This is a genomic window from Thermobacillus xylanilyticus, assembly GCF_907165215.1.
Lineage (GTDB): Bacteria > Bacillota > Bacilli > Paenibacillales > Paenibacillaceae > Thermobacillus > Thermobacillus xylanilyticus.
This window is the reverse complement of sequence record NZ_CAJRAY010000006.1, coordinates 1-97,015: the sequence shown is the minus strand read 5'-3', so window position 1 is coordinate 97,015 and position 97,015 is coordinate 1. Positions and strand designations below refer to the sequence as shown.

Sequence of the window (97,015 nt, the reverse complement as noted above, 5' to 3'; positions counted from 1 at the left end):
CCGCCGGTCCCGCCGCAGGGGGCGCGCGGCAGGCGTCCGCCCGGGCCGTGGACGCGCAGCCGCAAGGCGCAGCCGCAGGCGGCGCCCAGACCGCAGCGGGCGCCGGGCAGACGCAGCAAGCGGCCGCGCCGCAGAGCGGCAACTGGATTCACGGCCTGCTGAAATGGCTCGGCGTCGATTACGAGAAGCAGCTGTCGCAGCTGACCGGCGCGCGCGGTGAAGCCGCCGGCGGGCGGCAGGATGCGGCGCCGCGGACGGCAGGAGATGCGCCATCCGGCGCAGCGGCAGCCGGCCGGGACGCGGCGGCCGGGCCCGGACCGGGCGCCGGCCTGACGGGCACGGCGGAGCGGATGGCGCCGCAGATCGGGCGGGGCGCCGTCCCATTCCTGCCGCACACCGCCGAGCAGCAGCCCGCCCCGGCCGGCGGCGCGGGCGAGACGCTGAAGCAGGCGCTGCTGTCGCTTGCGGCGACCGACGATGCGCCGGCCGCGCTGCGCGAAACCGCGCAGCAGCTCGTGCAGCAGATCACCGGCCAGCAGCTGCTGCTTGCGCCGGAGAAGAACGGCGCGCTGTTCTCCCATATGACGCTGTTCATTCCGTTCCAGGGGGAAGACGGCGGCACGACGGCCCAGATCACGATTCAGTCGCGGCGCGGGCGGAAAGGGGAGCTCGATCCCGACAACTGCCGGCTGCTGTTCGACCTCAGGATGAAGCATCTCGGCGACACGGTCGTCGACGTGCAGGTGGTGGACCGGTTTGTCAGCCTGAACCTGTGGAACGACCACCCGGCCGTGAGCCGTCTGGTGGAATCGGCGCGGGATGAGGCGGCGGAGGCGCTGGGCCGTGCCGGATATCAGCTTGCGTCGATGCGCGTGAAGCCGTTTCCGGACACGGCAAGCCGGAACGCCGCGAAGGAATCCGCCGCGGCTGCGCCACTTCCGACCCCGGCGGTTTACGCCGGCAAGCCGTACAGAGGGGTGGACTACCGCGCATGAAGAAGCCTGACCATCCGCCGCAGCCGCTGCGCAAAGCGGTGGCGCTGAAATACAATCCGGCCGAACATTCGGCTCCCGTCGTGGCCGCCAAGGGGCAGGGACATGTCGCGGAGCGCATTCTGGAACTGGCGCGCGAACACGGCGTTCCGGTTCAGGAAGAACCTTCGCTCATTGAAGTGTTGTCCAAGCTCGACATCGACCAGGAGATTCCTCCCGAACTCTATGCGCTTGTCGCGGAAGTGCTCAGCTTCGTCTACCGGGCCGACCGCAGGATGAAGGAATGGGAAACCGCGCATGGATAAGCGGAGAGCGACCGGAAGGCGCGGAGAGGAAGCGGCCGCCCGCTATCTTGCGGCGAAGGGCTATCGCCTTCTGAACCGCAACTGGCGGTGCCGGCTGGGCGAACTGGACATTGTGGCGGAGGACGAGGGGACGATTGTCATTGTCGAAGTCCGGACGCGCGCGGCGCACGGCCGGTTCGGCACGCCCGCCGAATCGGTCGATATTCGCAAGCAGCGCAAACTGGCCGCGGTCGCCCAGGTATATCTGGCGCAGACGGGACGGCAGCACGCGCAGGTCCGGTTCGACGTCATCGCCTGCACGGTCGGATCAGACGGGGAAATGGACATCGAACATATTCCGGGCGCCATGTAGCCGCCGGTCCGAACGCGGGCCGGCGGCGATTGCATATTCAGGAGTCTGTCTTGCGGTCGAGGAAACGGTAATGGATCGCCTCCGCGACATGATCCGCGCCGACGGCATCCTGTTCGTCCAGATCCGCGATCGTCCGCGCAAGCTTGAGGACGCGCTCGTGGGCGCGCATGCTGAAGCCGTGGGCGCGGTAGGCGGAGTCAAGCAATTTCGCGGCGTCGGGCCGCAGCTTGCACGCATCCCGCAGAGCGCGGCCGGTCAGATCGCAGTTCCACCTGACGCCGGTTGCCGAGGCGCGCGACTGCTGCCGCTCCGCGGCAACCATGACGAACTCGCGCATCTTCGCGGTCGTCCAGCCGTCGGGCTTGGCGGCATGCAGCACCGGCCGGGGCACTTCGACCTGCAGATCGATCCGGTCGAGCAGCGGCCCGGACAGCCGGGAGCGGTAGGCCGCGATGCGCCCCGTCGAGCATGTGCAACGCTGGTCCTCCGTCTCGTGCAGATGGAACCCGCACGGACACGGATTCATCGAGGCGGCCAGCATGAAGCGGGCCGGGAACCGGAACACCGCCCGGGACCGGGCGATCGTCACCTCGCGGTCCTCCAGCGGCTGGCGCAGCGCTTCGAGCGCCTGGCGCGAGAACTCGGGCAATTCGTCGAGGAACAGGACGCCCTCGTGCGCCAGCGTCACTTCGCCGGGCCTCGGCACGGAGCCGCCGCCGATGAGCCCGCCGGCCGAAATCGTATGATGGGGCGAGCGGAACGGCCGGCTGCGGATGAGCGACACGTTGCCGGTGCCGAGCTTTCCGGCCGCGCTGTAGATTTTCGTGACGTTCAGCGCTTCTTCTTCCGTCAGCGGGGGCAGGATGCCGGGCAGACGCCTCACGAGCATCGTCTTGCCCGTCCCGGGCGGTCCGGACAGCAGCAGATTGTGCCGCCCGGCCGCGGCGGTCAGCACCGCCCGCTTCGCCGTCGGCTGGCCGATCACGTCGGCGAAGTCGAGATCCGCCTGCAGCGGATCGTCGGCGCCGTTCGCACGCATCTGCCCAAGGCCGGGTCGCTCAGCGGCGAATCGCAGCGCATCCCAATCTTTGCCTGCGAGCTGCGACAGGTGCGTGACGGCGTACAAGTCCATGCCGCCGATCAGCGCGGCTTCGGCCGCGTTGCCCGCGGGCAGCAGCACCCGCCGGATGCCGCGCCGCTTCGCCTGCTCCACCATCGGCAGCACGCCGGGAACGGGCCGCACCTCGCCTGACAGCGCCAGCTCGCCGATGACGAGCGTGCCGGCGAAGGGGCCGCCGTCCAGCTGGCCGCTGACGATCAGAATGCCGGCGGCGATCGCAAGATCGAACGCCGTCCCTTCCTTGCGCTGATCGGCCGGCGCGAGATTGACGGTGATGCGCTGCAGCGGGAACTGAAAGCCGCAGTTCTTCACGGCGGCGCGCACCCGCTCCACCGATTCGCGGACGGCGGGATCCGGCAGTCCGACGACGTTCACCTGCGGCAGGCCGGGCGAAATATCGGTCTCGACGTCGATCCAGAGCGCCTCCACTCCCTGGACGGACGCGCAGCATACGTTCGCATACATGCAAAAAAGCACCCCCATCTCCGGATGAAGGTGCTTCCTTACGCTCCGTGTTCACATTCATTTCATGCGATTCCAAATTTAGCGGATGCGCGCAGTCTTGTCAATCCGCCCGCCGCATCAAGCCTTCCGGCTTCTTCTTGTTCTCGGCGGCTTTCCGGATTTTTTTGACGAATTTGTCGGCTTTCATGTTTTGAAGGCTGTCGAACATATGAGGCTCCACCGTGCCGTACATGCGATAAGGACCGGATTGCACGCGGCCGTCTTTCACCTTCCAGACGCCCGCTCCGGGGTCGTACGGCCAATAAAAATCTTCGGTCGTTTCAATCAGCAGCAGAATCACTTCTTCCCCGGGCGACACCAGGACGCCGTCCTTGTCGGTTTTCGGCGTTCCGTGCTGATACAGCGTGACCGCTTTCTGATCCAAATCGCCGTGAATGACTTCTTCCACCTCGATCACGGACGGGGTAACATCACCGATAATCCGCGTGAATGGTTCCCGGACCTCCAGCACGGTGCCCCTTACAATCAAATCGACGAAGTACATTTCTTCTTTCAGGTTTCGGGTCATCACCCTCGCCGCCGCACCGTAATCCGAAACGGCGGAAGCCGCCGGTACTTCCGATTGCGAGTCCGCGCATCCGCCCGGCAAGACGGCGAGTCCCAGAACAGCCGTCAAGATGATCGACAAAAATTTCATCGCATGGCCTCCGGAAGAATCCGGTTCTCTCACCGATTGTAACATGCGAACATGCGGCGGTTACTTTTCATCTGCGGCGCTTTCGTGTCAAATCCGCTTTCCCTTTTGTTCGCGCAATGAGATCATTCCGATAGCAAAAAGTGTTCGTTCGCTCCGACAAAAATAAGGCAACCGTGGCGAATTCGTGATACAATAGGGTTGTTTGTGTACATACTGTGACTTGTATTTCGGCTGCGGCGCACAGGCCCCCGGATCATCCGGACCGTAAGCGCTGCCGCTGACGCTTGAGGGAGGATATCGGCATGAACATTCACGAGTATCAGGGCAAGGAAGTCTTGAAGCAGTACGGCGTATCCGTGCCGGAAGGCCGCGTGGCGTTCACGGTCGACGAAGCCGTCGAGGCCGCCAAGGAGCTCGGCACGTCCGTCGTCGTCGTGAAAGCGCAGATCCATGCGGGCGGCCGCGGCAAAGCGGGCGGCGTCAAAGTGGCGAAGTCGCTTGACGAAGTTCGCCAGTATGCGTCGGAACTGCTCGGCAAAGTGCTCGTCACGCATCAGACCGGGCCGGAGGGCAAAGAAGTGAAGCGGCTGCTCATCGAGCAGGGCTGCGACATCAAGAAGGAATACTACGTCGGCGTCGTCGTCGACCGCTCGACCGGCCGCGTCGTCATGATGGCGTCCGAAGAAGGCGGCACGGAGATCGAGGAAGTCGCCGCGCGCACGCCGGAGAAGATTTTCAAGGAAGTGATCGACCCGGTCGTCGGCCTGCAGCCGTTCCAGGCGCGCCGTCTGGCGTTCAACATCAACATTCCGAACGAGCTCGTCGGCAAGGCGGTCCAGTTCATGACGGCGCTGTACAACGCGTTCGTCGACAAGGACTGCTCGATCGCCGAGATCAACCCGCTCGTCGTCACCGGCGACGGCAACATCCTTGCGCTGGACGCGAAGCTCAACTTTGACTCCAATGCGCTGTACCGCCATCCGGATATCGTCGCGCTGCGGGACCTCGACGAAGAGGACGAGAAGGAGATCCAGGCGTCCAAATTCGATCTGAGCTACATCGCCCTCGACGGCAACATCGGATGCATGGTGAACGGCGCCGGCCTCGCGATGGCGACGATGGACATCATCAAGTATTACGGCGGCGAGCCGGCCAACTTCCTTGACGTGGGCGGCGGCGCATCGAAGGAGAAAGTGACGGAAGCGTTCAAGATCATTCTGTCCGACCCGAAGGTCAAGGGCATTTTCGTCAACATTTTCGGCGGCATCATGCGCTGCGACGTCATTGCGGAAGGCGTCATCGCCGCGGCGCGCGAACTCGGCCTCGACCGTCCGCTCGTCGTGCGGCTGGAAGGCACGAACGTCGAGCTCGGCAAGAAGCTGCTGAACGAGTCCGGCCTGAACATCACGGCCGCCGACTCGATGGCCGACGGGGCTCAGAAAATCGTCGAACTTGTAAAGTAAAGGCCTACCGATCCATTACGATAGAGGAAGTGAACCTTCGATGAGCATTCTGGTGGACAAGAATACGAAAGTCATCACCCAGGGCATTACCGGCAAGACGGCGCTCTTCCACGCGAAAGGCGCGCTTGACTACGGCACGCAGATGGTCGGCGGCACGTCGCCGGGCAAAGGCGGCACGACCGTCGAGATCCAGCTCGAGAACGGCACCGTTGCGAAGCTGCCGGTGTTCAACACGGTGCGCGAGGCGGTGGACTTAACCGGTGCGACCGCTTCGGTCATCTACGTTCCGCCGGCGTTCGCGGCCGACGCGATCATGGAAGCGGTCGACGCGGAGCTGGAGCTCGTCATCTGCATTACGGAAGGCATCCCGGTCCTGGACATGGTCAAGGTGAAGCGCTACATGGAAGGCAAGAAGACGCGCCTCATCGGACCGAACTGCCCGGGCGTCATCACGCCCGACGCGTGCAAGATCGGCATCATGCCGGGCTATATCCATACGAAAGGCCATGTCGGCGTCGTATCGCGCAGCGGCACGCTGACGTATGAAGCGGTGCATCAGTTGACGACGCGCGGCATCGGGCAATCGACGGCCGTCGGCATCGGCGGCGACCCGGTCAAAGGATCGGAATTTATCGACATTCTGAAGATGTTCAACGAAGACCCCGACACGTACGCGGTCATCATGATCGGCGAAATCGGCGGCACGGCCGAAGAAGAGGCGGCCGAGTGGATCAAGGCGAACATGACGAAGCCGGTTGTCGGCTTCATCGGCGGCGCAACCGCGCCTCCGGGCAAGCGGATGGGCCATGCCGGCGCGATCATCTCCGGCGGCAAGGGCACGGCAGCCGAAAAGATCGCGAAGCTCGAATCGTGCGGCATCAAGGTGGCGCCGACGCCGGCCGAGATGGGCGCAACGCTTGTATCCGTGCTCGAAGAGCGCGGACTGCTCGAGAAGTGCATCACCCGCAAATAAGCGGTTGAACGGATCAGCGTACAATTTATCGGTTCCGCGGTTTGCTTAAACCGCAGGAAGGCAGGCAGCCTTCCCGGCTCCCGCATGTACGGGAGAAGGGAAGGCTGTTTGCTTTGCCATCACCCAAATCTTGATGCGCCGCTTGCATTCTGTTTCCGCGTGACGCACAATAGGATGAGAATGCGTGCGGCCCATGGAAAGGAGTCATGTCATGGGTCAGGGTTGGACGCGGCGGGACATTCTGCTTGCCCTTCACGAGACGGAGGGTGTGGGGCCCGCCACGATCCGGGAGCTTCGGGAGCGGGAGCTCCTGGAGGCCTGCGTGCATTACTCGGAAGAAGAGTGGATCGAATTCGGATTGCCCCCGCTGCGCGCGGACGCCGTCCGGCGCTCGCTGTCGCGTTCGTTCACGGAGGAGCGGAAGCGGCTTTACGCCGGCATGGGCGTGGAATGGGTGACCGTCGAGGATGAGGATTATCCCGAGTTGCTGCGCCAATTGAGGAATCCGCCCGCCGTCCTCTACGTGCAGGGGCGCAAGGAATTGCTGAATTATCCGGCCTACGCGGTCGTCGGCACGCGCCTCCCGACCGCATACGGCCGGCAGACGGCGCGGATGCTCGCCGAGCGGCTGTCCGACGTCGGCATCACGATCGTCAGCGGACTCGCCCGCGGCATCGACGCCTGCGCCCACGAAGCCGCGCTGCGCGGCTCCGGCAGCACGATCGCGGTGCTCGGCACGCCGATCGGCACCATCTATCCGCCGCAGAACGCGCCGCTCTACCAGCGGATCGCCGAGCAGGGGCTTCTCGTTTCGCCGTTTCCTCTCGGTACGCCCGGCCATCCGGGCCTGTTTCCGGCGCGCAACGCGGTCATCGCCGGCATGACGCGGGGCACGATCGTCGTCGAGGCGGCGGAACGGAGCGGCTCGCTCATCACGGCTGATCTGGCGAGGGATTTCGACCGCGAGCTGTTCGCCGTTCCCGGCATGATCGGCTCGCCGAAGAGCAAGGGCACGAACATGCTGATCAAGAGCGAGAAGGCCAAGTTGCTCACGGGTCCGGAAGATGTGATGGCCGATCTGTGGCTCTCCGAGGCCGGCCTCGAGAGCCGGCGCAGGGTGCTTGAAGCGGCGCGCCAAGCGGAGGAAGGCATGACGGAGGAGGAGCGCCGCATCGTGCAGCTTCTGCAGGAAGGGCCGAAGACATCCGACGAACTGGCGGAGCTCACCGGCATTCCGTTTGGACATTTACATGCTCTTCTGATAAATTTAACATTAAAACGCAAAATCGAGCAGCATCCGGGTTCCCTGTACAGCGTCCGATGAGATCGGAATCTGAACCCGCAGAGGAGAGGCTGATCTATGGCTGATTCGCTTGTCATTGTCGAATCGCCGGCGAAGGCGAAGACAATCAGCAAATATCTCGGCAGCAAATATATCGTGAAAGCGTCAATGGGCCACATCCGCGACCTGCCCAAAAGCCAGACCGGCGTCGAGATCGAAAACGGCTTCCAGCCGAAATACATCACGATCCGCGGCAAGGGCAGCGTGCTGAAAGAGCTGAAAGACGCGAGCAAGAAAGTGAAGAAAGTGTATCTTGCGGCGGACCCCGACCGCGAGGGCGAAGCGATCGCCTGGCATCTCGCCCATTATCTCGAACTGGACCAGGGGGAAGCCTGCCGCGTCGTGTTCAACGAGATCACGAAACAGGCGGTCAAGGATGCGTTCAAGTCGCCGCGTCCGATCAACATGGACCTGGTCAACGCCCAGCAGGCCCGGCGCATCCTCGACCGGCTCGTCGGCTACAAGATCAGTCCATTATTATGGAAGAAAGTGAAGAAAGGCCTGTCCGCGGGGCGCGTCCAGTCGGTCGCGGTCAAGCTGATCATCGACCGGGAGAACGAGATCAATGCGTTCGTGCCGGAAGAGTATTGGACGATCACCGCGCGGCTGGTCCAGGACAATCTGCCGTTCGAAGCGAAATTCCACGCGCTGGATAACGAGAAGAAGGAGCTGCCGAACGAACAGGAAGTGCAGCAGGTGCTGGCCGCGATCGAAGGCCAGCCGTTCGTCGTCTCCGAGGTGAAAGAGCGCGAACGGCTCCGCAATCCGGCGCCTCCGTTCATTACGAGCACGCTGCAGCAGGAAGCGGCGCGCAAACTCGGCTTCCGCGCGGCGAAGACGATGTCGATCGCCCAGCAGCTCTACGAAGGCGTCGACATCGGCAGGGAAGGATCGGTCGGTCTGATCACGTACATGCGCACCGACTCGACCCGCATTTCCCCTGTCGCCCAGGAAGAAGCGAAAGCCTACATTGTGGAGAAATTCGGCGCGGAATATGCACCGGAACAGTTCCGTGTCTACGCGAAGAGAAATTCGAACGCGCAGGATGCCCACGAAGCGATCCGGCCGACGTCGATCCATCGCGATCCGGAAACGGTGAAGCCTTATCTGACGAAAGACCAGTACCGCCTCTACAAGCTGGTCTGGGAACGATTCACCGCCAGCCAGATGAGCTCCGCCGTGCTCGACACGATGACGGTCGACATCAAGGCGGGACGCGCGACGTTCCGGGCGACAGGTTCGAAGATCAAGTTTCCGGGTTTCATGAAGGTGTACGTGGAAGGGAGCGACGACGGCCCCTCCGACGAGGAAAATCTGCTGCCGCCGCTGCGGGAAGGCATGACCGTCGAGCGCACGGCCATTGAGCCGAAGCAGCATTTTACGTCGCCGCCGCCGCGTTATACGGAAGCCCGTCTCGTCCGGGCGCTTGAAGAACTCGGCATCGGGCGGCCGAGCACGTATGCGCCGACGCTGGAGACGATCCACAAGCGCGGCTACGTCGCGATCGAGGACAAGAAATTCGTTCCGACCGAACTCGGCCTGCTCGTCAACCAGCTGATGGAGGAGTTTTTCCCCGAAATTCTGAACGTCGAGTTCACCGCCCACATGGAAGATGATCTCGACCATGTCGAGGAAGGCAAGAAAGACTGGGTCGAGGTGCTGAACGAGTTCTACGAACCGTTCTCGAAGCGGCTGAAGATCGCCGAAGACGAAATGCGGGAAGTGGAGCTGCAGGAAGAAGTATCGGACGAGACTTGCGACAAATGCGGCCGGCCGATGGTTTACAAGATGGGCAGGTTCGGCAAGTTTCTCGCCTGCTCCGGCTTCCCGGAATGCCGGAACACCAAGCCGATTCTGAAAGATATCGGCGTCTCCTGCCCGAAGTGCGGGGAAGGCCGAATCATCGAGCGGCGAAGCAAGAAAGGCCGAATTTTCTACGGCTGCGACAAGTACCCCGGCTGCGACTACGTGTCGTGGGACCGTCCGTCGGACAAATCGTGTCCCGTATGCGAAAGCCGGCTGGTCGAAAAACGCAGCCGCTCCGGCGGCAAGCTGCTGTGCCCGGAATGCGGCCACAGCGAGGAGATGCCGGAAGAACAGGAACAAGCCTAGCCGGCATCGGGCAATGCCCGATGCCGCTGTCCTGTCCGGCGTCTGTGAAAGGAGCATAGCGACAGTGGGGAGCAAACATGTGACCGTGATCGGCGCGGGACTTGCGGGAAGCGAAGCCGCCTGGCAGATCGCTTCCCAGGGCGTGCCGGTCACCCTCTATGAGATGCGGCCGGCCAAAAGCACGCCCGCGCATCACACGGACAAATTTGCAGAGCTGGTATGCAGCAACAGTCTGCGCGCGAACGGGCTGACAAACGCGGTCGGCGTGCTGAAGGAAGAGATGCGCCGGCTCGGATCGCTCATTCTCCGTTCGGCCGACGCCCATGCCGTACCGGCGGGAGGCGCGCTGGCCGTCGACCGGGACGGCTTCTCGGCAGCGGTGACCGACAGCATTCGGAACCATCCGCTGATCGAGGTGCGGAACGAAGAGGTGACGGAGATTCCGGCTGAGGGCATCGTTGTCGTCGCCACCGGTCCGCTCACGTCTCCGGCGCTCTCGGAGCGCATCCGGGAGCTGCTCGGCGAAGAGTACTTCTACTTCTACGACGCGGCCGCCCCGATCGTCGAACGGGACTCGATCGACATGGAGAAAGTGTACATGGCGTCCCGGTACGGCAAAGGGGAAGCCGCATACCTGAACTGCCCGATGACGGAGGAGCAGTTCAACGCCTTCTACGACGCGCTGGTGACGGCGGAGAAGGCGGAGCTGAAGGAATTTGAGAAGGAGATCTATTTCGAAGGCTGCATGCCGATCGAAGTGATGGCCGCGCGCGGCCGCCAGACGCTGCTGTTCGGACCGCTGAAGCCGGTCGGCCTTCCCGACCCCCGAACGGGGAAATTGCCCTACGCCGTCGTGCAGCTTCGGCAGGACAATGCGGCCGGCACGCTGTACAACCTTGTCGGCTTCCAGACCCACCTCAAGTGGGGCGAACAGAAGCGGGTGTTCGGCATGATTCCGGGGCTCGAGCAGGCGGAATTCGTCCGTTACGGCGTCATGCACCGCAACACGTTCATCAACTCGCCGAAGCTGCTGAAGCCCACGTACCAGTTCAAGGGCAGGGAGACGCTGCTGTTTGCCGGTCAGATGACCGGTGTTGAAGGCTACGTCGAATCCGCCGCTTCGGGGCTGCTGGCCGGCATCAACGCGGGCCGGCTCGCGCGCGGACTCGATCCGGTCGTGCCGCCGCAGGAGACGGCGCACGGCAGCATGGCACATTACATCACGACCGCCGATTTCAGTAATTTTCAGCCGATGAACGCCAATTTCGGGCTGTTCCCGCCGCTTGCGGAACGCATCCGGGGGAAGAAGGAGAAGAACGAAGCGATTGCCCGGCGCGCGCTTGAAACGCTGGAGGCGTTCAAGCGCACGCTGGCCTGACGATGGCATTATCCGCTGCAAGAGACAGCGAAAGGAGTGAGACGCGATGGATACGACGTTCCACGCCACCACAATCTGCGCCGTGCGCCATGAAGGCCGCGGCGCCATCGCCGGCGACGGCCAGGTGACGTTCGGCAGCAACATGGTGATGAAACATACGGCGAAGAAGGTGCGTCGGCTGTACCGCGGGCAGGTTGTCGCCGGATTCGCCGGCGCGGTGGCGGATGCGATCACCCTGTTCGAGAAGTTTGAAGGCAAGCTCGAGGAACATCAGGGCAACCTTCAGCGCGCCGCCGTCGAGATGACGAAGGATTGGCGGTCCGACCGGGTGCTCAGGCGGCTGGAAGCGATGATGATCGTCATGGATGCTTCCGGACTGCTCTTGCTGTCCGGAAGCGGCGAGATCATCGAGCCGGACGACGGCATTCTGGCGATCGGTTCCGGCGGCGGATTCGCGCTGGCGGCTGCGCGCGCCCTGAAGCGGCATGCGCCGGGCCTTACGGCGGGCGAGATGGCCAGGGCGGCGCTGGAGACGGCCGCCGATATTTGCGTTTATACGAACCGGCAGATCATCCTTGAAGAAATCTAATTCCTTGCCGGTCAAGCGGCAGGCGATCGGAGGGAACCAGATGAGCAGCGAAGCGCTCACACCGCGTCAGATTGTCGCGGAACTCGACAAGTACATCGTGGGGCAGAAAGCCGCCAAGCGCGCCGTTGCGGTTGCGCTGCGCAATCGTTACCGCCGCAGCAAACTGGATGAGTCGCTGCGGGATGAGATCGTGCCGAAGAATATTCTGATGATCGGTCCGACGGGAGTCGGCAAGACGGAGATCGCCCGGAGACTGGCGAAGCTGGTCGGCGCGCCGTTCGTCAAGGTGGAAGCGACGAAGTTTACGGAAGTCGGCTACGTGGGACGCGACGTGGAGTCGATGGTGCGCGATCTCGTGGAGACGGCGATCCGGATGGTCAAGGCCGAGCGGACGGAACAGGTGCGGGACAAGGCGGAGCGTCAGGCGAACGAACGGCTCGTTCAGCTGCTTGTGCCGAGCGGGCAGAAACCGAAGAGCAACCGCAATCCGCTCGAGATGTTGTTCGGCCAGCAGGGAGGCACGACGCAGGAAGAGCCCGAGCTGGATTCGGCCATTGCCGAGCGCAGGAGGGTGGTGCGCGAGCGGCTGGCTGCGGGCGAGCTGGAAAACGAACTGGTCGAGATCGAGGTGGAGGACGCGGGCCCCAACATGCTCGACATGCTGCCCGGGCAGGGGATGGAGACGTTCGGCATGAACATGCAGGAACTGTTCGGCCATCTGCTGCCGAAGCGGGTGAAGAAACGCAAGCTTCCGATCAAGGAAGCGCGCAAGGTGCTCATCCAGGAAGAAGCGAACAAGCTGATCGACATGGACGACGTCATCGCGGAATCGACGCGCCGAGCCGAACAATCCGGCATCATTTTCATCGACGAAATCGACAAGATCGCAAGCCCCAGCCGCGGTACGGGCCCCGACGTGTCCCGCGAAGGCGTGCAGCGCGACATTCTGCCGATCGTCGAAGGTTCGACCGTCATGACGAAGTACGGTCCGGTGAAGACCGACCACGTGCTTTTTATCGCCGCAGGGGCTTTCCATATCGCCAAACCGGCGGATCTCATCCCTGAGCTGCAGGGCAGATTTCCGATCCGGGTGGAACTGTCCAGCCTTTCGCTGGACGACTTCGTGAAGATCCTGACCGAGCCGAAGAACGCGCTGACCAAGCAATATGCCGCGCTGCTCGAAACGGAAGGAATTCACATCGAATTTACGGAAGAAGCGATCCGCGAACTGGCGCAAATCGCGGCCGACGTGAACCAGCGGACCGAAAATATCGGCGCCCGGCGGCTTCACACGATCTTGGAGAAGCTGCTCGAAGATTTGTCGTTCGAGGCGCCGGAGCTCAACCTGGAGCATTTCGCGATCACGCCGGAATATGTCCGGGAGAAAGTCGGCGATATTGCGCAGAACCGCGATCTTAGCCAATATATTCTATAATGCTCCGGCAACGCCGCCCGGGCGGAATGCTGCCGGCTGCGGAGATCTCGGGAGGATCAGGCATGACATTGTTAGCAAAGACCAGGGCGCTGAACCGGCTGTTGCAGCGAGCAGCCGGAAAGCCGCTTAATTTTCGGGAGATGGCCGAGGTGCTGGGTTCGACGATTCAAGCCCATGTATTCGTCGTCAGCCGAAGGGGGAAATTGCTCGGCTGCGCGGCCGCGCGTCCCTGGGAAAATGATCATATACGCGCTGTATCATCAACCGGCGAAATCCATTTTCCGCCGGAGACGAACGAACGGTTCATGAACATGCAGGAGACGGTGACAAATACCGAGCCCGATCCCGGCATTGCCGTCACGTTTCCCGAGATGTCCGAACACCGGATCATGACGGTCGTTCCGATCATCGGCGGAGGCGACCGGCTCGGAACCCTTGTTCTTACCAGAGACACCGGTCCTTTCGGAGAGGACGATCTCATTCTGGCGGAATACGGTTCGACAATTGTCGGCATGGAGATTCTGCGCGAACGGGCAGAGGAAATTGAAATGGAAGCGAGAAGCAGAGCGGCCGTTCTGGTGGCGGTCAATTCCCTGTCCTTCAGCGAGCTGGAAGCAGTCGAACATATTTTCGAAGAACTGGATGGGCAGGAAGGACTGCTGGTTGCTTCCAAAGTCGCAGATCGGGTAGGCATTACACGTTCGGTTATCGTCAATGCGCTGAGAAAGCTGGAAAGTGCGGGCGTTATTGAGACGCGATCCCTTGGGATGAAAGGCACATATATTAAGATTCTTAATCCTCAATTGCTACAGGAACTCGACAAAATGAGGTCGTAAGACATTTGTAAGATAACCGCATCGGCTATAAAAAGCACTATCTTCCTCTGAGAAGATAGTGCTTTTTTCATATTGTGACCAGATTAAAAAAAATTCATCATTAGAAATGTCGGCCGGCTGTCGCAATCTTTTCTATATCGACAAGACTACTGTTGATTTTTATAGGGATTTGTCGATAAGAAGCAGGAATTACCCATTATTTGTTGAATTAGGTACCAAAGATTAGCCGGAAAAAACCATGCAGAAAGGCGGGGATTATTGATGAATGTGCTGGGCGGGGCCGATATGGCCAGGCTCAAGGGGGCCATATCGGCAGCGGAACTGCGGCAGCAGGTCATCGCCGACAACATCGCAAATGTCGACACCCCCGGATTCAAACGGTCTGAAGTCCTGTTTGAGGAGCTGCTGGCCGGCCGGTTGGGCAGTCAGGCGCCCAAGCTGGTCGCCCGTCGGACGCATGAGAAGCATATTCCGTTCGGCGGATCGGGAAGCGTTGTCAAGCCGAAGCTGGTGACGGACGACAGCACGTCGATGCACAACAGCGCGAACAATGTCGACATTGATCGCGAAATGGCGCTGCTCGCCAAGAACCAGCTGCGCTACAACGCCCTGATCCAACAGCTCAATCACGAGATCTCGATGCTTCGGATCGGAATTGAAGGGAGATAACCGCCTTGAGATTGAATGACGGTTTTGAAGCCAGCGCTTCCGCGCTGACCGCACAGCGGCTCAGGATGGACATCATCTCATCCAACATCGCGAACGCGGAGACAAACCGCGGACGGTTCGTGAACGGCCGTTGGGAGCCCTATGCGCGCAAGTTGGTCGTCCTCGAACCGGTCCGGAATTCGTTCTCGAACATGCTGAACGCGAAATTGTCCGGCGGCGAACGCCGGTCGTCCGGCGTCAAGGTGGCGCGCATCGTGGAAGATTCCACGCCTGCCAAACTGGTGTACAATCCGGCCCACCCCGATGCGGATGAGAACGGGTATGTCCGGATGCCGAACGTCGACATCCTGAAGGAAATGGTGGACATGATTTCCGCGACCCGTTCGTATGAAGCCAACGTGACGGCCCTCAACGCATCGAAAGCCATGTTCACCAAAGCGCTGGAAATCGGCAGACAGACCTGATCTTGAAACGGAGGTTTAATTGCGTATGATCCAGGGATTGACCGGCGCCGGATCGCTGCTGGGTACCGTTGCCGGCGTGAACAGGCAGACGCCTGCAGAATCGATGGAGCAGTTCAACGACTATCTGAAGCAGGCGATTGACAGCGTGGCGCAGCAGGAAAACGCCGTCCGGCAGACGACCGAAAGGTTCATTGTCGGCGAAGCGGATGTGTCGGAGCTGATGATTGTCTCCGAACAGGCCAAGCTCAGTCTTCAGCTCACCGCTCAGATACGCAACAAGGTGATCGAAGCGTATCAAGAAATTATGAGAATGCAGGTCTGATCGCACCAAACGTCATAGCACAGATACCGGGTGAGGTGAAAACGTGAACGAGAGATTTGCCCAATACCGCGAACGCGTCGCGCAATATTGGCAGCAATTCGGCAAGAAGCAGCGGATCTATCTTGCTGCGACAGCGGGCGGCCTCATCCTGCTGATTGTCGTTCTGACGTACCTGTTCTCCAGAACAGAATACGAGCTGGCGTTCCAGAACCTGGACGCCACGGACGCCGCGGCCATCATGGAACATCTGAACGCCGAAGGAATTCCGTACAAGCTCGGCAACGACGGCACGAGCATTTCGGTGCCCGCTTCCGCCGCTTCGCGGGTGAAAGTGGAAATCGGCTCCATGGGCATCGTCCGCAACGGCTCGATCGGCTTTGAATCGTTCAGGGATTCCGGTTCCCAGTTCGGGATGACCGACAACGAGTTCAACGTTCGCTACCGCGACGCTCTGAACGGGGAAGTGCAGCGGCTGCTGAATTCGATGGAAGGCGTTCAGCGCTCCAACGTGCTCATCAATCTTCCGGAAGAGTCCGTGTTCCTGAACGATGAAAGGGATCAGGCTTCGGCATCGGTCACGATCGAGTTCAAACGGGGATTCCGCCCCACGCAGGACCAGATTGACGCCTATTACAACCTGGTGAAAACGGCGGTTCCCAACTTGAGCGTCGAGAACATCACGATCTCCAGCCCGCAAGGGGAACTCGTCGCTTCCGAGAAAGCGGGAGGCGGTGTCAATTTCGCCTCGTCGGCAGCGGAAGCGCAATTCAGGATCCAGCGCAAATATGAGTCCGACCTGAAGCGGGAGATCCAGCAGTTCCTCGGCCAGATGGTGGGCGCCGAGAATCTCGCGGTCAGCGTGAACAGCACGCTCAACTTCGACCAGAAGACATCGGTGGAGAATCTCGTTCAGCCGCAGGAAGGAAGCACGACCGGCGTCGTGATCAGCGAAGAGATCCGCTCCAGCTCGACCACGGGCACGACGGGACCCGGAGGCGTCGCCGGCACAGGCGAAACCGACATTCCCGGCTATGATGCCATCGACGGGTCCAGCACGAGCAGCTCGGAAGAGAATTCGCGCATTTCGAACTATGAAGTCAGCCGGATCCAGAACCAGATCGTGTCGGCTCCGTTCGTCGTCAAGGATCTGTCGATCGGCATCGGCATCCAGGAAGGCGTGCTGACCGAAGAAAACCGCGCCTTCGTCATGGATTATCTGACCCGGCTGGTGCGTACGCAATTGGCGCAATCGGGACTTGACCTGTCGAACGACGATGTGGTCGCGAGCAAGGTTTCCCTTATCTCGCAGCCGTTCGTCCAGGACACCGCCGGCGGTTCGTCCGGTGTGACGCTTCCGACGATTCTCGCCATCGCGGGCGCGCTCGCTGCCATCCTGCTCGTCGCGCTGTTCCTCTACCTGCGCAAGCGGAGACTTGACCGGATTGCGGCGGAAGAGGAAGCGGCTGCGCTTGAAGCCGAGCAGCCGAAGGTGGAACTGCCGACGATCGATCTCGATCAGGTGACGACCGAGACGCAAATGCGCAGACAACTGGAACATTTCGCGAAACGCAAACCGGACGATTTCGTCAATCTGCTCCGCACGTGGCTAGTGGATGAATAGAGGTGGAACGATGGCAAGGGCAGCGACACCGCAAGCATTGACGGGCAGACAGAAAGCGGCCATTCTGCTGATCACGCTCGGTCCGGAGGTGTCGGCGCATATTTTCAAGCATTTGCGTGACGAAGAGATTGAGCAGCTGACGCTGGAAATCGCGAATGTCCGCAAGGTCGACAGCGCCGAGAAACAGGCGATCCTGACCGAGTTTCACCAGATCTGCATGGCCCAGGAATACATATCGCAGGGCGGCATCCAGTATGCGAAGACGATCCTGGAGAAAGCGCTCGGCGAACACAAGGCAATGGAAGTCATCAACCGGCTGACCGCGACGCTTCAGGTCCGACCCTTCGATTTCGCGCGGAAAGCCGATCCGGCGCAAATTTTCAACTTCATTCAGAACGAGAACTCACAGACCATCGCGCTGGTGCTGTCGTACCTGCAGCCGGAGCAGGCCGCGGCAATCCTGTCGGCACTGCCGCAGGACAAACAGGCCGATGTGGCGAGGCGCATCGCCTTGATGGACAGCACATCGCCGGAAGTGATCACGCAGATCGAACGGATTCTCGAGCAGAAGCTGTCGTCGACCGTTACCCAGGACTATACGATGGCGGGCGGCATCGAATCGATCGTGCAGATCCTGAACGGCGTAGACCGCGGCACGGAACGGACCATTCTCGACTCGCTCGAGATCCAGGACCCGGAGCTTGCGGAAGAGATCAAGAAACGGATGTTCGTGTTCGAGGACATCGTCAACCTCGACAACCGTTCGATCCAGCGCATCATCCGCGACATCGAGAACTCGGACCTGCAGCTTGCGCTCAAGGTGGCCAGCGAAGAAGTCCGCGAGGTCATCTTCCGCAACATGTCGAAGCGGATGGCCGAAACCTTCAAGGAAGAAATGGAATATATGGGACCCGTCCGGCTGCGTGACGTCGAAGAAGCGCAGACGCGCATCGTAGCGACGATCCGCAGGCTGGAAGAAGCCGGCGAGATCATTATCGCGCGCGGCGGAGGTGACGACATCATTGTCTAACCTGATCAAATCGTCCCACGTCGTCTCGCTCGATGACCTGAGGCGGCTGGAACTGATCCGGAAGCACCAGCCGGCTGCCATGTCGCAGGATGGTGACGACCAGAACGGGCCGGACCCTCAGACGGCGGCTTTAAGGGAACAGATTCTGCGCGACGCCGAAGCCGAGGCCGAAGAGCGCATCCGCCAGGCGGCGGAACAGGCCGAGCAGGCGAGGCGCAACGCCGAAGAACAGATCGAGCAGTGGTGGCAGGAACGACGCGCGCAAGATCTCGAGATTACGGAGACCGCCCGCCGGGACGGCTACGAGCAAGGGTACGCGGAAGGCCGCGCCGAAGCCGAGGAAGCCGTCCGGCAGGAATGGACGGGCAGAATCGCCGAAGCGAAGGCGCTGCTCGAAGAAGCTTATCGTATCAAAGAGCAAATCATCCAGGAAGCGGAACCGTTCCTGGTTGAACTCAGCGTCGCCATCGCGGGCAAGATCATCGACCGCGAACTGGAACGCTCGCCCGAATGGACGATTGAACTGATCCGCAAGTCGCTGGCGCGGCGGCGGGAACAGGGCCTTGTTACGCTGTGCGTGGCTCCGGATCAACTGTCGTTCGTCATGGCGGCGCGCGACGAGCTGGAGATGGCCGTCGATTCTCAGGCCGAGCTGCAGATTGTGCCGGATCCGACCGTGACGGACCGCGGATGCGTCATCCGCACTTCTTTCGGCAGCATTGACGCGCGCATCGACACCCAGCTGGAAGAAATCAAACAGGCGTTGCTGCAGGCTGCGGCGGAGGCCGGGGAGCGGAGGCACGCGGATGAAGGCGTACAAGCTTGACAGCGAGCCCTATCTTGAAGTGCTCCGTTCCGTCGATCCGGTGCGGATGAACGGCAAAGTGACGCAGGTCATCGGTCTGACCGTCGAGTCGGAGGGGCCGGATGCGAGCGTCGGCGATGTGTGCCTCATCTATCCCGCCAAATCGGGCAAGCCGATCAAGGCGGAGGTTGTGGGCTTCCGCAACAACAAGGTGCTGCTGATGCCGCTCGGTGAACTGCATGCCGTCGGTCCGGGCTGCGATGTCGTCAGCACCGGGAAACCGTTGACCGTGCCGGTCGGCAGCGAGCTGCTCGGCAAAGTGCTTGACGGGCTCGGACAGCCGCTCGACGGTTCGCGCATACCGGTGCGCATGGCGCACTACTCGACGCACAATGTTCCTTCCAATCCGCTCTTCCGTCCGCGGGTAACCGAACCGCTCGGCATCGGCGTGCGCGCGATCGACGGGCTGCTCACCGTGGGACGCGGACAGCGGGTCGGCATTTTCGCCGGCTCCGGCGTCGGGAAGAGCACGCTGCTCGGCATGGTCGCCCGCAACACGTCGGCCGATGTGAACGTCATCGCGCTCATCGGCGAGCGGGGCCGCGAAGTGCTCGAATTCATCGAGCGGGATCTCGGCCCGGAAGGACTGGCGCGTTCCGTCGTCGTCGTCGCGACCAGCGACCAGCCGGCACTCATCCGGATCAAAGGCGCGCTGATTGCCACGACGATTGCGGAATATTTCCGCGACCGCGGCTTGGACGTCATGCTCATGATGGATTCGGTCACGCGGTTTGCGATGGCCCAGCGCGAAGTCGGCCTCGCCATCGGGGAGCCGCCGGCCACGCGCGGTTACACGCCGTCGGTTTTCGCCATGCTGCCGAAGCTGCTCGAGCGTTCGGGAACCGGCAAAACCGGTTCGATCACGGCGTTCTACACGGTGCTGGTGGATGGGGACGACATGAATGAACCGATTGCCGACGCCGTCCGCGGCATTCTTGACGGGCACATCGTGCTCAGCCGCAGCCTGGCGAACAAAGGTCATTATCCGGCAATCGACATTCTGGCTTCCGTCAGCCGCGTCATGAACGACATCGTGCCTGCGGAGCAGCTGGAAGCAGCCAATCAGTTCAAACGCCTGCTTTCCATTTATAGAGATTCGGAAGACCTCATCAATATAGGGGCGTATCAGCGGGGATCCAATGCAGAAATTGATCGCGCGATCGAATTTTACGATCGCATCCGCAGTTACGCCACGCAACGGACGGATGAGAAAGTCAGTTTCGAGGAGTCGCAGCAGCGGTTGCTCAGCGAGTTCCTGGGAGGTTAAGCGGTGCGATGGCGAGATACCGGTACCCTTATCAGAAGATCGTCGACCTGAAATCAAGCGAGAAGACGCAGGCGGAATGGCTGCTGGCCGCCGCCGTCGGCAAGCTGGAACAGGAAGAACGGACGCTCGGGCAACTGCAGGAGGAACTTGCCGCATGGCTCGGGCGGCTGCAGAACGAAGCCGAATCCGGCGCCAGTCTGGCCGAGCTGCAGATGATGCAGTCCTATGTTGAATATTTGAATGCCGCCATCCGGAAACAGCAGGAGAACGTGCAGCGCGCTGCTGCCGAGAAGGAGCGGTGCCGGGAGGTTCTGGCCGACCGGATGGTCGATGAAAAAGTATGGCTCAAGGCGAAGGAGCGGGCGTTCCAACACTTCATGCGCATGCAGCAACGATCGGAACAGAACGAACTGGATGAGATCGCAGCCGTACGGTTCGTCTTTACAGCGAACTGACGGCCGCCGTCGGCAGGTAAGGAGGGGACGCGCTTGGCTGAAGTGGAGGCGGAGAAAACATACAGCGGACTGGAACGATTCATGTTCTTCCTGACGCCGATCCTGTTCACGCTGGTGCTGGTCGGGGTGCTGCTCACATTGTTCAATCCCGACCTGCGCAACCGGATGCTCGAAACGGCGAACAAGGTGCCGGTGCTTGAGCGGATCGTGCCCGATGCGCCCGCCGGGAAAGACACGCTGAATGAGAACGCGATCCGTGAAAGGAATCAGGGAGAGAAAATCGCGGAGCTGGAATCGCAGCTCGCGGAGAAGGAAGCCGAGCTGGCCGAGCTCGCCGGCATTCGTGCCGAATTGGAACAGACGGTGGCGCAGCTTGAGGCCCGGATTGAAGAAATGACGCAAGCGAGCGCGGAGAGACAGCTGTCCGACGAGGAATATCAGGCGCGCATAAGCGAGCTGGCCGCGATGTTCGGGCAGATTTCGCCGAGCAAGGCAGCGCCGATTCTCGAGAGCATGGCAATGGAAGAAATGGTGCTGATCATGGACGCGATGCGTCCGGAGATCCGCGTCTCCGTAATGGAGAAAATGACCCCGAAGGTAGCCGCGGAAGCGACGGTGCGCCTCAAAGATACGGTTCCGGCGAAAGACCGGCAGATCGCCGCGCTGCAGGCAAGGCTTGACGAGTATGAAACGGCGCGGGCTGAAAACTCGACCAGTCTGGATGCGAGCCAGCTCAGCGCGACGTTCAGCTCGATGAGTCCGGACAGCGCGGCGGAAATTCTGCTGCAGATGGCCGATCTGAATCCGGGCAAAGTGCTCGATCTGCTCGGTTCGCTTCCGGCTGCTTCACGGGCGGACATTCTGGAAGCCATGCAGAAGAAGAACGCGAAATATACCGCGCAGCTGGTCAACAAGCTGGTCGACCGCTGATCATCGGTTGACCGGCAGCCGGCCGGCTGCGGCGAAACGCTTGAAAGGGGGTGAACACAGATGTCAATGAATCCGGCTATGGTTATTACCGCTTCGGTAGCGGGAGCATCGGCGCAGCAGCCGGCAGCAACGGGTCAGACGGCGGGAGCCAATCCGCAGTCCGGACAGAACGGCGGCGCGTTCGGCCGCATGCTCGTGGCGCAGGTTTCGGGCGCCGGCGGCACCGTTCGGCAGGATAACCAGACGCAGGTTGTCCATCAGATTGCTTACCAACTGTCAAGCGGAGAATGGGCGGACCTGCTGGGCGGGACGCCGGGCAAATCGCTGTTCGACCAGCTGGACGCGCTCCTTCAATTGATCGAGAACGGCGCGGAACCGCTGACGGAAGAGCAGCAAGCGGAAATCGACGCCGTTTTGGAAGAACTGCAGGCCGTCATGATGGCGATGTTCGGCATCCCGTTGCCGCTGGCGAATGCCGGCCAGACGGAAGAAGCGCCGGTACAGCCGGCGGACATGGCGGCGGAAGCGGACACCGCGGACGGCGTTGCATTCCGCGGAGGGCTGCATGAGACGATTGCCTTCGTGCGGGCCTTCCTCGCGGAAGGGGCGTTCCGACCGCTCACCAGGCAGGAGAGCGCGAGGTTTGAAGCGCTGATCGATCGGCTGCAACAAGCGCTCACCGCGGCGGATGAAGCGAACCGGGACGCGTCAGCCGAAGCCCGGCAGACCGTAGACATCAAGACGACGGGAACGGAAACCCGCTCTTCGGCGGAGGCTTTGCTGGCGCGGCTTGCCCGGCCGATGCAGGCATCGGTTGCAGCGGTCGTGACGGAGGCGCAGCGGCAGAGCGGCGCGGAGGCCGGAACGGTTCAGAACGCGGCGCTGAAAGGAGCGAACGTCAACGGCCCGGCAGCGAATGCACAGCCGCAGACGATTGCCCCGGCAGAGTCCGTTCAGGCTGCCGCAGCCGAATCGGCCGATCTGACGCCGATCACGCAGGCCGTCGGGCCGCAGTCCGCAAGCGCGGCGGCTGAGACCGTCCGGACGGAGGCGGCTGCTCGCCAGCCCGTGCACACCGTTCCGGTGGAACGGTTCCATGAAGTCATTTCGGGCATGGCGGTCAGACAGATGAGTCTGAGCGCTTCGAACGGGGTGTCGGAAGCCCGCATCCTGCTCGTACCGGAGCATCTCGGCGAGGTGGCCGTCCGCATCACCCTGCAGAACGGGCAGCTGACGGCGCAGTTCATGACGGAGAACGCGATTGCGAAGGACCTGATCGAGAACCAGTTCGTCGTGCTTCGCGGCGCCCTTCAGAGCCAGGGCATCCAGGTTGACAGACTGGAAGTGACCTACGGCAGCGCGGCGGCGCAGAGCCAGCTGTTCCAGGAGCAGCGGCAGCGCGGCGGTCAGGAGCGTCATGAAGGCGGCAGAGGAAACCGTCCGGATGATGCGCTTCCCGTCTTCGAGACGGAACTGCTCGAACAGGCTGCAATCCGTGAACTCGGTTATGGACGTGCCATCAATGTGAAGGCTTGACGGAATCACCCGAATGCCCCCGAGCGGAGGTGAGAACGAATGGCAAACGTTGTCTGGCCGTACTATCATGCCAGCAACGTAAGAGCGGCCGCAGCCGACAAGGACAAGAACGTGCTGGGCAAGGACGACTTTCTGCATCTGCTCGTCACCCAGCTGCGGAACCAGAACCCGCTCGAACCGTTGTCGAACACCGAATATATCGCCCAGATGGCGCAGTTCACGTCGGTTGAGCAGCTGATGAACCTGGTGGGCGAGATGTCGGCGCTCCGAAACAATCTCGGCATCGCTTCCAGCCTGATCGGCAAGAGCGTGGAATGGGTCGAGATGGATCAGCAGACCGGACAGCCGGTGACGCGGCAAGGCATCGTTGACTCCATCGTCGTCCGCGACGGCGAACCATTGGCCAAAATCGGCAACCAGGAGATCAGCCTGAGCGCCATCACGTCGATGTCGCTGCCGGGAGGAGGCGGCACCGATGGCTGACGGCATCCGGATCGGGCAGTTGTATCCGGCGAAGCAGCCGATCGGCATCGGCAAACCGGTGCAGCCCCGCACGCAGCATACCGGAACGGATGAAGGCGTCCTGTTCCAGACGCTGCTCAAGGCGGGCGAGCTGAAATTCAGCCGGCATGCGGAAATGCGTATGCAGCAGAGAGGCATCAGCCTGAAACCCGAACAGCTGAGCAAGATCGTCACGGCGGTCGAAGCGGCCGAGGCGAAAGGCGCGAAGGATTCCCTCATTCTGTACCGGGACATTGCGATGATCGTCAACGTGCCGTCTAAGACGGTCGTTACCGCGATCGACGGCGGATCTGCGGAAGGAAACGTCTTTACCCAGATCGACAGCGCGGTCGTCATCACTTGACGGGCTGGACCTGACAGGAGGCCCCGCAGCCGCGGATCGATGGAAGCGGCTGCTCCACAACAGTTTGACACGGGAGGTTGAACGAATCCCATGTTGAGATCGATGTATTCCGGCGTGTCCGGCATGCGCGGTTTCCAGACGAAGCTTGACGTCATCGGCAACAACATCGCCAACGTCAACACGATCGGCTTCAAGTCCGGGCGCGTCATGTTCAAGGATATCCTGAGCCAGACAGTCGCGAACTTCACGGCTCCGGAAGAAGGCGAGACCGGCGGCGTCAACGCGAAGCAGGTCGGCCTCGGCGTCGCGGTCGCCGCGATCGACACCATCCATACGCCGGGCAGCGCGATGACGACGAACGTCGCGACGGACCTGCGCATTGACGGCGACGGCTTCTTCGCGATCGCGGCCAACGCCGACCAGGAAGTGCCGTATCTGACCAGGGCCGGCAACTTCATGCTGGACGCGGCGGGTCAGCTCGTCACCAGCGACGGCTACTTCGTGCTGAGCACCGGCGGCGAGCCGGTCACGATCGGCGAGGACGTCACCGCCTTCACGATCGGCCAGGACGGCTCGATCATCGCCGTCAACGCCGACGGCACGATGGAAGACACGGGGATCCAGATCGCGGTCGTACGCGTCGCCAACCCCGCCGGGCTGGAGAAAATCGGCGGCAATCTGTATCGCGTGACGCCGAACGCCAACCTGGACGGCGAGATCGAATTAACGGCGCCGGGCGATCCGGAAGCCGGCACGGGCGTCATCATCTCCGGTCAGCTTGAAATGTCGAACGTCGACCTGACCCTGGAGTTCACTGAAATGATCGTCGCCCAGCGCGGATTCCAGGCGAATTCCCGCATCATCACGACCTCGGACGAAATCCTGCAGGAAGTCGTCAACCTGAAACGCTGATAGCTGGTTCATAAGGCCGGGCGGGGGGCGGTCAGGCCGTCTCCCCGCGCGGCGGCGGCGAAGGGGGAAACTCATGATCGAGGTGACGCGCCTGAACGGGACGAAGGTTGTCATCAATGCGCTTCTGATCGAAACGATCGAAGAAGTTCCGGATACCATTATCACGCTTTTGACCGGAAAGAAAGTGATGGCTTCGGAACCCGCGGCCGAACTCATCGCGAGAACGCAGGAATACTTGCGCGGAATCGGCCTGGTGGCGTCCGTCATTCGCAGCGAACAATTGGAGGGGCCTGAGACATGAAGAGACTGTTGCCTTGGTTGATCACCATTCTGCTCGCCATTACGCTGATCGTCGTTGCGGCCTTCTTCATCTATGACCGGCTGTTCAACGATTCGGGCAGCGGTTCCGGCGAGGTCGACAAAATCGTCGAACAGGTGGAACCGGAGAAGCTGACGGCCGATGAACGGGTTGAAATGACCGCGGAAATCCAGGACATCCGTACCAATCTGCTGGATACCAATTATGTCGTCGTCATGAGTCTCGCCTTCCGGCTTGACAGCAAGAAAGCAAAGGAAGAATTCGAGAAAATCAAGGACATTTCCATCAAGCCGATCATCATCCGCACGTTGTCCGACATGACGGAAGAAGAACTGCGCGGTTCCAAGGGCAAGGATGAATTGAACGCCAGGTTGTTCAATCTGATCAATCCCGAACTGACGCACGGCAGACTGACCAAGGTCGAGATCACCAACATCATCATACAGCGAATCTGATCGCGGCGGACGGCCGCACCGGTTCCTTCCAGGGGGTGAGCATTGTGGTGGATGTACTTTCGCAGAACGAGATAGACGCGTTGCTCGCGGCGCTGTCATCCGGCGAGATGGACGCGGAGGAACTCAAGAAAGAGGAGACGCAGAAGCGGATTCGCAACTACGACTTCAAACGCGCCGTCCGCTTTTCGAAAGACCATCTGCGCAGCCTGACGCGCATTCACGAGAACTTTGCGCGTTACTTGACCACCTACTTCTCCGCGCAGTTGAGAACGTTCGTCCAGATCAACGTGGTGCAGGTCGAACAGCTGCCGTACGACGAATTCATTCGGTCCATCCCGAAGATGACGATCCTGAACATATTCGAAGCCGATCCGCTGGAAGGCCGGATGGTGCTCGAAGTACACCCGAACGTCGCATACGCCATGCTTGACCGCATGCTGGGCGGGCAAGGCAACGCTCCGACCAAGATCAATGCGCTGACGGATATCGAGAACAGCATCATGGAGCGCATCTTCAACCGGGCGCTGGACAGCCTGGCGGAAGCGTGGAAGACGGTGCTGGACATCAACCCGCGGCTCGAAGGATTGGAGACCAATCCGCAGTTCATGCAGATCGTGTCGCCGAACGAGACGATCGCGCTCATCTCGCTCAGCACGAAGATCGGCGATACGACGGGGATGATCAACCTTTGCATACCGCACGTGGTCATCGAACCGATCATGCATCGTCTCTCGGTGCATCACTGGTTCGTCGCGCAGAAGAAAACCCGCGCGCCTGAAGAGATCGACATTCTGAACAGCCGGGTCAGCAAGGCCAAATTGCCGATCATTGCCGAGCTCGGCAGTTCGACGATCACGATCCGTGAATTCTTGAGTCTGCAGCCGGGCGATGTCATCACGCTGAACACGCGCACCGATGACGGGCTGCACATCAGGGTCGGCGAGAAGCTGAAGTTTATCGGCTCGGCCGGCACGATCCGGGACCGCATGGCCGTGCAAATTGACGAGATCGTGGAAGGAGCGGAGGAAAATGACGAGTAAAGATTACTTGTCGCAGGAAGAGATCGACGCTCTGCTGCGGCAGGCAAATGAAGCGGAGCCGGCCTCGAAGGACGCGCAGGAAGAAACGCTCGATCCGGTTGAGGAGGATGCGATCGGGGAAATCGGCAACATTACGTTCGGCAGCGCGGCGACGGCGCTCTCGCAGCTGCTCGGCAAGAAGGTGGACATTACGACGCCGAAGGTGTCGATTATCCGACGCGAAGACCTGGAAACCGAATTTCCGAGGCCCCATGTTGCCGTTCACGTTCAATACGTCGAAGGATTCCAGGGCATCAATTCGCTCGTGATCAAGACGAAGGACGCGCGAATTATCGCCGACCTGATGCTCGGCGGCGAAGGGGAAGTCAAGGACGAGGAAGAGCTGAACGAGATTCACGTCAGCGCCGTGCAGGAAGCGATGAACCAGATGATGGGTTCGTCCGCCACGTCCATGTCGACCATCTTTAACCGTCTGGTCAACATTTCGCCGCCATCCGTCAATATTCTGGACGTGATGAAAGGCGACGGCGTGAGCAGCCTGCCTCCGGTCAACGTGTTCGTCAAGATTTCGTTCCGGCTGACGATCGGCGATCTGATCGACTCGACCATCATGCAGCTGCTTCCGGTTCCGTTCGTCAAGGAGCTCGTCCGGAACTTGATCGGCGGCGACCCGTCCGCGCAGTCGTCGCAAGCAGCACCGGAACCGGCGCCGACGGCTTCCCAGGAACAGTCCCATGCGGAGCCGCAGGCGGCATCCCATCAAGGCTATGCGCAGGAGCAGCCTCCGCAGCAGCCGTATATGCAGCCGCCGCAACAGCAGCAGCCGTACATGCAGCCGCCGGTTGCGCCGCCGTCCGGACCGCAGACCTACGGTTCCGTTCCGACACGCGGCGTGAACGTTCAGCCGGTCCAATTCCCGAACTTCGGCGGTGCGTCGTACGTGCAGGCTGATGATACGAACTTGAATCTGCTTCTCGACATTCCGCTCAAAGTGACGGTAGAATTGGGAAGGACGTCGAAGCAAATTAAGGAAATTCTCGAACTGTCCCAAGGATCGGTCATCGAGCTGGACAAGCTGGCGGGCGAACCGGTGGATATTCTCGTCAACAACAAGCTGATCGCAAAAGGCGAGGTTGTCGTCATTGACGAAAACTTTGGCGTACGCGTAACCGAAATCGTCAGCCAATGGGATCGGATCCAAAAATTACAATAATCACCCCGGGAGGAAAAGTACGATGGCAAACCGCATTCTGATTGTTGACGACGCAGCATTCATGAGAATGATGATCCGCGACATTCTGACGAAGAACGGCTACGAAGTCGTCGGCGAGGCGCAGGACGGTGCGCAGGCGGTTGAGCGTTACAAGGAACTGAAGCCGGATCTGGTCACGATGGACATTACGATGCCGGAGATGGACGGCATTGCGGCGCTCAAGGAGATCAAAAAAATTGACGCCGGTGCCAAAGTGATCATGTGTTCGGCCATGGGCCAGCAAGCGATGGTCATCGATGCCATTCAAGCGGGGGCAAAAGACTTCATCGTCAAGCCGTTCCAGGCGGATCGTGTCATCGAAGCGATCAAGAAGACGCTTGGGTGAAGCAATGCGTATCCGCCCGTATATCGCCGCGTTGTCACCGGCAGCGGCGGCGATTCTGCATCCTGCGGCCGCGTTCGGGACAAGTCTGGAAGACGGGCTGCCGGGCGAGGAGAACGCTCCGCCGGACATTCCCGACGGCATGGACGCCATCGGCAGCGCAGTGTGGATGATCGTCGCACTTGTCATCGTCATCGTGCTCATTGTGTTCACGCTGCGATTCCTGTCTTCCCGGGCCCGCACATGGGGGCAAAACCGATCGCTTCGCTCATTGGGCGGAATCGCGCTGGGGCAGAACAAATCGCTGCAGGTCATCGAGGTCGGCGGAAAGCTGTATCTCCTCGGTGTCGGCGAGAATGTGACGCTCATTGACCGGATTGACGACGCGGAGGAAGCCGGTCGATTGATCGCCGTCCTGGAAAACCCGGCATCACAGCCGATGGGCGTCCCGTTGATCGGTGAATGGCTGAACCGGTTGCGCGGCGGCCGCCGGACTCCGGAATCGGACAACAGCTGGAACGTCTCCGAGTTCGAGGCCATGCTGCGCAGCAATCTGGAGCGGCAAGCCGGCAGAAAACAACAATTCGAGTCGCTTGTGAACGACTCGCAGTCGAAAGATCGGTTGATGGACGAATGAGAAGCAAATTGTGGCTGGCCGCATTCCTGTTGATGGCATCGATCTTCTTGTTCGGCGATCAGGCATCCGCAGCCGTTCTGCCGAACATCGACATATCGATCGGCGGAGAATCGGAAGAGCCGAATACTTCCGCGCTGTCGCTTCTGCTGCTCATCACGGTGCTGAGCATTGCACCGGCGATTCTGGTGCTCATGACGAGCTTCACGCGGATCGTCGTCGTGCTCGGATTTGTCCGCATGTCGCTCGGCACGCAGACGAGCCCGCCGAACCAGGTCATTATCGGACTTGCGCTGTTCCTGACCTTGTTCATCATGGCGCCCACGCTGTCCGAAGTGAACAGCACCGCGCTGCAACCTTATCTGCGCGGCGAAATGACGCAGACCGAAGCGCTCGAAGCGGCAGCCGTTCCGATGAAAGAATTCATGGCCAAGCATACGCGGGAGAAAGATTTGCTGCTGTTCATGCGCTATGCGCAAATGGAACGGCCGGCATCCGTCGAGGATATCCCGCTCACCGTGCTTGTGCCGGCGTTCGCGATCAGCGAACTGAAAACGGCGTTCCAGATGGGCTTCATGATCTTCATTCCGTTCCTGATCATCGACATGATTGTCTCAAGCACGCTCATGGCGATGGGGATGATGATGCTGCCGCCCATGATGATTTCGCTGCCGTTCAAAATTTTGCTCTTCGTCCTGGTGGACGGTTGGTACCTGGTAGTCAAATCGGCGCTGCTCAGTTTCAATCCATAAGCCGATAGAAGGAGAGGACGATAGCGGTGAGCGAGGACTTTATCATCGGCCTGGCGGGTCAGGCCATCTATACGGTGCTCAAGGCGTCCGCTCCGCTGCTTGTCATCGCCCTGTCCGTCGGCCTGATCGTCAGCATTTTTCAGGCAACGACGCATATCCAGGAGCAGACGATGGCCTTCATTCCGAAAATCGCGGCGGTGCTGCTGGCGCTCCTCGTATTCGGCCCATGGATACTGAACACGGTCGTCGATTTTGCCTACAATCTGTTGAACAACCTGTACAAATATATCGGTTAGGGCTAGCGGATCATGGACGGCTTTCTTCAGGGTTTTTCTGTTTTTTTGCTGATGTTTTGTCGAATTACTTCGTTTTCGTCGTTTCGCCTCTGTTCTCCATCAGGCAGGTGCCGGCGCCGTTCAAGATCGGGCTCGGATTTTTCGTCTCGCTGATCGTCTTTCTCGCAAGCGGGTTTCAATATACGGTACCGATGGATGCGGGCTATCTGCTGTATGTCATCCATGAAGTGCTGGCAGGCCTGCTGCTGGGATACATATTTTACCTGTTTTTTGCGGTTGCCCAGATTTCCGGCGCTTTCGTCGATCTGCAGATGGGCTTCGGGATGGCGAACATCATCGATCCGATGACCGGGGTTTCGGCTCCGCTCACGGGCAATTTCAAGTACTTTCTGCTGCTCGCCGTGTTCCTGGCCATGAACGGGCACCATTACATGTTGTCCGCGCTGATGGACAGCTACGAATGGCTGCCGCTCGCGGGAGAGCTGTACACGGCGCTCGCGTCGGGAAGCGTGACGGAACTGCTCACCCGGACGGTCGCGACGACGTTCATCCTCGGGTTTCAGCTGGCCGCTCCGATCATCGTCGCGATGTTTCTGACCGACACGGGGCTCGGCTTTCTCGCCAAGACGGCGCCGCAGTTCAACGTGTTCGTGATCGGGCTGCCGCTCAAGATTTTGGTCGGTCTGCTCGTCATGATGGCTTGCCTTGCAGGATTTGCGTCGTTCTGCTCGTATCTGATGTCCGTTCTGTTCGATCATCTCCGGCAGCTGATGGCCGTCATGACAGGCTGAATCCGGGAAAGGTGGACATGCATGCATCGGTATCGGCTCATCCTTGACCTGCAGCTGTTCAACCAGGAGAAAACCGAGCCGGCAACGCCGCGCAAAAGGCAGGAAGCCCGGCGCAAAGGCCAGGTCGCGTCCAGCCAGGAGATACCGGCGGCATTCATTCTGCTGTTCGTCTTTCTCAGCTTCATGATGCTCGGCGGTTATTACAAAGACCGGCTGTACCGCATGTTCGGCGACACGTTCGAAAGCGGGCTGACGATGGAGATTACGGCGGAATCGCTGGGTTGGCTCGTGTCGAAATGGATGACCGAAGTTGCGCTTCTGCTTTTTCCTATTTTCGCCATTGCCCTGGTGGTCGGCCTGGCCAGCCACTATTTCCAGTTCGGATGGCTGTTCACCTTCGAGACGATCAAGCCGTCGCTCAAGAAAATCGATCCGATTCAAGGCGTGAAGCAGTTGTTCTCGAGCCGGTCGCTGGTCGAGTTCGTCAAGAGCATTCTGAAGCTGCTGATTGTAGGGCTTATGGTCTATATGACCATCTGGGGCGAACTGGAATCGATCGTGATGCTGGACCATGCGATGCCCGAACAGATTCTGGCTTTCGCCGCATCGCTGACGCTTTCGCTCGGCATCCAGATCGCCGTACTGCTTGTCGTGCTGGCTTTGCTCGATTTCATGTACCGCAAATACATGCACGAGAAAAGCATCCGCATGTCCAAACAGGACATCAAGGACGAGCACAAGAAAGTGGAAGGCGACCCGCTCATCAAGGGCAGAATCCGGGAGAAGCAGCGCCGCATGGCGATCCAGCGGATGATGCAGGAAGTGCCGAAAGCGGACGTGGTCATCACCAACCCGACACACTATGCGGTCGCGCTTCGATATGACGCGGCGGAGATGGACGCGCCGATCGTCGTGGCCAAAGGCGTCGACTATCTGGCCCTCCGCATCCGCGAAGTTGCGAAGGAACATGATGTCACAATCATGGAGAACAAGCCGCTCGCCAGAGCCCTCTACGAACGGACGGAGATCGGCCGGACGATCCCGGTCGACCTGTTCCAGGCTGTGGCGGAAGTTCTGGCTTACATATATAGATTGAAAGGACGCGTCAAAACATCCTGACCGGGGAGGTGGGAAGCCGCATGAAATCAAAAGATCTGGTCATTCTGATCGGCATCATCGGCATCGTGCTCATGATGGTCATTCCCGTCCCGCTCGGGCTTCTCGACTTCCTGCTCGTTGTCAACATCTCGCTGGCGCTCATGATTCTGCTGATCGCCATGAACACGAACGATGCGCTCAATTTCAGCATTTTCCCCTCGCTCCTGCTGATCACGACGATGTTCAGGCTCGCGCTCAACATCTCGGCGACCCGGAACATTCTGTCGAAAGGCGAGGGCGGACACGTCATCGAGACGTTCGGAAGATTCGTGGCCGGCAATGAAATCGCCATCGGCTTCATCGTCTTTCTCATTCTGGTCGTCGTGCAGTTCATCGTCATCACGAAAGGTTCGGAACGGGTCGCCGAGGTGGCGGCGCGCTTCACCCTCGATGCGATGCCCGGCAAGCAGATGAGCATTGACGCCGATCTGAACTCCGGACTCATCAACGAGCAGCAGGCGCGCGAACGGCGCGAGAAGATCGAGAAGGAAGCCGACTTCTACGGCGCGATGGACGGTGCGAGCAAATTCGTCAAAGGCGACGCCATTGCCGCCATCGTCATTCTGTTCATCAACCTGATCGGCGGATTCGTCGTCGGGATGGCCGTGCACGGCATGTCGTTCGGCGAAGCGCTGGAGACCTATTCCGTCCTGACGATCGGCGACGGTCTCGTCAGCCAGATTCCGGCGCTCCTCATTTCGACTTCCGCCGGCCTGGTGGTGACAAGGGCGGCTTCGGAAGGCAACCTCGCCTTCGATCTGACGAACCAGTTGTTCAAGTTCCCGCGGCTGCTCTACATCGTCGCCGGTACCGTGGCGATGCTCGGACTGTTCACGCCGATCGGCTGGGCCACGACGCTGCCTTTCGCCGCCGTGCTTGCTTTCGCCGGTTACCGGATGAGCAAGAACATGGAGCGGCAGAAGCAGGAGGAAGAGCTCATGGTCGAGGAGCAGCAGATCGAGGAAGTGCGCAGTCCCGAGAGCGTCGTCGGCCTGCTGCAGGTCGATCCGATCGAGTTCGAATTCGGCTACGGTCTCATTCCGCTGGCGGATACGCAGCAGGGAGGAGACCTGCTGGACCGCATCATCATGATTCGCAGGCAATGCGCGCTGGAACTCGGGCTCATCGTGCCCGTCATCCGGATCCGCGACAACATCCAGCTGAAGCCGAACGAATACGTCATCAAGATCAAAGGCAACACGGTGGCACGGGGAGAGCTGCTGCTCAACCATTATCTTGCGATGAGCCCCGGCATCGACGACGAATCCGTCGTCGGCATCGAGACGAAGGAACCGGCCTTCGGGCTGCCGGCGCTCTGGATCGAACATTCCGTGAAGGAGCGGGCGGAGCTCGCCGGATATACCGTCGTCGATCCGCCTTCCGTCGTGGCGACTCATCTGACCGAAGTGATCAAGCGCCACGCGCATGAACTGATCGGCCGCCAGGAGACGAAGGCGCTGATCGACAACCTGAAAGAGCAGTACCCGGCTCTGGTCGACGAATTGATTCCGTCGGTGCTGTCGATCGGCGACGTGCAGAAAGTGCTGGTCAAGCTGCTGAAAGAAAAGGTGTCGATCCGCGATCTGGTGACGATCTTCGAGACGCTGGCCGACCACGGTACATACACGAAGGATCCCGATATTTTGACCGAGTACGTCCGTCAGGCGTTGTCGCGCCAGATCACGAACCAGTTCGCGCATCCCGGCGAGACGCTCAAGGTCATTACGGTCGGTCCGCAGCTGGAGAAGAAGATTGCCGAATCGGTGCAGCAGACGGAACACGGCAGCTATCTTGCGCTTGATCCCGTCTCAACGCAGCAGATTTATCAGAAGCTGAACGAGCAAGTCACCCGCCAGATTCAATCCGGACAGCAGCCGATCGTCCTGGCGTCGCCGACGATCCGCATGTACCTGCGGCAGATCGTCGAACGCACGATGCAGGATGTGCCGGTGCTGTCATACAGCGAACTTGAACCGAGCGTTGAAGTTCAAAGTGTCGGGGTGGTGAATCTGTGAGGGTCAAACGCTATGTCGTGGACGAGGTGCCGGAGGCGCTGCCGATCATCCGCAGCGAGCTGGGCAAGGACGCGGTGATTCTGAACACGAAGGAAATCTACGTGGGCGGGTTTCTCGGCCTGTTCCGCAAGAAGAAGATGGAAGTGATCGCCGCCGTCGAGACGAATGCGCCGGGCGTCCGGAACGTCCCGCAGAACCCGCTTCCGGTGTTGGCCAAACCGCCCGGAGCGGCCGCCGCGGTTGCGGAGGCGGCGCCTCCGCTTCCGCAAGCCGCAGGCATGCAGCGGCAGCAGGTTGCACGGTCCGCGGCAGCCGCCGTCCCGGCCGATCCGGAAGAAGTGTCGCCGGCCGAACCGGCGTCCCGGAACGGTCAAGCCGCTCCCGAATCCGAGGTCCGTTCGTCAGCCCGAATCGCCGTCGACCAGGATGCCGTGCTGGAAGAAATCCGGCAGATGAAGGCGATGATGGCGAAGCTCGCACGGAGCAGCGAACTGGATGCGGAGCCTGCCGCACTCGGAAAATTGCGGCAGAGGCTGGCAGAGCAGGATGTCGAACAGGAATGGATCGAGCTGCTCATTGACAAGATCAAGGCGCACCCCGGCTACAGCCCCGATACGGGGCCGGAAGCCGTCTGGGAGATCGCGGCCGAGCTGCTTCGGGAGTGGGTGAATCCGGGCGAGCAGGCAGGCATCCGCGACGGCACCCGCGTCGTTCACGTCGTCGGACCGACGGGTGTCGGCAAAACGACCACGATCGCGAAGCTGGCGGCTGAACAAGTGCTTCACTTGAAGCGCAAAGTCGGATTCATTACATCGGACACGTACCGCATCGCCGCCGTTGACCAACTCCGTACATACGCCAACATTTTGAATGTTCCGATGGAAGTCGTATTCTCGCCGCTTGAACTGGCTCGCGCCTTCAAGCAGCTGGAAGACCGCGAAATCATCTTCATGGATACGGCCGGTCGGAATTTCCGCAACGATCTGTACGTGTCCGAAGTCAACAGTCTGATTCAGCGGGATGAAGACTGCGACACGTTCCTTGTGCTCAGCCTGAACGGCAAAACGCGGGATCTGGAGGCGGTTGCCTCCCGATTCCTGGCCTATGGAGTGACGAAAGTCATCTTTACGAAACAGGATGAGACGGACGCGATCGGGTCCGTATTGAACCTTGCCATGCAGCACCATCTGAAAGCGGCATACGTGACGACCGGTCAGAACGTGCCGGACGACATCGAGCCTTTCCGCTCCGACCGTTATGTCGCGCAACTCTTGGGGGCGCACGGTGATGACTGATCAAGCGGATGCGCTGCGCAGTCTGATGCGATTCCGCAACGCGGGACAAGAGCCCCTTCAGACGCGGGTCATCACGGTCACCAGCGGCAAAGGGGGAGTCGGCAAGTCGAATTTCAGCCTGAATTTCGCCTTGTCGCTGCAGAAGCTCGGAAAACGCGTGCTCGTGTTCGATGCGGACATGGGCATGGCCAACATCGATGTGCTCATGGGGACATCGGCCCCCTACAATCTGGTGCATCTGCTCAGACGCGAGAAAGCCATCCGGGAGATCATCCATGAAGGGCCGCTCGGCCTTCATTTCATTGCCGGCGGTTCAGGATTCCATGACCTGCTCGATCTTTCGGACCGCGAACTGGACTATTTCGGCGAACAGATCGGCAAGCTGCACGGCCATTACGATCTGATCCTGTTTGATACCGGGGCCGGCCTGTCGAGGGAGACCGTCCGGTTCATCACGGCGGCGCAAGAGACGGTCGTCGTGACGACGCCGGAGCCGACGTCGATCACGGATGCGTATGCGCTCATCAAAATGGTCCGGTCCATGAACCACGACGTCGATTTCAAGCTGGTCGTCAACCGCGCGGCCGACAACCGCGAAGGCCGGCAGACGGCCGACAAGATCAGTCTCGTCGCCAAGCAGTTTCTGTCGCTCGATCTGCCCTTGCTCGGCATCATCCCGGACGACGCGCACGTGCCGAAGGCGGTCAAGCGGCAGGTGCCGTTCACAATCGCCTACCCGGGCGGCAGCGCGTCCAGGGCGGTCGAGGAAATCGCGAGGGCGTTCATATCCACACCGTCCGCGAAGAAGTCCGGCGGCATCCGGGGATTTTTTGAACGCATGTTCAGGCAGCGTTAACGATCCAGCGCCAGTGGGGTGAACATCGATGAAGCGTTACCGGATCATCGTCGTAGACGACTCGGCCTTCATGAGGAAACTGTTCTCGGACATCATTGAATCCGATCCGGCGTTCACCGTCATCGCCGTCGGGAAGAACGGCAGGGAGGCGGTGGAGCTTCATCGAGAGCTGAAGCCGGACGCCATTACGATCGACCTGGAAATGCCGGAGATGAACGGGATCGAAGCGCTGAAGCACATTATGGCCGAAGCAAGCACGCCCGTCATCATGCTGTCCGGCATCAGCGAGGAGCATACCCGGGAGACGATCGCGGCGCTCGCACTCGGCGCGTTCGATTTTATCCGCAAACCTTCCGGACCGGGCGCGGATATTCGCAAGACGGCTGAAGAGCTCATGCTTCGGCTGAAAGCGGCGGTAGCGATCCGCCGGCAGGCGGCTCCCGAAGCGAAAGAACGTCCGGAGGCCAGCCGTCCGGCCGCGAAGACGAAAGGCGCTGCCCGGGCGGCACCCGTGCCGAAGCAGCCAAAGGAGCCGAAGCAGCCGAAGCGGCCGGAGCAGCCGCCGGCGAAGCGGGAGAGCGCGGCACCGTCTCCGTCGCCCGCATCGGAATCTCCGCGGATTCCGGATTCCGGAATCCGGCCGGAAGCCGTCCGGCCTGCGCCTCCTGCGCCTGCGAAGCCGGTTGCCGCGGAAACGGCGGGCGCGTTCCGGCATATCATCGCGATCGGAACGTCGACCGGCGGCCCAAGGGCGCTGCATCGTCTGCTCAGCGAGCTGCCGGGCGACCTGCCCGCACCGCTTCTGATCGTGCAGCATATGCCGCCGAAGTTCACCTACTCGCTTGCGCAGCGGCTGAACAGCCATTCCGCCTTGACGGTCAAAGAAGCGGAAGACGGCGAACCGGTTCGGCCGGGCTTCGCATATATCGCGCCCGGCGGGCGCCATATGGAGCTCGCGGCAAGCGGCCGTCAGTATGTCATTCGGCTGACGGACGGGCCGCAGCGGAACGGTCACCGCCCGTCGGTTGATGTGTTGTTCGAATCGCTTGTACCTTTCACCGAACTAGCCCGCCACGCCGTCGTCATGACGGGCATGGGCAGCGACGGAGCCAAAGGCATGCGGACACTTGCGGATCACGGCGCCGTCACGACCATAGCCGAAGCGGAGGAGACATGCGTCGTATTCGGCATGCCGCGCTCCGCAATCGAAGAAGGCGCCGCCTCCCTTGTGCTGCCGCTGCACGACATACCGGCTCGGCTGACCGAGGCCGTCAGGCGATAGCGTTAACCCGATTTCCGCTGTGAACCGAGTTCAACCAGGAGGTGCAAGGCCATGGATATGAACGCGTACCTGTCGATGTTTATCGACGAATCGAACGACCACCTGCAATCTTTGAACGAGAACTTGCTAAGACTGGAAAGTTCGCCGGAGGATCTGTCGATCGTGCAGGACATCTTCCGCTCCGCGCATACGCTCAAAGGGATGTCCGCGACGATGGGGTTCGAAGACCTGGCCCATCTGACGCACGAGATGGAGAACGTGCTCGACCTGGTGCGCAACGGGAAACTGCGCATGAACAGCTTCATCTTCGACACGCTCTTCAAGGGATTGGACGCGCTTGAGTCGATGGTTCAGGACATCGTGGGCGGCGGAACGGGCAGCGCCGATGTCTCGGAGCTTGTCGGCGTGCTCAAGAAGATCGTGAGCGGCGAGATTACGGCCGACTCCGAGGTCGCCGCCGCTTCGGCGGCCGCAGCGGCACCGGTGCAGCAGGCGGGAGAGATCGAGCTGGATCAGTTCCAGTTCTCCGTACTGCAGCAGTCGATCGGATCCGGGCACCGCGTCTTGAAGGCGGTCGTCACGATCCGGGAAGACTGCGTGCTCAAGTCCGCCCGGGCCTACATGGTGTTCAATGTGCTGGAGCAGGCCGGCGAAGTGGTGAAATCCCAGCCGTCGGTTCAGGACATCGAGCAGGAGAAGTTCGACCGCTCCTTCACCGTCTTCCTGATCTCGCAATGGACAAGCGATGAGTTGAAGCAGCAGATCGGCAGCGTCTCGGAGATCGAATCGGTCGAAGTGACGGAGCTGGACGCCGATGCCCTGGCCGCGCTGTCCCGTCCTTCGCGGCCGTCCGAACCGGAGCGGAAGACGGACAAGCCGCAGGCAGGCGCCGCCGCGGGTTCGGCCGAGCGTAAAGCCCCGGCATCCGGCGGCGCCGTGGCGAAGACGATCCGCGTCGATATCGAGCGGCTGGACGTGCTGATGAACCTGTTCAGCGAACTCTTGATCGACCGCGTGCGGCTTGAACAGCTGGCCAGCGAAATCCGGAGCAACGAACTGACCGAGACGGTCGAACACATGAGCCGGATCAGCGCCGATCTGCAGAATATCGTGATGAAGCTGCGGATGGTTCCCGTCGAGACCGTCTTCAACCGGTTCCCCCGGATGGTCCGGGACCTTGCGAAGTCGCTGGACAAGAAAGTCGACCTGATCATCACCGGCGCGGAGACCGAACTGGACCGGACGGTCATCGACGAGATCGGCGACCCGCTCGTCCATCTGCTCCGCAACTCGGTCGACCACGGCATTGAACCGGTCGAGAAACGACTCGAAGCCGGCAAGCCGGAGACGGGCACCGTGCACTTGCGTGCTTTCCACAGCGGCAACAACGTCTTCATCGAAATTGAAGACGACGGCGGCGGCATCCGCCGCGACAAGGTGCTGGCTACGGCGGTGAAGCGGGGCATCATCACCGAAGAGCAGGGCAAGACGATGAGCGACGAGGAAGTGTACATGCTGATCTTCGCGCCCGGCTTCAGCACGGCCGATAAAGTGTCCGACATTTCCGGCCGCGGCGTCGGGCTCGACGTCGTCAAGTCGAAGATCAACGCCCTCGGCGGTTCGGTGACCGTCACTTCGGAGCTCGGCAAAGGAACGGTCTTCTCGATCCAGCTGCCGCTGACGCTGTCGATCATTTCGGCCATGCTGCTGAAGCTCGGCTCCGAGAAGTATGCGATTCCGCTTTCTTCCATCATGGAGACGACGGTCGTGAAGCGCAGCCAGATCCACAACATTCACGGCAACGCAATGACCGAGTTCCGCGGGGCGATCATCCCGGTCGTCTCGCTGGCGGAACTGATCGACTCGCCGGATTACGATGACAGCCGGGAAGAGGAGTGCGAAGCGGTCATCATCCGGAAGGGTGACAAATGGGCTGCCGTTCTCGTCGACGATTTCATCGGCCAGAGCGATATCGTGCTGAAACCGCTCGGCAAATATCTGTCCGGATACAATGTCATTTCCGGGGCGACGATTCTGGGCGACGGTCAGGTGGCGCTGATCATCGATCCCAACGCGCTGATCAAGTAAAATACACCGCCGATTCTGCCTGATACCATATCAAGGAGGTCTTCCCATGGGTGAAGAACTGAAAGTCATCGTTTTCGCGCTGGCGGACGAGCAGTACGGCATCGAGGTGGACAAGGTACGGACGATCGAGCGGATGATGCCCATTACGCGCGTACCGAAGACGCCGGCATTCGTCAAGGGGGTCATCAACCTGCGCGGCGTCGTCATTCCGGTGATCGATCTGCGCGGCCGCTTCGGTCTGCCGGAGACCGAGCCGACGGAATCGTCGCGGATCATCATTGTGCAGGTCAATGACCTTGAGGTCGGGTTCATCGTCGATGCTGCCAACGACGTCATCGACATCGACAGCGACCATATCGATTCGCCTCCGGAAGTCGTCGGCGGCATCAAGGCGAAATATTTGCGCGGCGTCGCCAAAATGGACGACAACCGCCTGCTCATCATGCTGAACCTGGTTGAAGTTTTGAACAAGGATGAAATCATCCAGCTTGAACAGTTCGAGGGCTGAAGTGTGAGTCTCTGGAACGAGTTCAAGGACGAGTTCAAGCTTGATGTGCTCAAGGAAGTCGGCAACATCGGAGCGGGGCATGCGGCAACCGCATTGTCCCGCATCCTGAACCATCCGGTCGACATGTCCGTGCCGACGGTCAGTCTGGTGCCGTTCGAAGAAATCGCGGACCGCGTCGGCGGCGCCGAACAGGTCGTCATCGCCGTTTTTCTCCGCGTCGAAGGCGACGCGCCGGGCAACATGTTCTTCATCATCCGGGAAGACTCGGCAAAACGGCTTCTCCGGAATCTGCTGTCCATCGACACGGAAGATGGCGCCTATTCGGACATGGAATTGTCCGCGCTCAATGAAATCGGCAATATTCTGGCAGGATCCTACCTGTCGTCGCTGGCCGATTTCACCAAATTGGCCATGACACCCACCGTGCCTTCGCTGGCCATCGATATGGCGGGAGCCATCCTGAGTTACGGATTGCTGCAATTCGGGCAAATGGGCGACGCCGCCCTGCTGATCGAGACGAAGTTTCTCGAGGACCGCGACACCGTGGAAGGCCAGTTCTTCCTGATCCCGGATCCGGAGTCGTTCGAGAAGATCTTCCGCGCGCTGGGAGTGCCGGGCTCATGACAGAACTGATCAAGGTCGGCATGGCCGACTGGAAAATCGCCTCGTCGGGCGGTGTGCTCAAGACGACCGGGCTCGGTTCCTGCGTCGGCCTGACGCTTTACGACGGTGCCGCAATGATCGCCGGCATGGCCCATATCATGCTGCCATCCTCGGAAATCGCGCGCGAAGAGCAGTTCAACCGCGCGAAATATGCAGACACCGCGCTGCCGGACATGCTGGATGCGATACTTGCGGCCGGCGCTTCGCGCAGGAGACTGGTCGCCAAACTGGCCGGCGGCGCCCAGATGTTCGCCTTCGCCGGACAGGATACGATGCGCATCGGGCCACGAAATGTCGAAACATGCAAGATGATGCTTGCATCACTGGACATACCGCTGATTGCCGAAGACACCGGTGCCAACTATGGCCGGACGATCGAGCTGGACAGCGCGACCGGGGTTTTGACCATACGGAGCATACAGTACGGAACAAAGGAGCTTTGAGATGCTGGGATCCATTCGCTGGAATCTCGTGTTGGGATTGGCGGGCATGCTGCTCACGTTTTTCTTCTCGCTGGGCAACAACGGTTTTGCCGTCTCGTGTCTGCGCGCAGTGTACGCGTTCGCCGCATTTTTCGTTGCCGGTTATCTGCTGCGCGGAGCCTTGCAGCTGATCATCGCTTCGGCCGATGCCGAGCGGGGGTTCGGTGCGGCGGCTGATTCCCGGGAAACCGGCGCGCACGTCGATCTCAAGACGCCGGACGACGAGTCCGAACTGAGCGAGATGCTCAAGGCACAGCGGGAATCCGGACAGCCAGGCAACGCGGCGGCCGCGGAATTCCGTCCGCTCGAGCCGAAACGCGTTTTCTCCATTGAAGACAAAGACCCGGAAGAGCTTGCGCAGGCCGTGCGCCATCTGGCGCAAGAAGGCGAAAATTGACCGCATGCGGATGCCAGGAACGCTTTCCTTAAGCAAAACGCGATCATCCGGACAAGCTGCCCGCTCGCCAATCGGCTTATCTCCCGACGAATATCGGATGCGCTCGCTTGATCGGGACGGCGCGAGCCGCCGGAGGTAGATGGCGCGAGCCGTTTTACTTGAGGAAAGCAGGAAGGGGTGAGAGGACGATGATCCAACCGAAAACGACCCGTATGTCCAACGTTGAACTGTGGCAGCAGTGGAAAGAACACCGCGATATCGAAGCGAAGAAGCAGCTCATCGAATATTATTTGCCGCTTGTGGAATATGTGTCGAACCGGATGGCGATCGGCCTGCCGAAGAACGTGTCCAAGGACGATCTCACCAGCAACGGCGTCATGGGGCTGATCGATGCCATCGAGAAATTCGATCACCGGCGGGGGCTGCAATTCGAGACGTATGCTTCCTGGCGGATTCGGGGCGCCATGATTGACGGCCTCCGCCAGGGAGACTGGGTGCCCCGGTCCGTCCGCGAGAAAGCCAAGAAAATTGAAGAAGCATACGCGCATCTGGAGCAGCAGCTTCTTCGTTCCGTCACCGATGCGGAAGTGAGCGCCTACCTGAACGTGTCGGAACGGGAGTTTCAGCAGATGCTGCAGGAGATTGCGGTGACGACGGTCTGTTCGCTCGAAGATCCGATCCGCGAGGAAGAGTCGGAGACGCGTCTGTCCATGCTGGTGGACGAGAAAGCGAAAAACCCGGACTACAAAGTGCAGGAGCATTTCCTGAAGGAGACGCTCATCAAAGGCATCGAACGGTTGACGGAGAAGGAGCGCATCGTCATCTCGCTGTTTTATTATGAAGAGCTTTCGCTGAGCGAAATCGCCGAAGTGATGTCGCTCTCCCCTTCACGCATATCCCAGCTGCATTCGAAAGCCATTTTGCGTCTGCGGGGGGCGCTTGACAAGCAGAAGAAGCAGCTGCTCGAGAACTGATCATCAAAAGGGAGTGATCATTATGGAGCCGTCCGACCTGGAATCGCTGATCGGTGTGACGATTTCGCCGAACAACCTGTCCGCCGCCCTTTACTTTCACAAGGCGGTGGACGACTTCCGCTGCACAGCTGAACAATTGGATGAGTATCTGCGCAGCCGCGGCATTGTATTCGGCATTCGGCGCGATGTTCTCGAAGGCATCGCACGCAATCCGAAAGCCTATTTTTACAGCCAGACCGTCGTTGCCGCCGGGCAGCCGCCGATCGAAGGCAAAGACGGCGCAATTCGGCTCGTCGTCGATCTTGACGAGGATGAGCGCAGGCCTGTCGAGCTCGAAGACGGCACTGTCGATTTCAAGGAACTGACGAAGATCCGGAACGTGAAGAAAGGCCAGCTCATTGCCGAACGCGTGCCGGCGGAACCGGGAATACCGGGCAAAGCGGTGAACGGCGAAGTGCTCCCGGCGAAGAACGGCAAGGAAGCCCGCTTTCGCGTGGGGAAGAACGTCTTGGTCAATGCCGAACAGACCGCGATGTACGCCGCAATCGACGGCATGGTGACCAAGACGGAGCGGGAGAGAATCAACGTTTTTCCCGTCTACGAAGTGAACGGCGACGTGGACTACAAGACGGGCAACATCGATTTTGTCGGCACCGTGGTCATCCGCGGCAACGTACTGACCGGTTTTCGCGTCAAGGCGGGAGGCGACATCCGCATCGTCGGCGGCGTGGAAGGCGCCGAGATCGAAGCGGAAGGTTCCGTCGAGATTACGGGCGGCATCATGGCCGGTAACAAGGGGGCCGTCAAAGCCGGCAGAAATGTGAGATGTTCCTTCATCCAGGACGGCAATGTGTTCGCCGGCGAAGACATCATCGTATCGCAGAGCATCATGCACTCCAACATCCGGGCGGCGCGCAGCGTCATCTGCTATGGAGCCAAAGGGCTGATCGTCGGCGGATCGATTCAGGCCGGCGAGAAAGTGAGAGCCAGAACGATCGGCAATACGCTGTCCACGGCAACGACGATCGAAGTCGGTGTCGCGCCGGAACTTCGGTACGAGCTGAATCAGCTGCGGACGCAGCAGCGCCAGCAGAGCGAGAATCTCGACAAGACCAACAAGGCGCTCGCACTGCTTGACCAGATGGCGGCCGCCGGACAGCTCACCGGCGAGAAACTGCTCATGCGGTCGAAGCTCGCGACGACGAAGCGTCAGACGATGGAAGAGATCGAAATCGTGAAAGAGCGGATTCTCGAAATCGAGAAACTGCTGGAAGATACGGAGAACGCGCGCGTTGAAGTCATCAACACCATTTACGGCGGCACGAAGATTGTCATTGGCCGGTACACCCGTTTCGTGAAAGAGCCTTGTTCGCGCGTCTATTTCAAGTTCGCAGACGGCGAAATCACCATGCTGCCGCTGTACTGATGCAAGGCCGGCTGCACTTGTGGCAAGGACGATCCGGATGAATGGAGGGCATGGCGATGCCGTTCAAACCGATCGACTTTCAAATCGCAATCCCGCGCACACCCGAGGTTTCGGGCTATTACGGCAATCAGCTTGCAAGGCCGGCGGCCGAACAGCAGATGCTGGCTGCGCAAAGTGAAAAAGAGACGGAACGGATGCGGCAGACAAGCGCCGCGCCGGAAGAAGCCGAGAACCGTCCGATCCGTGACGGCCAGCCCAGGCAACAGGGAGGCGGCCGGGGGCAGCAGCAGGGGAAGAACAGGCCGGATGAGCCCCGCCCGCCTAAGGATGCTCCGCATCCGTACAAAGGAAAGCATATCGATATTTCGTTCTGAACGATGATTGCGGGGGATTGAATGTGGATCCATGGCAGCTGATTGTGCTGCTCGGGGCCGTCACCGCGGCGGCCGCGTTTTTGTTGCCGCGCCGCAATGCCGGCTCCAGGCCTGATGAAGCAAGCGCCGTGCAGCTGCAGACGGCGCTTGAGCAATTCATGGAGACGATGGAGGCGGACAACCGGGAGATTGCCGAATCGATCGCCGGCATGCAGAAGCGCAACCGGGAAGAGAACGCGAACCGGGACGAGCGGATCGCCGCGCTTGAACGACGCGCGGCCGAACTGGAGGAACGGGTGAGCCTGACCGAGCGCAGGCTGGAAGAACGGATCGAAGGTCTTCGGCCCGGCGCGCCGGCCGAGCCGGCGCCGGCGGTTGACGCGCAGGCCGCGGAGACGGAAACGGAAGGCGGCGAGGAACAGCAAGACCGTGACGAATCGACGATCCGAAGCCGGTACGCCGAACTGTTCGCCTTGCATGATCAAGGCAAGTCCGTTGACGCCATCGCCCGGCAGACCGGCATGAACAAAGGCGAAGTGATGCTGATTCTGCAGCTCGCGAAGCAGGAGGAAGAACGGAATGGTTGACAAGCGGTCCTTGCTGCTCGGACTCGGAATCGGACTCATCGCTGGCGCGGTGCTGCTGCAGCTCATGCTGGCCGGAAGGGAGCAGTCCGCGCGTCTTGCGGATATCGACAGGATCACCGGAGAAGATGCGCTCTACACGCAGTCCGAACTCGACGCGCGCATCGCGGAAGCGGAAGAGCGGGTGCGGCGGGAATACGAGCAGGCGGCGGTCGTCGCCGGAGAAGCGGATGCGGGAATAACGGATGACACCCCGGCGGCCGACGGAACGAACGACAGCGGTGCTTCATCCGCGGGCGAAAGCGGCGAATCGCCCTCGGCCGAAAGCGGCGAACCGTCCGCGAATGTCGGAGAGCAGACCGGTGAAGCGGAGGCCGGGAATACGGACGAAGGTGCGAACGCCAATATTAATGTTCGCATCAAGCCGGGCATGACGCTCACGGAAACGGCCGGGCTGTTGAAATCAAAGGGCGTCATTGACGACGCGGATGCGTTGATGGAATTGATGGCCCGCATGAGCACCAAGATCAGGGCCGGCTACTATACGTTCACCGGCAATGAGACGTTGGAAGAAGTGCGGAAGATCATTACGAGCCCGCCTTCGGAGTGACGCCGGACACGCCGGTCATTGCCTTGCACCCCCGCACAAGATATGGTATAGTATTTGACGGTGTCCAGAACACACGTCGATCAATTCCGTCAATGGTGCTTCCCGGCGGGAAGTTTTGGCGGAAGATGCGATTGGCGGAGGATTATGAACCACAGAGGAGGTGTTGTGAAGATGGCGGTTATCTCCATGAAGCAGCTTCTTGAAGCCGGGGTTCACTTCGGCCACCAGACGCGCCGGTGGAACCCGAAGATGGAGAAATACATCTTCACGGAACGGAACGGGATTTACATCATCGACCTGCAGAAGACGGTCAAGAAAGTCGAGGAAGCCTACAACTTCGTCCGTGAAGTCGCGGCAAACGGCGGCAAGATTCTGTTCGTCGGCACGAAGAAGCAGGCGCAGGATTCGGTTCGGGAAGAAGCGGAACGCTGCGGCCATTTCTATGTCAACCAACGTTGGCTCGGCGGCACGCTGACGAACTTCCAGACGATCCAGAAGCGGATTGACCGTCTGCGCGAGCTTGAGAAGATGGAAGAGGACGGCACGTTTGAAGTGCTGCCGAAGAAAGAAGTCATCCTGCTCCGCAAGGAGAAGGAGCGGCTTGAGAAGTTCCTCGGCGGGATCAAGGGCATGCGCAGCCTTCCGAGCGCGCTGTTCGTCATCGATCCGCGCAAGGAGCGCATCGCGGTAGCCGAAGCGCGCAAGCTCGGCATTCCGATTGTCGGCATCGTCGACACGAACTGCGATCCGGATGAGATCGATTATGTCATCCCGGGCAACGACGACGCGATCCGCGCGGTCAAACTGCTGACCTCGAAGATGGCGGATGCGATCGTGGAAGCGAATCAAGGGGAAGAGACGTCCGCTTGACGTCGAGGCCATGGACCCGGCAGCAAGGGCGGTTGGAAGGTGCAAACCTCTCGCCGCCCTTTTTGTAAGAACATAAGCGTTTATAAGCGTAAGCTTGTAATCGGCTTATCCACCGCAACACGGCTTGCGCCGTCCTCCCGGGCAGGCGCGTCCGTTTTGCTTGCAACCAAATTTCGGCGCCGACACGGCGCTTCATGAAGCATCGAAAATCGGGAGGGTTCACCATATGGCGATAACTGCAGCAGAAGTGAAAGAACTGCGCGAAAAGACGGGCGCAGGCATGCTGGATTGCAAGAAGGCGCTGGAAGAAGCGAACGGCGACATGACCCGCGCCGCGGAAATTCTGCGCGAGAAAGGTCTGGCCGCAGCGGCGAAGAAAGCCGGCCGGATCGCGACGGAAGGCGTTGTCGAATCGTACATCCACGGCGGCGGCCGGATCGGCGTGCTCGTCGAGGTGAACTGCGAGACGGACTTCGTCGGCAAGACGGATCAATTCCGCGAATTCGTGCGCGACATCGCGATGCATATCGCGGCTTCCAATCCGAAGTATGTGCGCCGCGAGGAAGTGCCGCAGGAAGAACTGGACAAGGAACGCGAAATCCTGCGCACGCAGGCGCTCAATGAAGGGAAACCGGAGAAAGTCGTCGAGAAGATCGTTGAAGGCCGGATCAGCAAGTACTTCGAAGAGAACTGCCTGCTGGAGCAGCCGTTCGTGAAAGATCCGGACAAGACGGTGCAGGAACTGCTGAACGAGAAGATCAGCACGATCGGCGAAAATATTTCGATCCGCCGCTTCGCCCGCTTCGAACTCGGCGAAGGTCTTGAGAAGAAACAAGACAATTTCGTCGAAGAAGTCATGGCTCAGGTGAAGAAGTAATTCTTTTCAAGCGACGGCGGGGCGGACGGTCCGCTCCGCCGTCGCTCTATTCCCAACACAGACAGCCTCAGCCAGAGGTGCAAGATGGAGGTAATCCCATTGGAGCGACCGAGATTTAAACGGATCGTGCTGAAGGTCAGCGGAGAATCGCTCGCCGGACAGACAGGATACGGCATCGATGCCGGCATGGTCTCGTCGATCGCGGAACAGGTCAAGGAAGTCGTCGAGATGAACGTGGAAGTCGCGATCGTCGTCGGCGGAGGCAACATCTGGCGCGGCATCGCGGGTTCGGCGAAGGGAATTGACCGCGCAACCGCGGACTACATGGGCATGCTTGCAACCGTGATGAATTCGCTTGCCCTTCAGGATGCGCTCGAACAAATCGGCGTCCCGACGCGCGTGCAGACTTCGATCGCGATGCAGCAGATCGCGGAGCCTTACATTCGCCGCCGGGCGATCCGCCACCTGGAGAAAGGACGCGTCGTCATCTTCGCGGCCGGGACGGGCAACCCGTTCTTCTCCACCGACACGACGGCCGCGCTGCGTGCGGCGGAGATCGAGGCGGAAGTCATTCTGATGGCCAAGAACAAGGTTGACGGCGTTTATTCGGCCGATCCGTTCAAAGATGCGAACGCCCGGAAGTACGACGAGCTTACGTATCTGGATGTGCTGAACCAGAATCTGGGCGTCATGGATTCGACGGCATCGTCGCTCTGCATGGATAACAATATTCCGCTCATCGTCTTCTCGATTACGGAGAAAGGAAACATCAAGCGGGTTGTCATGGGCGAGAAAATCGGAACGATCGTGAAAGGGAGTGTGAAATAATGCCGCAAACGATCAAGAAGAATGCCGAAGAACGAATGGACAAGGCGATTGCCGCGCTGCGCCGGGATCTTGCGACGCTGCGCGCGGGACGGGCAACGCCTGCCATGCTTGACCGCATTCTGGTGGACTACTATGGTGCTCCCACTCCGGTCAACCAGCTGGCGACGATCAATACGCCCGACGTGCGTACGCTGGTCATCCAGCCGTGGGACAAATCGGTGCTGGGCGAGATCGAGAAGGCGATCATGAAGTCCGAGCTCGGCCTGACGCCGGCAAACGACGGCTCGATCATCCGGCTCAGCGTGCCGCCGCTGACGGAAGAGCGCCGGACCGATCTGGTGAAGCAGACGAAGAAATTCGGCGAAGAGGCGAAAGTGGCGATTCGCAATGTCCGCCGGGATGCGAATGACGACATCAAGAAACTGGAGAAAGGCGAGCTGTCGGAAGACGAATCGCGCCGCCACCAGGAAGATATCCAGAAGCTGACGGACCGGTTCATTGCGGAAGTGGATCGCATCATCGCCGCCAAAGAGAAAGAAATCATGGAAGTGTAGTGCGATTCCAGCAGCCCCTCCGGCAGGCGGGGCTGCTGAAGTTATGGGCGGCCTTGCGGCGGGCCGAAGACAGCCTGTGGGGAGGGTGCGCATGTTCGAGCGAATTCGCGGGCGGATTGGATCGCGTTCGGCGGAGCCGGAAGCGCTGTCGCCGGACAATCTGCCGCAGCATGTGGCGATCATTATGGACGGGAACGGGCGATGGGCCAAAGAGCGGGGATTGCCGCGTGCGGCGGGCCACCGTTCCGGCATGAAAGCGGTCAAGCGGGCGGTTCGCGCGGCGAACCGGCTGGGCATTCGTTTCTTGACGCTGTACGCGTTCTCCACCGAGAATTGGAAGCGGCCGAAAGCGGAGGTCGATTTCCTCATGCGACTCCCGCAGGAATTCCTCGCGATCGAGCTGGATGAACTGATCGAGAACAACGTCCAGGTCAGAATGATCGGTCAGCGCGAAGGTCTGCCGGCCCATACGCTCGAAGCGATCGATGAAGCGATCCGGCGGACGGCCGGCAACGCCGGCCTGGTGCTCAATTTCGCCCTCAACTACGGCAGCCGCAAGGAGATGCTGGAAGCTGTCCGCGCGCTTGCCCGCGAGGCGGCGGAAGGCCGGCTCGATCCCGAAGCGATCACCGAATCCGATTTCGAATCGCGCCTGCAGACCTGCGGCATGCCGGAACCGGATCTGCTCATCCGGACGAGCGGAGAGCTGAGGATCAGCAACTTCATGATGTGGCAGCTCGCCTACAGCGAACTGTGGTTCACCGACATCTATTGGCCTGAGTTTACGGAAGCGCATTTCTACGAAGCGGTCGGCGAATACCAGCGCCGCACGCGCCGCTACGGCGGATTGTAGGATGGAGGCGTAAGCGGGAATGAAACAACGGATCGCCACCGGACTTTTGGCCGGTCTGCTGTTTGCCGCGGCAGCCGTGCTCGGCGGATGGTACTATAACGTCCTGCTGTTGTTGCTTGCAATCATCGGTTTTTACGAATATGTGCGGTTGAATGACATGAAACTCGGCCATCCGCTTGTCCTTTTCGCTTATGCCGGTCTGGCCGCCATCGTCTTCCCGTGGGAGCAGGCCGGGCTGTCCGCCTTCCCGGACCAGAATGTCATCTGGCCGCTGGCGGCGCTGCTTCTCGCGATCACCGTGGTGACGAAGAACAAGGCGACGCTCGACGGGGCGTCGCTGCTTCTGATGGGCGCCGTCTACGTTGGCTTCGGCTTCGCCGCGATGATCGACGTACGGGCTGCAGGGGAGCACGGTCTTTTCTGGACGGCGCTGGCGTTCGGCTGCATCTGGGCGTCGGACACCGGCGCGTATTTCGCGGGCAGATGGCTCGGCCGGACGAAGCTGTGGCCTGCCATCAGTCCGAACAAGACCGTCGAAGGCGCCATCGGCGGCGTGCTGACCGCGCTGATCGTCGCGTCCGTCTTCGCGCTGTCCGCGCCGGGATGGCTGTCCTTCGGCCGCGCCCTTGCCATCGGCCTCGCCGCGTCGGTCGCCGGCCAGCTCGGCGATCTGATCCAATCCGCATACAAAAGGCTGCGGGGTGTGAAAGATACCGGCCGCCTTCTCCCCGGACACGGCGGCGTGCTCGACCGCTGCGACAGCTGGCTGATTGTCTTTCCGCTGCTTGTCCTGACCGGTCTCATCCCCTAGCATGTCCGCAATCGCAAATCTCACATGTCTCATTCGTACAAGGAGGACAGGATGAAGACGATCTCGATACTCGGATCGACCGGTTCGATCGGCACCCAGACGCTCGACGTCATCCGTCATGACCCCGAGCGATACCGCGTGGCGGCGCTCGCGGCGGGCGGGAACGTCGAGCTGCTCGTGCAGCAGGCGCTTGAATTCCGCCCCTCGGTCGTCAGCCTGGCGACGAAGGAGGCGGCGGAACGGGCGGCGTCGATGCTGCCGGACGGCATCCGGGTGCTGCATGGCGAGGAAGGGCTGATCGAAGCGGCGGCAGGCGCAGGTGCCGAACTGGTCGTAACGGCGCTTGTCGGCAGCCGCGGCATCCGCTCGACGATCGCCGCCATCGAAGCGGGAGCGGCCGTCGGCCTTGCCAACAAGGAAACGCTCGTGGCGGCGGGGCATCTCGTCACGAAGCTTGCGGAAGCGCGAGGCGTATCGATCCTGCCGGTGGACAGCGAACACTCCGCCATTTTCCAATGTTTAAACGGTGAGCGGCGCGCGGATGTAAAGAAGATTACGCTCACTGCATCCGGCGGCGCATTCCGCGACCGGACGCGCGCGGAACTGAAGGATGTGACGGTCGAACAGGCGCTGGCCCATCCGAATTGGGCGATGGGAGCGAAAGTTACGGTCGATTCGGCGACGATGGCGAACAAGGGGCTTGAAGTGATCGAAGCTCACTGGCTTTATGCGATGCCTTATGAAAAAATCGACGTGCTGCTCCATCCGGAGAGCATCATCCACTCCATGGTCGAATTCACGGACAACAGCGTGATCGCCCAACTGGGCGTGCCGGATATGCGCATTCCGATCCAGTATGCGCTCACTTGGCCGGAGCGTCGGCCGTCGCCCGCGCCCGCGCTCGATCTGGCGGCGATCGGACGGCTGCATTTCAGGCCGATGGATCTCGAGCGCTATCCGTGCCTGCGGATGGCGTATGAAGCGGGACGCGCAGGCGGCTCGGCGCCGCTTGTCTTCAACGCCGCAAATGAGGCGGCGGTTGAACGGTTTCTGCGCGGCGAGATCGCGTTTCTCGAGATCGAGGATACGATCGCGGCGATGCTCGACCGTTTTCCTCCGGAACCGGTGGATACATACGAGGCGATTGCGGAATTGGATGCGCGGGTGCGCAGGGAGGTAACGGCGCTGCGATAGCGTCGGATTGCCCGACTCCGAGGCTGCAGCGCCGGAAACCGTGTAACGGCGTTGTAGCAGCGGGTAGCTTGTGGCCGCTGCCTCAACGCCGGAACCGGATAACGGCGTTCCGATAACTGCGATCGATCTCTGATCGCAGATCGTCGCTGGGTCCGGTAACGGCGCTGCGATAGCGTCGGTAATGTGAATACCACGTTACAGCCTTGCCTGGAGCTGCGCCGAAGCGGTTGTAGCGTGAATACCGCGTTACAACGTTGCCCGGAGCTGCGCTGAAGCGGCTGTAACGTGAATACCGCGTTACAGCGATGTCCGGAGCTGCGCCGAAGCGGTTGTAGCGTGAATACCGCGTTACAGCGTTACTTGAGCCGTGTTCCGGCAGCTCCGCCAGCGGGGTGCCGCAAGCTGCTCTGATCGGCGCCGCCCGAGCGATCTGCCGCCGCTTACCGGCCGCATTCTGCACGGATGTGGCTTTGCAGGCTCAGCCACATCCGTACAGGCGTAGCGACTGGCAAGTTCTCTTGTTTCGTACGGCGGAATAATGATAATCTATGTACAGGCCGTAACGAACGGAGGCTCCTTGCATGGAAATGGTTCAGGTCGTGCTGATGACCGTTCTCGTCTTCTTCGTGATCGTCTCGATCCACGAATGGGGACACTTTTTTTTCGCCAAGCGGGCGGGCATACTCGTGCGCGAGTTCGCCATCGGCTTCGGGCCGAAACTGTTGTCGTTCAAAAGGGGAGAGACCCGCTATACGCTTCGCCTGATCCCCGCGGGCGGTTTCGTCCGCATGGCGGGCGAGGATCCGGAAGTGATCGAAGCCCGGCCGGGCCAGACGATCGCGGTGAGCCTCAAGGACGGCGTCATCGACCGGATCTATCTCGACCGGCTTGAGCAGCGGACGAATGTCGTGCGCGGCGAGATCGACGCGATCGATCTCGAGCGCGAACTGAAGATCGTCCTGAACGCGGACGGTGTGCGGGAATCCTATGCGGTTCACCCGCAGGCGCTCGTCATCGCGCGCGGGCAGGAGACGCAGATCGCGCCGATTGACCGGCAGTTCGGCGGCAAGACGGTCGGACAGCGGGCGATGGCGATTTTCGCCGGCCCGATGATGAATATGATTCTGGCGTTCGTGCTGTTCATGGCGTATGTGCAAATGGTCGGCGTCCCGCAGGAGAACCCCGACCGGCTCATCGTAGGCGAAGTGATCAGCGACGATGCGCCCGCAGCCAAAGCCGGCCTGAAAGCCGGCGACGAGATCATCAAGATCAACGGCGAGACGATCGGCACCGATTCGGAGAAAATGCTGCAGCTCATCGGCTCATCCGTGGACAAACCGATGACGTGGGAAATCGTGCGCGACGGCCAGCCGATGACCATTACGGTAACCCCAGCGTACGACGAAGAGAGCGGCACCGGCAAAGTCGGCATTTTGACCGGCTATCCGATGCGGCGCGCGACGGCGCTTGAGACGGTGAAATTCGGCGCCACCGCGATGAAGAACATGACGATCAACATTTTCGAAGGATTCAAAATGCTGGTGACCGGCAAATTCAAACTGGACGATCTCGGCGGACCGGTCCGGACCGCGCAGGTGACCGGCCAGATTGCGGCGCGCGGCATCGAGCAGTTGACGAGCTGGACGGCGATCCTGAGCCTCTATCTCGGCATTTTCAACCTGCTGCCGATTCCGGCGCTTGACGGCAGCCGCCTCATCTTCCTCGGACTTGAGGCGGTTCGCGGACGGCCGATCGATCCGAACAGGGAGAGCATGGTGCATTTCATCGGATTCGCGATGCTGATGCTGCTCATGCTGGCCGTCACGTACAACGACATTCTGAATCTGATCCGCGGTTGATGTGGACCAGGGTTTAGAGCAGGAGGCGCTTATGTCGAAGGAGAAAGGGTTCGTAACCGAAATTACCCCCCAGAGCGAAGATTTCTCGCGCTGGTACATCGACGTCATCCGGAAAGCGGAACTGATGGATTACTCGCCGGTCAGAGGCTGCATCGTCTTCCGGCCGGACGGCTATGAACTGTGGGAGAACATTCAGCGCGAGCTGGACCGCCGGTTCAAGGAAACCGGCCACCGGAACGCGTATTTCCCCGTATTTATCCCGGAAAGCTTCTTCCAGAAGGAGAAGGAGCACGTTGAAGGTTTCAATCCCGAGCTGCCGTGGGTGACGGAAGCGGGCGGCGAGAAGCTGGAAGAGCGGCTGGCGATCCGTCCGACGTCGGAGACGATGTTCGGCCACATGTATGCCAAGTGGATCAAGTCGTACCGCGACCTGCCGGTGCTGATCAACCAGTGGGCAAACGTCGTCCGATGGGAGAAAAGAACGCTGCCTTTCCTCCGCACGAGCGAGTTTCTGTGGCAGGAAGGCCATACGGCGCACGAGAATGAAGAGGACGCGCGCGCAGAGACGATGCGCATGCTCGAAATTTACCGCGACTTCATCGAAAACTTCCTGGCGATTCCGGTCATTGCCGGCCAGAAGACGCCGTCCGAGAAGTTCGCGGGCGCGATCGACACCTATTCGGTCGAGGCGATGATGAAGGACGGCCGTGCGGTGCAGGCCGGCACTTCCCATTACCTCGGCACGAATTTCGCGGAAGCGTTCGATATTCAATATCTGGACCGGAACAATCAGCTTCAGTACGTTCATACGACGTCGTGGGGTGTGTCAACCCGTCTCATCGGCAGCCTGATCATGGTCCACGGCGACGACCGCGGACTCGTGCTGCCGCCGAAGGTCGCGCCGACCCAGGTCATCATGGTGCCGGTGGGCCCGCCGAAGACGCGCGAGCAAGTTATTGCAAAAGTGGACGAGCTGTATGCGCAGCTGAAAGCAGCGGGCGTTCGCGTCCGCGTCGACGATCGCGACGACGTCAGCCCGGGCTGGAAGTTCAACGAGTATGAAATGCGCGGCGTGCCGCTTCGCATCGAGCTCGGACCGCGGGACATGGAGAACGGCGTTGTCGTGCTCGCTCCGCGGGTCGGCGGCGATAAGCGGACGGTGCCGCAGGACAAGATCGTCGAGGAAGTGCTCAAGGCGCTCGACGAGATCCACAACACGATGTTCGAGCTGGCGAAGAAGTTCCGGGAAGAGCACTCGCGTTCGGTGGATACGCTGGACGAGCTCAAGGCATTCATGGAAGAGTCGCGCGGATTCGTAGAGGCCGGCTGGTGCGGCTCCGAAGCGTGCGAACGTCAGGTGAAGGACGAGACGGGCGCGACGAGCCGGAACATTCCGTTCGAACCGTCGTCGCGCAAGACGAAATGTCTGGTATGCGGCGAAGAAGCGGCGCATACCGTCGTGTTCGCCCGCGCGTACTGATCGCCGGCGAATCGGTATTTCTTCAACAGCCAGGACAGCCAAGCGGACGCGCCTTCCGGGAGGATGGCGCCATCCGTTTTTCTTAAGGAACGGGAGAGGATGGGGAATGAACCGTACCGACGGCAGACGCGAGAAACTCGGGCTTCTGCTTGCGAAAATCGGCTTGACCGGCGAGGAAGCCAATTCGGATTTCGCCGACGGGCTGCTCGACCGCGTGGAAGTGTCCGCCGCCAGCAGACGGTGGACGTTCTTCATCCGGAAAACGTCCGTGCTGCCGGCCAGGCAGTACAGCCTGCTGGTCAGCCGTGCGCGCGAAACGTTCGGCCCGATAGCCGACGTCGAATTTGTGCTCGAATATGATCTGGAGACGGATACGGATCAGGTGCTGCGCGCCCATTGGGACAATTTCGTGGAATGGGCGGCGAGCGAGATCGTCTCCGTCAACGGCTGGCTTGGCAAGGCCGGCATCGAGACGGACGGCGGGCGGCTGACGGTCGTCCTGCTTGACGAGATGGGGCTGGAGCTGGCGCGCAAACGGAAAATCGACGAGGCGGCCGTACGGTTCTTCGAGCGGAGGTTCAGGCGCTCCTGCAAGGTCAAGCTGATGGCCGGCGACTCGGGCCGCGGCGAATACGAGCGGTTCCTGCAGGAGCGCGAACAGGCCGACCGCGAGCTCGTGCAGGCGTTGATGCAGAGCGCCGCCGCGGCCGCTCCGCCTGAACGTCCGGCGGCGGAACGGCTGGTGTACGGTTACGAAATCCGCGATGAGCCGGTGCCCATCTCAAGCATCACGGAAGAAGAGAAAAGGATCACGGTACAGGGGACCGTATTCGGTCTCGAGACGCGGGAACTGCGGAACGGCAATACGCTGTACACCTTCAACGTCACGGACTACACCGATTCGATCATGATGAAGGTGTTCGCGAAGTCGAAGGACGATGCCGCCGTGCTCAGTCTCCTCAAGGACGGCATCTGGATCCGCGCCCGCGGCCGCGTCGAGTACGACAAGTTCATGGCCGAGCCGGAGCTCGTCATGATGCCGAACGACCTGCACGAAGTGCCGGCACCTCCGGAGCGGATGGATACGGCGGAGCAGAAGCGCGTCGAATTCCACCTGCATACGACGATGAGCCAGATGGATGCCGTGACGCCGGTTGACGCTTACATCAAGACGGCCGCGAAATGGGGCCATCCGGCGATCGCCATCTCGGACCATGCGAACGTGCATTGTTATCCGGAGGCGTTCAAGGCGGCGAAGAAGCACAATATGAAGGTCATCTTCGGCGTCGAGGCGAACGTCGTGGACGACCAGGTGGAGATCGTCCTCAATCCGCGGGAGGAACCCCTCGCTTCGGCGGAATACGTCGTGTTCGACATCGAGACGACCGGTCTTTCGATCTTGAACAGCAAGATCATCGAGCTTGCGGGCGTCAAGATGCGGGACGGCAAGGTGACGGGCAAGTTCGAGACGTTCATCAATCCGCATGAGCCGATTCCGTACAATATCCAGCAGCTCACCAACATTACGGATGACATGGTGAAGGACGCGCCCGAGCTGGAACCGAAGCTGCGCGAATTCGTCGAGTTCGTCGGCGACGCGGTGCTCGTGGCCCACAATGCGCGGTTCGACATCGGCTTCATCCAGGCGAACTGCAAGGCGATCGGCCTGCCGGAACTGCCGAATCCGGTGCTCGATACGCTGGAGATGGCGCGGATGCTTCATCCGACGCTGAAGAACCACCGGCTCAATACGCTGGCCGAGAAATACAAGGTCAGCCTCGAGAACCACCACCGCGCGGTGGACGACGCGGCGGCGCTGGGCGGCATCCTGTTCGGCCTGATCGCCGACGCGAAACAGCGGGGCATCGAAGGGCTCCATCAGCTGAACGACCACGCCGGCAAAGACCTGTCGAACGCCCGCCCGTTCCATTGCGGGGTCTACGCGCTGAATGCGAAGGGCAAGAAGAACCTGTTCAAGCTCATCTCCCTCTCGCATACCGAATATTTCAACAAGGTTGCCTGCATGCCGAAGTCGAAGCTGAACGAGATGCGCGACGGGCTGCTCATCCTGTCGGGATGCGAGAAGGGCGAATTTTTCGAGACGGTGCTGAACAAGACGGTGGAAGAGGCGGAGGAAGTCGCGCAATTTTACGACGTGCTGGAGATTCAGCCGATCGATTTCTACATGCACCTGGTGGACAAAGGGCTCGTGCAGAGCCGCGCGGAAATCGAACAGGCGATCCGGCGCGTCTGCGAGATCGGGGAGCGGCTGGGCAAGCCGGTCATCGCGACGGGCAACGTCCACTACCTGCACCCGCGCGACAAAATTTTCCGCGACATTACGATCCACGGCATCACGGGCTACAGTCCGCTCAAAGAGCAGCGCAAGCCGGACGCCCACTTCCGCACGACGGACGAGATGCTGCAGGAATTTGCGTTCCTCGGCGAGGAGAAAGCGTACGAGGTCGTTGTGAAGAATACGGTGGAGCTGGCGGAACGGTTCGAGGTCTACGACATGTTCCCGGACAAGCTGTTCACGCCGATCATCGAGGGCGCGGACCAGGAAATCCGGGAGAAATGCTACGCCTTCGCCAAGGACATGTACGGCGATCCGCTGCCGCAGGTGGTCGTCGACCGGCTGGAGAAGGAACTGAACCCGATCATCAAGTACGGATTCTCGGCGAACTACCTGATTTCGGCCGCGCTCGTCAAGAAGTCGAACGAGGACGGCTATCTGGTCGGTTCCCGCGGATCGGTCGGTTCATCGGTCGTCGCGACGTTCCTCGGCATTTCCGAGGTGAACCCGCTGCCGGCGCATTACATATGCAAGAACAAAGCGTGCAAGCACAGCGAATGGTTCCTTGACGGCAGCGTGCCGAGCGGCTTCGACCTGCCGGACAAGAACTGCCCGAAGTGCGGACAGCCGATGAAGGGCGAAGGGCAGGATATTCCGTTCGAAACGTTCCTCGGTTTCAAGGGCGACAAGGTGCCGGATATCGACCTGAACTTCTCCGGCGAATACCAGCCGCACGCGCACAACTTCACGAAGGTCATGTTCGGCGAGAAAAACGTGTTCCGCGCCGGCACGATCAGCACCGTGGCGGAGAAGACGGCGTACGGCTTTGCGAAAAAGTACGAGGAAGACCACGGGAAGAAATGGCGCAGCGCCGAATTGAAGCGGCTGGCGATGGGCTGTACCGGCGTGAAGCGGTCGACCGGCCAGCACCCCGGCGGCATCGTCGTCGTTCCGGATTACATCGAAGTGGAAGATGTGACCCCGGTGCAGTATCCGGCGGATGACACGAGCGCGGAATGGCAGACGACCCATTTCGATTACCACGCCTTCGAGGCGAACCTGCTCAAGCTCGACATTCTCGGCCACGACGATCCGACGATGATGCGGACGCTGCAGGATCTGACGGGCGTCGACCCGACGACGATTCCGATGAACGATCCGAAGGTGATGAGCCTGTTCAGCTCGACGGAGGCGCTCGGCGTCACGCCGGAGCAGATCAAGACGCCGGTTGCCACGTACGGCGTGCCCGAGATGGGCACGAAGTTCGTCCGGCAGATGCTGAGCGAAGCGAAGCCGACATCGTTCGCCGACCTGCTGCAGATCTCCGGCCTGTCGCACGGCACCGGCGTCTGGCTCGGCAACGCGCAGGAACTGATCAAGAACGGCACCTGTACGATCAAGACGGTCATCGGCTGCCGCGACGACATCATGCTGTACCTGATCTACAAGGCGGGCATGGACGCCGGGCTCGCGTTCAAGATTACCGAGAGCGTGCGGAAGGGCAAGGGGCTCACGCCGGAATGGATCGAGGAAATGCGCAAGTGCGGCGTGCCCGAATGGTACATCGATTCCTGCCTCAAGATCGAGTACATGTTCCCGAAAGCGCATGCCGCCGCTTACGTCATCTCGGCCGTGCGGACCGCCTATTTCAAGCTGTACCATCCGATCGAGTTCTATGCCGCTTACTTCTCGGTGCGGGCCGAAGACTTCGAGCTCGAGACGCTGTGCCAGGGATACGACGCCATTCTGCGCCGGCTCAACGAGATCGAGGAGAAGGGCTTGAACGCGACGACGAAGGAGAAGAACAGCGTGTCGATTCTCGAGATGGCGCTTGAGATGACCGCCCGCGGCTTCATCTTCAAGCCGATCGATCTGTACCGCTCGGACGCGGTGAAGTTCAAGATCGACGGAAACGCCCTCATCCCGCCGTTCGCCGCGATCAGCGGCATCGGCGAGAACGCGGCGCGGAACATCGCAGCCGCGCGCGATGAAGGCCCCTTCCTCTCGATCGAGGACTTCCAGACGCGCTCGCGCGCTTCGAAGACGATCGTCGAGCAGCTCGCCGCGATGGGCTGTTTCCGCGGGCTGCCGGAGACGAACCAGCTGTCGCTGTTCTGAGGCGAATCTTTCGGTGCAGGCAGTTGCCATGCTCATCCGACTGTGCTATAATTTTTCCGGTAATGATGTAACTGAAGGTTCGCCGACGACGAAGAGTGGGGAGACCCACTCTTTACGTTTTGTCTGCGGATATTGAAGCATACCGGGAGGAATCGAGAGGTGGCGGCAAATCGTGCCCAGATTGAATCCGTTGTCGAGAAACTGGTGAGGCCTTATTTGGAAGAGAACGGCTTCGAGCTCGTCGATATCGAGTACGTGAAGGAAGGCGGCAGCCGGTTTCTGCGCATTTTCGCGGACAAGGAAGGCGGCATCGACATCGATGATTGCGGGCGGATCAGCGAGTGGGTCAGCGCGCGGCTCGACGAACTCGATCCGATTCCGGAAGCCTATTTTCTGGAGGTGTCGTCACCCGGAGCCGAAAGGCCGCTGAAGAAGCCGGAAGACATGGCGAAGGCGGCGGGCCGGCACGTGTTCGTGACAACCTACGAGCCGATCGACGGCCTGAAGGAGTTCGAAGGCCGGCTCGTCTCGTTTGAAGACGATACGGCCGTCATCGAGGTCGGCAAGAAGCGCCATGCGCTGCCCTGGGCGAAAATCGCCAGCGCGCGCCTTGCCATCGTATTCGAATAACCCCGCAATCAGTCGAGAGGAGGAATTCAGTTCCCATGAACATCGATTTTATCGAAGCGCTGGCGGAGATCGAGCGGGAGAAGGGCATCTCCAAGGATGTGCTGCTCGAAGCGATCGAAGCGGCGCTCATTTCGAGCTATAAGCGCAATTTCAACACGGCGCAGAACGTCCGCGTCGACATCAACCGCAACACCGGGGTCATCAAGGTCTATGCGCGCAAGACGGTCGTCGAGGAAGTATTCGACCCGCGGCTCGAGATTTCGCTTGACGCCGCGCGGGAGATCAACCCGCATTACCAGCTCGACGACATCGCGGAGATCGAAGTGACGCCGCGGGATTTCGGCCGCATCGCGGCCCAGACGGCGAAACAGGTCGTGACGCAGCGCATTCGCGAAGCTGAACGCGGTCTTATTTATGATGCTTACATCGACAAGGAAGAGGACATCGTCAACGGCATCGTGCAGCGCCAGGACGCGCGCAACCTGTACGTCGATCTCGGCAAGGTGGAAGCGGTGCTGCCGCTGACCGAGCTGATGCCGAACGACATGTTCAAGCACGGAGACCGGGTCAAGTCGTACATCACGAAAGTGGAAAACACGACCAAAGGCCCGCAGATCATCCTGTCGCGGACGCATCCCGGGCTGCTCAAGCGGCTGTTCGAGCTGGAAGTACCCGAGATTTACGACGGCATCGTCGAGATCCGTTCCGTCGCGCGCGAAGCGGGCTTCCGCTCGAAGATCGCGGTCCATTCGCGCAACCCGGAGGTCGATCCGGTCGGCGCCTGCGTCGGACCGAAGGGCATGCGCGTCCAGACGATCGTGAACGAGCTGAAGGGCGAGAAGATCGACATCGTCCGCTGGTCGGAGAACGTGGAGGAGTTCGTCGCCAACGCGCTCAGCCCGTCCAAGGTGCTCGAAGTCATTGTATTCGAGCAGGAACGGGTGGCGCGCGTTATCGTGCCGGATTACCAGCTGTCGCTCGCGATCGGCATCAAAGGCCAGAACGCGCGTCTGGCCGCCAAGCTGACAGGCTGGAAGATCGACATCAAGAGCGAGTCGCAAGCCGAGGCGGAATTCGACCGTCCGCGATCGCAAGGCGAAGCGATGCACCAGGATTCCGTCTCCTTCGACGGCTAGCGTGCGGCGCTTAAGGCATGGAGGGGGCTCACGAACATGAAGCAGCGCAAGGTACCGCTTCGCAAATGCGTCGCCTGCCAGGAAATGAAGCCGAAGCGGTCGCTGATCCGCATCGTGCGTTCGCCTGACGGCGAAGTATCGATTGATCTGACCGGCAAGAAATCGGGACGCGGCGCTTACCTGTGCGGACAATCGTCCTGCTTCAAGCTGGCGAAGAAGAGCAAGGCATTCGATCGGGCGCTCGCCGTCGCCGTTGATCCGGAGATCTATGACCGTCTCGAACAGGATTTCATCCGGGTGGAAGATGAATTCCGGGCAGCCGGCGCCCGTGAAGATGATGCGTGATCCGGCCCGGGCGCTGAACGCGCTCGGCATGGCCGCGCGGGCGGGCAAGCTGGCTTCGGGCGACGAGACGGTGCTGCGCGCAATCCGCAGCGGGAAAGCGAAGCTCGTCGTCGTGGCGGCCGACGCGTCGGACAAGGCGAAGAAGAAGTACGGGGACAAATGCAGGGCGTACGGTGTCAAGCGGGTCGAGGCGTTCGACCGCCGGACGCTGGGCGCCGCCATCGGCAAGGCGGAACGCGTCGTCGTTGCCGTGCTGGATGCGGGGCTGGCGGCGCTCGTCGCGGACCGGCTCGGCGAACTATCGGAGGTGGAAGATATTGAGTAAACAGGAGAACAAGGACAAACTTCGCGTATATGAATATGCCAAATCCCAAAACATGAGCAGCAAGGAGATCCTGACCATATTGAAACGGCTCGGCCTGCAAGTCAACAATCATATGAGCGTCATGGAAGACCACATGGTGGAGAAAGTGGAAGGCTTCTTCCGCAGCATCAAGGAGAACGCGGCGGCGAAGCGGGCGCAGCAGGAACTGCAGGCTGCTCAGCAGCGGCAGGCGAAGGCGCAGGAAGCGCCGCGGCAGCAAGGTGCGCCGTCCGCGAACCGGCCGGCGACGGTGAACGCGGCGCCGCAGACGAATGCGGCCGGCGCGCAGCGCCGCGGCGACCGCCCGCAGAGCGGCCAGAACGCTCAGGGCGGCGGCCGGAGCGACCGTCCGCAAGCCGGTCAGGGTGAACGACGGGGCGACCGCCCGCAGGGGGGACGGAACGATCGCCCGCAAGGAGGCCGTCCGCAAGGCGGGCAGGGTGATCGCCGCGGCGACCGCCCGCAGAGCGGCCAGGCTCATGGCGGAGGCCGGAACGACCGTCCGCAAGGCGGCCGGGGCGATCGTCCGCAGGGCGGCCGTCCGCAAGGCGGTGGCGGCATGCGCGGCGGCGCGGGCGGCGGATTCCGCGGCGGAGCCGGCGGAGGCTTCCGCGGCGCGGCGCTGGCACCGGCGGCACCGCCGCAACCCGACCGGAAGAAGGGCTCGGGCAAAGACAAGGACAAGGATCGCCGCAACAAGAACGGCGAGAACAGTCGGAAATTCGAAGAGCCGCGCGGCGGCTTCAAGGGCAAGCTGAATGCCGGCAAGGGCGGCAAGAAAGGTCAGGAACGCCGCGAGAAGGTCGACAACACGCCGAAGAAGATCATCGTCCGCGGCGAGATGACCGTCGGCGAACTGGCGAAACTGCTGCACAAGGACGTCTCCGACGTCATCAAGAAGCTGATGTTCCTCGGCGTGCTTGCGACGATCAACCAGGTGCTCGATCTCGACGCCATCCAGCTCGTCGCCGGCGAATACGGCGTCGAAGTCGAGATCAAGCTGCCGGTGGACGAAGACGCGTTCGAAACGATCGAGGAACAGGACGATCCGGCGGATCTGAAATCGCGTCCCCCGGTCGTCACGATCATGGGCCACGTCGACCACGGGAAGACGACGCTGCTTGACGCGATCCGCCATACGAACGTGACGAGCGGCGAAGCGGGCGGCATTACGCAGCACATCGGCGCTTATCAGGTCGAAGTGAACGGCAAGAAGATCACCTTCCTCGACACGCCGGGCCACGAAGCGTTCACGACGATGCGCGCCCGCGGCGCGCAGGTGACCGACATCACCGTGCTTGTCGTCGCGGCGGACGACGGCGTCATGCCGCAGACGGTCGAAGCGATCAACCACGCGAAGGCGGCGAACGTGCCGATCATCGTCGCGGTGAACAAGATCGACAAGCCGACCGCCAACCCGGACCGGATCATGCAGGAGCTGACCGAGTACGGCCTGGTGCCGGAAGCATGGGGCGGCGACACGATCTACGTCAACATTTCGGCGAAAATGCGGACCAATCTGGAAGAACTGCTCGAGATGATCCTGCTCGTCGCGGAAGTGAACGACTACAAGGCCAATCCGGACAAACGGGCGCGCGGCACCGTCATCGAGGCGGAACTCGACAAGGGCAAAGGTCCGGTCGCGCGGGTGCTCGTCCAGCACGGCACGCTCCATGTCGGCGACGCCTTCGTGGCGGGCAACTGCTTCGGCCGTGTCCGGGCGATGGTGAACGACCGCGGCCGCCGGCTCAAGGAAGCGGGGCCGTCGACGCCGGTCGAGATCACGGGTCTGACGGAAGTGCCGCAAGCCGGCGATCCGTTCATGGTGTTCGAAGACGAGCGCAAGGCGCGCGCCATCGCGGAGCGCCGCGCCGCCAAGGCGCGCGAGTCCGAACGCGGCGCGAACGCCCGCGTAACGCTGGATGATCTGTATAAGCAGATCAAGGAAGGCGAGATCAAGGATCTGAACGTCATCATCAAAGCGGATGTTCAGGGCTCCGTCGAGGCGCTCAAAGGCTCGTTGCTCAAGATCGACGTCGAAGGCGTGCGGGTGAAGATCATTCACTCCGGCGTCGGCGCCATCACCGAATCGGACGTCGCGCTCGCATCCGCGTCGAACGCGATCATCATCGGCTTCAACGTCCGGCCGGAGACGCAGGCGAAAGCGACCGCCGAACAGGAAGGCGTCGACATCCGGCTGCATAACATCATCTACAACGTGACGGACGAGATCGAACAGGCGATGAAAGGCATGCTCGATCCGGTTGTCCGCGAAGTTGTCATCGGCCACGCGGAAGTGCGGAACGTGTTCCGGGTCAGCAAGGTCGGCACGATTGCCGGCTGCATGGTGACGTCGGGCAAGATCACCCGGACGGCCGAAGCGCGGCTTATCCGCGACGGCATCGTCGTCCACCAGGGCAAGATCGGCTCGCTCAAACGGTTCAAGGACGACGTCCGCGAAGTGGCGCAAGGGTACGAGTGCGGCCTGATGATCGACGGCGTGAGCGACATTCAGGAAGGCGACACGATCGAAGCGTACGTGATGGAAACCGTTGAGAGGTGATCGAAGATGGCCAGAGTCCGCGTCAGCCGCGTCGCGGAACGAATCAAGCAGGAGATGAGCCAGATTCTGCAGCAGGAGCTGAAGGATCCGCGCATCGGCTTCGTAACCGTCACCGGCGTCGACGTGACGAACGATCTGTCGCAGGCAACGGTCTATCTGAGCGTCCTCGGGAATGACGAACAGAAGGAAGCGACGCTTGCGGCGCTCGGCAAAGCCCGCGGGTTCATCCGCACCGAAATCGGACGGCGCATCCAGCTGCGCCATGTGCCGGAGCTGGCCTTCAAGTTCGACTCCAGCATCGAATACGGCAGCCGCATCGAACAATTGCTGGAGCAGCTCAACCGGGAGCAGGAGACGTAAGATGGCGTCCGTCGGCGATCAATACAGAACCCGGCTCGACGAGGCGCTCCGCTTCCTGCGTGAACACGACGACTTTCTGATTGTTTCGCATGTGCAGCCGGACGGCGATGCGATCAGCTCGACCATCGCCGTCCGCTGGCTGCTTGACCGTCTGGGCAAGCGGTCGCTCATGATTAATGAAGGGCGGATTCCGTCCCGCCTGGAGTTTCTGCCGCATGCCGGGGAAATCGTCAATTACGGTGAACGGAAGCCGGACCGCAAATTCCGCGCCGTCGTCGCGGTCGATTGCGCCGATTTCTCCCGGATCGGCCTTGTCCGCGAACTGTTCGAAGAACATTGCGAACTGCTCAATATCGATCATCATCCGACGAACGACGGCTTCGGCACCGTGAATCTGCTTCGCCAGGATGCGGCGGCGACGGCCGAAATTCTGTTTGAACTGATTGAACATGCCGGCCTTGCGTTCGACAAGGATGCGGCAACCGTGATCTACACCGGCCTGTTGACGGATACGGGGGGCTTTCGCTATTCGAACACGAGCCCGAACGTGATGACCGCCGCCTCGAAGCTGTTGACCGCGGGCGTGGACGCCTACCAGCTGGCGGACCGGCTGCTCGAGCGGATGACGATGCCGCAGCTGAAGATTCTCCAGCGGGGACTTTCCCGCCTCCGGTTCACGGAAGACGGGAGGGTCGGCTGGCTGTACATCGAGCCGAAGGATCTTGAGGAGACCGGGGCGTCCGGCGAAGATCTGGAAGGGCTGGTCAATTACGCCCGAAACATCGACGGCGTGGAAGTCGGCATGCTGTTCAAGGGGATGGACGACGGCTCCGTGAAGGTGAGCTTCCGCTCCGCCGGCAAGGCGGATGTCGCCGCCATCGCGCAGCAGTTCGGCGGCGGCGGCCACATCCGGGCGGCCGGGTGCCGGATGTCCATGCCGCTGGATCAGGCGATGCCGCTCGTCGTCGACACGGTGCGCCGTTCGTTGTAATGCAGGAAAGGCGTTGGCTACAACAAATGGAGCAATCTAAGGAACTGGAAGGCATTCTCGCCGTATGGAAGCCGGCCGGCTGGACGTCGCACGACGTCGTGGCGAAGGTGAGGCGATGGACGCGCATGCGGCGCATCGGGCACGCCGGCACCCTGGACCCGCAGGTGACCGGCGTCCTTCCGCTTTGTCTCGGCCGCGCGACGCGCGTCGTCGAATACATGCAGGAACTGCCGAAAGCGTATGAAACGGTCATGCAGCTCGGCGTCGCGACCGATACCGAAGATTTGACCGGTACGGTGCTTGATACGTCGGACGCGTCGCATGTGACCGAGGCGATGTTGCGGGAGGCGCTCGCGCGGTTCACCGGCGAGATCGAACAGGTGCCGCCGATGTATTCGGCCGTGAAGGTCGGCGGACGCAAGTTGTACGAGCTGGCCCGCGAAGGCAAGACCGTCGAGCGCAAGGCCCGCAAGGTGACGATTCATTCGCTGGAGCTCAGGTTCGCCGAGCTCGGCGTGCCGCGGCCGCGCATCGGCTTTGGGGCGGTCTGTTCCAAGGGCACCTACATCCGCACGCTGTGCGTCGACATCGGCCGCGCGCTGGGGGTTCCCGCCGCGATGGAATCGCTCGTGCGAACGATGTCCGCCGGACTCGGTGAATCCGACTGTCTGACGATGGAGCGGATCGAAGCGCTGGCCGCATCCGGCGAACTGGCCGATGCGCTGCTGCCGGTCGACCGGGCGCTGGGCCATTACCCGCGCATCGATGTGGGAGCGGCAGCGGCGGCCCGCGCGGTGCGGGGGCAGCGGGTCAAGCTGGCGTCCCCGCAACAAGAAGGGCTTGTCCGATTGTACGGCGCGGGCCGATTCGTCGGCCTGTTCGAAGCGGATGGCGATGCGGGCGTGCTTCGGCCGGTGAAGGTGTTCGCTTCCGCGGACGAATTCTGACGAAGCATTCGGCTCAAGTGAACTTCCGACCCGCAAATTGAGAGGAAATGCAGGTGCAATGCCTTGATCACGATCACGTTGCGTTACCCGTCCGATGAGCCCGGGGCGCCGGAAGACCGGCTGCCGAAGACGATGGCCATCGGCTACTTCGACGGCGTTCACCCGGGCCATCAGGCCGTCATCCGCAAAGCGGTCGAACTGGCGCGCTCGGCGGGGAAGCAGGCTTCCGTCATGACCTTCGATCCGCACCCGCGCGCGTTCTTCGGCCACGGAGAGGCGTATGCCGCATCGCTGACACCGCTGCCGGAGAAAATCCGGCTGCTCGGCGAGCTCGGTGTCGACATCGTGTATGTGGCCGTATTTGACCATGAATTTTCCAGCCTCGAGCCCGAAACGTTCGTCCGCGAACTGCTGATCGAACGCCTGAACGTGTCCGATGCGGTCGTCGGGTTCGACTTCACGTTCGGCCGCGGCGGCGCAGGCAATCCCGCCGTCCTCGCGGAACTCGGCGCGCCGGATCTCGCCGTCCATACGGTCGAGCCGGTGGCGGCGGCCGGAGCCAAAGTCAGCAGCTCGCGCATCCGGGAAGCGCTGGAACTGGGCGATGTGGCGCTTGCCGCCGGCCTGCTCAGAAGGCCTTACCGGATTTCCGGAGCGGTCGTGCACGGCGCGGCCCGCGGCCGGACGATCGGCTTCCCGACGGCGAACATCGAGCCCGACGGCCGTTATGTGCTGCCGCGGCTCGGCGTGTATGCGGTGAATGTGCGCCGGGGCGACGCATCTTATCCGGCCGTCATGAATGTCGGCGTCGCGCCGACGTTCTACGGCACGGGCGGAACGCCGAAGCTGGAGGCGCATCTGCTCGACTTCTCCGGCGATCTGTACGGCGAGCGGCTTGACGTGGACTTTGTCGCGTTCATCCGGCCGGAGCTGCGGTTTGACGGTGTCGCCGAGCTGATCGCGCAGATCCGGGAAGACGCGGAGCAGGCGCGGCGGCTTCTCGCCTTCGTCCGGCAGTAATCCGACAGTTTACTTTCATCCTGCGCATATGCTATACTTGATCTCGTTGCGGTCGAGCGCCGCAGCTTGTTGAACCGCAGCTTGGCTGTGCGACTCACCATCGGCGGCGAGGCTGTCGGCGATTTTCATAAGGAGGTGAACAGGGATGGCCATTACGCAAGAACGGAAGAACGAAGTGATCGAAGCGCACAAGACGCACGCTTCCGACACCGGTTCTCCGGAAGTTCAGATCGCTATCCTGACCGAGAACATCGCGAATCTGACCGAGCATCTTCGGGTACACAAGAAAGACCATCATTCCCGTCGCGGACTTCTCAAGATGGTCGGCAAGCGCAGAAAGCTGCTTGCGTATCTCAAGAAGAAGGATATCAATCGGTACAGCGCGTTGATCGAAAAACTCGGCTTGCGCCGATAACGCAAGCGGTAAGAAAGCAACCGGCTGCCCGAGCCGTCCCGCGGGACGGACATCGGCGTCTGGTTGCTTTTTGCCATTGGACAGGCAGGCGCATTGTGCTGTAAGGCTATGAAGGAGGAGTTAAATGGTACATCGAGTCGAGATGCAGCTCGGCGGTCGTCCGCTCGTGCTGGAGACCGGCCGGCTGGCGAAACAGGCGAACGCCGCCGTGACGGTACGCTACGGCGACACGGTCGTCCTGTGTACGGCGACCGCATCGAAGGAGCCGAAGGATCTGGATTTCTTTCCGCTCACGGTGAACTTTGAAGAGCGGCTCTATTCCGTCGGCAAAATTCCGGGCGGATTCATCAAGCGCGAAGGCCGTCCGAGCGAAAGCGCGATTCTGGCGAGCCGGCTGACCGACCGTCCGATCCGGCCGCTGTTCCCGGAAGGCTTCCGGAACGAAGTGCAGATCGTCGACATCGTCATGAGCGTCGACCAGGACTGTTCGCCGGAGATTTCCGCGATGATCGGCACCTCCGCGGCGCTCTCCATCTCCGACATTCCGTTCAACGGTCCGATCGGCGGCGTCATCGTCGGCCGCGTGGACGGCGAGTTTGTCATCAACCCGACGGTTGAGCAGGAAGAGCGCTCGGATATCCACGTCGTTGTCGCCGGCACGCGGGACGCGATCATGATGGTCGAAGCGGAAGCGGATGAAGTGCCGGAAGAGGTCATCCTCGAGGCGATCATGTTCGGACATGAGGAGATCAAGAAGATCGTCGACATGATCGACGAGCTGGTGCGCGTCGCCGGCAAGCCGAAGATGGAAGTGCAGCTCCACCAGGTGGACGAGGAAGTCAATCGCGCCGTCCGCGAATTCGCAAGCGCGCGGCTGATCGAAGCGATCCGCGTGCCGGAGAAGCAGGCGCGGCAGGATGCGATCGACGCCGTGAACGCCGACGCCGTCGCCCATTTCGAGCAAGTCTATGCCGAGACGCCGGAGAAGATGGCCGATGTGAAAGAAGTGCTCCATGACATCGTCAAGGAGGAAGTTCGCCGGCTGATCACCCACGAGAAGATTCGTCCGGACGGACGCGCCCTGAACGAGATCCGGCCGATCGAATGCGAGGTCGGGCTGCTGCCGCGCACCCACGGCTCCGGACTGTTCACGCGCGGCCAGACGCAGGCGATCAGCATCTGCACGCTCGGCGCGCTCGGCGACGTCCAGATTCTCGACGGCATCGACCTCGAAGAATCGAAGCGGTTCATGCACCACTACAACTTCCCGCCGTTCAGCGTCGGGGAAGCGAGGCCGCTCCGGGCTCCGGGACGGCGCGAAATCGGACACGGCGCGCTCGGTGAACGGGCGCTGGCGAAGGTCATTCCGCCGGAATCCGAGTTCCCGTACACGATCCGGCTCGTGTCCGAAGTGCTGGAATCGAACGGTTCGACGTCGCAGGCTTCGATCTGCGCGAGCACCCTGGCGATGATGGATGCGGGCGTGCCGATCAAGGCGCCGGTGGCCGGCATTGCAATGGGGCTTATCAAGGACGGCGAACAGTTCTCCATCTTGTCGGACATCCAGGGCATGGAAGACCACCTCGGCGACATGGACTTCAAGGTGGCCGGGACGGCGAAGGGCGTCACCGCGATCCAAATGGACATCAAGATCGACGGGATCAATCGCGACATTCTGTCCCAGGCGCTGGAACAGGCCCGCGAAGGCCGGATGTTCATCCTCGGCAAGATGCTCGAGGTCATCAAGGAGCCGCGCAAACAGCTGTCGCCCTACGCGCCGAAAATCATCATCATGCAGATCAACCCGGACAAGATCCGCGATGTGATCGGGGCCGGCGGCAAAATCATCAACAAGATCATCGAAGACACCGGCGTCAAGATCGATATCGAGCAGGACGGCAAGGTGTACATCGCTTCGGCGGATGAAGCGGCGAACGAGAAAGCGCGCCAGATCATCGAAGGGATCGTCAAGGACGTCGTCGTCGGCGAGATCTACGTCGGAACGGTCCGGCGGATCGAGAAATTCGGCGCCTTCGTCGAGATTCTGCCGAACAAGGAAGGGCTGGTGCACATCTCGCAGCTGTCGACCGAACGGGTCGCCAAGACGGAAGACGTCGTGAAGATCGGCGACAAGATTACGGTCAAGGTCACCGAGATCGACCAGATGGGCCGGATCAACCTGTCCCGCAAAGCGGTGCTCGTCGCGCAAGGCGCGAAACGGTGAGCGCCGGCAAAGCTTTAAGGAAAGAGCCAGATTACCGTCTGTCTCTTTTTTTATGCCGTTATGCGGCGCAGGGGCTCGGACTGAGGAATGCCGCGCGTTATATTCTTGTCCTCCTTCACATACAATGGTGGAGACTAAAGGCGAAGGAGCGCGGCCATGAAATGGAAGAAACTGGCGGCAGCCGCCCTGTGCGCGGCCGTCGTCTGGGGACTTGCGGTTTCAGTCAGGGCGATGGCCGATTATGTTCAGGCGGTCAAGGCGCAGGCCGCGGCCGGCGTGCGCACGTATGCCGCTCCGCAAGCGGCGGCGGGCGGCAAGGCCGATGCGCTGCTTGAACGGATCAAAGCGGCTGCGCCGCAGTATGCGGAACCGCCCGTCGATGCGGTCGTCGACCGCGTCTGGCATGCGATCCCCGGATACAACGGGGTCGAACTGGATATCGAGCGTACATACGCGGCGATGCGCCTGCTGCCGGAAGGCGCGCCGATCCGGCCCGTGCTGCGGGAGATCGAGCCGAAGGTCGGACTGGACGATCTCGGCCCCCATCCGATCTACCGCGGCAATCCGAAGAAGCGGATGGCGGCGCTCATGATCAATGTCGCCTGGGGCAACGAGCATCTCCCTTCCATGCTGGAGACGCTGAAGGCGAAGAACGTGCGCGCAACCTTCTTCTTCGACGGATCGTGGCTGGAGAAGAACGAAACGCTGGCCCGGCAAATTGCCGAAGGCGGCCACGAGTTGTCCAACCATGCCTATTCCCATCCGGACATGGCGAAGCTCGGACGAAACGAGCAATATCGGCAGATCGCGCGGACGGAAGCGCTGCTGAAAGAAAAACTCGGCGTGCGGGACAACAAGTGGTTTGCGCCGCCTTCCGGCTCATACAATGCGACGACCGTCCGGACGGCCGCCCAGCTCGGGCTGAAGACCGTGCTCTGGACGGTCGATACGGTGGACTGGAAAAGTCCGCCGCCGGAAAACATCGTGGCGAAGATTCGGCGAGACGCCGGCCCCGGGTCGCTCATTCTGATGCATCCCACCGCATCGGCGAGCGCCGCGCTGGCGGACATGATCGACGTGCTGCGAAGCAAGGGCATCGAGCCCGGGACGGTGTCCCGGACGCTGTCGACCGCCCGGGTGCCGCCGGTTGAGCCCGCACTTTGATTTTGGTATAGTGGAATCATTGACTTCGTCAGGGGGATACGCGGTGAATCGTTATACGCTGCAGAACGGTCTGCGCATCGTGGTCGAACCCATCCCGACCAGCCGTTCCGTCTCGTTCGGCATCTGGGTGAGGACGGGTTCCCGCGATGAGACGCCGGAGATCAGCGGCATCTCGCATTTGATTGAACACATGCTTTTCAAGGGAACGGCGAAGCGCAGCGCGAAGGATATCGCGGACCTTTTCGACGGCATCGGCGGCAACGTGAACGCGTTTACGTCGAAAGAGTACACCTGCTATTACGCGAAGGTGCTGGACCGGCATTTGCCGATCGCGGTGGAAGCGCTGGCGGACATGTTCTTCGAATCGCAGTTCGATTCGGGCGAGCTGGCCAAGGAGAAGAACGTCATCCTCGAGGAAATCGCGATGTACGAAGACACGCCCGACGACAAGGTGCACGACGAGGCGTCGCGGGCCGCATTCGGCGATCATCCGCTCGCCTATTCGATTCTCGGGCTGGAAGACCGGCTGCGCGCCATGCAGCCGGATGATCTCAGGGGCTACATGTCCCGGCAGTACCGGACGGACAATACGGTCATCGCCATCGCCGGCAACGTGGACGAGGGCAAGCTGCCGGAACTGCTCGAGCGCCATTTCGGCCGCTTCGACCGGCGCGGCGGAGGCACGAAGCCGGTTCCGCCGGTATTCCGGGGCGATTATATCTATCATCATAAGCAAACCGAACAGCACCATCTCTGCCTGTCGTTTCCCGGCTGCCCGATCGGCGACCCGAAGCTGTATGCGATGGTGCTGCTCAACAACGCGCTCGGCGGCGGGATGAGCTCGCGGCTGTTCCAGGAAATCCGCGAGAAGCGCGGACTGGCCTACTCCGTCTATTCCTATCATACGTCCTATGCCGACAGCGGCATCTTCACCATCTATGCGGGAACGGCGCCGAAGCAGACGAAAGAAGTGCTGGACGTGGCGCTCGAACAGCTGGCCGATCTCGCCGAAGGCGGGCTGACCGAGGCGGAACTTGAGCGCGGCAAGGAGCAGCTCAAAGGCAGCCTCATTTTGAGCCTGGAAAGCACGAGCAGCCGGATGAACCGGATCGGCAAGAACGAGCTGATGCTCGGACGCCACGATTCGCTCGACGAGATGCTCGAACGGATCGACGCGGTGACGCTGGATGACGTCCGGATGATGATCGACCGGATGTTTGCCGTTCCGTTCGCCGTCGCGGCGGTCGGACCGGACGATTCGGCGGTGTCCGCATTGAGGAGGGATTGTCTTGTACGAAGTTCGCATTAAACGGCTGCCCGGCGGCGAAGGTCTGCCGCTTCCGGAGCGGATGTCCGAATGGGCGGCGGGATTCGACGTTCACGCCGCCGTCGATGAGCCGGTGACGCTGGCCCCCGGCGAGCGCAGTCTCATTCCGACAGGCTTCGCCATGGCGATGCCGCGCGAACTGGAGGCGCAGATCCGGCCGCGCAGCGGACTGGCGCTCAAGCACGGCATCACATGCCTCAACACTCCGGGCACGATCGACGCCGACTACCGCGGCGAGGTGAAGGTGCTGCTGATCAATCTGGGCAGCGAACCGTTCACGATCCGGCGCGGCGACCGGATCGCCCAGATGGTGTTCCAGGAGGTGCCGCCCGTACGGCTGATCGAAGCGGACGAGCTGGACGACACCGGCCGCGGGGCCGGCGGATTCGGGCATACCGGGACCGGGGCGTAATTTTATCTTCATAATGCGTGCGATAAGGCTGTTCCGAAGGCGTCATGCCGCCGGAACGGCCTTTTTTCATGCCTTTGGCCTCCGCTCTTGCCTGAATCACCCGCGGAGCGCTTTCCGCATACGATGGTCTATAGCCCAGGTGCGGAAAGGAGTGGGAATGTGCTCACGGGCGCGAATATCGTGCTGGTCGGCGGCGATGCCAGGCAGCTTGAAGTCATCCGCAAGCTGACCGAACTCGACGCAACCGTGCTGGCCGTCGGCTTCGACGGGCTGAGCACGCCGTTGGACGGAGCCGTGCATGCCGAACTGGACGGACAATTGTTCGAAGACGCCGATGCCCTCATTCTGCCCGCAGTCGGCACCGACGACGACGGCACGGTGACGGCCGTATTCAGCGACAAGCAGCTTGTGCTGGAAGAAGCCTACATCGCCCGGCTGCCCAAGCATTGCAAGGTTTACACGGGAATGGCGAAGCCGTACTTAAAGGATTTGTGCGCGAAATACGGCATCGGTCTGGTCGAATTGTTCGAGCGGGACGACGTGGCGATCTACAATTCGATACCGACGGCCGAAGGCGCCGTCATGATGGCGATTCAACATACCGACATTACGATCCACGGATCGACGGCACTGGTGCTGGGAATGGGGAGGACAGGGCAGACGCTCGCCCGGACGCTCAGGGGAATGGGGGCGAGAGTGAAGATCGGCGTGCGGCGGGACGAACATTTTGCCCGGGCGTACGAGATGGGCTTCGAGCCTTTCTACATCAAGGATCTGGCGGCTCACGCGGGCAACCTCGACTTGCTTTTTAATACAATTCCGACTATGATAGTCACAGCACAGATCATTGCTCAAATGCCATCGCGCGCCGTCATCATCGACCTAGCGTCGAAGCCCGGCGGCACCGATTTCCGCTACGCCGAGCGGCGCGGCATCAAAGCGCTGCTCGCGCCCGGACTTCCCGGCATCGTGGCTCCGAAGACCGCCGGCCGCATCATGGCGGACTGTCTCGGCCGGCTCCTGATGGAAGACTTGCGGCTCGGGAGGGAGAAGCGATGAGCATTTGGCAAGGCAAGACGGTCGGGTACGGATTGTCGGGCTCACATTGCACGTTCGACGAAGTGATGCCGCAGATTCAGCGGTTCGTCGATGCGGGCGCGAACGTGGTGCCGATCATTTCACACAGCGTGCTTACGACGGACACCCGGTTCGGCACGGCGGAAGAATGGCGGCGCAAATTGAAGGAGATTACCGGGAACGAAGTCATTTCTTCCATTGTGGAAGCCGAGCCGCTCGGTCCTTCCAAACTGCTGGACATCATGACCATCGCGCCGTGCACGGGCAATACGACGAGCAAACTGGCCAACGCGATAACCGACAGCCCGGTGCTGATGGCGGCCAAGGCGCAGATGCGCAACTGCCGCCCGCTGGTGCTCGCGATTTCGACGAATGACGGCCTCGGCCTGAACGCGCCGAATATCGCGAAGCTGCTGAACGCCAAGAACATCTATTTCGTCCCGTTCGGCCAGGACAATCCGCAGCAGAAACCGAACTCGCTCGTCGCGAAGATGGATCTGCTGCTCGAGACATGCGAAGCGGCGCTGGAAGGCCGGCAGATTCAGCCGCTGCTCATCGAACGTTTCCGCAACTAGACCCCGGTCCTGCCCGCGGCCGCACCGTTCGGCTGATCGGTTGCAGCGGCCGGTTTCCCGTTCCATGGGCGAGAGGAGCGCAAGCACACTATGTCCGAACAAAAGCTGTACCATGTTGCGGTTGTCGGCGCGACAGGAGCCGTGGGGGAACAGATGATCCGGATGCTCGAATCGCGGAATTTCCCCGTGGGGGAGCTCAAGCTGCTTTCGTCCGCCCGGTCGGCCGGGACGAAGTTGAAGTTCCGCGGCCGTGAATATACGGTTCAGGAAGCGGGACCGGACAGCTTCGAAGGCGTCGAGATCGCGCTGTTCAGCGCGGGCAGCGACGTCAGCAGGAAGCTGGTGCCGCATGCAGCGGCCGCCGGAGCGGTATGCATCGACAACACCAGCGCGTACCGGATGGATCCGGAGACGCCGCTTGTCGTGCCGGAAGTGAATCCGGAGCAAATCGCCCGGCACAAAGGGGTCATCGCCAATCCGAACTGTTCGACCATCCAGATGGTCGCGGCGCTCAAGCCGCTCCATGACCGCTACGGCATCGCGCGGATCATCGTCTCGACCTATCAGGCGGTATCCGGCGCGGGGGCACGTGCGGTGACCGAACTGCTGCGTCAGACGGAAGAATTGCTTGCCGGCCGGAAACCGGAGCCGGACGTGCTGCCGGTCAGCTCGCTGCCGGTGAAGCATCAAATCGCATTCAACGCCATTCCGCAGATCGACAAGTTCCAGGACAACGGCTACACGTTCGAAGAAATGAAGATGGTGAACGAGACGAAGAAGATCATGGGCGATGATTCGATCGCGGTCACGGCTACCTGTGTGCGCATTCCGGTGCTGAGAGGTCATTCGGAATCGGTCTACGTCGAATTGAAAAGCGATTACGAGCTGGATGACGTCAGATCGCTGCTGTCGAACGCACCGGGCATTACGGTTGTGGACGATCCCGCAAGCCAGCGGTACCCGCTCGCGACCGAAGCCGAAGGAAGACCGGATGTCTTCGTCGGCCGGATTCGCCGGGATCTCACCCATCCGCGCGGACTCAACCTGTGGATCGTCTCCGACAATCTGCTCAAAGGTGCGGCCTGGAACGCCGTACAGATCGCGGAAACCATCGTGAACAGCCGCGGCTGAGGATCGCACGGGATCTTCGGTCCGGCCGACCCGTCAGACTGATTCGCCAACCGTCCATTGCGACAGCGGCCGTTCGTCGTCCTAGAGCAAGGGGCGTGAAGCGGACATGGCCATTCTGGTCCAGAAATTCGGCGGCACTTCGCTGGCGACGGACGATGCCCGAAGGCATGTGCTGCGGCATATCGTCCGCGAACGCGAGGCCGGGTATTCCGTTGTCGTCGTCGTCTCGGCCATGGGCAGGAGGGGCGATCCGTATGCGACGGATACGCTGCTGGCCTTGCCGGACAGCGAGAACTTGCCCGCCCGGGAACGCGATCTGATCGCGTCCTGCGGTGAAGTGATCGCCGCCGTCGTCCTGTGCGGACTGCTCTGCAACGAAGGCGTGCCGGCGGTCGTGCTGACCGGCGGCCAGGCCGGCATCCGGACGGACGGTCGTTTCGGTGCCGCGCGCATTACGCGCATCGAAACCGAACCGGTGCTGAGGCGGCTGGATGAAGGGACCGTCGTGATCGTCACCGGATTTCAGGGCATATCTCCCGGCGGCGATACGACGACGCTCGGCCGCGGCGGGAGCGACACGACGGCCGCGGCGCTGGGCGCTGCGCTCCGCGCGCAGCGGGTCGATATTTATACCGATGTGGACGGCATTCTGACGGCCGATCCGCGGCTCGTCGCCGAAGCGAGGCCGCTCAAGGCCGTCAGTTACGCCGAGATCAGCAATCTGGCCCGGCAAGGCGCGAAGGTCGTTCATCCGCGGGCGGTCGAAGTTGCGGCGCAGGCGGGCATTCCGCTCCGCATCCGGTCGACGTTCACGGACGACGAAGGGACGCTGGTGACGGGGCCGGGCATGTTCGCCGCGGGCGAGGTGCCCGATCGCCCGATCGTCGGCATCGCCCATACGGCCGGCGTGACGCAATTGACCGTCGCGTACGGCGCCTCGGAGCCGGGCGACATGCAGGTCCGGGTGTTCGGCACAATGGCCCGGCACGGAATCAGCATCGATTTCATCAATGTGACGCCGAGCGGATGCGTATACACGGTATTCGACGCCGACGCCGACCGGGCGATCGGGCTGCTCAGCGAACTGGGCTGCGCGTACTCGGCCATCCGCAACTGCGCCAAGGTGTCTGTCGTCGGCGGTGGCATGAACGGCGTTCCCGGCATCATGGCGGCGATCGTCGAAGCGCTGACCGACGAAGGCATTCCGATCCTGCAGAGCGCGGATTCGAACGCGTCGATCTGGGTGCTCGTCCGTCAGGCGGATATGGCGGACGCGGTGCGCGCGCTGCATGCCAGGTTCGGCCTTGACCGGCCGGCAGCCGCGGCGCATGAAGCGTCCCAACTGGCACAGGAGGAGTCGTAATGGATTTCGGAAGATTGATTACCGCCATGGTCACCCCGTTCGACGCGGAAGGCAAGATCGACTGGGAGACCACCGGTCGGCTCATCGATTATCTGATCGGCGAGCAGCAGACCGACAGCATCGTCGTCTGCGGTACAACCGGCGAATCGCCGACGCTGGACGATGAAGAGAAAATCGCCCTGTACAAATTCGCGGTTGAGCGGGCAGCCGGACGGGTACCCGTCATTGCCGGCACGGGCAGCAACAACACGGCGCACTCGATCCATCTGACGAAGGAAGCGGAGGCCGCCGGAGCAGACGGCGTGCTGCTCGTCTCGCCTTATTACAACAAGCCGAGCCAGGAAGGCTTGTATCAGCATTTCCGCGCCATCGCGGAATCGACGAAACTGCCGGTCATGCTGTACAACGTTCCCGGACGGACGGGAGTCAACCTCAACGTCGACACGACGCTGCGGCTTGCCGAAATCCCGAACATCGTCGCGACGAAGGATTGCGCGCCGACGGAGCAGCTGACCGCCATCGCGGCCGGAGCGCCGGCGCATTTCAAGGTGTACAGCGGCGATGACAGCCAGACGCTGCCCGCGCTGGCCGTCGGAGCGTACGGCATTGTCAGCGTCACAAGCCATATTATCGGCCGCGAAATGAAACAAATGATCAACGCATATGTCGAAGGCCGGACAGCGGAAGCGGCCAGACTGCATCAGCAGTTGTCGCCGATCTTCAAGGGGCTGTTCAACTGCCCGCATCCGGTGACGAATCCGGTGCCGGTGAAGTATGCCCTGAACCATCTCGGCATCCCGGTAGGCGGGGTGCGCTTGCCGCTTGTGCCGCTCACCGAAGCCGAGGCGGCCTTCGTGCGCAATCTGCTGGACAATCGCGAATAGGAGCAAGCGTAGTCGGAGAGACCGATGCACGATTTGCCGCATCGGTTTTCTTTGTGCGGACTTGCGGACCTCGACGCCGGGGGTCAACTTGTGTGGCGCCTCCGGCATCATGTATAATGGGTTACAAGTGATCGGGATCGGAAAATCTTTGAAAAATCAATAGCGTTTGGATCGACGTCCAACAGTTACGGGAGGTACGAAATTCCATTGTCAAAGAAGAACCAGGATAAGCTGCTAATTTTTGCATTGGGCGGCGTCGGCGAGATCGGGAAGAACATGTATGTCGTCCAGTACGGGAACGACATTGTCGTTGTGGATTCGGGGTTGAAATTTCCCGAAGAGGATATGCTGGGGGTTGACATCGTCATCCCCGATATCACGTACTTGACGGAGAACCGCGACAAGGTGCGCGGCATCCTGATAACGCACGGCCACGAAGATCACATCGGCGGACTGCCTTACGTGCTGAAACATCTCAATGTGCCGGTGTACGGCACGAAGCTGACGCTCGGATTGATCGAGGTGAAGCTGAAGGAAGCCGGTCTGCTCGGCGAGACGAAGCGGATCTTGATCAACGCCGATTCGGTCGTTCAGCTCGGATCGATCAAAGCGTCGTTCTTCCGCACGAACCACAGCATTCCGGATTCGGTCGGCATCTGCCTCGACACGCCGGAAGGCGTCGTCGTCCACACCGGCGACTTCAAGTTCGATCACACGCCGGTGAACGGGCAATTCGCCGATCTGCAGCGGATGGCCGAGATCGGAAAGCGCGGCGTGCTGGCGCTCCTGTCCGACAGCACGAACGCCGAACGGCCGGGTTTCACCCCTTCGGAAAGCAAGGTGGGGCAGGAGCTTGAAGATATTTTCCGCAAAGCGAAACAGCGCGTCGTCGTCGCGACGTTCGCTTCGAACGTGCACCGCATTCAACAGGTTATCAATGCCGCCATGGCGACGAAGCGCAAGCTGACGGTCATCGGACGCAGCATGGTGAACGTGGTGTCGATCGCTTCGGAGCTCGGCTACCTGCACATTCCGGAAGGCATGCTGATTGAGCCGGAGGAAGTCGGGAAGATGGCCGCCGACCGCGTGGTCATCCTGTCGACGGGCAGCCAGGGCGAACCGATGTCGGCGCTCACGCGGATGGCGCGTTCGGCTCACCGGAAGTTGGACATCCTGCCGGGCGACACCGTCATCATCGCGGCGACGCCGATTCCGGGCAACGAGCGGTTTGTCGGCCGCACGGTCGACGAGCTGTTCCGCCTCGGCGCGAATGTCATTTACGGACCTACCGCGTCGTCGGCCGTCCACGTTTCCGGACACGGCAGCCAGGAAGAGCTGAAGCTCATGCTCAACCTGATGAAGCCGAAATATTTCATCCCGATTCACGGCGAATACCGGATGCTGAGGCAGCACGCGCTGCTCGCGGAAAGCGTCGGCATCGAGCGCGAGAACATTTTCATTCTCGACAACGGCGATACGGTCGAAATTCAGAACGGCGTTGCCCGCAAGGGCAACAAGGTGCCGTCGGGCATCGTGCTGATCGACGGCCTCGGCGTCGGCGACGTCGGCAACATCGTGCTCCGCGACCGGAAGCTGCTGTCGCAGGACGGCATCCTCGTCGTCGTCGTCACGCTGAGCAAGCAGGACGGCACGATTCTGTCCGGGCCGGATATCATTTCCCGCGGTTTCGTCTATGTGCGGGAATCCGAAGGCTTGCTGGAGGAAGCGAACCGGCTCGTGACGCAGACGCTCAACAAGCTGATGAGCGACAATGTGAACGAATGGGCTTCGCTCAAGACGAATGTAAAGGATGTGCTCGGCAGGTTCCTGTACGAGCAGACCCGCCGCCGTCCGATGATTCTTCCGATTATTATGGAAGTGTGACGGCCGGCATTGCCGACAACGATCATCTCCCCGCCATCTGTGCAGATGGCGGGGTTTTTGCTGCGCATAAAACCGCATGCCGGCCTCATACTAGGTGGAGCGCCAAATTGAAGGAGGGTGGGCTGATGTCAGCTTACGACATGACGGGGCCGGTCAATCCGCCGGAGGGGCCGGTCCCGGGAGACGGCGAGCAGGGGCGCGCGTCCGGACCCGTCCAGGCGGTGCAGCAGCTCGGACAGACGACGGTGCCGCAGACGGAATCGAACATTTTCTGCATGACGATCATCGGACAGATCGAAGGCCACATCGTGCTGCCGCCGCAGAACAAGACGACGAAGTACGAGCACCTCATTCCGCAGCTTGCCGCCGCGGAGCAAAACCCGAAGATCGAGGGCATCCTCGTCGTGCTCAACACGGTCGGCGGCGACGTCGAGGCCGGGCTTGCGATCGCCGAGATGATCGCTTCGCTGACGAAGCCGAAAGTGACGCTCGTGCTCGGAGGCGGCCATTCGATCGGCGTGCCGATCGCCGTCGCCGGCGACCGTTCGTTCATCGCCGAGACCGCCACGATGACGATTCATCCGATCAGGCTCAACGGTCTGGTGATCGGCGTGCCGCAGACCTTCGAATATCTGGACAAAATGCAGGAGCGGGTCGTCCGTTTTGTCACGTCGCATTCCGGGATCAGCGAAGCGCGGTTCAAGGAACTGATGTTCAAGACCGGCGAGCTGACGCGCGACATCGGCACGACCGTCATCGGCCCGGATGCCGTGAAGGACGGGCTGATCGACGCGGTGGGCGGCATCGGCGACGCGCTGGCCGAGCTGAACCGGCTGATTGCGCAGCGGAAGCCGCCGGCCGGAACGGGCGGTGCGCTGCAATGACGTTTCATACGATTCTGCCGCTTGAAATCGTGCTTGACGGCATCGACGATCCGAAGCGCATGCGGCGAACCGTGGAAATCCGGACGGGCGGCATGCTGCTGGAAGTCGAACCCGTCGGGGACGGCTGCGGCCGCATCGTCCGGCTGCTGGATTGCCCGCTCGACGCCTATCTCGACCCGGCGCTCAATCCCGGCAATCTGATCCGCATGCAGCCCTAGTCGGCAGGTCCCGATTCGCCGCATTTTGCGGTACAAATATCCGGCGCTTCGCCAATATGGTATAATCGCTCTGAGGTGACCGATGTTGGCGAAGCGCAAACGGAAGAAAAACGCTATCGGCTCAGCTTTGAAATATGAAGTTTACGGCATTCTCCTGATCACGCTGTCCGTCATCGCCATGTCCGGGCAGGGGTGGCCGGTCGACCAGGCGCTGGCCAATCTGTTCGGGTTGTTCTTCGGCGATTTTTATTTCGTTGTGCCGCTTGCCGGCATTTATGTGGGACTCATGACGATGATCAAGCGCAAATGGCCGTCAAGATGGTCGTCCCGCATGACCGGTATCGCGCTCATTCTGCTTTTCTGGCTGCTGACCTACACGGCGGGCGACGTGGAAGCGAAAACGAAGCCGCTGGGCGAACCGGTGTCGGTCAACGCGATCATGATGCATGCCCGCGACATCCGCGAGCTGGCGACGCCCGGCGAGTTCTACGCCATGCCGATTATCGAGAAAAATTTGAGCGGCGGCTATATCGGCGCCCTTGCCTATGCGCTGCTGTTTTTTCTGTTCGGCAATTTCGGCGCGAAATTCGTTACCGTCGTGCTGCTGCTCATCGGCATCATGCTGGCGACAGGAAAATCGTACGTCGAACTTGCGCTCATGCTGCGCAGGCAGATCGGACGGTTCGTTCAGCTCATCCGGCTCAAACTGGCCGATTCCCGCAGACGCAGGCCGGCCGCCGCGCAGGCGGTTCCGGTTCAGGTCGAGGACGAACTGCCGGCGGACAAGCCCGAAGCCGATGATCCGGGCTCTCCGCTCATTCTGATCGATGATGAGGATCTGATGGACGACGATGATTCGTTCGTGCCGCCCAAGCAGACCGCGCGCCGCCGAACGTTGTTCTTCCCTTGGCGGAGCGATGCCGGGCGTAAGGAGGAAGACGCCTCCCCGGCTGAACCGGAACACGGGAATCCGGAGGCTGCGGACGCGGCGGTCGCGATGCCCGGCGAGTTGAACCCGCTCGAACCGGTCCAAGGCATTCAGCCGGAGCCGGAAGCGTCGGAGGAAGCGGGAACGGCCGGCCGGGAACCGTGGCAGCCTGAACCGCTGCGGCAGGAGGACCCGGTCGATCCGGTTGAACCGGAAGCGGATGCCGGAGATGGGACGGATGCGGCCGAGGAAGCTCCGGGGGCGGCTGCGCCCGCCTCGCCGGTCGTCCGGATCGGCGTGAAACGGGAGAACAGCGAAGAGACCGGCGATACCGAAGATGCGGACGCCCTGCCGCCGAAACCGTCGCGGCCTTATCTGCTGCCGCCGCTGTCGCTGCTGTCGCGGCCGCAGCCCGGCAAGCACAGCGCCTCCGATCACGGCGAAGCGAGGCGCAAGCTGGAGGCGACGCTGGAAAGCTTCGGCGTGAAGGCGACGGTGCTGGACGTCGTGCGCGGACCGGCCGTCACCCGCTACGAGGTGCAGCCGGCCGCCGGCGTGAAGGTGAGCCGGATCGTCAGCCTGACGGACGACATCGCGCTGGCGCTCGCGGCGAAGGACATCCGCATGGAGGCGCCGATCCCCGGCAAGTCGGCGATCGGCATCGAGGTGCCGAACACCGAAGTGGCGACGGTGACGCTTCGCGAAGTGATGGAATCGCCCGTATTCCAGAACGCGGCGTCGAAGCTGTCCGTCGCTCTCGGCCGGGACATCTCCGGCCAGCCGATCGTCGCCGATCTGGCGCGCATGCCGCATCTGCTCGTCGCTGGCGCGACCGGCTCCGGCAAGTCGGTGTGCATCAACGGCATCATTACGAGCATTCTGTACAAAGCGGCACCGGACGAAGTGAAATTTCTGATGGTCGACCCGAAAATGGTCGAGCTGAACGTTTACAACGGCATCCCGCACCTGCTCGCGCCGGTCGTCACCGACCCGCGGCGCGCTTCCCTCGCGCTGAAGAAGATCGTCGTCGAGATGGAGAAACGGTACGAAGCGTTCTCGAAGACGGGCACCCGCAACATCGAAGGGTACAACGCGCAGATGAAGGACAATCCGGAAGCGCGTCTGCCGTACATCGTCGTCATCGTCGACGAGCTCGCCGACCTGATGATGGTCGCCGCAAGCGACGTCGAAGACGCGATTACGCGGCTCGCGCAGATGGCGCGCGCTGCGGGCATCCATCTCATCATCGCGACGCAGCGTCCGTCCGTTGACGTCATCACCGGCGTCATCAAGGCGAACATTCCTTCCCGGATCGCCTTCGGCGTCTCGTCGCAGGTCGACTCGCGCACGATTCTCGACATGGCCGGGGCGGAGAAGCTGCTCGGCCGCGGCGACATGCTCTTCCTGCCGGTCGGCATGTCGAAACCGATCCGCGTGCAGGGCGCGTTCCTATCCGATCAGGAAGTCGAGGCCGTCGTCCAGTTCGCCCGCGATCAGGCGCAGGCCGAGTACAAGGAAGACCTCGTGCCCGAGGTCGACGACGAGCCGCAGGAGGCGGATGACGACCTGGACGAGCTGTTCGATCAGGCGGTGCAGGTCGTGATCGAGGCGAAGCAGGCTTCCGTCTCGCTGCTGCAGCGGCGGATGCGCATCGGGTACGCGCGGGCCGCCCGGCTCATCGACCAGATGGAGGCGCGCGGCATCGTCGGCCCGTACGAGGGCAGTAAACCGCGCGAGGTGCTCATTTCCGAAGGGCAGTATCCGCCCGGACAGATCTCATCCTGAACTTCATAGCCGATATGCGCGCATCCGGCGCCGGGCTGCTTCAGCCCGGCGCCGCCTGTTTCGTCCGGACCGTCAATTCCTGCATAGGGTTCCAGCGGCTAAACCATACTAGAGGCGAATCCACCATGCGACAGAAAGGCGGAGTCGGACAGGATGAAAATACGACTGCTGGCAGCGACCATCGTCATCGTATGCCTCGTATTCGGAGCCTATACCCTCAGGCAGTTCGGCGGCGGGATATCCGATGACGTGTTCAGCGACGCGGTGCTGACCGTCGGCTTCACCGGCAAGGATGTCGTGGAACTGCAAGGTCGGCTCCGCTACCTCGGCTATTATGACGGCGAGATCACCGGCACGTTCGACCAGAAAACGAAGAATGCGGTCACCTGGTTTCAATGGAAGTTCGGCCTCAAAGCGGACGGCATCGTCGGTCCGAAGACGAAGCTGAAGCTGTGGGAAGCGACCAAGAACTGGAGGCCTACGGAAGCCGACAAGCCGAAGACCGGCGGAGGCGGAGGGGGAGGCGCCGCAACCGGCGGCGGGGGAAGCGCGAATCTGGCGAAGACGCACAACTTGTCCGAAAACGACATTCGCCTGATGGCCAACGCCGTGTACGGGGAAGCGCGCGGCGAACCGTACGAAGGGCAGGTGGCCGTGGCGGCGGTCATTCTGAACCGCGTCAAGTCTCCGAATTTCCCGGACACCGTGTCGGGCGTCATTTTCCAGCCCGGCGCTTTCACCGCCGTTGCCGACGGCCAGATCTGGCTGACGCCGAACGAGACGGCCCGCAAGGCGGTGATCGACGCCGCCAACGGATGGGATCCGACGGGCGGCTGCCTGTACTATTTCAACCCGGAGACCGCGACATCGAAATGGATTTGGACGCGGCCGCAGGTGAAACGAATCGGGAAGCATATTTTCTGCATGTAGCGTGCGGGAAGCAGCCTTGTGTCAGGTTGCTTCTTCCTTTTGCGATCGGGTAGAATGAAGGGGAACAACGGGGTTTCCATCCGATGGAAGGAGCTGAACCGGTTGACCGGACCATGGTTTGAACAGGGACAGTCGGGACGGATCCGGCTGCATGTCATGCCCACGAAACGGTTCAAGACGTACCAGTTCACGCTGTATGCGGGCGTTCCGCTGAGCGACGCGGACGTGACGCGGACGGCGCTGTTGCCGTTCGTGCTGCGGCGCGGGACGGCCGCCACGCCCGAGACGCGGGCGTTTCGCGAGCGGCTGGACGATTTGTACGGCGCCGGATTCGGCTTCGACGTCATGAAGCGCGGCGATTCGCACGTCATCGTCTTTCAGCTGGAAGTGCTGCAGGATCGCTTCGCCCGCGGCGCGGGGGAATCGCTGCTTGCGGCCGGCATGCGGCTGCTCGGCGAGGTCGTGACACAGCCGGCGCTTGAGAACGGCGCATTCCTGCCGAATTACGTCGACACGGAGAAGACGACGGTCCGGAAGCGTCTGGAAGCCATCGTCAACGACAAGATCCGCTATGCGGCGGAACGCTGTATCGAAGAAATGTGCGCCGGCGAGGCCTACCGTCTCAACGCCTTGGGGAAAATCGAAGATTTGCCGCGGCTGACGCCGGAGACGCTGCACGCCTATTACGCAGAATGGCTGAAGCGGGCATCCTTCGATCTGTACGTAACCGGCGACACGACGCTTGACGAAGCGTCCGCCCTCGCCGCCGAATCGTTCCGGCTGCCGGACGGCGCGCCGGGAACGTACCCCAAGCCCGCGGATTGCGGATCGGCGGGCGAAGTCAAGACCGTCGTCGAGCGGATGGACGTCACCCAGGGCAAGCTGAACATGGGATTGCGCATAGGCGTCCGCTACGCGGATGACGACTATCCGGCGGCGCTCATGTACAACGGCATTCTCGGCGCCTTTCCGCATTCGAAACTGTTCATCAACGTGCGCGAGCGCGCCAGCCTCGCCTATTACGCCGCTTCCCGCTATGACGGGCACAAGGGCATCCTGACGATTCAATCCGGCATCGAGATTGCCAATTTCGAGCGGGCGTCCGCCATCATACGCGAGCAGCTGGACGCGATGGCACGGGGCGACATCAGTGAGCTTGAACTGTCGCAGACACGCGCCATGATCACAGGCCAGCTGCGGGAGTTGAGGGACTCCGCACCGGAGATGATCGCCTTCCATTTCAACGGCGTCCTGTCGGGCCGCAGCCGGGATGCGGACGAACTGATCCGGCAGATCGAAGCGGTTACCCGGGACGATATCGTGCGCGTTGCCGAACGGGTGAAACTCGATATGATCTATTTCCTGCGGGACGGGAAGGAGGAGTGACGGTGGAGGAAAGGCATTATCCGGACGTGGACGAGACGGTCGTGCGGGAGAAGCTGCCGAACGGCCTCGAAGTCCACGTGCTGCCGAAGGCCGGCTGCAGCAAGACATACGCCGTGTTCGCAACCCGTTACGGCTCGGTCGACAACCGTTTCGCGGTGAACGGGGAAGAGATCCGGGTGCCGGACGGCATTGCGCATTTTCTGGAGCATAAAATGTTCGAGGAGCCGGATGGGGACATTTTCGCGAAATTTGCGAAACAGGGCGCGTCGGCCAATGCGTTCACCAGTTTCGACCGCACCGTCTATCTGTTTACCGCCGCGGGACAGATTCCGGAAAATCTGGAGACGCTCCTCGATTTCGTCCAGCGTCCTTACTTCACCGATGAGAACGTCGAGAAAGAGAAGGGCATCATCGAGCAGGAAATCAACATGTACCGGGACAACCCGGACTGGCAGGTATATTTCGGCCTGATCGGCGCCCTCTATCAACGTCATCCCGTCCGCATCGACATTGCCGGCACGGCGGAATCGATCCGGCGCATTGACAAGGAGACGTTGTACCGCTGCTACGAAACGTTCTATCATCCGTCCAACATGACGCTCGTCGTGGCGGGCGGAGCCGATCCCGAAGACGTGATCCGGCTCGTCCGCGAGAACCAGGCGAAGAAGTCGTTTGCGCCCGCGCCGGAAATCAGCCGGCTGTTCGACGCCGAGCCGCCGGAAGTCGGATCGCCGCGCGTCGAGCGGGAGCTTCCGGTATCGCTGCCGAAATGCATGATCGGATTCAAGGAGACGGACCTCGTCCGCGACGCGGACGGCCTGATGCGCCGGGAAGCGGCGACGAAGCTGATGTTCGAAGCGCTTATCGGCCCGAGTTCCGAGCTGTACCAGTCGCTCTATGACGATCAGCTCATCTCGGATTCGTTCGGCAGCGAATACAATTGCACGCCGGAATACGCGTTCTCGGTCATCGGCGGGGAGACCCGCGACCCCGACGCGCTGCTTGCGCGGATCCGCGAGGCGATCGAGCGCGCGAAGGCAGAGGGGCTCGATCCGGCGCGGTTCGAGCGGGCGAAGCGGAAGCGGATCGGCGCGCTGCTGCGGATGCTCGATCGGCCGGAGTCTGCCGCGAACGAATATTTGCGCTGGAATCTCCGCGGCGGCAATCTGTTCCGGCTTCCGGAGCTGTACCGGGACATCGGGATCGGGGAAGCCGAGGAGCGGCTGCGCGCGCATTTCGACTGGAACCGGATGGCGGTTTCGATCGTCCGGAGCCGCAAGGCATGAACCCGCGGAAGAACATGACGGCGCTGGTGACCGGGGCGAGCCGGGGCATCGGCGCCGCCGCGGCGGTGCTGCTGGCGGAACAAGGCATGAACATCGTCGTTCATTATCATGCCGCGCGGGATCAGGCCGAAGCGACGGCGCGCGAGTGCGAGCGCCGCGGCGCGAACGTGATGGTGGCGGCGGCGGATCTCCGAAACTTCGCGGAATTGGAGCGGTTTAAAGCGAAGCTGGATGCAGCGGGCCTTTCGCCCGACATTCTCGTCAACAACGCCGGCGTATCCCATTACGGCCTGTTCACCGATGTCACGGAACAGGATTGGGAGAATGTCGTCGGCGTCAATCTCAAAGGCATGTTCCGTCTCACGCAGCTGCTGGCGCCGGCAATGGTTAGGCGGCGTTACGGCCGGATCATTAATGTTTCCTCCGTCTGGGGGATTGCCGGCGCCTCGTGCGAAGTGCTCTATTCGCTGACGAAAGGCGGCGTGAACGCCTTCACGAAGGCGCTGGCGAAGGAGCTGGCGCCGTCCGGCGTCACGGTGAACGCCGTCGCGCCGGGCGCCGTCGAGACGGACATGATGAGGGATTTCAGCGAAGCGGAACTCGCCGCGCTTCGCGCGGAAATTCCGGCCGGCCGCCTCGCCAGGCCGGAAGAAATCGCTTCGCTGATCCGTTTCCTGGCATCGCCGGAGTCGGGCTACATTACCGGACAGGTCATCAGCCCGAACGGCGGCTGGCTGACTTGAGCCGAAGCGGTTGAAACTTTTCCCGCTCTTATATCGTCGAATAATTGTAGCGGGCCTCGCCCAAACTACTACCGTTGACCATGCTTGTCGCACAACGCTGATGAAGGAGGCAGAAAGCATGTCGACGGTATTGACCAAATTTGATCATTGGAAACATTTTCTCGGCGAGCGCGTCAAGTCGGCCAAACAAATGGGGCTGAGCGAAGAGACGATCAGCAAACTCGCATTCGAAATCGGCGAGTTCCTCGACGAGAAAGTAGACCCGAAGAATGACGAAGAGCGCGTGCTCAAGGAACTTTGGGACGTCGGCGACACCGAAGAACGAAAAGCGATCGCGCGCATGATGGTGAAGCTTGCGGAGAAGAACGCATAATTTCGGTCGTGGGAAGCCTCCAGACAGCTCGGAGGCTTTTCCTGCGATCTTCTTCATTCGTGCAGGAATTTGACGGGAATTGTAGAAAAAGAATAGAAAATCCTTAGGCCGGAGGGTTCAAGTTTTGGGACTGAAGCAATGGTACATGGAGTACAAGATTCACAAGAACCGCCCCGGTCTGCTCGGCGATATCGCCTCGCTGCTCGGCATGCTGGAAGTGAACATTCTGACGATCAACGGCGTCGAAGACCGGACGCGCGGCATGCTGCTGCAGACGGACGATGACGAGAAAATCATGCTGCTCGGCAATCTGCTCAAGAAGGTCGACAGCATCACCGTCAATGCGCTGCGCCCTCCGAAGCTGGTCGACATATTGGCGATCCGGCACGGCCGATACATTGAAAGGGATTCCGACGATCGGAAGACGTTCCGGTTCATCCGCGATGAGTTGGGTCTGCTGGTCGATTTTCTCGGCGAATTGTTCAAGCGGGAAGGCCATCAGGTGATCGGACTGAGGGGCATGCCGCGCGTCGGCAAGACCGAATCGATCATTGCCGGAAGCGTCTGCGCCAACAAACGTTGGACCTTCCTGTCTTCCACGATGCTGCGGCAGACCGTCCGCAGCCAGTTGTCCGCGGAAGAACGGAATGAAAGCAATATTTTCATCATCGACGGCATTGTCAGCACAATGCGTTCGAACGAACGGCATGACGCGCTGCTGAAAGAGATCATGGCCATGCCCTGCACGAAGGTCATCGAGCATCCCGATATTTTCGTAAGGGAAACAGGCTTTGACCCGAGCAAGTTCGATTGCATCATTGAACTCCGCAATTCGCCGGATGAGGAGATTACATACGAATCGTTCAGCCCGGATTTCCTGGACGACCTTTAAACAAGTCCCCTGGAGGTGTGCAAGTTGTCTGAACTGGGCAAACTGCTCCGCAAAGCCCGCGAGGAGCGAGGCTACTCGCTGGATGATGTGCAGGACATCACCAAGATTCGGAAACGTTATCTCGAAGCAATTGAAGAAGGCGACTACAAGGTTTTGCCCGGCACATTCTACGCCCGCGCTTTCGTCAAAAACTATGCGGAGACGGTCGGCCTTGATGCAGAAGAAGTGTGTCGCCTCTTTGAGCGGGAGCTTCCGGAGCCGGAGGCGGATGCGGCGGTTGAGCAGCCTGTCGTCAAGCCCCGGCGCGCTTCGGTCCGTTCATCGGACCGGTGGAGCAAATGGGGGTTTCGCGTCCTCATGTGGTCGTTCCTGCTGCTTATTGCGGCGGTCATTTACACCTACGTGGTGAACCAGCAGGACGGAAGCGACAAGAAAACGGCGGACAACGAGACGCCGATTACCGACAATATCGATGCGGGAACGGGCGAGACGGAAGACGCTGCAGACTCGACGGGGGGACAGGAGACGGACGTCACGGGAGCAAACGGGGAGGCGGGTTCGGACACACCGGTCATTCCGGATGAGCCGGATGTGCAGCAGACGACGCTTACCTTCCTCGAGAAATCCGGGAGTGTCGAACGGTATGCGGTCGCGCCCGGCGACACCCATCGCTACGAGGTTGAAGTGGCGGACGGCAAACGAAGCTGGGTCGAAATCCGGACAGGCGACCGGAACGGCGAGAAGATTCACTATAAGGAAGAGAAAGGTCCCTCCGTCGTGACGTACGAGCTCTCGGGACCGGTATTCCTGAACATCGGCTCGACACGAAGCGTTGAAATCCGGATCGACGGCGTCGTGCTGCCGGACGGCGACGACAACGTCCGGCGGTTTCTCATCGTACCGGAGACGGAAGGCGCGGCCGGCATTCCGGGGGCGTGAGCCGCGCAACTTGCATAATTTCTGCGGTGTCCGGGCACACTGACGGCATCAGACGTCAATCCATACGAAATGAGGCGGATCTCATGTCCACAAGCTGGATCGTCACCGGACTCGGCGTTGTCGTCAGCTTGCTCGGCTGGTATCTCATTCCGAACGCATGGGGATACGGCATCCTCGGATTCGGACTTGCCCATATCGTGCTCGGCATTCTCGACATGTTCAGAAACCCGGCGCGCGAACGTTAGGCCCGCCGGCACAGCAGCGAAAATTGGCCGCCCGGCTGCAAACCGCAGCCGGGCGGCTTCCGTCTTGTCTTGCAACGTGGTATGCTGTTAAGCAGATACCGGAACAAGATGGAAGGAGTGCGGCCGATGGCTTCGGAGGCATCGTTCGATATCGTCTCGAAGGTGGACATGCAGGAGCTCACCAACGCCGTCCGGCAGGCGGAGAAGGAAATCGAGACCCGCTTTGACTTCAAGGGCTCGAAGAGCAGCATCACGATCGAGAAAGACGAGCTCGTCGTCGTATCGGATGACGAATACAAGCTGAAGAGCGTCATCGACATTTTGCAGGGCAAGATGGTAAAGCGCGGCGTGCCGATCCGCAATCTGGAATACGGCAAGATCGAGCCGGCCGCCCTCAGCACCGTCCGGCAGCGGATCAGGCTGAAACAGGGAATCGACCAGAATGCGGCGAAAAAGATCAATACGATGATCCGCGATTCGAAGCTGAAGGTGAAAAGCCAGATCCAGGGCGATCAGATCCGCGTCTCGGGCAAGAGCCGCGACGATCTGCAAGCGGTCATCCGCATGCTGAAAGCCGCTGATGTCGGCGTAGAACTCCAGTTCACCAACTATCGCTCCTGATGCCAGGTCAAGCCCGTCCGGCCGCGCCAGCAAGCGGCGGTGACGGGTTTTGCCGCTTTTGACAGCCGTTTTATCGGTATATTATACTGAATTGGACAGCCTACGGGTACGGTATGGAGGATGCTGCATGAGAGAGAGAGTGAGCGTTGTCACGCTCGGCTGCGACAAAAACCTCGTCGATTCGGAGATTATGTCCGGCCTGGTGCATGAGCGCGGTTATGAACTGGTCGACCGTCCGGAAGACGCGACGGTCGTTATCGTGAATACATGCGGTTTCATTGACGCGGCGAAAGAAGAATCGGTGAACACGATTCTCGAACTGGCCGAACTGAAGGAGACGGGAAGGCTGAAGGCGCTCATCGTTTCGGGCTGCCTGACGCAGCGGTACAAGGAAGAATTGATGAAAGAGATGCCCGAGATCGACGGCATCGTCGGCACGGGCGATTTCCATCATATCGCCGATATCGTGGCCGATGCGCTCGGCGGGAAGAAGCCGGTGCGGGTGGGGCACCCGGCTTTCGACTACGATCAGGCGCTGCCGCGCCGGGTCATGACGCCGCGCTATACCGCATATGTGAAAATTGCGGAAGGATGCGACAACGCCTGCACGTTCTGCAGCATTCCGCTGATGCGCGGCAAGTTCCGCAGCCGCTCGATCGAGTCGATCGTCCGCGAAGTGGAGTCGCTCGCAGCGCAGGGCGTGAAGGAAATCTGCCTCATCGCCCAGGATTCCACCAACTACGGCACGGATTTGTACGGCACGTTCAAGCTGCCCGAATTGCTGAACCGCGTCAGCGAAGTCGAAGGCATCGCCTGGGTGCGGCTCCATTACGCCTATCCGGGATTTTTCACGGACGAGTTGATCGAGACGTTCGCTTCCAACCCGAAGATCTGCAACTACTTTGACATCCCGCTGCAGCACAGCGAGGATCTCATTCTGAAGCGGATGCGCAGGCCCGGACGGCAGCGCGATGCGCGCGAGCTGATCGCGAAGATCCGGGGGGCGATACCGGACGCCGCAATCCGCACGTCGCTCATCGTGGGCTTTCCGGGCGAGACGGAGGAAGATTTCGAGCGGCTGTGCGATTTCGTTCGCGAAATGAAGTTCGACAGGCTCGGCGTGTTCACCTACTCGAAGGAAGAGGATACGCCGGCGGCGCGGCTGCCGGACCATATTCCGGATGACGTGAAGGAATACCGGGCGGCGGCGCTTATGGAAGTGCAGCGCCAAGTGTCGAAGGAGAACGCCGCCAAGCGGATCGGGCAAGTGATTGACGTGCTGGTCGAAAGATACGACGGGCGGAGCGACGTCTACGTCGGCCGCTCCCCTTACGACGCGCCGGAAGTGGACGGCGAAGTGTTCATCACCGGGTGTCGTCCGGAGATCGGTTCGATTCAGCGCGTGCGCATCACGCATGCCTTCGAGTTTGACCTGTCCGGGGAGGGAGTGGTGTGAATCTCGCCAACCGCATTACGCTGGCCCGCATCTTCCTGGTCCCGATCATCATGTTCTTCCTGCTCGCCCGAATCGATTTCGAGCCTATCGAGTTCGAGAACTTTTCGATCACCTACAATCAGATCGTCGCCGCGCTCATCTTCATCATCGCCGCCAGTACGGACGGGCTGGACGGGTATATCGCGCGGAAGAACAAGCTGGTGACGAATCTGGGAAAGCTGCTTGATCCGCTGGCGGACAAATTATTGGTCGCCGCCGTGCTCATTTCGCTGGTTGAGATGGACAAACTCGACGCCTGGATCGCCATCGTCATCATCAGCCGCGAGTTCGCCGTGACGGGTCTTAGGCAGGTCGCCCTGCTCGAAGGGAAAGTGCTCGCCGCCAGCCGCTGGGGGAAATGGAAGACCGGCGTGCAGATCACGATGATCATCGCCCTGTTGCTCAACAATTTTCCGTTCGCGCTGGTCAGCATTCCGTTCGACATCGTGATGACGTGGGTGGCGGCCGTCATCACCGTCTACTCGGGCATCGACTACTTCGTCAAGAACAAAAATCTCATTCCGGTGCAGTAAGCGCCGGATGGAAGGGCAGAGACCGCGGCATGTCTCTGCCCTTCCGCATAATCGCATGTAACCAACTGCTTCATGCGTCCATCAAGGCGGGCATGTCCGCAGCGCGATTGAGCCGGTTCATGTCCGGCAGTTGCTTTTCAAGCCCGGGTCCATATATGCTTGAAGTTGGGCTGATATTCCAGGCTGAATCTTTGCGCCCGCCCGGCAGGGGACGGCGCTTGATCGGAAAGGGGACTTGACCGGTGAAAGCCGAAATCATCGCCGTGGGGACGGAGCTGCTGCTCGGGCAGATCGTCAATACGAATGCGCAATATCTCTCGCAGGGACTCGCCGCCCTCGGCATCGACGTTTATTTCCAGACGGTCGTCGGCGACAATGCGGGCCGCATCCGGCAGGCGATCGAGACGGCGCGGGGCCGGGCGGATCTGCTCCTGTTCACGGGCGGACTCGGACCGACGCAGGACGATCTGACGAAAGACGTGCTCGCCGACTATCTGGGCCGGAAGCTGATTGTGCACGAGCCGTCGCTGAAGAAAATCGAGGAGCGGCTGGCGGGCAAGCTGATGCTCATCGAAAGCAACCGGCGCCAGGCGCTCATGATCGAAGGCAGCGAGCCGCTGCCGAACGAGACGGGACTCGCGGTCGGCAACGCGCTCACGGCGGACGGCACGCACTACGTGCTGCTTCCCGGTCCGCCCGGCGAGATGAAGCCGATGTTCGACGGACCGGCGACTGCGTGGCTGCTCCGGCAGCTCGGCGAGAGCCGTCCGCTCTATTCGATGACGCTTCGCTTCGCGGGCATCGGCGAGTCGGCGCTTGAAGATTTGCTGATCGATCTGATCAAACGGCAGACCGACCCGACGATCGCGCCGTACGCGAAGGAGGGCGAGGTGGCGATCCGGCTTTCGACGAAAGCGGCAAGCGAAGCGGAGGCGGCGGCCAGGCTCGGCGAAACGGCGGCAGCCATCGAACGGCTGGCCGGCCGGTATCTGTATGCGAGGGAGGATGTGCCGCTGGAGCAGACGGTTGTCAATTTGCTGCGCGCTTCCGGCAAGACCGCTGCCGCCGCGGAAAGCTGCACGGGCGGGCTGCTCGCCGAGCTGCTCACCAGCGTGCCGGGCAGCAGCGAGGCGTTCGCCGGCGGCTTCGTGGTCTATACGAATGCGATGAAGCGAAATCTGCTCGGCGTGCCGGCCGATCTGCTCGAAGGACCGGACGCGCCGGGCGCGGTCAGCGCGCAGACGGCCGAGGCGATGGCCGCGCGGACGCTCGAGCGCGCCGGAAGCGACTATGCGATCGCGATCACCGGCGTCGCGGGCCCGGCGCCGTCGGAGGGGAAGCCGCCCGGCCTCGTCTATGTCGCCGTCGCCGAGCGGGGCGGCCGCACCGAAGTGCACGAGCTGAAGCTGTCGGGCGGCCGGGCCGGCATCCGTCTGCGGGCCGCCAAGCATGCGCTGTACCGGCTGTGGGAGCGGTTGAACGGAATTGTGAAAAATTCGTGAACGGGATTGCCAAGCCTTGCCTCGACGGATATAATGAGTGTCAGTTGACGGAAGAACCGCAGCGAAGATTACTTTGCTGCGGTTCTTTTTCTGTTTCGGGCCGCGTGCCGTACCGAAAAAAATGCGAATGTATGTTCGAAAAACTACTTGGCAATCGCCCGGAAATGCTTTAATATGGGATCATAACGGCAAAGGAAGTGGTATTGTGTCGGATCGCCGTGCGGCGTTGGAAATGGCTTTGCGCCAGATTGAGAAACAATTCGGCAAAGGTTCCATCATGAAGCTGGGCGAGCAGGCAGGTCTTACGGTCGAGACCGTGCCCAGCGGCTCGCTTGCGCTCGATATTGCCCTTGGCGTCGGCGGCATGCCGAGGGGACGGATCATTGAAATCTACGGACCCGAATCGTCCGGCAAGACGACGGTCGCGCTGCATGCGATCGCCGAAGTGCAGAAGATCGGCGGACAAGCCGCGTTCATCGACGCGGAGCATGCGCTCGACCCGCTCTATGCGAGCAAGCTCGGGGTGAACATCGACGAGCTGCTGCTCTCGCAGCCCGATACGGGCGAACAGGCGCTCGAGATCGCGGAAGCGCTCGTGCGCAGCGGCGCCATCGACATCATCGTCATCGACTCGGTTGCGGCGCTCGTGCCGAAAGCCGAGATCGAGGGCGAGATGGGCGATTCGCATGTCGGCCTCCAGGCCCGGCTCATGTCTCAGGCGCTGCGCAAGCTGTCCGGCGCGATCAGCAAATCGAAGACGATCGCGATCTTCATCAACCAGCTCCGCGAGAAAGTCGGCGTCATGTTCGGCAATCCGGAGACGACGCCGGGCGGACGCGCGTTGAAGTTCTACGCGAGCGTGCGGCTGGAAGTGCGCCGCGTCGAGACGATCAAGATGGGCAACGAGCTCGTCGGCAACCGGACGCGCATCAAGGTCGTGAAGAACAAGGTGGCGCCGCCGTTCAAACAGGCGGAAATCGACATCATGTACGGCGAAGGCATCTCGAAGGAAGGCAGCCTGATCGACATCGGCACGGAGCTGGATATCATCCAGAAGAGCGGGGCATGGTTCTCGTTCGAAGGCGAACGGCTCGGCCAGGGCCGGGAGAACGCGAAGCAATATCTGAAGGACCGTCCCGACATCGCGGCCAAGATCGAGAAGCAAATCCGCGACGCCAGCAATCTGATCGGCGCGTCGGCAACGTCGGCCTTCGCTGCTTCGCCGGATGAGGACGACGAATTCGAAGACGATTTCGAAGCGTAAGGATACGCGGGCACCTTCTGCCAAGGTGCCCGCGTCGCTTTAAAAGAAATAAACGGGCGCGCCTTCCATTGTGGACGCGCAAGCCGTTTTTGCTTGAGGAGGAGCGTTCATGCCGCACAAGATCCGCGCGGTCGAACGGGACGGGAAAGGCCGCTACGTCATTTACGGAGATGGGGAAGACGAGCCGCTGCTCGTCGTGCACGAGGATGTGCTGATACGCCATCGTCTGTTCAAGGGAACGGAGCTGGATGAGGAACAGCTGGCCGAAATCGGGCGCGAGGCGCACGAACAGGAAGCCTACGGGGCGGCGCTGGCGAGTCTCGGCCGGCGCAGCCGCACCCGGAAGGAGCTGGCGCTGTACCTGTCGCGCCGGGGGTTCCCCGAGCAGGTCTCGAAGGCGGCGCTGGATCGGCTCGCGCGGGAAGGCTACCTTGACGACAGCCGGTATGCGCGGGAGTTCGCGCGCGTGCGGGCGGAAGGCTATTATAAAGGAAGAAATTTGATCCGGAGTGAATTATTGAGGAAAGGCATCAGCCGGGGTGAGGCGGATGCGGCGATCCGGAACCTCGATCCGGAGACGGAGCGGCGCGCGGCCGTCGAGGCGGCGCTCAAGAAATGGCCTTCGCTCCGGGGCGAATTCCGGGACCGCACGCGCAAGCTTGCGCAGTTTCTGTACCGCCGCGGATATACCGGAAGCGTCGTGCGGGAAGCCGTCCGCGCCGCGGCCGGAGACAGGGCGGCGGATGCGGAGGATGACGGCTTTTACGGGGACTGACGGCGCCCGGGCGATTGCTGTCAATCGTCTGTGAAAATGTCACCTTAACTCGTCTGTGAAAATGTCACTTTTTGA

The 97,015-nt window shown here is 61.2% G+C and carries 95 protein-coding genes and 2 pseudogenes; 95 read left to right on the top strand and 2 right to left on the bottom strand.

Annotated elements, in window-relative coordinates:
* From KJQ12_RS01935 to KJQ12_RS01925, 3 genes and pseudogenes are all read left to right on the top strand, one after another.
* Positions 1–995, top strand: a pseudogene (locus tag KJQ12_RS01935) (flagellar hook-length control protein FliK); the annotation flags it as partial.
* Positions 992–1,297, top strand: coding sequence for an EscU/YscU/HrcU family type III secretion system export apparatus switch protein (locus tag KJQ12_RS01930; RefSeq protein WP_015254987.1), 306 nt, complete (start codon positions 992–994; stop codon positions 1,295–1,297). The pseudogene KJQ12_RS01935 and the gene KJQ12_RS01930, both read left to right, overlap by 4 nt.
* Positions 1,290–1,649: a YraN family protein gene (locus KJQ12_RS01925; protein WP_213483260.1), complete on the top strand. Its 360-nt coding sequence runs from the start codon at positions 1,290–1,292 to the stop codon at positions 1,647–1,649. The genes KJQ12_RS01930 and KJQ12_RS01925 overlap by 8 nt, the downstream gene beginning before the upstream one ends.
* A 37-nt stretch (positions 1,650–1,686) precedes the next feature.
* Here the strand turns inward: KJQ12_RS01925 and KJQ12_RS01920 are convergent, their stop codons facing one another.
* Together KJQ12_RS01920 and KJQ12_RS01915 are read right to left on the bottom strand one after the other, a co-directional pair.
* Positions 1,687–3,234: a YifB family Mg chelatase-like AAA ATPase gene (locus KJQ12_RS01920; RefSeq protein ID WP_213483259.1), complete on the bottom strand. Its 1,548-nt coding sequence runs from the start codon at positions 3,232–3,234 to the stop codon at positions 1,687–1,689.
* A 100-nt stretch (positions 3,235–3,334) separates the two neighbouring features.
* Complete coding sequence (locus tag KJQ12_RS01915) at positions 3,335–3,931, bottom strand: hypothetical protein (RefSeq protein ID WP_213483258.1); 597 nt, start codon at positions 3,929–3,931, stop codon at positions 3,335–3,337.
* A 302-nt stretch (positions 3,932–4,233) separates the two neighbouring features.
* Here KJQ12_RS01915 and sucC point away from each other — a divergent pair, with 302 nt between their 5' ends.
* From sucC to KJQ12_RS01455, 92 genes and pseudogenes are all read left to right on the top strand, one after another.
* Positions 4,234–5,394, top strand: a complete 1,161-nt coding sequence (gene sucC / locus KJQ12_RS01910; RefSeq protein WP_213483257.1) for an ADP-forming succinate--CoA ligase subunit beta — start codon at positions 4,234–4,236, stop codon at positions 5,392–5,394.
* A gap of 40 nt (positions 5,395–5,434) precedes the next feature.
* Positions 5,435–6,367, top strand: a complete 933-nt coding sequence (gene sucD / locus KJQ12_RS01905) for a succinate--CoA ligase subunit alpha (protein ID WP_213483256.1) — start codon at positions 5,435–5,437, stop codon at positions 6,365–6,367.
* Positions 6,368–6,578: 211 nt separating this feature from the next.
* Entirely contained in the window at positions 6,579–7,691 is a 1,113-nt protein-coding gene (gene dprA, locus KJQ12_RS01900) for a DNA-processing protein DprA (RefSeq protein ID WP_213483255.1), read from the top strand.
* A gap of 36 nt (positions 7,692–7,727) precedes the next feature.
* Positions 7,728–9,821, top strand: a complete 2,094-nt coding sequence (gene topA, locus KJQ12_RS01895) for a type I DNA topoisomerase (RefSeq protein WP_015254980.1) — start codon at positions 7,728–7,730, stop codon at positions 9,819–9,821.
* Positions 9,822–9,885: 64 nt separating this feature from the next.
* The gene (trmFO, locus tag KJQ12_RS01890; RefSeq protein WP_213483254.1) at positions 9,886–11,199 is read left to right on the top strand and encodes an FADH(2)-oxidizing methylenetetrahydrofolate--tRNA-(uracil(54)-C(5))-methyltransferase TrmFO; all 1,314 of its coding nucleotides are present in this window, start codon (positions 9,886–9,888) and stop codon (positions 11,197–11,199) included.
* Positions 11,200–11,245: 46 nt separating this feature from the next.
* Positions 11,246–11,788 carry an ATP-dependent protease subunit HslV gene (hslV, locus tag KJQ12_RS01885; RefSeq protein WP_015254978.1) on the top strand — a complete coding sequence of 181 codons (543 nt, stop codon included), beginning with the start codon at positions 11,246–11,248 and terminating at the stop codon, positions 11,786–11,788.
* Between the two features lie 40 nt (positions 11,789–11,828).
* Positions 11,829–13,223, top strand: coding sequence for an ATP-dependent protease ATPase subunit HslU (hslU, locus tag KJQ12_RS01880; protein WP_015254977.1), 1,395 nt, complete (start codon positions 11,829–11,831; stop codon positions 13,221–13,223).
* A 62-nt stretch (positions 13,224–13,285) separates the two neighbouring features.
* Positions 13,286–14,059, top strand: a complete 774-nt coding sequence (codY, locus tag KJQ12_RS01875) for a GTP-sensing pleiotropic transcriptional regulator CodY (RefSeq protein WP_015254976.1) — start codon at positions 13,286–13,288, stop codon at positions 14,057–14,059.
* A 261-nt stretch (positions 14,060–14,320) separates the two neighbouring features.
* A complete protein-coding gene (gene flgB / locus KJQ12_RS01870) occupies positions 14,321–14,728 on the top strand; it encodes a flagellar basal body rod protein FlgB (RefSeq protein WP_213483253.1) in 408 nt (135 codons plus the stop codon).
* 5 nt (positions 14,729–14,733) lie between these two features.
* Positions 14,734–15,192 (top strand): flagellar basal body rod protein FlgC, encoded by a 459-nt coding sequence (gene flgC / locus KJQ12_RS01865; protein ID WP_213483252.1) that lies wholly within the window; start codon positions 14,734–14,736, stop codon positions 15,190–15,192.
* 25 nt (positions 15,193–15,217) lie between these two features.
* The gene (gene fliE / locus KJQ12_RS01860; protein WP_213483251.1) at positions 15,218–15,514 is read left to right on the top strand and encodes a flagellar hook-basal body complex protein FliE; all 297 of its coding nucleotides are present in this window, start codon (positions 15,218–15,220) and stop codon (positions 15,512–15,514) included.
* Positions 15,515–15,557: 43 nt separating this feature from the next.
* Positions 15,558–17,135, top strand: coding sequence for a flagellar basal-body MS-ring/collar protein FliF (gene fliF / locus KJQ12_RS01855; protein ID WP_213483250.1), 1,578 nt, complete (start codon positions 15,558–15,560; stop codon positions 17,133–17,135).
* Positions 17,136–17,145: 10 nt separating this feature from the next.
* Positions 17,146–18,165, top strand: coding sequence for a flagellar motor switch protein FliG (gene fliG, locus KJQ12_RS01850; protein WP_015254971.1), 1,020 nt, complete (start codon positions 17,146–17,148; stop codon positions 18,163–18,165).
* A complete protein-coding gene (gene fliH, locus KJQ12_RS01845; protein WP_213483249.1) occupies positions 18,158–18,991 on the top strand; it encodes a flagellar assembly protein FliH in 834 nt (277 codons plus the stop codon). The genes fliG and fliH overlap by 8 nt, the downstream gene beginning before the upstream one ends.
* Complete coding sequence (gene fliI, locus KJQ12_RS01840; protein WP_213483248.1) at positions 18,972–20,297, top strand: flagellar protein export ATPase FliI; 1,326 nt, start codon at positions 18,972–18,974, stop codon at positions 20,295–20,297. The genes fliH and fliI overlap by 20 nt, the downstream gene beginning before the upstream one ends.
* An 8-nt stretch (positions 20,298–20,305) precedes the next feature.
* Positions 20,306–20,752, top strand: a complete 447-nt coding sequence (gene fliJ / locus KJQ12_RS01835; RefSeq protein ID WP_213483247.1) for a flagellar export protein FliJ — start codon at positions 20,306–20,308, stop codon at positions 20,750–20,752.
* A 42-nt stretch (positions 20,753–20,794) separates the two neighbouring features.
* Positions 20,795–21,682: a MotE family protein gene (locus KJQ12_RS01830; protein WP_244860364.1), complete on the top strand. Its 888-nt coding sequence runs from the start codon at positions 20,795–20,797 to the stop codon at positions 21,680–21,682.
* A gap of 60 nt (positions 21,683–21,742) precedes the next feature.
* Positions 21,743–23,218, top strand: a complete 1,476-nt coding sequence (locus tag KJQ12_RS01825) for a flagellar hook-length control protein FliK (RefSeq protein WP_213483245.1) — start codon at positions 21,743–21,745, stop codon at positions 23,216–23,218.
* A 39-nt stretch (positions 23,219–23,257) separates the two neighbouring features.
* A complete protein-coding gene (locus KJQ12_RS01820; protein WP_213483244.1) occupies positions 23,258–23,701 on the top strand; it encodes a flagellar hook capping FlgD N-terminal domain-containing protein in 444 nt (147 codons plus the stop codon).
* Positions 23,694–24,083: a TIGR02530 family flagellar biosynthesis protein gene (locus KJQ12_RS01815; RefSeq protein WP_213483243.1), complete on the top strand. Its 390-nt coding sequence runs from the start codon at positions 23,694–23,696 to the stop codon at positions 24,081–24,083. The genes KJQ12_RS01820 and KJQ12_RS01815 overlap by 8 nt, the downstream gene beginning before the upstream one ends.
* A gap of 90 nt (positions 24,084–24,173) precedes the next feature.
* The gene (flgG, locus tag KJQ12_RS01810) at positions 24,174–24,995 is read left to right on the top strand and encodes a flagellar basal body rod protein FlgG (protein WP_213483242.1); all 822 of its coding nucleotides are present in this window, start codon (positions 24,174–24,176) and stop codon (positions 24,993–24,995) included.
* A 73-nt stretch (positions 24,996–25,068) separates the two neighbouring features.
* On the top strand, positions 25,069–25,296 hold the full coding sequence (locus KJQ12_RS01805; RefSeq protein ID WP_213483241.1) for a flagellar FlbD family protein: 228 nt from the start codon (positions 25,069–25,071) through the stop codon (positions 25,294–25,296).
* On the top strand, positions 25,293–25,769 hold the full coding sequence (locus KJQ12_RS01800) for a flagellar basal body-associated FliL family protein (RefSeq protein WP_213483240.1): 477 nt from the start codon (positions 25,293–25,295) through the stop codon (positions 25,767–25,769). The genes KJQ12_RS01805 and KJQ12_RS01800 overlap by 4 nt, the downstream gene beginning before the upstream one ends.
* A 44-nt stretch (positions 25,770–25,813) precedes the next feature.
* Complete coding sequence (fliM, locus tag KJQ12_RS01795; protein ID WP_213483239.1) at positions 25,814–26,809, top strand: flagellar motor switch protein FliM; 996 nt, start codon at positions 25,814–25,816, stop codon at positions 26,807–26,809.
* Positions 26,799–28,022, top strand: a complete 1,224-nt coding sequence (fliY, locus tag KJQ12_RS01790; RefSeq protein ID WP_213483238.1) for a flagellar motor switch phosphatase FliY — start codon at positions 26,799–26,801, stop codon at positions 28,020–28,022. The genes fliM and fliY overlap by 11 nt, the downstream gene beginning before the upstream one ends.
* 22 nt (positions 28,023–28,044) lie before the next feature.
* Positions 28,045–28,407 (top strand): response regulator, encoded by a 363-nt coding sequence (locus KJQ12_RS01785; RefSeq protein ID WP_015254958.1) that lies wholly within the window; start codon positions 28,045–28,047, stop codon positions 28,405–28,407.
* A 4-nt stretch (positions 28,408–28,411) separates the two neighbouring features.
* Positions 28,412–29,041: a flagellar biosynthetic protein FliO gene (locus KJQ12_RS01780; RefSeq protein ID WP_015254957.1), complete on the top strand. Its 630-nt coding sequence runs from the start codon at positions 28,412–28,414 to the stop codon at positions 29,039–29,041.
* The gene (gene fliP, locus KJQ12_RS01775) at positions 29,038–29,790 is read left to right on the top strand and encodes a flagellar type III secretion system pore protein FliP (protein WP_015254956.1); all 753 of its coding nucleotides are present in this window, start codon (positions 29,038–29,040) and stop codon (positions 29,788–29,790) included. Before KJQ12_RS01780 ends, fliP begins: the two co-directional genes overlap by 4 nt.
* A gap of 26 nt (positions 29,791–29,816) precedes the next feature.
* Complete coding sequence (gene fliQ, locus KJQ12_RS01770) at positions 29,817–30,086, top strand: flagellar biosynthesis protein FliQ (RefSeq protein WP_015254955.1); 270 nt, start codon at positions 29,817–29,819, stop codon at positions 30,084–30,086.
* A gap of 12 nt (positions 30,087–30,098) precedes the next feature.
* Positions 30,099–30,877 (top strand): annotated as a pseudogene (fliR, locus tag KJQ12_RS01765) (flagellar biosynthetic protein FliR).
* Positions 30,878–30,898: 21 nt separating this feature from the next.
* Positions 30,899–31,996: a flagellar biosynthesis protein FlhB gene (gene flhB / locus KJQ12_RS01760; RefSeq protein ID WP_015254953.1), complete on the top strand. Its 1,098-nt coding sequence runs from the start codon at positions 30,899–30,901 to the stop codon at positions 31,994–31,996.
* A 20-nt stretch (positions 31,997–32,016) separates the two neighbouring features.
* Positions 32,017–34,050, top strand: a complete 2,034-nt coding sequence (gene flhA, locus KJQ12_RS01755) for a flagellar biosynthesis protein FlhA (RefSeq protein WP_015254952.1) — start codon at positions 32,017–32,019, stop codon at positions 34,048–34,050.
* Entirely contained in the window at positions 34,047–35,345 is a 1,299-nt protein-coding gene (gene flhF / locus KJQ12_RS01750; RefSeq protein WP_213483237.1) for a flagellar biosynthesis GTPase FlhF, read from the top strand. The genes flhA and flhF overlap by 4 nt, the downstream gene beginning before the upstream one ends.
* The gene (locus KJQ12_RS01745; protein ID WP_213483236.1) at positions 35,338–36,201 is read left to right on the top strand and encodes a MinD/ParA family protein; all 864 of its coding nucleotides are present in this window, start codon (positions 35,338–35,340) and stop codon (positions 36,199–36,201) included. Before flhF ends, KJQ12_RS01745 begins: the two co-directional genes overlap by 8 nt.
* A gap of 28 nt (positions 36,202–36,229) precedes the next feature.
* On the top strand, positions 36,230–37,483 hold the full coding sequence (locus KJQ12_RS01740) for a protein-glutamate methylesterase/protein-glutamine glutaminase (RefSeq protein ID WP_213483235.1): 1,254 nt from the start codon (positions 36,230–36,232) through the stop codon (positions 37,481–37,483).
* 51 nt (positions 37,484–37,534) lie between these two features.
* Complete coding sequence (locus KJQ12_RS01735) at positions 37,535–39,571, top strand: chemotaxis protein CheA (protein WP_213483234.1); 2,037 nt, start codon at positions 37,535–37,537, stop codon at positions 39,569–39,571.
* A 46-nt stretch (positions 39,572–39,617) separates the two neighbouring features.
* Complete coding sequence (locus KJQ12_RS01730) at positions 39,618–40,079, top strand: chemotaxis protein CheW (protein ID WP_213483233.1); 462 nt, start codon at positions 39,618–39,620, stop codon at positions 40,077–40,079.
* Positions 40,080–40,082: 3 nt separating this feature from the next.
* Complete coding sequence (locus KJQ12_RS01725) at positions 40,083–40,703, top strand: chemotaxis protein CheC (RefSeq protein WP_213483232.1); 621 nt, start codon at positions 40,083–40,085, stop codon at positions 40,701–40,703.
* Positions 40,700–41,185 (top strand): chemotaxis protein CheD, encoded by a 486-nt coding sequence (locus tag KJQ12_RS01720; protein ID WP_213483231.1) that lies wholly within the window; start codon positions 40,700–40,702, stop codon positions 41,183–41,185. The genes KJQ12_RS01725 and KJQ12_RS01720 overlap by 4 nt, the downstream gene beginning before the upstream one ends.
* A 1-nt stretch (position 41,186) precedes the next feature.
* Complete coding sequence (locus tag KJQ12_RS01715) at positions 41,187–41,621, top strand: hypothetical protein (protein WP_213483230.1); 435 nt, start codon at positions 41,187–41,189, stop codon at positions 41,619–41,621.
* Between the two features lie 188 nt (positions 41,622–41,809).
* Entirely contained in the window at positions 41,810–42,595 is a 786-nt protein-coding gene (locus KJQ12_RS01710) for a FliA/WhiG family RNA polymerase sigma factor (protein WP_213483229.1), read from the top strand.
* A gap of 22 nt (positions 42,596–42,617) precedes the next feature.
* A complete protein-coding gene (locus KJQ12_RS01705; RefSeq protein WP_213483228.1) occupies positions 42,618–44,021 on the top strand; it encodes a flagellar assembly protein A in 1,404 nt (467 codons plus the stop codon).
* Positions 44,022–44,077: 56 nt separating this feature from the next.
* Entirely contained in the window at positions 44,078–44,395 is a 318-nt protein-coding gene (locus KJQ12_RS01700) for a hypothetical protein (protein WP_213483227.1), read from the top strand.
* A 23-nt stretch (positions 44,396–44,418) separates the two neighbouring features.
* Positions 44,419–44,982 carry a hypothetical protein gene (locus KJQ12_RS01695; RefSeq protein ID WP_213483226.1) on the top strand — a complete coding sequence of 188 codons (564 nt, stop codon included), beginning with the start codon at positions 44,419–44,421 and terminating at the stop codon, positions 44,980–44,982.
* Positions 44,975–45,589 carry an MltG/YceG/YrrL family protein gene (locus KJQ12_RS01690; RefSeq protein ID WP_213483225.1) on the top strand — a complete coding sequence of 205 codons (615 nt, stop codon included), beginning with the start codon at positions 44,975–44,977 and terminating at the stop codon, positions 45,587–45,589. The genes KJQ12_RS01695 and KJQ12_RS01690 overlap by 8 nt, the downstream gene beginning before the upstream one ends.
* A gap of 171 nt (positions 45,590–45,760) precedes the next feature.
* A complete protein-coding gene (gene rpsB, locus KJQ12_RS01685; protein WP_213483224.1) occupies positions 45,761–46,459 on the top strand; it encodes a 30S ribosomal protein S2 in 699 nt (232 codons plus the stop codon).
* Between the two features lie 226 nt (positions 46,460–46,685).
* Complete coding sequence (tsf, locus tag KJQ12_RS01680; RefSeq protein WP_213483223.1) at positions 46,686–47,336, top strand: translation elongation factor Ts; 651 nt, start codon at positions 46,686–46,688, stop codon at positions 47,334–47,336.
* Between the two features lie 99 nt (positions 47,337–47,435).
* The gene (pyrH, locus tag KJQ12_RS01675) at positions 47,436–48,164 is read left to right on the top strand and encodes a UMP kinase (protein WP_015254936.1); all 729 of its coding nucleotides are present in this window, start codon (positions 47,436–47,438) and stop codon (positions 48,162–48,164) included.
* On the top strand, positions 48,164–48,718 hold the full coding sequence (frr, locus tag KJQ12_RS01670) for a ribosome recycling factor (RefSeq protein WP_213483222.1): 555 nt from the start codon (positions 48,164–48,166) through the stop codon (positions 48,716–48,718). The genes pyrH and frr overlap by 1 nt, the downstream gene beginning before the upstream one ends.
* A 91-nt stretch (positions 48,719–48,809) precedes the next feature.
* Positions 48,810–49,571, top strand: a complete 762-nt coding sequence (locus KJQ12_RS01665) for an undecaprenyl pyrophosphate synthase (protein WP_213483221.1) — start codon at positions 48,810–48,812, stop codon at positions 49,569–49,571.
* A gap of 19 nt (positions 49,572–49,590) precedes the next feature.
* Positions 49,591–50,382, top strand: coding sequence for a phosphatidate cytidylyltransferase (locus KJQ12_RS01660; RefSeq protein ID WP_213483220.1), 792 nt, complete (start codon positions 49,591–49,593; stop codon positions 50,380–50,382).
* Between the two features lie 51 nt (positions 50,383–50,433).
* The gene (locus KJQ12_RS01655; protein ID WP_213483219.1) at positions 50,434–51,576 is read left to right on the top strand and encodes a 1-deoxy-D-xylulose-5-phosphate reductoisomerase; all 1,143 of its coding nucleotides are present in this window, start codon (positions 50,434–50,436) and stop codon (positions 51,574–51,576) included.
* Between the two features lie 581 nt (positions 51,577–52,157).
* Entirely contained in the window at positions 52,158–53,435 is a 1,278-nt protein-coding gene (gene rseP, locus KJQ12_RS01650; protein ID WP_213483218.1) for an RIP metalloprotease RseP, read from the top strand.
* A 31-nt stretch (positions 53,436–53,466) separates the two neighbouring features.
* Positions 53,467–54,915 carry a proline--tRNA ligase gene (gene proS / locus KJQ12_RS01645; protein ID WP_213483217.1) on the top strand — a complete coding sequence of 483 codons (1,449 nt, stop codon included), beginning with the start codon at positions 53,467–53,469 and terminating at the stop codon, positions 54,913–54,915.
* A 106-nt stretch (positions 54,916–55,021) separates the two neighbouring features.
* A complete protein-coding gene (locus KJQ12_RS01640; RefSeq protein ID WP_213483216.1) occupies positions 55,022–59,329 on the top strand; it encodes a PolC-type DNA polymerase III in 4,308 nt (1,435 codons plus the stop codon).
* 159 nt (positions 59,330–59,488) lie between these two features.
* On the top strand, positions 59,489–59,959 hold the full coding sequence (rimP, locus tag KJQ12_RS01635) for a ribosome maturation factor RimP (protein ID WP_213483215.1): 471 nt from the start codon (positions 59,489–59,491) through the stop codon (positions 59,957–59,959).
* Positions 59,960–59,994: 35 nt separating this feature from the next.
* Entirely contained in the window at positions 59,995–61,095 is a 1,101-nt protein-coding gene (gene nusA, locus KJQ12_RS01630; RefSeq protein WP_213483214.1) for a transcription termination factor NusA, read from the top strand.
* Between the two features lie 36 nt (positions 61,096–61,131).
* Positions 61,132–61,440: an RNase P modulator RnpM gene (rnpM, locus tag KJQ12_RS01625; protein WP_213483213.1), complete on the top strand. Its 309-nt coding sequence runs from the start codon at positions 61,132–61,134 to the stop codon at positions 61,438–61,440.
* Positions 61,430–61,765, top strand: a complete 336-nt coding sequence (locus KJQ12_RS01620; RefSeq protein WP_213483264.1) for a L7Ae/L30e/S12e/Gadd45 family ribosomal protein — start codon at positions 61,430–61,432, stop codon at positions 61,763–61,765. Before rnpM ends, KJQ12_RS01620 begins: the two co-directional genes overlap by 11 nt.
* On the top strand, positions 61,758–64,367 hold the full coding sequence (gene infB / locus KJQ12_RS01615) for a translation initiation factor IF-2 (RefSeq protein ID WP_213483212.1): 2,610 nt from the start codon (positions 61,758–61,760) through the stop codon (positions 64,365–64,367). The genes KJQ12_RS01620 and infB overlap by 8 nt, the downstream gene beginning before the upstream one ends.
* Positions 64,368–64,373: 6 nt before the next feature.
* Positions 64,374–64,727 (top strand): 30S ribosome-binding factor RbfA, encoded by a 354-nt coding sequence (gene rbfA, locus KJQ12_RS01610; RefSeq protein ID WP_015254923.1) that lies wholly within the window; start codon positions 64,374–64,376, stop codon positions 64,725–64,727.
* 1 nt (position 64,728) lies between these two features.
* The gene (locus KJQ12_RS01605) at positions 64,729–65,718 is read left to right on the top strand and encodes a DHH family phosphoesterase (RefSeq protein WP_213483211.1); all 990 of its coding nucleotides are present in this window, start codon (positions 64,729–64,731) and stop codon (positions 65,716–65,718) included.
* A 26-nt stretch (positions 65,719–65,744) separates the two neighbouring features.
* A complete protein-coding gene (gene truB / locus KJQ12_RS01600; protein ID WP_244860361.1) occupies positions 65,745–66,665 on the top strand; it encodes a tRNA pseudouridine(55) synthase TruB in 921 nt (306 codons plus the stop codon).
* Between the two features lie 63 nt (positions 66,666–66,728).
* Positions 66,729–67,685, top strand: a complete 957-nt coding sequence (locus tag KJQ12_RS01595; RefSeq protein ID WP_213483209.1) for a bifunctional riboflavin kinase/FAD synthetase — start codon at positions 66,729–66,731, stop codon at positions 67,683–67,685.
* A 145-nt stretch (positions 67,686–67,830) separates the two neighbouring features.
* Positions 67,831–68,100: a 30S ribosomal protein S15 gene (rpsO, locus tag KJQ12_RS01590; RefSeq protein ID WP_015254919.1), complete on the top strand. Its 270-nt coding sequence runs from the start codon at positions 67,831–67,833 to the stop codon at positions 68,098–68,100.
* Positions 68,101–68,224: 124 nt separating this feature from the next.
* Positions 68,225–70,324, top strand: a complete 2,100-nt coding sequence (gene pnp / locus KJQ12_RS01585; RefSeq protein ID WP_213483208.1) for a polyribonucleotide nucleotidyltransferase — start codon at positions 68,225–68,227, stop codon at positions 70,322–70,324.
* 156 nt (positions 70,325–70,480) lie between these two features.
* On the top strand, positions 70,481–71,488 hold the full coding sequence (locus KJQ12_RS01580; protein ID WP_213483207.1) for a polysaccharide deacetylase family protein: 1,008 nt from the start codon (positions 70,481–70,483) through the stop codon (positions 71,486–71,488).
* Between the two features lie 43 nt (positions 71,489–71,531).
* Positions 71,532–72,797: a M16 family metallopeptidase gene (locus KJQ12_RS01575; protein ID WP_213483206.1), complete on the top strand. Its 1,266-nt coding sequence runs from the start codon at positions 71,532–71,534 to the stop codon at positions 72,795–72,797.
* The gene (gene dut / locus KJQ12_RS01570) at positions 72,778–73,227 is read left to right on the top strand and encodes a dUTP diphosphatase (protein WP_015254915.1); all 450 of its coding nucleotides are present in this window, start codon (positions 72,778–72,780) and stop codon (positions 73,225–73,227) included. Before KJQ12_RS01575 ends, dut begins: the two co-directional genes overlap by 20 nt.
* 159 nt (positions 73,228–73,386) lie before the next feature.
* Positions 73,387–74,286 carry a dipicolinate synthase subunit DpsA gene (dpsA, locus tag KJQ12_RS01565; RefSeq protein ID WP_213483205.1) on the top strand — a complete coding sequence of 300 codons (900 nt, stop codon included), beginning with the start codon at positions 73,387–73,389 and terminating at the stop codon, positions 74,284–74,286.
* Complete coding sequence (locus KJQ12_RS01560) at positions 74,283–74,879, top strand: dipicolinate synthase subunit B (RefSeq protein ID WP_213483204.1); 597 nt, start codon at positions 74,283–74,285, stop codon at positions 74,877–74,879. The genes dpsA and KJQ12_RS01560 overlap by 4 nt, the downstream gene beginning before the upstream one ends.
* Positions 74,880–74,969: 90 nt before the next feature.
* Positions 74,970–76,010 carry an aspartate-semialdehyde dehydrogenase gene (locus KJQ12_RS01555; RefSeq protein WP_213483203.1) on the top strand — a complete coding sequence of 347 codons (1,041 nt, stop codon included), beginning with the start codon at positions 74,970–74,972 and terminating at the stop codon, positions 76,008–76,010.
* Positions 76,011–76,116: 106 nt separating this feature from the next.
* Complete coding sequence (gene dapG / locus KJQ12_RS01550) at positions 76,117–77,373, top strand: aspartate kinase (protein WP_213483202.1); 1,257 nt, start codon at positions 76,117–76,119, stop codon at positions 77,371–77,373.
* On the top strand, positions 77,373–78,257 hold the full coding sequence (dapA, locus tag KJQ12_RS01545) for a 4-hydroxy-tetrahydrodipicolinate synthase (RefSeq protein WP_015254910.1): 885 nt from the start codon (positions 77,373–77,375) through the stop codon (positions 78,255–78,257). Before dapG ends, dapA begins: the two co-directional genes overlap by 1 nt.
* A gap of 207 nt (positions 78,258–78,464) precedes the next feature.
* Positions 78,465–80,141 (top strand): ribonuclease J, encoded by a 1,677-nt coding sequence (locus KJQ12_RS01540; RefSeq protein ID WP_213483201.1) that lies wholly within the window; start codon positions 78,465–78,467, stop codon positions 80,139–80,141.
* Positions 80,142–80,266: 125 nt separating this feature from the next.
* Complete coding sequence (locus tag KJQ12_RS01535) at positions 80,267–81,025, top strand: ClpP family protease (RefSeq protein ID WP_280529239.1); 759 nt, start codon at positions 80,267–80,269, stop codon at positions 81,023–81,025.
* Positions 81,022–81,243 (top strand): YlzJ-like family protein, encoded by a 222-nt coding sequence (locus KJQ12_RS01530; protein WP_015254907.1) that lies wholly within the window; start codon positions 81,022–81,024, stop codon positions 81,241–81,243. Before KJQ12_RS01535 ends, KJQ12_RS01530 begins: the two co-directional genes overlap by 4 nt.
* A gap of 82 nt (positions 81,244–81,325) precedes the next feature.
* Positions 81,326–83,956, top strand: coding sequence for a DNA translocase FtsK (locus tag KJQ12_RS19490; protein WP_244860360.1), 2,631 nt, complete (start codon positions 81,326–81,328; stop codon positions 83,954–83,956).
* Between the two features lie 153 nt (positions 83,957–84,109).
* The gene (gene sleB / locus KJQ12_RS01520; protein ID WP_213483200.1) at positions 84,110–84,886 is read left to right on the top strand and encodes a spore cortex-lytic enzyme; all 777 of its coding nucleotides are present in this window, start codon (positions 84,110–84,112) and stop codon (positions 84,884–84,886) included.
* Positions 84,887–84,988: 102 nt separating this feature from the next.
* Positions 84,989–86,272 carry an EF-P 5-aminopentanol modification-associated protein YfmF gene (gene yfmF / locus KJQ12_RS01515; protein ID WP_213483199.1) on the top strand — a complete coding sequence of 428 codons (1,284 nt, stop codon included), beginning with the start codon at positions 84,989–84,991 and terminating at the stop codon, positions 86,270–86,272.
* A 2-nt stretch (positions 86,273–86,274) separates the two neighbouring features.
* Positions 86,275–87,558 (top strand): EF-P 5-aminopentanol modification-associated protein YfmH, encoded by a 1,284-nt coding sequence (yfmH, locus tag KJQ12_RS01510; RefSeq protein WP_213483198.1) that lies wholly within the window; start codon positions 86,275–86,277, stop codon positions 87,556–87,558.
* Positions 87,555–88,301 (top strand): elongation factor P 5-aminopentanone reductase, encoded by a 747-nt coding sequence (ymfI, locus tag KJQ12_RS01505; RefSeq protein ID WP_213483197.1) that lies wholly within the window; start codon positions 87,555–87,557, stop codon positions 88,299–88,301. The genes yfmH and ymfI overlap by 4 nt, the downstream gene beginning before the upstream one ends.
* Before the next feature lie 118 nt (positions 88,302–88,419).
* Positions 88,420–88,674 (top strand): DUF3243 domain-containing protein, encoded by a 255-nt coding sequence (locus tag KJQ12_RS01500; protein ID WP_213483196.1) that lies wholly within the window; start codon positions 88,420–88,422, stop codon positions 88,672–88,674.
* A gap of 124 nt (positions 88,675–88,798) precedes the next feature.
* A complete protein-coding gene (locus tag KJQ12_RS01495) occupies positions 88,799–89,566 on the top strand; it encodes a DUF3388 domain-containing protein (RefSeq protein ID WP_213483195.1) in 768 nt (255 codons plus the stop codon).
* 24 nt (positions 89,567–89,590) lie between these two features.
* Complete coding sequence (locus KJQ12_RS01490; RefSeq protein ID WP_213483194.1) at positions 89,591–90,505, top strand: helix-turn-helix domain-containing protein; 915 nt, start codon at positions 89,591–89,593, stop codon at positions 90,503–90,505.
* A gap of 83 nt (positions 90,506–90,588) precedes the next feature.
* Positions 90,589–90,750, top strand: a complete 162-nt coding sequence (locus KJQ12_RS01485) for a hypothetical protein (protein ID WP_213483193.1) — start codon at positions 90,589–90,591, stop codon at positions 90,748–90,750.
* Between the two features lie 126 nt (positions 90,751–90,876).
* A complete protein-coding gene (locus KJQ12_RS01480) occupies positions 90,877–91,371 on the top strand; it encodes a YajQ family cyclic di-GMP-binding protein (protein WP_213483192.1) in 495 nt (164 codons plus the stop codon).
* A 127-nt stretch (positions 91,372–91,498) separates the two neighbouring features.
* Positions 91,499–92,827, top strand: coding sequence for a 30S ribosomal protein S12 methylthiotransferase RimO (gene rimO, locus KJQ12_RS01475; protein ID WP_213483191.1), 1,329 nt, complete (start codon positions 91,499–91,501; stop codon positions 92,825–92,827).
* Positions 92,824–93,399: a CDP-diacylglycerol--glycerol-3-phosphate 3-phosphatidyltransferase gene (pgsA, locus tag KJQ12_RS01470; protein WP_213483190.1), complete on the top strand. Its 576-nt coding sequence runs from the start codon at positions 92,824–92,826 to the stop codon at positions 93,397–93,399. The genes rimO and pgsA overlap by 4 nt, the downstream gene beginning before the upstream one ends.
* 242 nt (positions 93,400–93,641) lie before the next feature.
* Positions 93,642–94,901 (top strand): competence/damage-inducible protein A, encoded by a 1,260-nt coding sequence (locus KJQ12_RS01465; protein ID WP_213483189.1) that lies wholly within the window; start codon positions 93,642–93,644, stop codon positions 94,899–94,901.
* 205 nt (positions 94,902–95,106) lie between these two features.
* Positions 95,107–96,165: a recombinase RecA gene (recA, locus tag KJQ12_RS01460; RefSeq protein WP_213483188.1), complete on the top strand. Its 1,059-nt coding sequence runs from the start codon at positions 95,107–95,109 to the stop codon at positions 96,163–96,165.
* A 109-nt stretch (positions 96,166–96,274) separates the two neighbouring features.
* Entirely contained in the window at positions 96,275–96,940 is a 666-nt protein-coding gene (locus tag KJQ12_RS01455; protein ID WP_213483187.1) for a regulatory protein RecX, read from the top strand.
* Positions 96,941–97,015 lie beyond the last annotated feature (75 nt).

Coding starts and splice junctions, on each gene's coding strand:
- KJQ12_RS01930 (WP_015254987.1), top strand. CDS start 992: ATGAAGAAGCCTGACCATCCGCCGCAGCCGCTGCGCAAAGCGGTGGCG.
- KJQ12_RS01925 (WP_213483260.1), top strand. CDS start 1,290: ATGGATAAGCGGAGAGCGACCGGAAGGCGCGGAGAGGAAGCGGCCGCC.
- KJQ12_RS01920 (WP_213483259.1), bottom strand. CDS start 3,234: ATGTATGCGAACGTATGCTGCGCGTCCGTCCAGGGAGTGGAGGCGCTC.
- KJQ12_RS01915 (WP_213483258.1), bottom strand. CDS start 3,931: ATGAAATTTTTGTCGATCATCTTGACGGCTGTTCTGGGACTCGCCGTC.
- sucC (WP_213483257.1), top strand. CDS start 4,234: ATGAACATTCACGAGTATCAGGGCAAGGAAGTCTTGAAGCAGTACGGC.
- sucD (WP_213483256.1), top strand. CDS start 5,435: ATGAGCATTCTGGTGGACAAGAATACGAAAGTCATCACCCAGGGCATT.
- dprA (WP_213483255.1), top strand. CDS start 6,579: ATGGGTCAGGGTTGGACGCGGCGGGACATTCTGCTTGCCCTTCACGAG.
- topA (WP_015254980.1), top strand. CDS start 7,728: ATGGCTGATTCGCTTGTCATTGTCGAATCGCCGGCGAAGGCGAAGACA.
- hslV (WP_015254978.1), top strand. CDS start 11,246: ATGGATACGACGTTCCACGCCACCACAATCTGCGCCGTGCGCCATGAA.
- hslU (WP_015254977.1), top strand. CDS start 11,829: ATGAGCAGCGAAGCGCTCACACCGCGTCAGATTGTCGCGGAACTCGAC.
- codY (WP_015254976.1), top strand. CDS start 13,286: ATGACATTGTTAGCAAAGACCAGGGCGCTGAACCGGCTGTTGCAGCGA.
- flgB (WP_213483253.1), top strand. CDS start 14,321: ATGAATGTGCTGGGCGGGGCCGATATGGCCAGGCTCAAGGGGGCCATA.
- fliE (WP_213483251.1), top strand. CDS start 15,218: ATGATCCAGGGATTGACCGGCGCCGGATCGCTGCTGGGTACCGTTGCC.
- fliG (WP_015254971.1), top strand. CDS start 17,146: ATGGCAAGGGCAGCGACACCGCAAGCATTGACGGGCAGACAGAAAGCG.
- fliI (WP_213483248.1), top strand. CDS start 18,972: ATGAAGGCGTACAAGCTTGACAGCGAGCCCTATCTTGAAGTGCTCCGT.
- fliJ (WP_213483247.1), top strand. CDS start 20,306: ATGGCGAGATACCGGTACCCTTATCAGAAGATCGTCGACCTGAAATCA.
- KJQ12_RS01825 (WP_213483245.1), top strand. CDS start 21,743: ATGTCAATGAATCCGGCTATGGTTATTACCGCTTCGGTAGCGGGAGCA.
- KJQ12_RS01820 (WP_213483244.1), top strand. CDS start 23,258: ATGGCAAACGTTGTCTGGCCGTACTATCATGCCAGCAACGTAAGAGCG.
- KJQ12_RS01815 (WP_213483243.1), top strand. CDS start 23,694: ATGGCTGACGGCATCCGGATCGGGCAGTTGTATCCGGCGAAGCAGCCG.
- flgG (WP_213483242.1), top strand. CDS start 24,174: ATGTTGAGATCGATGTATTCCGGCGTGTCCGGCATGCGCGGTTTCCAG.
- KJQ12_RS01805 (WP_213483241.1), top strand. CDS start 25,069: ATGATCGAGGTGACGCGCCTGAACGGGACGAAGGTTGTCATCAATGCG.
- KJQ12_RS01800 (WP_213483240.1), top strand. CDS start 25,293: ATGAAGAGACTGTTGCCTTGGTTGATCACCATTCTGCTCGCCATTACG.
- fliY (WP_213483238.1), top strand. CDS start 26,799: ATGACGAGTAAAGATTACTTGTCGCAGGAAGAGATCGACGCTCTGCTG.
- KJQ12_RS01785 (WP_015254958.1), top strand. CDS start 28,045: ATGGCAAACCGCATTCTGATTGTTGACGACGCAGCATTCATGAGAATG.
- KJQ12_RS01780 (WP_015254957.1), top strand. CDS start 28,412: ATGCGTATCCGCCCGTATATCGCCGCGTTGTCACCGGCAGCGGCGGCG.
- fliP (WP_015254956.1), top strand. CDS start 29,038: ATGAGAAGCAAATTGTGGCTGGCCGCATTCCTGTTGATGGCATCGATC.
- flhB (WP_015254953.1), top strand. CDS start 30,899: ATGCATCGGTATCGGCTCATCCTTGACCTGCAGCTGTTCAACCAGGAG.
- flhA (WP_015254952.1), top strand. CDS start 32,017: ATGAAATCAAAAGATCTGGTCATTCTGATCGGCATCATCGGCATCGTG.
- KJQ12_RS01745 (WP_213483236.1), top strand. CDS start 35,338: ATGACTGATCAAGCGGATGCGCTGCGCAGTCTGATGCGATTCCGCAAC.
- KJQ12_RS01740 (WP_213483235.1), top strand. CDS start 36,230: ATGAAGCGTTACCGGATCATCGTCGTAGACGACTCGGCCTTCATGAGG.
- KJQ12_RS01735 (WP_213483234.1), top strand. CDS start 37,535: ATGGATATGAACGCGTACCTGTCGATGTTTATCGACGAATCGAACGAC.
- KJQ12_RS01730 (WP_213483233.1), top strand. CDS start 39,618: ATGGGTGAAGAACTGAAAGTCATCGTTTTCGCGCTGGCGGACGAGCAG.
- KJQ12_RS01720 (WP_213483231.1), top strand. CDS start 40,700: ATGACAGAACTGATCAAGGTCGGCATGGCCGACTGGAAAATCGCCTCG.
- KJQ12_RS01715 (WP_213483230.1), top strand. CDS start 41,187: ATGCTGGGATCCATTCGCTGGAATCTCGTGTTGGGATTGGCGGGCATG.
- KJQ12_RS01710 (WP_213483229.1), top strand. CDS start 41,810: ATGATCCAACCGAAAACGACCCGTATGTCCAACGTTGAACTGTGGCAG.
- KJQ12_RS01705 (WP_213483228.1), top strand. CDS start 42,618: ATGGAGCCGTCCGACCTGGAATCGCTGATCGGTGTGACGATTTCGCCG.
- KJQ12_RS01700 (WP_213483227.1), top strand. CDS start 44,078: ATGCCGTTCAAACCGATCGACTTTCAAATCGCAATCCCGCGCACACCC.
- KJQ12_RS01690 (WP_213483225.1), top strand. CDS start 44,975: ATGGTTGACAAGCGGTCCTTGCTGCTCGGACTCGGAATCGGACTCATC.
- rpsB (WP_213483224.1), top strand. CDS start 45,761: ATGGCGGTTATCTCCATGAAGCAGCTTCTTGAAGCCGGGGTTCACTTC.
- tsf (WP_213483223.1), top strand. CDS start 46,686: ATGGCGATAACTGCAGCAGAAGTGAAAGAACTGCGCGAAAAGACGGGC.
- frr (WP_213483222.1), top strand. CDS start 48,164: ATGCCGCAAACGATCAAGAAGAATGCCGAAGAACGAATGGACAAGGCG.
- KJQ12_RS01665 (WP_213483221.1), top strand. CDS start 48,810: ATGTTCGAGCGAATTCGCGGGCGGATTGGATCGCGTTCGGCGGAGCCG.
- KJQ12_RS01660 (WP_213483220.1), top strand. CDS start 49,591: ATGAAACAACGGATCGCCACCGGACTTTTGGCCGGTCTGCTGTTTGCC.
- KJQ12_RS01655 (WP_213483219.1), top strand. CDS start 50,434: ATGAAGACGATCTCGATACTCGGATCGACCGGTTCGATCGGCACCCAG.
- rseP (WP_213483218.1), top strand. CDS start 52,158: ATGGAAATGGTTCAGGTCGTGCTGATGACCGTTCTCGTCTTCTTCGTG.
- proS (WP_213483217.1), top strand. CDS start 53,467: ATGTCGAAGGAGAAAGGGTTCGTAACCGAAATTACCCCCCAGAGCGAA.
- KJQ12_RS01640 (WP_213483216.1), top strand. CDS start 55,022: ATGAACCGTACCGACGGCAGACGCGAGAAACTCGGGCTTCTGCTTGCG.
- nusA (WP_213483214.1), top strand. CDS start 59,995: ATGAACATCGATTTTATCGAAGCGCTGGCGGAGATCGAGCGGGAGAAG.
- rnpM (WP_213483213.1), top strand. CDS start 61,132: ATGAAGCAGCGCAAGGTACCGCTTCGCAAATGCGTCGCCTGCCAGGAA.
- KJQ12_RS01620 (WP_213483264.1), top strand. CDS start 61,430: ATGATGCGTGATCCGGCCCGGGCGCTGAACGCGCTCGGCATGGCCGCG.
- rbfA (WP_015254923.1), top strand. CDS start 64,374: ATGGCCAGAGTCCGCGTCAGCCGCGTCGCGGAACGAATCAAGCAGGAG.
- KJQ12_RS01605 (WP_213483211.1), top strand. CDS start 64,729: ATGGCGTCCGTCGGCGATCAATACAGAACCCGGCTCGACGAGGCGCTC.
- truB (WP_244860361.1), top strand. CDS start 65,745: ATGGAGCAATCTAAGGAACTGGAAGGCATTCTCGCCGTATGGAAGCCG.
- rpsO (WP_015254919.1), top strand. CDS start 67,831: ATGGCCATTACGCAAGAACGGAAGAACGAAGTGATCGAAGCGCACAAG.
- pnp (WP_213483208.1), top strand. CDS start 68,225: ATGGTACATCGAGTCGAGATGCAGCTCGGCGGTCGTCCGCTCGTGCTG.
- KJQ12_RS01580 (WP_213483207.1), top strand. CDS start 70,481: ATGAAATGGAAGAAACTGGCGGCAGCCGCCCTGTGCGCGGCCGTCGTC.
- KJQ12_RS01560 (WP_213483204.1), top strand. CDS start 74,283: ATGAGCATTTGGCAAGGCAAGACGGTCGGGTACGGATTGTCGGGCTCA.
- KJQ12_RS01555 (WP_213483203.1), top strand. CDS start 74,970: ATGTCCGAACAAAAGCTGTACCATGTTGCGGTTGTCGGCGCGACAGGA.
- dapG (WP_213483202.1), top strand. CDS start 76,117: ATGGCCATTCTGGTCCAGAAATTCGGCGGCACTTCGCTGGCGACGGAC.
- dapA (WP_015254910.1), top strand. CDS start 77,373: ATGGATTTCGGAAGATTGATTACCGCCATGGTCACCCCGTTCGACGCG.
- KJQ12_RS01535 (WP_280529239.1), top strand. CDS start 80,267: ATGTCAGCTTACGACATGACGGGGCCGGTCAATCCGCCGGAGGGGCCG.
- KJQ12_RS01530 (WP_015254907.1), top strand. CDS start 81,022: ATGACGTTTCATACGATTCTGCCGCTTGAAATCGTGCTTGACGGCATC.
- KJQ12_RS19490 (WP_244860360.1), top strand. CDS start 81,326: ATGTTGGCGAAGCGCAAACGGAAGAAAAACGCTATCGGCTCAGCTTTG.
- sleB (WP_213483200.1), top strand. CDS start 84,110: ATGAAAATACGACTGCTGGCAGCGACCATCGTCATCGTATGCCTCGTA.
- ymfI (WP_213483197.1), top strand. CDS start 87,555: ATGAACCCGCGGAAGAACATGACGGCGCTGGTGACCGGGGCGAGCCGG.
- KJQ12_RS01500 (WP_213483196.1), top strand. CDS start 88,420: ATGTCGACGGTATTGACCAAATTTGATCATTGGAAACATTTTCTCGGC.
- KJQ12_RS01485 (WP_213483193.1), top strand. CDS start 90,589: ATGTCCACAAGCTGGATCGTCACCGGACTCGGCGTTGTCGTCAGCTTG.
- KJQ12_RS01480 (WP_213483192.1), top strand. CDS start 90,877: ATGGCTTCGGAGGCATCGTTCGATATCGTCTCGAAGGTGGACATGCAG.
- rimO (WP_213483191.1), top strand. CDS start 91,499: ATGAGAGAGAGAGTGAGCGTTGTCACGCTCGGCTGCGACAAAAACCTC.
- KJQ12_RS01455 (WP_213483187.1), top strand. CDS start 96,275: ATGCCGCACAAGATCCGCGCGGTCGAACGGGACGGGAAAGGCCGCTAC.